Below are 111,931 nucleotides of genomic sequence, written 5' to 3' on the forward strand. Positions count from 1 at the left end.
GCTGCGCGAGCGCCGGGTCAAGAAGGGCGCCACGCTCCAGGTCACCGAGCCCGAGGACATGCCGGCCCGCTCGGACGTGGCCGTCGACAACCCCGTCCCCGAGCCGCCGTTCTTCGGTGACCGCATCGTCAAGGGCATCGCGCTGAACGACTACGCCTCGTTCCTGGACGAGCGGGCCACCTTCATGGGCCAGTGGGGCCTGAAGCCCGCCCGCGGCGGCGACGGGCCGTCCTACGAGGAGCTGGTGGAGACCGAGGGCCGGCCGCGGCTGCGGATGTGGCTGGACCGCATCCAGACCGAGGGGCTGATCGAGGCGGCCGTCGTCTACGGCTACTTCCCGGCGGTCAGCGAGGGCGACGACCTGGTCATCCTCAACGAGGACGGCTCCGACCGGGAGCGGTTCACCTTCCCGCGCCAGCGCCGCGACCGGCACCTGTGCCTGGCCGACTTCTTCCGCCCCCGCGACAGCGGGCAGACCGACGTGGCGGCGTTCCAGCTCGTCACGGTCGGCTCGAAGATCGCCGAGGCGACCGGGGAGCTGTTCGCCAAGAACGCCTACCGCGACTACCTGGAGCTGCACGGCCTGTCGGTGCAGCTCACCGAGGCGCTGATGGAGTACTGGCACGCCCGCATCCGCGCCGAGATCGGGTTCGCCGCCGAGGACTCCGGCGACGTGGAGGACTTCTTCAAGCTCGGCTACCGCGGCGCCCGGTTCTCCTTCGGCTACGCCGCCTGCCCGGACCTGGAGGACCGCGCGACGCTGGTGCGGCTGCTGAAGCCCGAGCGGATCGGGGTGTCGCTGTCGGAGGAGCTGCAGCTGGTGCCCGAGCAGTCGGCCGACGCGCTGGTGGTGCACCACCCCGAGGCCAAGTACTTCAACACCTGATCTATCCTTCGGTCCCTCGGACCGGAAGGGGACACAAGGTGACAAGCGCGACCGGGTTGCAGGCCGTCCTGTTCGACATGGACGGCCTGCTGATCGACTCCGAGCGGCTGTGGCTGGCCGTCGAGCACGAGGTGATGGCCCGGCTCGGCGGCGAGTGGAGCGAGGAGCACCAGCACGACCTGGTCGGCGGCAGCCTGGACCGGGCGGTGGCCTACATGCTGGAGCTGTCCGGCTCGGACGTGCCGCCCGCGCGGGTGGGGGAGTGGCTGCTGGCCGGCATGGCCGAGCAGCTGGGCGCGGGCGTGCCGCTGCTGCCGGGCGCCAAGGAGCTGCTCGCCGAGGTCCGCGCCGCCGGGGTGCCGGCCGCGCTGGTGTCCTCCAGCCACCGGCGGCTGATCGAGCCGGTGCTGGACGCGATCGGCCGCGAGCACTTCGCGGTGACCGTCGCCGGGGACGAGGTCGCCCGCACCAAGCCCGATCCCGAGCCGTACCTGACCGCCGCCGCGCGCCTGGGCGCGGACCCGCGCCGCTGCGTGGTGCTGGAGGACTCCCCGAACGGCCTGGCCGCGGCGGAGGCGGCCGGCTGCCGCACGGTCGCGGTGCCGGGCGTCCTGCCGGTGCCGGCGGCGCCCGGCCGCACCGTGGTGGCCTCGCTGCGCGAGGTGGACCTGGCGTTCCTGGCGGCGCTCGGGGCCTGAGCGCCGCCCGGGAGCACCCGCCCGGAACCGCGGTGCGGGAAAACGCCGGCCGGCCGGGCGCCGAGCCGGTAGGCTGCACCGTCCCGCCGCCGGTGCCCCGCGTCCCGCCCGGCCGGCCCCGGCTCTGCCGCCGAACCGTCATGTGATCGTTGCCGGACGTTGATTTCCCCCTGCATACCGCAAAACGGCTCACTCCTGGGTCCCTGATACTCCCGGGGTGCTCCCTAGGGGACGGATCACGCGCAAGGAGGAGACGGCGGCGCCGGTAAACGGTCCCCGGGGAGGATCGGCCCCACGGTCCCCGCGTGTGACCATGGAAGGGAAGCACCGTTCGGACTGAGGGGCCGGCATGAGCGATTCCGTCATTTTCGCGATCAGCCTGGGGGTCACCCTGGCCGGCCTGGTGGTGAGCTGGGGCCTGTACCGGCGCCGGGGGGCGGCGCTCGCGATGCGCGGCGCGGCCTGGTCGCTGGTCCCGCTCGCCGCCGCGCTGACGGGGGTCACCGGGTTCCTGGTCGACCTCGCGCTCAGCCCCGCCAAGTGGGCGGGCGTCGTCGTGGCGGGCCTGGCCGTCCTGCTCTACCTGACCTCGGGCGCCATGCTCGGCCGCCGCGCGGCGGCGGGTGGCGGCGGGCGCAGGGCCGCCGCCCGCGGCGAGGCGGCGCCGAAGGCCGCCGGGCGCCGTGCGCCGCGCGGCGAGGTCGCCGGCGCCCCGGGCGCCGGGGCCGGCATGGACCCCGAACTCGCCGAGATCGAGGAGATCCTGCGCAACCGCGGCATCAAGTGATCCGCACCGGATGACCGGTGCCCCGCGCTCGGGGCCGGCCGGGGCGTCCTCCTGCGACAGGCAGGGGGGCGCCCCGGCCGTCGTTTCTGCGGAGATCCGATCCGACCTGCGCAGGGTCGATCTCAGATCGGACTCGGTCCGGTAAAGCTTCCCGCTCCGTCCCGGTCTGCGGTTGCCGAGCACCCCTGGACGTTACGTACTATCTGGGCGCTTTGTCCTTTGTGTTGTGCAGGTCACGTGTGCCCCAGATGACGACGAGATCACAAGTCAGAAACGGGTACTGGCACAGGCTGCTTCACGGATGGACAGTCGTGCCCGAAGCACTAGGTTTCCCTCCAGCAAACGCGGCGTAACGGGCACGCGGGCAGCGGACGATCCCGCTCTGCCCCCGGCCGTCGGCCGGTGGCAGCGTGGCCGGAGATGTAGGAGGTAGCGAGCGTGACCGCACCGATCGAGGTGTCGGGGTCCGAGACCGAGGCCCAGCCGGACGCCGTCCTTGCGGGCGTCGATCGCAAGGCGATCCAGGGGCGTTCGCTCGGGCAGATCGCCTGGCTGCGCCTCAAGCGCGACAAGGTCGCCATCGGCGGCGGCATCGTGGTGATGCTGCTGATCCTGATGGCCGTCGTCGGGCCCTTCCTGGTGGGCGACCCCAACCAGCCGCACAACGACCTCATCGACCCGATGCTGTCGCGTCCCAAGACCGGCATCATGCACTCGGGCATCAGCTCCCACCACTGGCTCGGCGTCGACCTGCCGGCCGGCCGGGACATGCTCAGCCGCATCGTCAACGGTGCCAAGTACTCGCTGATCATCTCCTTCCTCGCCACGATCCTGGCGGTGGTGCTCGGGGTGTTCTTCGGCGTGGTGGCCGGCTACTTCGGCGGCTGGGTGGACACCCTCATCGCGCGCACCATGGACATCTTCCTGGCGTTCCCGCTGCTGCTGTTCGCGATCGCCCTGGTCGGCGTCTTCCCCGACAGCGCGTTCGGGCTGTCGGGCAACGGCCTGCGGGTGGCGTTCCTGATCTTTGTGATCGGGTTCTTCAGCTGGCCCTACATCGGGCGCATCATCCGCGGCCAGACGCTGTCGCTGCGCGAGCGCGAGTTCGTCGACGCGGCCCGGAGCATGGGCGCGCGGGCGCCCTACATCCTGTTCCGCGAGCTGCTGCCGAACCTGTGGGCGCCCATCCTGGTCTACGCGACCCTGATGATCCCGACCAACATCATCTTCGAGGCCTCGCTGTCGTTCCTCGGCGTCGGCATCAAGGCGCCCACCCCCAGCTGGGGCGGGATGCTGAACGAGGCCAAGGAGGTCTACGAGGTCGCGCCGCACTTCATGTTCTTCCCGGGCATGGCGATCTTCATCACCGTGCTGGCCTTCAACCTTTTCGGTGACGGCCTTCGGGACGCCCTGGACCCGCGCTCCTCGCGCTGACATCCAGAACACCCATCGTTCGAGACAGCCTCGACCGAACTCCAAAGGGAGACCGCAAGAGATGAAGAGATCAGCATTCAGGGGGTCCGCCGCGCTGGCTGCGGTCGGCGTCACCGCCGCCCTCGCGCTGTCCGCCTGTGGGGGCGGGGACGAGAACGGTGGCGGTGACGGCGCCTTCGACCAGGCCAGCAACGCCATCGTGAACGCGTCCGACAAAAAGGGCGGCACGCTGAACCTGCTGCGGACCGGCGACTTCGACTCGACCGACCCGGGCAACATGTACTACGCGACCGCGTGGAACTTCAGCCGCCTGTACGCGCGCCCGCTGCTGACCTTCAAGTCCGTCGCCGGCCAGGGCAACCTGGACATCGTGCCGGACCTGGCGACCGGTCTCGGCCAGGCCAGCCCGGACCAGAAGACCTGGACCTACAAGCTGCGCACGGGTGTGAAGTTCGCCGACGGCACCCCGGTCACGGCCAAGGACGTCAAGTACGCGGTCGCGCGGAGCAACTACTCTCCCGAGGTCATGGAGAAGGGGCCGGTCTACTTCCGGCAGTACCTGGAGAACCCCAACGGGTACAAGGGCCCCTACAAGGACCCGAACCTGGACAACTTCAAGGGCGTCACCACCCCGGACGACCAGACCGTGGTCTTCCACCTGGCCAAGCCCTTCGCCGAGTTCGACTACCTGGCGACGATCCCGCAGACCGCCCCCGTGCCGAAGGCCGCCGACACCGGTGACAAGGGCGGCGTGAACTACGCCAAGAGCGTCGTCTCCACCGGCCCGTACAAGATCGACAAGTACGAGCCCGGCAAGTCGATCTCCCTCAGCAAGAACCCCAACTGGGACACCAGCGACCCCAACCGCAAGCAGCTCGTCGACAAGATCGAGGTGCAGCTGGGCGTCGCGGCCGACGAGGTCGACAACCGCCAGATGGACGGCAGCGCGCACATCGACGTGCAGGGCAACGGCGTCAACGCCGCCGCCCGCTCCAAGATCCTGTCGGACCCGGAGCTGAAGAAGAACGCCGACAACCCCAAGTCCGGCTTCCTGTGGTACACCGCCATCAGCCGCCAGGTCGCGCCGTTCGACAACGTCGAGTGCCGCAAGGCCGTGCAGTACGCGGTCGACAAGACCGCCTACCAGGCCGCCTACGGTGGCACCACCGGCGGTGACATCGCCTCCACGGTGATGCCCCCGAGCCTGAAGGCCTACCAGAAGTTCAACCTGTACGAGACCCCGGGCGACAAGGGCGACGTGGCCAAGGCCAAGGAGCACCTGAAGGCCTGCGGCAAGCCCGACGGCTTCTCCACCAGCATCTCCTACCGCACCGAGCGGCCGAAGGAGAAGGCCGCCGCCGAGTCGGTGAAGGCCTCCCTGGAGAAGGTCGGCATCAAGGTCGACATCAAGAACTACCCCGAGGACGGGTACACCGGCGGCGTCGTCGGCGACCCCAAGTTCGTCAAGAAGAACAACCTCGGCCTGATGGTCTACGGCTGGGCCGCCGACTTCCCGAGCGGGTTCGGCTTCCTGCAGCAGATCACCGACCCGGGCGCGCTGAAGGGCACCGGCTCCTCCAACATCTCCCACATCGACCTGCCTGAGATCGCCAAGATGTTCCAGGACGTCCCCGCCATCAAGGACGAGGCCGGCCGGAACAAGGTCTACCAGGAGATCGACAAGAAGGTCATGGAGGACGCCTCCATCATCCCGATGCTCTACGCGAAGAACCTGTACTACCGGAACCCCAAGGTGAGCAACGTGTTCATCAACTACGGCTACTCCGGCATGTACGACTACGCCAACCTCGGGCTGAAGTAAAGATCTGAGAGAGGTGAAGGCAGAGGCGGCCGGCGCCGATAGCAGTGATCCGATACATCATCCGGCGCCTACTGGTCGCCGTGCTTCTGCTGGCGATCATCAGCCTGGTGACGTTCGGCATCTTCTTCCTCCTGCCCAAGCTCGCGGGCCAGTCCACCGACGACCTCGCCGCGCGCTACCTGGGCCGGGAGGTGACCCCGGAGGGCCTGGCCGGGGTCAAGGCCAAGCTCGGCCTGGACGACTCCTTCCTGGTGCGGTACTGGCACTTCATCGAGGGCATCTTCGTCGGCACCGACTACAAGTTCGGTACCAGCGTGACGCACTGTCCCGCACCGTGCATGGGGTTCTCCTACCGCACCAACGAGCCGGTCTTCGACCTGCTCCTGGACCGCGCCCCGATCACCTTCTCGATCGCGATCGGCGCGGCCGTGCTGTGGCTGCTGGCGGGCGTGACGATCGGCGTGGTCTCGGCGCTGCGGCGCGGCTCGGCGTTCGACCGCGGCGCGATGTCGATGGCGCTCGCCGGCGTCTCGCTGCCGATGTTCTTCACCGGCCTGGTCTCGATCTTCCTGTTCTGCCGGCAGTTCAAGATCCTGCCCACCCCGCGGTACGAGGCCTTCCTCGGCAACCCCGCGACGTGGGCGCAGAACCTGATCCTTCCGTGGGTCACGCTGGCGTTCCTGTACGCGGCGATGTACGCCCGGCTCACCCGGGCCGGGATGCTGGAGACGATGGGCGAGGACTACATCCGCACCGCCCGCGCCAAGGGCCTGCCCGAGCGGGACGTGATCGTCCGGCACGGGCTGCGGTCGGCCCTCACCCCCATCATCACCATCTTCGGCCTGGACATCGGGCTGCTGCTCGGCGGCGCGGTCATCACCGAGACCACGTTCTCGTTCGCCGGCCTCGGGCAGCTCATGCTGCAGGGCATCACGCGCAGCGACCTGCCCGTGGCGCTCGGCGTCACGATGGCCACCGGCCTGTTCGTCATCGTGGCGAACCTGGTGGTGGACATCCTGTACGCCGTCGCCGACCCGAGAGTGAGGCTGGCCTGATGGCGGGCAAGGCGAGCAAGGCGCGCGGCGCCGAGACCATCGACACGGCCGCGACCGGCGCCGCCGCGGCGCACACCCCCTCGGCCTTCCTCGAGGTCCGGGACCTGAAGATCCACTTCCCCAGCGACGACGGCCTGGTCAAGTCCGTGGACGGCCTGTCGTTCGAGCTGGAGCGCGGCCGCACCCTCGGCATCGTGGGCGAGTCGGGCTCGGGCAAGAGCGTGACCAGCCTCGGCATCCTCGGCCTGCACAACCGGCGCAACGCCAAGGTCTCGGGGGAGATCTGGCTGGACGGCCAGGAGCTGGTCGGCGCCACCGAGGAGCAGGTGCGCCGGCTGCGCGGCCGCGACATGGCGATGATCTTCCAGGACCCGCTGTCGTCGATGCACCCCTTCTACACGGTGGGCCAGCAGATCGTCGAGGCGTACCGGATCCACCACGACGTCAGCAAGAAGGCCGCGCGCAAGCACGCGATCGAGATGCTGGGCCGCGTCGGGATCCCCAAGCCCGACCGGCGGGTGGACGACTACCCGCACCAGTTCTCCGGCGGCATGCGCCAGCGCGCCATGATCGCGATGGCGCTGTCGTGCGACCCCGAGCTGCTGATCGCCGACGAGCCGACCACGGCCCTGGACGTGACCGTGCAGGCGCAGATCCTGGACCTGATCCGGGACCTGCAGCGCGAGTTCAACTCCGCCGTCATCATGATCACCCATGACCTGGGCGTGGTGGCCGAGCTGTCGGACGACATCCTGGTCATGTACGGCGGCCGCAGCGTGGAGTACGGCAGCGTGGAGGACGTCTTCCACCGGCCCGAGCACCCCTACACCTGGGGCCTGCTCGGCTCGATGCCGCGGCTGGACCGCGACCGCACCGAGCGGCTGATGCCGATCAAGGGCACCCCGCCCAGCCTGATCAACCTGCCGCCCGGCTGCGCGTTCAGCCCGCGCTGCGCCTTCGAGGGGCTGACCGACGGCAAGGCGACCACCGAGCGTCCCGAGCTGCGCGAGTCGGCGCCCGGGCACAAGGTGGCCTGCCACCTGCCGGCGGAGCGCAGGCGGCAGATCTGGGCCGAAGAGATCGCGCCGAAGCTGTGACGGGGAGCATCGGGGGAGCGTGCTCCCCGACGGAGAACGTGGAGACATCGTGAGCACATCGCAGGACCGGGCGGACACGCCCGAGGACACCGCGGCGGGCACCGGCGGCGACACCGCCGCCGCCACGGCGACGGCGGCCGGGCCGGCGGGCGCGGGGGAGCCGCTGCTGGAGGTGGACAACCTCGGCAAGCACTTCCCGGTCACCCAGGGCATCGTCTTCAAGCGCCAGATCGGCGCGGTGAAGGCGGTGGACGGCGTGTCGTTCTCGGTGCGCAAGGGCGAGACGCTCGGCCTGGTGGGCGAGTCGGGCTGCGGCAAGACCACCACCGGGCGCATGATCATGCGGCTGCTGGACTCCAGCTTCGGCAAGATCACCTTCGAGGGCCGGGACATCACCGGCCTGTCGCAGGGGCAGATGCGGCCGCTGCGCCGCGACCTGCAGATGATCTTCCAGGACCCCTACTCGTCGCTGAACCCCCGCCAGACGGTCGGCGCGATCATCGGGGCGGCGTTCAAGCTGCAGGGCGAGACGCCCCAGCAGGGCACCCGCGCCGCGGTCCAGGAACTGCTGCAGCTGGTCGGCCTCAGCCCCGAGCACTACAACCGCTACCCGCACGAGTTCTCCGGCGGGCAGCGCCAGCGCATCGGCATCGCCCGGACGCTGGCGCTGAAGCCGAAGCTGATCGTGGCCGACGAGCCGGTGTCGGCGCTGGACGTGTCGGTGCAGGCGCAGGTGGTGAACCTGCTGGAGGACCTGCAGGACGAGCTCGGCCTCACCTACGTGGTGATCGCGCACGACCTGTCGGTGGTGCGCCACATCTCCGACCGGGTGGCGGTCATGTACCTCGGCAAGATCGTCGAGGTCGGCGACCGCAACGACCTGTACGCCAAGCCGATGCACCCCTACACCAACGCGCTGCTGTCGGCGGTCCCGATCCCCGACCCCGCCCAGCGCGCGGGGCGCGAGCGGATCCGGCTGCAGGGCGACGTGCCGAGCCCGCTGGACCCGCCGCCCGCCTGCCGCTTCCACACCCGCTGCTGGAAGGCGCAGGACATCTGCAAGCAGGTCGAGCCGCCGCTGGTCGAGCTCAGCCCGGGCCACCAGGCGGCCTGCCACTTCCCCGAGAACACCACGGTCAGCCAGACCGACCTGGTCGCCAAGGCCGCGGTGTCGCCCGGCGCGTCCGCCGACGGCGCCGCCGACGCCCCGCAGGCGCAGGAGTAACGCCGCCGGCGCCGTCACCGCACGGCCCCCGGTACCGCACGGCCCGCACGGACCCCTTCCGTGCGGGCCGTCGGCGTTCCCGGGACGGCCCGGTCATCAAGGCCCGATGTGCCCTTGGACACGGGGCGATCACGAATCCGCAGGGCTCTGGTTTATGCGGCCCGGCGGGTTCACATTCATCCGCAGATGTCGGGCCGGAACGGTCGCCGTGCGACCGGATGCGGAGGATGCGGATGGCAGGCAAGGACAACGGGGCCAAGTTGATCGCCGGGATGGGCGTTCTGTCGCTCGCCCTGGCGGCCTGCGGGGGCGGCGGCGGGGACGGGGGCGGGAGCGGCGACGAGGGGGGCGCGCCGAAGAAGGGCGGCATCCTGAAGATCGTCGGGTCGTCGGACCCCGACCACGTGGACACCGCCAGCTCCTACAGCACGGTGGGGCAGGCGCTGTCGCGCAACTACGCGCGGCCCCTGTTCGGCACCAAGTCGTCCAACAAGTTCGACGAGGCGGTCCCGCTGCAGCCCGACGCCGCCGAGGCGCTGCCGACCAAGGAGAACGGCGGCATCAGCGGCGACGGCAAGACCTACACCATCAAGGTCCGGTCGGGCATCATGTGGAACACCCAGCCGGCCCGGGAGGTGACCGCGGCCGACTTCGTGCGCGGCTACAAGCGCCTGTGCAACCCCGCCTCGCCGTCGGGCGCCCAGCCCTACTGGCGCACCACCATCGACGGGATGGACGAGTACTGCGCCGCCTTCGCCAAGGTCGACGCCAAGAGCGCCAAGGCCATCGCCGACTACCAGAACAAGCACGAGGTGCGGGGCCTGCTGGCCAAGGACGACCGCACCCTGGTGATCAAGCTGAAGCAGCCCGCCAGCGACCTGCTGAACATCCTGGCCATGCAGTTCGGGTCGGCGGCGCCGAAGGAGTACGACAACTACATCCCCGACAGCCCCGAGTTCCGCAAGCACACCATCTCCGACGGGCCGTACCAGATCACCTCCTACACCCCGAACAAGTCGTTCGTGCTCGGCCGCAACCCGGCCTGGAAGGCCGAGACGGACCCGATGCGGCCCGCCTACATCGACGGCATCCAGCTCACCCTCGGCCAGGACTCGCCCGACGCGGTGCAGCAGCAGCTGGAGCAGGGCACCGCCGACCTCGCCTGGGACCACCCGGTGCCGACGTCGGCCATCCCGCGCCTGAAGCGCGACAAGGACCCCGGCTTCGCCATCCGGTCGGCGCCGAGCAGCAACCCCTACCTGGTCTTCAACACCCTCAGCCCGAACAACAACGGGGCGCTGAAGAAGAAGGAGGTGCGGCAGGCGATCGAGTACGCGATCGACAAGTCGGCCCTGGTGAAGATCTACGGCGGCCCTGACGTGAGCGAGCCGCTCGGGCAGGTCATCCCGCCGGGCAACGTCGGCTACGTCAAGTACGACGCCTACCCGACGCCGAACAGTGCGGGCGACCCGGCCAAGTGCAAGCAGATGCTCGCCGCCGCCGGCTACCCGAACGGGCTGAAGCTGAAGTTCCCCTACCGGGTGTCCAGCAACCACCCCAAGGTCGCCCAGTCGATCAAGGACAACCTGGCCGGGTGCGGCATCACCGCCGACATCTCCCCCGACAACAACGGCAACTTCTACGGCACGTCCCTGGTCACCCCGGCCAACGCCAAGGAAGGCAAGTGGGACATCGCCGCGCCGGGCTGGCAGCCCGACTGGTACGGCAACAACGGCCGCTCCATCATCCAGCCGCTGTTCGAGGGCCGCAGCTACGGGCCGAACTCCACCAACTACGGCGGCTACAACAACCCCGAGGTGGACAAGCTCATCGACCAGGCGCTGCAGGCGCCCGACCAGAACGCCGCGGCGGAGGCCTGGCACAAGGCCGACCAGCTGATCATGCAGGACGCCGCGGTGGTGCCGTTCATGAACCAGAACTTCACCATCTACCACTCCAAGCGGGTGAAGAACGCCCAGTTCATCCCGACCCTGCAGGCCTACGACTTCACCAAGCTCTGGCTGGCCTCCTGAGGCAGCGCAGAGCGGTACCGGGCGGGGCCGCGCCGGCCCCGCCCGGGTCGTGGCCGGAACGGTGAGGGAGGTGAGCGGTAGATGAAGTTGCTGGAGGTGCGCGACCTGCGGGTGGCGTTCCCCACCGCCGACGGTGTGGTGCGGGCCGTGCGCGGGGTGTCGTTCTCGGTCGAGGCGGGCCGCACGCTCGGGATCGTGGGCGAGTCGGGGTCGGGCAAGAGCGTCAGTACGCAGACGTTGATGGGGCTGACGCCGGGCGCGCAGGTGTCGGGTGAGGCGTGGTTCGACGGGCAGGACCTGCTGGCGATGCCCGAGCGGCAGATGCGCAGGGTGCGCGGGGCGCAGATCGGCATGATCTTCCAGGATCCGCTGTCCAGCCTGCACCCGCACTACAAGGTCGGCTGGCAGATCGTGGAGATGATCCGCGAGCACGAGCCCGACACCGGCAAGGCCGCCGCGCGCAAGCGGGCGGTGGAGATGCTCGGCCTGGTCGGCATTCCGCAGCCGGATCGGCGGGTGGACGACTACCCGCACCAGTTCTCGGGCGGCATGCGGCAGCGCGCGATGATCGCGATGGCGCTCGCGCTGCATCCGAAGCTGATCATCGCGGACGAGCCGACGACGGCGCTGGACGCGACGGTGCAGATGCAGATCCTGGACCTGATGCGGCGGCTGCAGCGGGAGTTCGACACCGCGCTGATCATGATCACCCATGACCTGGGCGTGATCGCCGACATGGCCGACGACGTGCTGGTCATGTACGGCGGCCGGGAGGCCGAGGTCGCGGGGCGGCGGACGCTGTACTACCGGCCGCACCACCCCTACACCGTCGGGCTGCTGGAGTCGGTGCCGTCGGCGCCGGGCGTGGGCGGCCGGCTGAAGCCGATCCCGGGGCAGCCGCCGAGCCTGATCAACCTGCCGTCGGGGTGTGTGTTCCATCCGCGCTGCGAGTACGTCATGGAGCGCTGCCGCGTCGATGAGCCGCCGCTGCGAGAGGTCGTCGCGACCGAGCCGGCCCCCGGCGAGGAGCCCGCGGGTGCTCTGCCCGGTGGTGATCTGCCCCGTGTTGATCTGCGCAGGGACGGGACGCACCGGTCGGCGTGCTGGCTGCCGCACACCGCCGTCGGCCTGGACGCCGGGGTCGCCGCGGCGCGGCGGGCCGCGTCCGAGGCCGCCGACGCGGGCGCGGGCGCCGCGGAGGACGCCGACGGCGCCGAGCCCGAAGGAGGCGAGCGATGACCGCGGAGGCCGCACAGGACGACGTGCTGGTGTCGGTCGAGGGTGTGGTGAAGTACTTCCCGATCAAGCAGGGGATCGTCTTCAAGAAGGAGGTGGCGCGGGTCCACGCCGTGGACGGTGTCGACCTGAAGGTGCGGCGCGGCGAGACCCTCGGCATCGTGGGCGAGTCGGGCTGCGGCAAGTCGACCCTCGCCCGCTGCGTCACCGGCCTCTATCCGGTGACCGCCGGCCGCATCACCTATGACGGCGAGGACATCACGGGCTTCTCGCGGAGCCGGATGAAGGCGTTCCGCCGTGACGTGCAGATGATCTTCCAGGATCCCTACGGGTCGCTGAACCCGCGACGGCGGGTGGGGTCGATCATCGGGGATCCGTTCGCGATCCACAACATCGCCGACGGCGCCGACCGCAAGAAACGCGTCCAGGAGCTCATGGAGCTGGTCGGGCTGAATCCCGAGCATTACAACCGGTTCCCGGCCGAGTTCTCCGGCGGGCAGCGCCAGCGCATCGGCGTCGCCCGCGCCCTGGCGCTGAAGCCGAAGCTGATCGTGTGCGACGAACCGGTCTCGGCCCTGGACGTCTCCATCCAGGCCCAGGTCATCAACCTCCTCAAAGACCTCCAGGACGAACTCGGCCTCACCTACGTCTTCATCGCCCACGACCTGTCGGTCGTGCGGCATGTCAGCGACCGGATCGCGGTGATGTACCTCGGCAAGGTCGCCGAGCTGGCGGACGCCCCCGCCCTGTACGAACAGCCGCGGCACCCGTACTCGGCGGCGCTGTTGTCGGCGGCGTCGATCGCCGATCCCGACGAGGCCGAACGCGCCGAACGGATCATCCTCATCGGCGACGTGCCCTCGCCGATCGACCCGCCCTCCGGCTGCCGCTTCCACCCGCGCTGCCCGAAGGCACAGGAACGCTGCGTCGCCGAGGAGCCCGCGCTGGTGGTCCGCGACGGCGACGCCGCCGACCACCTGACCGCCTGCCACTTCCCGGTCGAGCCCGGCGACGACCTCACCCGCGCGCACGCCGGGATCTCCCAGGAGTCGACCGCGCCGGCGCTGCCGGAGGCGACGACATGACCCCCACCCACTCCCCGGGAGGACGGCGATGAGCCTGACCGAGGCACAGGCCGAGGTCGTCCCGGCCGGCGTCGAACCGTCCGGACGGCAGATCCAGGGCCGCAGCCCGTGGCGGCTGGCGTTCGCGCGGCTGCGCCGCGACCGCCTGGCGATGGTGTCGCTCACGGTGATCGTGCTGATGGTGCTGTTCGCGCTGTCGGCGCCGCTGTGGGCGCACTGGACCGGCCACAGCTTCCACAAGACCTACCCCAAGACGGGGCTGGACGAGTCGGGCCAGCCGGCCGGCCCGAACGGCGAGTTCTGGCTCGGCGCCGACTCCATCGGCCGCGACGTCCTGGTGCGCGCGGTCTACGGGGCGCGGGTGTCGCTGATGGTGGGCCTGGCCGCGACGGCCCTGGCCACCGTGTTCGGCGTCGTCACCGGTGTCCTGTCGGGCTTCCTCGGCGGCTGGGTCGACACCGTCCTCGCCCGCTTCATGGACATCGTGCTGTCGTTCCCCTACGTGCTGATCGCCATCGTCATCGCCACCACGTTCGGCGCGAGCGTCCCGATGACCATCATCGTGATCGCGTTCTTCTCGTTCGCGGCGATGGCGCGGGTGGTGCGCGGGCAGGTGCTGTCGCTGCGGGAGAAGGAGTTCATCGAGGCGGCCCGCTCCCTGGGCGCCGGCAGCCTGCGGATCATGGCGGTGGACGTGCTGCCGAACCTGGTCGCGCCGGTCACGGTGCTGGCGTCGCTGCTGGTGCCGCAGGCGATCGTGTTCGAGTCGACGCTGTCGTTCCTCGGCGCCGGCGTGGACCCCTCCACGCCGAGCTGGGGCTCCATGCTGAGCGAGGCGCAGGACTACTACCGCACCGCCTGGTGGTTCCTGTTCGTCCCGGCCGGGCTGCTGCTGGTCACCACGTTCGCCTTCAACATCCTCGGTGACGGTGTCCGCGACGCCTTCGACCCGCGCACCGAGCGGCTGATCCACAAGGGACGGAGGCACAAGTGATCCGCTTCATCATCCGGCGGCTGCTGTTCGGCGTGCTCGTGCTGTGGCTGGTGTCGACGTCGGTGTTCCTCTGCGTGTTCGTCGCGGCGGGCCATCCCGAGCAGGTCATCGGCGGGCCGCGCGCCACGACCGAGACCCGGGCGCTGATCCGGCACAACCTCGGCCTGGACGAGCCGCTGGCGGTGCAGTACGCCAGGTTCCTCGGCCGGCTGGCGCAGGGCGACCTCGGCACGTCCTACATCTACCAGACCCCGGTCGCGCGGATGATCGGCGACCGGCTGCAGACGACGGCGGTGCTGGTGCTCGGCGCGTCGGTGCTGTGGCTGGCCGGCGGCGTGCTCATCGGGGTGCTGAGCGCGACCCGCGCCCGCGGCCTGGCCGACCGGTTCGCCACCTTGTTCGTGCTGGTGGGCCTGTCGATGCCGGCGTTCGTCGTCGGCCTGCTGGCGCTGTTCCTGCTGTTCAGCAAGCTCGGCGACGCCGGGATCCACCTGTTCGAGCCGGGCCCGCCGCTGCAGGAGCACTTCTGGAAACGGATGATCCTGCCGTGGATCGCGCTGGCGTTCCTGCTCATCGCCGGGTACACGCGCCTCACCCGCGGGTCGATGCTGGACGTGCTCGGCGAGGACTACATCCGCACCGCCCGCGCCAAGGGCCTGTCGGAGCGCCGCGTGGTCTACCGGCACGGGCTGCGGGCGGCGATGACGCCGGTGGTGACGCAGTTCGGCGTGGACGTCGGCACCCTGATCGGGTCGACGATCGTCACCGAGAAGGTGTTCGGCCTGCAGGGCGTCGGGCAGCTGGTGGTGCAGTCCATCACGGTCGGGGACACCCCGGTGATCCTCGGCGTGGTGATGGCGGTGGCGCTGTGCGTGGTGGTCGCGAACCTGCTCGTCGACATCGGCTACTCGTTCCTGGACCCCCGCGTCCGCCTGTCGTGACGGAGCAGGGCCCGGCCGCCTGGGAGTGGCGGCCGGGCCCTGGTGCGGGCGGCGGACCGGCGGAGACCCGCCACCCGCCCGGGGGAGGGCCTATTCGGTGGAGATGGCCTTCAGCACGTCCATCCGGCCGGCCCGCCAGGCGGGCCAGAGCGCGGCCAGCACGCCGATCACCGCGGCGGTGACCAGGTAGCCGGTCAGGGTGCCGAACGGCACCGACAGCACGCCGAGGCCCTGGTCCTTCAGCGCGGTCTGCAGCGCGGCGCCGAACGCCACGCCGATGCCCATGCCGAGCAGCGCGCCGAACACCGCGATGACGATCGACTCGACGCGGATCATGCGGCGCAGCTGGCGGCGGCTGATGCCGATGGCGCGCAGCAGCCCGATCTCGCGGGTGCGCTCGATCACCGACAGGGCCAGGGTGTTGACCACGCCGACCGCCGCGATGATCACCGACATGATCAGCATGATGGTCAGGAAGGTGACGAACTGGTCGACCTGCTTGTGCGCGTTGTCCTTCAGCACCGACTGGTCCTGGACCTCCAGCGCCGGGTTGTCCTTGACGGCGTCCTTCAGCGCGGCCTTGGTCGCGGCGGTCGCGCCGCCGGCGTCGACGATGACGCTGTCGACGACCGGGCGCGGGGTGTGCGCCTGGTACACCTGCCGGGGGACCAGGATCCCGCCGATCAGGTCGCTCTTGTCGTAGACGCCGGCCACCCGCAGCGGCGCGCTCGCGCCGTCGGGGAAGGCGGCCTGGACCGTCGCGCCGGCGGTGAGGCCGCGGTCCTTGGCGATCTCCTTGTCCAGCAGCACGCCGTCGCCGGCGGCGCCGCCCTGGACCATCTTCAGCCGCGCCGCCCGCACCAGCGTCGCGACGTCGCCGGCGACGTAGGACATGCGCTTGCCGCCGAGCTTGATGTCGCCCTCGTAGACGGGCGAGGCGCTGCGCACCCCGCGCGCCGCGGAGATCTTCTTCACCTCGTCGGCGGACACCCCGCCCGCGCCGGTCGGCGTGACGATGTAGTCGGCGCCGAACTGCTTGCCGATCTCCTCGTCGACCGAGGCGCTCATGGAGGCGCCCAGCACGTTCACCGTGGTGATCAGCGCGAGGCCGATCATCAGGGCGGAGGCGGTCGCGGCGGTGCGCCGCGGGTTGCGCAGCGCGTTCTGCTGGGCGAGCCGGCCGGGGGTGCCGAGCAGCCGCGCGAACGGCGCGCCGAGCACCCGCACCACCGGGACGCTGATGACGGGGGCGAGCATCGCCACGCCGAGGAACACCAGCACCGCGCCGACGCCGACGAGCGCGGCGGGGTTGCCGGCGCCGGTCAGGCCCGTGGTGATGAGCCCGGCGCCGGCCAGGGTGAGCAGCGCGCCGAGCGCGACGCGGATGCGCAGCGAGCGCTGGGGGAGCGCGACGTCGTCGCGCATCGCCGCGACCGGCGGGACCTTGGCGGCGCGGCGGGCCGGGAAGTAGGCCGACACGACCGTCACGACGATGCCGACCAGGTAGGACACCCACACCGGAGTGGCGGTGATGACCAGCCCGCCGCCGCCGTTGAGGGACTGCAGCAGCGAGGCCAGGCCGGCGCCGGCGGCCAGGCCGAAGGTGGACCCGACGACGCCGACCGCGACCGCCTCCCCGATCACCGCGCGGGTGATCTGCGGGCGGGCCGCGCCGATGGCGCGCAGCAGCGCCAGCTCGCGGGTGCGCTGGGCGACCAGCATGGAGAAGGTGTTGAAGATGATGAACGCGCCCACGAAGATCGAGATGAGCGCGAACACCAGCAGCATGGTGCGGAAGAACCCCATGAACGCCGCGACGTCGCTCTTGCTCTCCTCGCGCAGCTTGGTGCCGGTGACGGCCTCCACGCCCGCGGGCAGCTTCTGCGCGACCCGGTCGCGCAGCTCGCTTTCGCCGACGCCGGCCGACTTCAGGTGGATGTCGGAGAAGTAGCCGGGCTTCAGCAGCAGCTGCTGCGCGGTGGCGGTGTCGAACGCGGTGATGGTGGCGCCCATCATGTCGCCGGTGTCGAGCAGCCCGACGATGCGGACCTGCCGCGGCCCGGCGCCGGTGACGACCTTGGTGGTGTCGCCGACGCGGTACCCGGCCTTGTCCGCGACGTCCTTGCCGACGGCGACCTCGCCCGCGCCCGCGGGCGCCCGCCCCGACACCACGGGGTTGTCGCCGCCGGGGGTGTAGTTGACGCCCAGCTGCGGCGGGCCCTGCTGCCCCGCCCCGACGATCTTGCCGTCCTTGCCGACGAGCGCGGCGTAGCCGGTGACGTTGCCGGTGGCCTCCTTGACGCCGGGCACGGTGCGCAGGGTGTCCACCAGCGCGGCCGGGACGGGCTGCGGGGCGCCGCGGCCCTCGTTCTCCTGCCCCTTGTCGTCCAGCGACTTGGCCCGCACGTCGACCGCGACGCCCTTGCCGATGCGGTCGAACAGGTCGTCGAACCTGCTGTTCATGGTGTCGGTGAAGATCAGCGTGCCGGCCACGAAGGCCACGCCGAGGATCACCGCGACGGCCGTCAGCACCAGCCGGATCTTGTGCGCCGCCAGGTTGCGGAGCGTGACCTTGGCCATCATCGCGCCACGGCCCCCGGCATGTCGAAGCCCTTCATGCGCTCCAGCACCCGCTCGGCGGTCGGGTCGGCCATGGTGTCCACGATCCGCCCGTCGGTGAGGAACAGCACCTGGTCGGCGTAGGCGGCGGCGGACGGGTCGTGGGTGACCATCACGATCGTCTGGCCCATCTCACGGACCGAGGCGCGCAGGAACGCCAGTACCTCCGCGCCCGACCGCGAGTCCAGGTTGCCGGTCGGCTCGTCCGCGAAGATGATCTCGGGGCGGGACGCCAGCGCCCGCGCGCACGCCACGCGCTGCTGCTGCCCGCCCGACAGCTCGCTCGGCCGGTGCTTCAGCCGCGGCCGCAGCCCCACGGTGTCGACCACCCGGTCCAGCCACGCCTGGTCGGGCCTGCGGCCGGCGATGTCCATCGGCAGCGTGATGTTCTCCAGCGCCGTCAGCGTCGGCACCAGGTTGAACGCCTGGAAGATGAACCCGATCTTGTCGCGGCGCAGCCGGGTGAGCTGCTTGTCCTTCAGCCCGGTCAGCTCGGTGCCGCCGATGTACACCTCGCCCGAGTCGACCGAGTCCAGCCCGGCCATGCAGTGCATCAGGGTCGACTTGCCCGAGCCCGACGGGCCCATCACGGCGGTGAAGCGGCCGCGCGGGATGCCCACGCTGACCGAGTCCAGCGCGATCACCTGGGCGTCGCCGCGGCCGTACACCTTGGCGATCCGGTGGGCCGAGGCGGCGAAGTCGCCCGCCCCCGGCGCGGGCTGCGCGTCGGCGGTCGATGGGGCGGTGTCCGTCACGAGAACTCCCCTGGAGAGTGGGTTGGGAACTGCGGTCTCAAGCCGTGCGGGGCGCCGTGATCGATGCGGCGGGCCCTAGTCCAGAACAGTAGGAGGCCGCGGCTCCCGGGACATGGACCCCAGGAAGGGAATATCCGCTCCACCCAGGGCATGAGGAGCGTCCACCCCCTTCGTCCTCGGGGAGTAGAGGGCCAAGACCAACGATGGGGGGCGTCTCAGGGTTCCCCCTGAGACGCCCCCCATCGGGCGCCCGCTCCGGTCAGGTCTGGCCCGGCCTGCTCAGCCCCGTCTCGTAGGCGTACACCACCGCCTGCACCCGGTCGCGCAGGCCGAGCTTGGCCAGCACGTTGCCGACGTGGGTCTTCACCGTCGTCTCGCTCACCACCAGCGCCGCGGCGATCTCGGCGTTGGAGCGGCCCCGCGCCACGTGCGACAGCACCTCGCGCTCGCGGTCGGTGAGGGTGGCCAGGCCCGGCGGCGGCGCGGCGTCGCGCACCGCCGGCAGCCGGGTGGCGAACTTGTCCAGCAGCCGCCGCGTCACGCTCGGCGCCACGATCGCGTCGCCCGCCGCCACGATCCGGATCGCGGTGATCAGCTCCTCGGGCGGGGAGTCCTTCAGCAGGAACCCGCTGGCGCCCGCCCGCACCGCCTCGATGACGTACTCGTCCAGGTCGAAGGTGGTCAAGATCAGCACCCGCGGGTCGTGCGAGGCGGCCTCCTCCCGGATGATGCGGCGGGTCGCCTCGATCCCGTCGACCCCCGGCATCCGGATGTCCATCAGCACCACGTCGGGCAGCAGCGAGCGGGTCAGCTCCACCGCCGTCGCGCCGTCACCGGCCTCGCCCACCACCGCGATGTCGGGCTCGGCCTCCAGGATCAGCCGGAACCCGGTCCGCAGCAGCGGCTGATCGTCCACCAGCAACACCCGGACGGTGCTCATGTCCCCGCTCCGCTCACGACCATCGATCCCCGCCTCATGTTCCGCATCCGTCCGCCGCCAATCTACGCCTCCAGCGGGAAGCGGGCCCGCACGCCGAACCCGCCGCCGATCCGCGGGCCGATCCGCAGCTCACCGCCGTACAGCGCGACCCGCTCGTACATCCCGACCAGCCCGTGGCCGGGGTTGTCCTTGTCACCCGCCATGATCGTGGCGGTGCCGCGCCCGTCGTCCTCGACCTCCACCGTCAGGTCCGCGGCGGTGTAGTACAGCCGCACCCACGCGCGGGCCTGCGGCCCGGCGTGCTTGAGCGTATTGGTCAGCGCCTCCTGGATGAGCCGGAACGCCGCCACGTCCACGCCCGGCGACGGCGTGCGCGCCTCGCCCTCGATCCACAGCTGCACCGAAAGGCCCGTCTCGCGCACGTGGTCGAGCAGCTCGCCGAGGTCGCCGAGGCCCGGCTGCGGCGCCAGCTCGCGGCCGGCCTGCTCGGCGTCGCGGTCGGTGCGCAGCACCCCGACGATCCGCCGCATCTCGCTGAGCGCGGTCCGCCCGACCTCCTCGATCGTGGACATCGCCTCGCGCGCCCCGTCGGGGTTGCGGTCGATGACGCGCCGCGCCGCGCCCGCCTGCACCGTCATCACGCTGACATGGTGGGCGACGACGTCGTGCAGCTCGCGCGCGATCCGCGACCGCTCCTCGATCCGCGCCGCCCGCGCGTCGCTGCCGCGCGCGCGCTCCAGCCGCGCCGCGCGGTCCTCCAGCTCGGCGAAGTAGGCGCGCCGCAGCCGCAGGTTCCGGCCCAGCACCCACACCCCGACGACCAGGGCGTTGTTGGTCAGCCCCGCGGCGGCCTCGGGCCGCTCGGGCAACGTGAACAACAGCACGTTGAACACCAGCAGCGCCACGCCCCCGCCGAGCGCGGCATGGGCGAGGCCCCGGTAGGCCGCCACCCCGTACACCGCGATGAGGAACGCCAGCATGTCGATGACCGACGGCATGTACGAGCAGGCGGCCAGGACCGCCTCGATGCCGAGCACCACGGCGAGCACGCTCAGCGGATGGGTGCGGCGGAACGTCAGCGCCATCGCCAGCACGACCAGCAGCAGCACCTGCCGGGCGTCGGGATCGACCCAATGGCTGCGGGCCTCGGGGGGAACGGTCTGCAGGAACAGCAGCGGCAGCCCCACCAGGAGCAGCAGCAGCCCGAGGATCGCGTCGGCGGCCTGCGGGCGCCTCTGGAAAAGGGCACGGCAGGTTCGCAGACCACGGATGCGGGGTGACACGATTCTCACCCTAAGAGGTCGCACCAGGTGACGACCCCTCCTGGACGCCGATCCCCGATCCTCCTTGCGGATGACCCCGGCCCGCCGCGGGAGCGGGCGCCGCGCCCGCCGGGGCCGCCCTCAGAGGACGTCGCGTTCGCGCGCCGCCGACTCCAGGTCCGCCGGCGACGGCCGCACCACCGGCTCGGCCGGCAGCGGCGGGGGAGTGCCGCCGAACTCCGGGCACCGCTCCTTGTGCTCGCACCAGCCGCACAGCCGGCTCGGCCGCGGCCGCCACTCACCGGTGTCCATCGCCCGCCGGATCGCCGCCCACAGCGCCTCCACCTTGCGCTCGGTCGCGCGCAGATCGGCCTCGTCGGGCTCGTACCGCAGGATCTCCCCGTCGCCCAGGTACATCAGCTGCAGCAGCCGCGGCACCCGACCGTGCAGCCGCCACAGCACCAGCGCGTAGAACTTCATCTGGAACAGCGCCCGCGCCTCGAAGTCGGCGCGCGGCGCCGCCCCGGTCTTGTAGTCCACGATCCGCACGTCGCCCGACGGCGCCACGTCGACCCGGTCGATGAACCCGCGCAGCTTCAGCCCCGACCCCAGCACCGTCTCCACGAACAGCTCCCGCTCGGCCGGCTCCAGCCGCCGCGGGTCCTCCATCGAGAAGTACCGCTCCACCTGCCGCCGCGCCTGCCCGAGCCACGCGCCGCGCTCGGCCTCGCCGGCGTCGCCCTCGGGGAACAGCTCCGCCAGGTCCGGCTCCCCGGCCAGCAGCCGCTCCCACTGCGGCCCGACCAGCTCCAGCGCCGCGCCGACCGTCCGCTCCCCGGCGGGCAGGTCGTACAGCCGCTCCAGCACCGCGTGCACCAGCGTCCCGCGCACCATCGCCGGGCTCGGCCGCTCGGGGATCTTGTCGATGACCCGGAACCGGTACAGCAGCGGGCACGTCATGAAGTCGCCCGCCCGCGACGGCGACAGCGACCCGGCCACCTGGGGGGTGCCGGTCTCCGCCGCGTCCGCTCCGGTCGTGCCCGCCTCGGTGGTCTCCATGACACTGCAGGGTAGGCGACGCCCCCGACGAAATCCCGCACCCCGTTCCCGCTCCCCGCGCCCGGCGCCACGGCCCCGGCCACGGCCGGAACGGGCCGCGCCGGTCCGCACGCCCGGGGCCGTAGCATCGACGGTGTGACAGACAGCGCACCGCCCACCGAGGACCCCACCCCCGCCGGGCCGGGCACGCCCGGCGGTCCCGGCAAGGGCCCGCGCGACGGCGGCCGGCCCGGCGGGCCCGCGCGCCGACCGGGCCTGTCCATGGGCCGCGTCCTCGGCGTCCCGGTCTACGTCTCGCCGAGCTGGTTCCTCATCGCGATCGTCATCACCGTCATGTTCGAAGGGCAGGTCAGCGACGTCGTCGCCCGCCCCGCCAGCTTCGCGGTCGCCTTCGCCTACGCCGTCCTGCTCTACGGATCGGTGTTCGTGCACGAGCTCAGCCACGCCGTCACCGCCCGCGTCCTCGGCCTGCCGGTCCGCTCGGTCACCCTGCACATCCTCGGCGGCGAGACCTCCATCGAACGCGAGGCGCCCACCCCCGGCCGCGAGTTCCTCATCGCCTTCGCCGGCCCGCTGGTCAACATCGTCCTCGCCGGCCTCGGCCTGCTCGCCGGCGCGACCCTGCCGCTGCCGGACGTGGCGCTGCTGCTCCTGGAGGCCCTCACCTTCGCCAACCTGCTCGTCGGCGTGTTCAACCTGCTGCCCGGCCTGCCCCTGGACGGCGGCCGCCTCGTCCGCGCCGTCGTGTGGAAGATCACCGGCCGCAGCCGCAGCGGCGCGGTGTTCGCCGGCTGGCTCGGCCGCGGCGTCGCCCTGCTCTGCCTGCTGTCGGGCGCGCTCCTGGCCACCCGCCCCGGCAGCGGCGCCGGCACCGGCTGGCTCGCGCTGCTGTGGTCGGCGCTGGTCGCCTCGTTCATCTGGGTCGGCGCGGGCCAGGCCATCCGCGCCGAACGCGTCCGCGACCGCATCCCGCTGCTGGCCGCGCGCCGCCTCGCCCGCCGCGCCGTCCAGGTCACCCCCGACGTGCCGCTCGCCGAGGCGATCCGCCGCGCCCGCGCCGAGCAGGCCGGCGCCATCGTCGTGGTCGACCACGACGGCCGCCCCCGCGGCCTGGTCAGCGAGAGCGCCGTCACCGCCACCCCCGAGCAGCGCCGCCCCTGGGTCACCGCCGGCGACCTGGCCCGCCCGGTGGAACCCGGCCTCACCCTGCCCGCCGACCTGGCCGGCGAGGAACTGCTGGACGCGCTGCGCGGCGCCCCCGCCTCGGAGTACCTGCTGGTGGAGCCCGACGGCGCCGTCTACGGCGTGCTCGCCCTCAGCGACGTCGACCGCGCCTTCGCCGGCGTCTGAGCGGTGCCCGCACACCGATAACCTTGACCTCCATGAGCGAACCTTCCTCCCACGCCGCCCCCGCCGGACGGCCCGCCGCCGCGCCCCTCGCCGGCCGCATCCCGCACGGCCCGTTCCGCCCCGGCGACCAGGTTCAGCTCACCGACCCCAAGGGCCGCATCAACACCATCACCCTGCAGCCGGGCAAGGACTACCACTCCCACAAGGGCGCCATCGCCCACGACGAGATCATCGGCAGCCCCGAGGGCTCGGTGTTCCGCTCCAGCGGCGGCATCGACTACCTCGCCTTCCGGCCGCTGCTCACCGACTTCGCCGTCCGCATGCCGCGCGGCGCCGCCGTCGTCTACCCCAAGGACGCCGCGCAGATCGTCGCGCAGGCCGACATCTTCCCCGGCGCCCGCGTCGTGGAGGCCGGCGCCGGCTCGGGCGCCCTGTCGTGCTTCCTGCTGCGCGCCGTCGGCGAGCACGGCCTGGTCTCCTCCTACGAGCGCCGCCCCGACTTCGCCGACATCGCCCGCGGCAACGTGGAGAAGTTCTTCGGCGGCCCGCACCCGGCCTGGCGCCTCACCGTCGGGTCCCTGGAGGACTCCCTCGCCGAGACCGAGGTCGACCGCGTCGTGCTGGACATGCTCGCCCCCTGGGAGTGCGTGGACGCCGTCGCCAAGGCCCTCATCCCCGGCGGCATGATCTGCGTCTACGTCGCCACCACCACCCAGATGTCGCGCGTGGTGGAGGAGCTGCGCGGCCACGGCGCGTTCGCCGAGCCCTACGCCTTCGAGACCCTGCTGCGGTCCTGGCACGTGGAGGGCCTGGCCGTCCGCCCCGACCACCGCATGATCGGCCACACCGGCTTCCTGGTGACCGCGCGCCGCCTCGCCGACGGCGTCACCCCGCCGCTCCGCCGCCGCCGCCCCGCCAAGGGCGCCTACGCCGCCGAGGACGCCGCCGCCCCCGGCGGGCCCGTCGCGCAGGGTGACGGCGCCGCCCCCGCCGGCGGGGCCCCGGCCGCCGGCGGCGACACGCCGAACGAGTCCTAGATCACGTTTACCGGTTCACGGCAGGACGATGACGTCCGCCGTGCACCGCCGCGTGACAGGTAAATCATCCGCGGTGCCAGGTTCCGGACAGGCCCGGCCAACCCCCTGAAAACCACAAACCTTGCGGTCAGCGGCCACCCGGACGCCGATTTCACCGCGCCCTCGGGCCCGCACACCCCACACTCTGCGCCCCCGGCCGCGCCCCCGCCGCCCCACGAAGATCCATCCGACACGGGACGAGTACCGAAAGGGCAGGTTACGGAAGCCCTTCAGATAGGTAGGGTCTCAGTAGGTCGTCGGCTCTCTTCGTGAGGAGGTGACGGGGCGTGGCCGCTCGTGACGATGCTGGGGCGCGTAAGGCGCAGCACGAAAAGGAGGTTCGAGACCTCCAGACACAGATGTCCTTCCTGGAGGAGGAGATCTCCGTGTTGCGCCGCAAGCTCGCGGAATCCCCGCGTCAAGTAAGGGTTCTGGAAGAACGCCTCCATGAGGCACAGGCCAACCTGGCCGCCGTGACGGGACAGAACGAACGTCTCGTGGCGACACTCAAAGAAGCACGCGAACAGATCGTCGCGCTGAAGGAGGAGGTCGACCGGCTGGCGCAACCGCCGTCCGGATTCGGCGTCTACCTCGAGACGCGCGACGACGGAACGGTCGACATCTTCACCGGCGGGCGCAAGCTGAGGGTCAACGTCAGCCCCGCCGTCGACGTCGACGAGCTCAAGCGTGGCCAGGAGGTCATGCTCAACGAGGCCCTCAACGTCGTCGAGGCCCTGTCCTTCGAAGAGCAGGGCGAGGTCGTCATGCTCAAGGAGGTCTTCGCCGACGGCGAACGGGCCCTGGTGATCGCGCACGCCGACGAGGAACGCGTGATCAAGCTCGCCGAGCCGCTGCGCGGCGTCCCCCTGCGGGCGGGCGACTCGCTGATGCTCGAACCCCGGTCCGGATACGCCTACGAGAAGATCCACAAGGCCGAGGTCGAGGAACTGGTCCTCGAAGAGGTCCCCGACATCTCCTACGAGGAGATCGGCGGCCTCGGCCCCCAGATCGAGATGATCCGCGACGCCGTCGAACTGCCCTACCTGCACGCGGACCTGTTCCGCGAGCACCAGCTCCGCCCCCCCAAGGGCGTCCTGCTGTACGGGCCCCCCGGCTGCGGCAAGACGCTCATCGCCAAGGCCGTCGCCAACTCGCTGGCCAAGAAGGTCGCCGAGCAGACCGGCCAGGAGGGCAAGAGCTTCTTCCTCAACATCAAGGGCCCCGAACTGCTCAACAAGTACGTCGGCGAGACCGAGCGGCACATCCGCCTGGTCTTCCAGCGCGCCCGCGAGAAGGCCTCCGCCGGCACCCCGGTCATCGTCTTCTTCGACGAGATGGACTCCATCTTCCGCACCCGCGGATCCGGCGTCTCCTCCGACGTCGAGAACACCATCGTCCCGCAGCTGCTCAGCGAGATCGACGGCGTCGAAGGCCTGGAGAACGTCCTGGTCATCGGCGCCTCCAACCGCGAGGACATGATCGACCCCGCGATCCTGCGGCCCGGCCGCCTCGACGTCAAGATCAAGATCGAACGCCCCGACGCCGAGGCCGCCAAGGACATCTTCTCCAAGTACATCCTGCCGGGCCTGCCCCTGCACCCCGACGACGTCGCCGAGCACCGCGGCGACACCGCCGCCACCGTCGACGCCATGATCCAGCGCGTCGTCGAACGGATGTACACCGAGAACGAGGAGAACCGCTTCCTCGAGGTGACCTACGCCAACGGCGACAAGGAGGTCCTGTACTTCAAGGACTTCAACTCCGGCGCGATGATCCAGAACATCGTCGACCGGGCCAAGAAGATGGCCATCAAGCAGTTCCTCGACACCGGCCAGAAGGGCATGCGCGTCGCCCACCTGCTCGACGCCTGCGTCGACGAGTTCAGCGAGAACGAGGACCTGCCCAACACCACCAACCCCGACGACTGGGCCCGCATCTCCGGCAAGAAGGGCGAACGGATCGTCTACATCCGCACGCTCGTCTCCGGGACCAAGGGCGCCGAGGCCGGCCGCTCCATCGACACCGTCGCCAACACCGGCCAGTACCTGTAACCACCCCGCACCACGCGACAACGGCGCGGCGGCCACCCCCACCCGGGGCGGCCGCCGCGCCGCCGCGTCCCCGGCCGCCCGCCCCCGCCCCGCGACACCCCGCACCCGCCACCCCACGCCCCATGGCTCCACCCCCTCCGCCCCGATAGGCTCGGCGATATGAGTGTTCGGCGGGTGATGGGCATCGAGACCGAGTACGGCATCTCCGTACCGGGACAGCCAGGGGCCAACGCGATGGTGACCTCCTCACAGGTCGTCAACGCCTACCTCGCGGCATCGGCGGCACGGGCCAGAAGAGCCCGCTGGGACTTCGAGGAGGAGAACCCGCTGCGCGACGCGCGCGGCTTCGACCTCGCCCGCGAGGTCGCCGACCCCACCCAGCTCACCGACGAGGACCTCGGCCTCGCCAACGTCATCCTCACCAACGGCGCACGCCTGTACGTCGACCACGCCCACCCCGAGTACTCCGCGCCCGAATGCACCAACCCCCTGGACGCCGTCATCTGGGACAAGGCCGGCGAACGCGTCATGGCCGACGCCGCCGCCCGCGCCGCCCTCGTCCCCGGCACCCACCCCATCCAGCTCTACAAGAACAACACCGACAACAAGGGCGCCTCCTACGGCTGCCATGAGAACTACCTCATGAAGCGCGAAACGCCCTTCGCCGACATCGTCCGGCACCTCACCCCCTTCTTCGTCTCCCGCCAGGTCGTCACCGGCGCCGGCCGCGTCGGCATCGGCGTCGACGGCCGCGGCCACGGCTTCCAGATCAGCCAGCGCGCCGACTTCTTCGAAGTCGAAGTCGGCCTCGAGACCACCCTCAAACGCCCCATCATCAACACCCGCGACGAACCCCACGCCGACCCCGAGAAATACCGGCGCCTGCACGTCATCATCGGCGACGCCAACATGAGCGAGATCTCCACCTACCTCAAACTCGGCACCACCGCCCTCGTCCTCGCCATGATCGAAGACGGCTTCCTCACCACCGACCTGTCCGTCGACATGCCCGTCGCCACCCTGCGCGCCATCTCCCACGACCCCACCTGCAAACACCTGCTCACCCTCCGCGACGGCCGCAAGATGACCGCCGTCCAACTCCAGATGGAATACCTCGAGCAGTCCCGCAAATACATCGAGGACCGCTACGGCGCCGACGTCGACGACATGACCACCGACGTCCTCGACCGCTGGGAATCGGTCCTGCACCGCCTCGGCGACGACCCCATGCAGCTCTCCCGCGAACTCGACTGGGTCGCCAAACTCGAACTCCTCGAGGGCTACCGCACCCGCGACTCCCTCGACTGGTCCCACCCCCGCCTCCAGCTCGTCGACCTCCAGTACACCGACATCCGCCCCGACAAGGGCCTGTACAACCGCCTCGTCGCCCGCGGCCGCATCGACCGCGTCACCACCGAGGCCAAGGTCGAACACGCCATCGACGACCCGCCCGAGGACACCCGCGCCTACTTCCGCGGCCGCTGCCTGCGCCAGTACGCCGACTCCGTCGCCGCCGCCTCCTGGGACTCGGTCATCTTCGACGTCCCTGGCCGCGAATCCCTCCAGCGCGTCCCCACCCTGGAACCCCTGCGCGGCACCAGGGAACACGTCGGCACCCTCCTCGACCGCTGCCGCACCGCCTCCGACCTCGTCGCCGCCCTCACCGGCCGGTAACGCCGCCGGCGGCACCCGAACGCCCGCGAGAGCCCCTCTCGCGGGCGTTCACGCGTCCCCGGCCCCCATTCACGCCCCGCCGCGGCAATGGCTTTAAACGCCCCCACGGCCCGCCGCAGATTTGTGACCGGTTTGCCCGTTTCGGCGATTCCTGCACGGGCGATAATCCCACCAGGCCCCCCGCGCCGACCGTCCTCGACACCGGGCGGCGGTACCCGCTCACCGTCGATCGACGGAGATAGGGTTGGGGGTACCGGCAGATGTGGAGGTACGGGATGGCCACGAAGGACACCGGCGGTCAGAAGCAGACCGAGCGCCGCACCGAGGAGGTGGAGGAGGCCCAGGCCGAGTCCACCAGCGACGTCCAGGAGCGCCAGGAGAAGCTCACGGACGATGTCGACTCAATTCTGGACGAAATCGACGAAGTGCTCGAAGAGAACGCAGAGGAATTTGTCCGGTCATACGTCCAAAAAGGAGGTGAGTAATCCTGAAATGTCCGACTTGATCCTCGGATAATTCCAAGCGGACACCTTCGAACGGCTGCGCTACTAAGCTAGAGGCCTGGTGGTGCGCGTTCGATGCCGGAACTCTTTCCGGGATGGGTGGGTGGGATGGTGTCCGAAGCCAAGAAGTGCCGTGACTGTGGCCTGATCAAGCCGGCCGGAGAGTTCTGGAAGCGCAAGGCTTCAAAGGACGGCCTGTCCCTCTACTGCAAAGAGTGCTTCGGTCTTCGCAACTCGGCCTCATATAGGAGCAAGCAGGCAGAGGCGGGGAAGCAGGCGCGCCCCTACCGGCGGCACTCGGCCGTCCCTGAAGGGATGAAGTACTGCCCGCAGTGCAAGGAGACGAAGCCGCTCGACGCGTTCGGGCGCAACCGATCGACTTCTGGTGGCAGGGCGGCTTATTGCAAGCCCTGTCACAACGCGGCCATGGCGGCGATCAAGGCACGCCGCCACGGCAGTGAGCGCGGTTACCTGCTCAAGCTCCGGTACGGCCTGACCGAGGCGGAGATCAAGGCGCTGGGCGCCCGGCAGGGCGGAGTCTGCGTCATCTGTCTTCGGGAGCCCGCGGCCCACGTAGATCACGATCATGTCACCGGGCTCTTTCGGGGCCTCCTGTGCTTCGGCTGTAACGGAGGTCTGGGGCAGTTCGAGGATGACATCTGGCGATTGGGGGAGGCGGCCGATTACCTGGAAGGCCGGAGTTCTTTCGCGCGCCGGATGATCCTTGAATTCGGTGAAGCCACCTTCGATGGGCGTTCCCGGCGTGCGGAGGAGCGCCGCCTTGGTGTTCGAGCCAACCGCAAGGGAACAAGTCGCCACTACCATCTACGGCACCGATACGGCATCACCGAGGACGAGGCCCGGGCTCTCGCGGATGTCCAAGGTGGCCTGTGCGCCATCTGCTGCGATCGGCCGGCCGAGCATGTCGACCACTGCCACTCCACGGAGGTCGTCCGTGGTGTGCTCTGCACCGGCTGCAACAGTGGCATGGGCCAGCTCCGCGACGACCCGGCGGTTCTGCGCCGCGCGGCCGCCTACCTGGAGCGCACGCTGATCACCGAGGTCCCGATCGCGGACGGCGCCACCCGCCTGTCCTTCACCCACCCCGACGTGGATCCCACCACCGTCCCGCTGAACGGCTGGGCGAAGTACCGGGAGCAGGACGCCGGTTATCGCAAGGCGGTGCGGGATATGGCGGAGCTGGTGGAGCGGGTTCCGTGGACGGAGTTCGCGTGGGTGGAGGGTCCGGCGCTTGAAACCTGCTGAGGGTTCGCCGTCAGCGGAAGCGGGCGGGGGATATCGCGGTATGCGGTGGGGCGTGGTTGAACAGTAGGGTCATAAGCGTCTGCGCCGGTGCGTCCCTCGGTGGGGTGGCCGGTGCCTTGGTGGAGGGAAGGAGTCGCGTGGCGTCCCATGATGCGCACACCGGACGTCTGCCCGGGTTGTTCATGAGCCCGGACACGTCCTCGTTCACGGAGTTCCTGGGGGCGTATTCGCCGGAGCTGCTGCCGGGCCGGCGGGGGTTGCCGGCGGGGGTGACGGCGGGGGAGGAGATCCCGCACGGTACGACGATCGTGGCGGTGTCGTTCCCCGGTGGTGTGGTGATGGCGGGTGACCGGCGGGCGACCGCGGGGAACGTCATCGCGCAGCGCGATATCGAGAAGGTGTTCCGGGCGGACGAGTTCTCGGCGATCGCGATCGCGGGGACGGCGGGGCTCGGGATCGAGATGGTGCGGCTGTTCCAGGTGGAGCTGGAGCATTACGAGAAGCGTGAGGGCCGCACGCTGTCGATCGAGGGCAAGGCGAACCGGCTGGCGACGATGGTGCGGCAGAACCTGGGTCTGGCGATGCAGGGGCTGGCCGTGGTGCCGTTGTTCGCGGGGTTCGACGAGGAGCGCTCGGAGGGGCGGATCTTCTCGTACGACCCGGCGGGCGGGCGGTACGAGGAGCGGGAGTTCCATTCGATCGGGTCGGGGTCGGTGTTCGCGCGGGGTTCGCTGAAGAAGCTGTTCCGGGCGGATCTGTCGGCGGCGGACGCGGCGCTGGTGTGCGTGCAGGCGCTGTACGACGCGGCCGATGACGATTCGGCGACCGGTGGCCCGGATCTGGCGCGGGGGATCTTCCCTGTGGTGGCGACGGTGACGGCGGAGGGGTATCGCCGGCTCGGTGAGGACGAGGTGGGCGCGGTGGCGCGTGCCGTGGTGGAGGAACGTTACGACTCGCCGGGCGGGCCGACCGCCCCGCTGCGATAGAAGGGATCCAGACCGGTGTCCATGCCGTTCTATGTGTCGCCCGAACAGCAGATGAAGGACAAGGCGGACTACGCGCGCAAGGGCATCGCGCGGGGTCGCAGCGTGGTGGTGCTGCAGTTCGCCGATGGGATCCTGTTCGTGGCGGACAATCCGTCGCGGGCGCTGCACAAGATCAGTGAGATCTACGACCGGATCGCGTTCGCGGCGGTGGGCAAGTACAACGAGTTCGAGAACCTGCGGCTGGGCGGTGTGCGGTACGCGGATGTGAACGGGTACCAGTACGACCGGCGTGATGTGACGGCGCGGGGGCTGGCGAACGTGTACGCGCAGTCGCTGGGGACGATCTTCACGGAGACCAACAAGCCGTACGAGGTGGAGCTGGTGGTGGCGGAGGTCGGTGAGGACGCCGACACCGATCAGATCTACCGGCTGACGTTCGATGGTTCGGTGGCCGACGAGCATGGTTATGTGGCGATGGGCGGTCAGGCCGACGCGGTGGCGGCGGCGTTGAAGGATCGGTACCGGGAGGGTGCGTCGCTGGCGGACGCGTTGCGGACGGCGGTGAGCTCGCTGGAGGCGCAGGACGCGGATCGGCGGCTGGAGGCGCGGTCGCTGGAGGTGGCGGTGCTGGACCGTAACCGGGAGCACCGGTTGTTCCGGCGGTTGCCGGCGGCGCGGATCGAGGAGCTGCTGGGGGAGCAGGCTTCCTGATCGCGGGGTGCGGGGCCCGTCGTGCCGGGAGGGCGCGGCGGGCCCCGCGCCGTCCTCATTGATCTACAACGTAAAGGCGCCGGGCCGGATCGCTGCGAAACAAGGGGCTGCGGAGACTGCCATGTCGGGGCCGGACCGCCTAGGCTCCAGGTGTGGACAGGCGCATCTTCGGTCTTGAGAACGAGTACGGCGTCACCTGCACCTTCCGCGGTCAGCGGCGGTTGTCACCCGATGAGGTGGCCCGTTACCTGTTCCGCCGAGTGGTGTCGTGGGGCCGCAGCAGCAATGTCTTCCTTCGCAACGGTGCCCGCCTGTATCTGGACGTGGGCAGCCACCCCGAGTACGCCACGCCCGAGTGTGACAGCGTCGTCGACCTGGTGACGCACGACAAGGCGGGGGAGCGGATCCTGGAGGGTCTGCTCGTGGACGCCGAGCGCCGGCTGCGCGAGGAGGGCATCGCCGGCGACATCTACCTGTTCAAGAACAACACCGACTCGGCCGGCAACTCCTACGGCTGTCATGAGAACTACCTGGTGGGCCGGCACGGGGAGTTCGGCCGGCTGGCCGACGTGCTGATCCCGTACCTGGTGACGCGGCAGATCATCTGCGGGGCCGGCAAGGTGCTGCAGACGCCGCGCGGCGCGGTGTACTGCGTGTCGCAGCGGGCCGAGCACATCTGGGAGGGCGTGTCGTCGGCGACGACGCGGTCGCGGCCGATCATCAACACGCGGGACGAGCCGCACGCCGACGCCGAGCGGTTCCGCCGGCTGCACGTGATCGTCGGTGACTCCAACATGAGCGAGACGACGATGCTGCTGAAGGTCGGGGCGACCGACCTGGTGCTGCGGATGATCGAGGCGGGCGTGGTGATGCGCGACCTGACGCTGGAGAACCCGATCCGGGCGATCCGCGAGGTCAGCCACGACATGACCGGCCGCCGCAAGGTGCGCCTGGCCAACGGCCGGGAGGCCAGCTCGCTGGAGATCCAGAAGGAGTACTTCGGCAAGGCCAAGGACTTCGTGGACCGGCGCGGCGGGGACGAGACGGCCAAGCGGGTGCTGGACCTGTGGGAGCGGACGCTGCGGGCGGTGGAGACCGGGGACCTGGACCTGGTGGGCCGGGAGATCGACTGGGTGACCAAGTACAAGCTGATCGAGCGGTACCGGCGCAAGTACGATCTGCCGCTCAGCTCGCCGCGGGTGGCGCAGCTGGATCTGGCGTACCACGACGTGCACCGGGACCGGGGGCTGTACTACCTGCTGGAGAAGAAGGGCTCGGTGGAGCGGGTCTCGCGGGATCTGGACATCTTCGAGGCCAAGTCGGTGCCGCCGCAGACGACGCGGGCGCGGCTGCGCGGGGAGTTCATCCGCAAGGCGCAGGAGAAGCGGCGTGACTTCACGGTCGACTGGGTGCATCTGAAGCTGAACGACCAGGCGCAGCGGACGGTGCTGTGCAAGGACCCGTTCCGGTCGGTGGACGAGCGGGTCGACAAGCTGATCGCCGGCATGTAGATCGCGGGTGGCAGGGCGGGCTACCGGCCGGTCACCCGGGGGGTAGGGTGAGCCGATCTGTCGCGTTCATCACCCTCGAAGGACCTCTATGCGCCGTCGTCTCGCCCTGCCGCGCCGTCGCCTCGTGCCGCCGGTGGCCGCCGTCGTGCTGGTTCCGCTTCTCCTGACGTCGGCGTGTTCGGACGCCGGGGACGTGCAGGTGTCGGTGAAGGGGGCGGCGGGCGCGCGGCCCGAGGTGGCGTTCCCGAAGAAGACCGCGCCGGCCGCGGAGCTGGCGGTGAAGACGCTGTCGGACGGCAAGGGCGCGCGGGTCCGCAAGGGCGATCTGGTGGTCGCCGACTATGTCGGGTACCGGTGGAACAAGTCCGGCAGCAAGCTGCTGGCGTCCAGTTACGAGTCGGGGCAGCCGGGGGCGTTCCCGACCGGGACGCTGGTGCCGGGGCTGGAGAAGGCGCTGGAGGGCGCGAAGCCGGGTGCGCGGGTGGTGGCGCGGATCCCGCCGAAGGACGGGTACGGGGCGGCGGGCGATCCGACGCACCGGGTGGAGGCGGGCGACTCGCTGGTGTACGTGCTGGACGTGCGGGCGGTGTACGCGCGGACGGCGTCGGCGCACGGTCAGGCGCAGCCGGTGGACGATCCGGCGCTGCCGAAGGTGAGTTCGCCGCCGGCGGGGCAGGCGCCGGTGGTGACGGTGCCGAAGGGCAGGCCGCCGAAGAGGCTGCAGGTGCGCACGCTGGTGAAGGGCGACGGCCCGGTGGTGGGCAAGAACCGGCTGATGGCGCTGCAGTACGTGGGGGCGTTCTGGCGGGACGGGAAGGTGTTCGACTCCACGTGGGAGAGCGGCCGCCCGTTCCCGGCGACGATCGGGACGGGCCAGCTGATGAAGGGCTGGGAGGACGGCCTGGCGGGGCAGCCGGTGGGGAGCCGGGTGCTGCTGGTGGTGCCGCCGGCGCTCGGGTACGGCGCGAAGGGCCTGGCGCAGGCCGGGATCAGGGGTGACGACACGCTGGTGTTCGTCGTGGACATTCTCGGCGCGCACTAGCCCGGCGCGTCGCAAGGGCCGTTCCGCTGGGCGGGGCGGCCCTTCCGCATTTCTAAATCCCACCTGCGTTGTTCTTAGAATGGGCGGGTGGAGGACATCGACGCGATCGCGGTGCTGCAGGATCCGGTGCGGCGCCGTCTGTACGAGTACGTGGCGGCGCAGGGGCGCGAGGTGGGGCGCAACGAGGCGGCCGAGGCGGCGGGCGTGGCGCGCAACCTGGCGGCGTTCCATCTGGACCGCCTGGCCGAGGCGGGGCTGCTGGAGACGGCGAGCCGGCGGCTGACGGGCCGGTCGGGGCCGGGTGCGGGCCGGCCGGCGAAGGTGTACCGGCGGTCGGCGGTGGAGCGGGAGGTGTCGCTGCCGGCGCGCGACTACCGGACGGCGGCGGCGCTGCTGGCCGAGGCCGCCGAGACGGCCGGGCTGGACGTGGAACTGCGGGATGTGGCCCGGCGGCAGGGCGAGGCGCTGCGCGGCTCCACGGCGCCCTGTGAGGGCCTGGAGGAGGTCGCCCAGGTGCTGGCGGGCCGCGGATATGAGCCTTATGTCGATGAGGGCGCTGAGGGCGCCGAGGGCGACGGGGGCGCCGTGCTGCGCATGCGCAACTGCCCCTTCCACGTGGTGGCCGAGCGGTTCCCGCCGCTGGTGTGCGGGATGAACCTGGCGCTCCTGGAGGGGCTGCTCGGCGGGTCGCCGGGGGTGCGGGTGCGGCTGGACGCCCGTCCCGGGCTGTGCTGCGCGGTGGTCGAACCTTCTAAAACCAATGAAGATTGACATAGAAGGAACGGGCATGGTGGAGTGGGCCGCATGACCGGTTTCCACCTGGCCCAGTTCAACGTCGCCACCCTCCTGCACCCCCTCGACGACCCCCGCACGGCGCCCTTCGTGGAGCTGCTCGCCCCGATCAACGCGCTCGCCGACGGCACCCCCGGCTTCGTGTGGCGGCTGGCCGAGGAGGGCGAGCCCGACGCCACCGGCCTGCGCCCGCTGGGCGCCGACGTGATCGTCAACTACTCGGTGTGGGAGAGCCACGAGGCGCTGTGGGACTTCGTCTACCGCAGCCGGCACCTGGAGGTGCTGCGCCGCCGCCGCGAGTGGTTCCGGCGGCACGTGGACATGCACCTGGTGATGTGGTGGATCCCGGCCGGGCACGTGCCGACCGTCGCCGAGGGCGTCGAGCGGCTGGAACTGCTGCGCGCGCAGGGGCCCTCGCCCCGCGCGTTCACCTTCGCCTCGGCCTACACCGCCGAGGAGGCCGCGGCCCCGGCGACCTGACCGGGGCCGGGACCGGGCCGGTCAGCCGAGCAGGGACGCGGTGTGGCGGCCCGCCGCCGCGGCCGTGAGGAAGTAGGCCAGGTCGGCGTCCAGGCGGCGGCCCATCGTCGACATCCGCACGCCCCACTCCTTCTCCGCCGCCGCCAGCTCCTCCGCCAGGCCCGCCACACCGACCGGGACGAGCTCGTGGCGGTCGCCGAGCGGCGCGGCCTGCGCCGCGACCTCGGTGCCGAAGTGCCCGCCGAGCTCGGGCACCACGATCTGCGCGCGCGCGAGCGCGACACGCCCGTAGGCGGTGAGGCTGTGGTGCGACACCCCGACGTGGCGGGGCCGCAGGTCGCCCTCGCTGACCCGCAGCGAGCCGACCGGACGCCCGCCCAGCACCGCCGCCGCGTTCACCGCCTCGCCCGCCGACACCCCCGAGAACCCCCACCGGGTGCCGGTGCCGAGGTTGCCCGGCCCCTGCGCCAGGACGACGACCTCGGCGTCCAGCACCAGCCGCGCCGCCAGCAGCCCGGTGTGGACCGTCACCGTCTCCAGGTCGCCGCCGAACGCCTGCCCGACCGTGACGGTCGCCGCGAGCGCCCCGGCCTCCTTCAGCTGAGCGATCGACATGGAGAACCACGCCGGCAGCGCGCCGCCGTCGGGCATCACGTACACCACGCGGGTGCCGGGCCGCGCCGCCAGCAGGCCCGCCAGGACCGGCGGCAGCGCCGAGTGCAGGTCGGCCACGACGACCGGCATGCCGTCCAGGGAGTCGGCGTCGCGCAGCAGGTCGTGGTGGGGGGAGTCCTGTTCGTCGGCGCCGAGGACGGTGGCCTGCAGCGGCGTGTAGCGCGCCTTGACCAGGTGGCCCGGCCCCGCCGGGTCGGGCGGCAGCCGGTCGGGGACCGCCACCACCATCGCGTACCCGCCCGTCCCGAGTCCCATCGCCAAGGCCGTAGTGTTGAGCAGGACGGTGTCGCCCGGCTCGGGCCGCCCCACCAGCGCGGGGTAGGCGAGGGCGCGGCGGGTGCCGTCGTCCTCGATCGTGACGTCCAGCTCGACCGCCCCCGGCCACTCCCGGCGGACGTTCTCTACCGTGCCTTTACGCCATCGGATCACACCGGAACGGTAGCGTCCTTCCCGGGAGAATGCCGGGACCGGCCGGGTCCCAGCGAGCAAAGAGGTGGTGGCGAAGTGTCGCGGCGCAAGACCGAGCGCCTGCTCAACCTGGTGGTCTGCCTGCTCGCCACGCGGCGGTACCTGACGGCCGAGCAGATCCGCCGGGCCGTGCCCGGCTACCCCGACGCCGGCGAGGCCTTCAAGCGCATGTTCGAGCGCGACAAGGAGGAGCTGCGCGAGCTCGGGGTCCCGCTGGAGGTCGGCAGCGACGGCGACGGCGGCGGCGGCGAGGAGATCGGCTACCGGATCCCGCCGCAGGCCTACGAGCTGCCCGACATCCACCTCACCCCCGACGAGGCCGCCGTGCTCGGCCTGGCCGCGCGGGTGTGGCAGCGCGCCAGCATGGCCGAGGCCGCCTCGGGCGCGCTGCTGAAGCTGCGCGCCGCCGGCGTGGACACCGGCACCGACACCTCCGTCGGCATCGAGCCGCGCGTCGGCGCCGGCGACCCGGCGTTCCCGGCGCTGTGGGAGGCCGTCCGCGACGGCCGCCCGGTCGCCTTCGACTACCAGGGCGTCGGCCGCACCGCCGTCGCCCGCCGCCACCTGGAGCCGTGGGGCGTGGTGAGCCGCCGCGGCCGCTGGTACGTGGTCGGCCACGACCGCGACCGCGGCGAGGCCCGGGTGTTCCGGCTCAGCCGCATCACCGGCGAGGTCGCCCCCGACGGGCGCCCGGGCACCGTCACCGTCCCCGACGGCGTCGACGTGCGGCGCATCGCCTTCGACCGCGGCGAGCCGGCCGCCGAGCCGCGCCCGGCGACGGTGCGGCTGCGCGCGGGCGCCGCGCAGGGCCCGCGTCGCTGGGCCAAGCAGGTCCGCCCCGCCGGCGACGGCTGGGACGAGGCCGTGCTGACCTTCCACGACGTGGACCGGTTCGCGCCCTACCTGGCGCGCTTCGCCGACGACGTCGTGGTCCTGGACCCGCCCGACCTGCGCGAGGCGGTCATCTGGCAACTGAAGGCCGTCGTGGCGGGGAGCGACCAGTGAGCGGCAAGACGACGAAGGCCGGCGGGCGGGCCTCCACCACCTCCACCGACCGGCTCGGCCGGCTGCTGGCCCTGGTCCCCTACGTGGTGAACCGCGACTCGGTGGCGCTGGAGGAGGCCGCCGAGGCGTTCGGCGTCACCGAGAAGCAGCTCATCGACGACCTCAACCTGCTGTGGTGCGTCGAGCTGCGCTCGCCCGACCCCTACTGCCCGATCGACCTGTCCTACGAGGGCGGCGAGATCACCGTCACCGAGGCCGAGTCGATCGCCCGGCCGCTGCGGCTGAAGGTCGACGAGGCCAGCGCGCTGCTCGTCGCGCTGCGCATGCTCGCCGACGTCCCCGGCCTGCAGGACCGCGACGCGCTCAGCCGCGTCATCGCCAAGCTGGAGACCGCCGCCGGGGCCGCCGGCGCCGCCGCCGGCAAGGTCTCGGTCGAGGTCGACGCGCACGGCGACGCCCTGGCCCGGCTCCGCCAGGCCATCGGCGCCGGCCGCCGCGTCCACCTGTCCTACTACGTACCCGCCCGCGACGAGAACACCGAGCGCGACGTCGACCCGATGCGGCTGCTGGTGGTGGAGGGCAACACCTACCTGGAGGGCTGGTGCCGCCGCGCCGAGGCCGTCCGGCTGTTCCGCCTCGACCGCGTCACCGACCTGACCGTGCTCGAGGTCCCCGCGCAGGTCCCCGAGACCGCCGAGCCCATCGACGTCGACGCCGGCCTGTTCCGGCCCTCCGACCGCGACGAGCGCGTCACCTTCGAGCTGACCCCCCAGGGCCGCTGGGTCGCCGACTACCACCCCTGCGAGAGCGTCACCGAGCTCGGCGAGGGCCGGCTGCGCATCGTGCTGCGCACCCCCGACACCCGCTGGGTGCGGGGCCTGGCCCTGCGCCTGGGCGACCAGGGCCGCATCGTCGACCCGCCCGCCCTCGCCGCCGCCGTCCGCGCCGACGCCGCCCGGGCCCTGGCCCGGTACGACGAGCGCTGAGGGGGTCGGCTACGGTGTCGGACGTGGCATGGAGCGGCGTGGCGGTGACCCTCGGCTTCGCCGGGCTGGCGGTGCTGGCCTGGTGCGCGGTCAAGGTCGCGCTCGGCGTGCGGCGGCTGGGACGTGAACTGGAGCGGGCCAAACGCCGGCTCGCGCCCCAACAGTCGGCGCTGCGCGATGAACTCCAGGCCCTGCAGGACGCGCGTGCTCCGTTCGAACCAGGTGACGGCGTACGATCGGGTTGAGAACACCAAGCAAGCACCACCCGCCGACGAAGGACCGCCCATGCCGAACCTCGGTACCCCCGAGCTGCTCATTCTCCTGCTGGTCGTCGTGCTGATCTTCGGGTCGGCCAAGCTGCCGCAGCTGGCGCGCTCGCTCGGCAAGTCGGCGCGCATCCTGAAGGCCGAGACCAAGGGCCTGCGCGAGGACGACGACGCCGACGACAAGGCCGCCGCCGCCGCTCCCGCCCCCGTGGGCGACGCCGCCGACGCCGCCCGCGCGCGCGCTGCGCAGCTGCGCGAGGAGGCCGCCCGCCTGGAGCGCGAGGCCGCCGCCCAGCAGCCCTACCCGCAGCGCACCCTGCCCTCCGGCGAGCCGATCCAGGGCGTCCCGCTGGACCGCGACCAGACCCGCAAGTCCTGACCCCCTCCCACCCCTGCCGTAGACGGGCCGAGTCACCGACGCCACCATGAGAACGCAGAGCCAGGCCGACCCCGACGGCCGGATGCCCCTACTGGACCACCTGCGCGAGCTGCGCAACCGGTTGATCAAGGCCATCCTGGCCTTCCTGGCCGGCGTCATCATCGGCTGGCTGCTGTTCAACCCCGTCTGGGAGTTCCTCAAGGAGCCCTACTGCTCGCTGCCGCAGTCGCGCGGCGTGGTCGAGGGCAACAAGTGCGCGCTGTACGTCAACGGGATCTTCTCCTCCTTCTTCCTGAAGCTGAAGATCTCCTGCATCATCGGCGGCGTGGTGTCGGCGCCCGTCTGGCTCTACCAGCTGTGGGCGTTCGTCGCGCCCGGCCTGTACAAGCGCGAGCGCCGCTGGACCTATGTGTTCATGGGCGCGGCGATCCCGCTGTTCTTCGTCGGCACCGCCCTGGCCTACGTCACCGTCGACAAGGGCCTGGCGCTGTTCCTCGGTTTCGTCGCCGAGGACGTCAAGCCCCTCATCACCGTCGACAGCTACCTCGGCTACGTGCTGACCATGCTGCTGGTGTTCGGGCTGACCTTCGAGCTCCCGCTGTTCGTGATCATCCTCAACCTGGCCGGGGTGCTGCCCTCGGCCCGCATCCGCAAGACCCAGCGCGTCGCGATCTTCGGCATCTTCGTGTTCGCCGCCGTGGCCACCCCGAGCGCCGACCCGTTCACCATGCTGGCGCTGGCGCTGCCCACCGTGCTGCTGTTCGAGATCGCCGCGCTGCTGGCGTTCCTCAACGACCGCCGCAAGGCCCGCCGCCCCGACCCCTACGCCGGGCTGTCCGACGACGAGGCCTCCCCGCTGGACCTCGCCGGGATCGACGCCGAGCTCGAGCGCGGCGAACGCCGCCCCTGACCCGTGCCGGCCCGTTCGGCCCGCCGCGAAACACCCCGGTAAAAGGCCCCGAATTGGGAATCGGGCCGGTCGAAACCGTAGGCTCGGTGGCATGACCACCCCCGACACGCAGTCGGCCGAGCAGTCCCCGGCGCAGCGCTACGCCGCCAACCGCAGGCGGCACGCCGGCAGCGGACCCGCCCTGCTGGACTTCCAGACCCTGTACGACTTCGACCTGGACGCCTTCCAGATCGAGGCGTGCCGCGCCCTGGAGGGCGGCAGCGGCGTGCTGGTCGCCGCGCCCACCGGCTCCGGCAAGACCGTCGTCGGGGAGTTCGCCGTCCACCTGGCCCTCACCGGCGGCTCCAAGTGCTTCTACACCACGCCCATCAAGGCGCTGTCCAACCAGAAGTACGCCGACCTGGTCCGCCGCTACGGCGCCGAGAACGTCGGCCTGCTCACCGGCGACAACAGCGTCAACGGCGAGGCGCCCATCGTGGTCATGACCACCGAGGTGCTGCGCAACATGCTCTACGCCGGGTCGCAGACCCTGGCGGGCCTGGCCTTCGTCGTCATGGACGAGGTGCACTACCTGGCCGACCGGTTCCGCGGCGCGGTCTGGGAAGAAGTGATCATCCACGTGCCGGACTCGGTCCGCATCGTGGCGCTGTCGGCGACCGTCAGCAACGCCGAGGAGTTCGGCGAGTGGCTGCAGACCGTGCGCGGCGACACCGCCGTCGTCGTCGACGAGCACCGCCCCGTCCCGCTGTTCCAGCACATGCTCGTCGGCAACCGCCTGTACGACCTGTTCGTCGAGACCGGCAAGGGGAACAACCGGCAGGCCCGGGTCAACCCGCAGCTGCAGCGGATGGCCGTCGAGGAGGTCCGCCGCGCCAAGGTCAACCAGGGCCGCCGCACCGGCCGCCGCCGCGAGGCCCGCCCGCAGCGGTTCCGGCCGCCGCTGCGCCCCGACGTCATCGGCCGCCTGGAGCGCGCCGGGCTGCTGCCGGCCATCACCTTCATCTTCTCCCGCGCCGGCTGCGACGCCGCCGTCCTGCAGTGCCTGCACGCCGGGCTGCGCCTCACCTCCAAGGAGGAGACCGAGGAGATCCGCGCCCACGCCGAGCTGCGCACCGCCGACATCGCCGAGGACGACCTGCGCATCCTCGGCTACCCCGACTTCCTGGCCGCGCTGGAGCGCGGCCTGGCCGCCCACCACGCCGGGATGCTGCCGACGTTCAAGGAGATCGTCGAGGAGCTGTTCACCCGCGGCCTCATCAAGGCCGTCTTCGCCACCGAGACCCTCGCCCTCGGCATCAACATGCCCGCCCGCACCGTCGTCATCGAAAAGCTCGACAAGTGGAACGGCGAGGCCCACGTCAACCTCACCCCCGGCGAGTACACCCAGCTGACCGGCCGCGCCGGGCGCCGCGGCATCGACGTCGAGGGGCACGCGGTCGTGGTGTGGAACCCCAGCGTCGACCCCGGATCGGTCGCCGGCCTGGCCGGCACCCGCACCTACCCCCTCAACTCCAGCTTCCGGCCCTCCTACAACATGGCCGTCAACCTCGTCGGCGCCGTCGGCGCCGACCGCGCCCGCACCCTGCTGGAGGAGTCCTTCGCCCAGTTCCAGGCCGACCGCGCCGTCGTCGGCCTGGCCCGCCAGGTGCACAAGAACGAGGAGGCCCTCGCCGGGTACGCCAAGGCCGCCGAATGCCACCTCGGCGACTTCATGGAGTACGCCGCGCTGCGCCGCGCCCTGTCCGACCGCGAGGCCGAGCAGTCCCGCGAGCGCGCCGGCGCCCGCCGCGCCGAGGCCGCCCGCTCCCTGGAGCACCTGCGGCCCGGCGACGTCATCATGGTCCCCCAGGGCCGCCGCAGCGGCCTGGCCGTCGTGCTGGACCCCGGCGTCGGCCGCCGCTCCGACGGGCCCGCCCCGCTGGTGCTGACCGCCGCCCGCTCGGTGCAGCGCCTGTCGGTGCTGGACTTCCCGCGCGCCGTCGAGCCCATCGAGCGCATCCGCATCCCCAAGTCCTTCAGCCCCCGCAGCCCCCAGGACCGCCGCGACCTGGCCTCCACCCTGCGCGCCAAGGTGCCCGACGAGGGCCGCTCGCACCGCCGCCCCCGCGACGTGCCCGCCGGCGACGACGCCGAGATCGGCCGGCTGCGCACCGAGCTGCGCCGCCACCCCGTGCACGGCTGCGCCGAGCGCGAGGACCACGCCCGCTGGGCCGAGCGGTTCTTCCGCCTGGAACGCGAGACCGAGCTGCTGCGCCGCCGCGTCGAGGGCCGCTCCCAGGTCATCGCCCGCACCTTCGACCGCGTCTGCGCCGTGCTCACCCAGCTCGGCTACCTCGACGGCGGCGCCGTCACCGACGAGGGCCGCCGCCTCGGCCGCATCTACAACGAGCTGGACCTGCTCACCGCCGAGAGCCTGCGCGAGGGCCTGTGGGAGCGCCTGGACCCCGCCGAGCTCGCCGCGTGCGTGTCGGCGCTGGTCTACGAGTCCCGCCAGCCCGACGACGCCGCCCCGCCCCGCACCCCGACCGGGCAGGTCCAGGACGCCCTGGCCGCCATGGTGCGCCTGTGGGGGCAGCTGGAGGCCGTCGAACGCGACAACCAGGTGTCGTTCCTGCGCGAACCCGACCTGGGGTTCGCCTGGACCGCCTACCGGTGGGCCAAGGGCGACGACCTGGACGAGGTCCTGCTCGACGCCGGCCTGACCGCCGGCGACTTCGTCCGCTCGGTCAAGCAGCTGCTGGACCTGCTCGGCCAGGTCGCCGACGCCGCCCCGCCCAACAGCCACCTGCGCAAGACCGCCCGCAAGGCCATGGACGCCATGCGCCGCGGCGTCGTCGCCTACTCCTCGGTGGCCTGACCCGCCGCGCGCGGCAGGGAACGCAAAGCGAAGGGCCGGCCGGGGAGCAGCTCCCCGGCCGGCCCTTCGCCCGCCCGGCCGGCGCGGACGCGCCGGCCCGGCACGGCCATGCCGCTCGCCGCTAGTGGGCGGCCTCGAACTTCTCGATGACCGTGGCCGGGATGCGGCCGCGCTCGTTCACCGCGATGTTGTGGGACTTGGCCCACTCGCGGATCTCGGCGCTGCGCTCCCGGTTGCCCGCCGTGCGGGTCGTCTTCACGGGCCGGCCCGCGGACTTGCGCGCCTTGCGGGCCCCGGCCACGAACGGCTCCAGGCCCTCACGGAGCCGGGCGGCGTTCTTCTTGCTCAGGTCGATCTCATAAGTGATTCCATCGAGCGAGAAGGTGACGGTCTCGTCGGCTTCTCCGCCATCGATGTCATCGACCAGAAGGACTTCTACCTTCTGTGCCATGCGGGGACTCCCTTGCTATACACCCGGCTTCGCGTCCGGATGGGCCTCGATGAATGCAGCATAGACCTCATCGGCGATTTTGCCACGCTCGGAGACTTCCACGCCGTTGCTGTTCGCCCACTCGCGGACATCGTTGTTGCTGTAGCCCTTGACCTTCGCCGGAGAGGCCGCCTTGCGGCCCTTACCTGCGGGCTTGACCTCGACGGCCTTGTCCACGAACGTGGCGAGCACTTCCAGCGCCTCGATCAGGCGCTTGTGGTTGTCATCGCTCAGGTCGATCGTGAAGACCCGGCCGAGGACCTCGAAGTCCCGCTTGCTGACATCGCCCCCCTCCGAACCGTCGATGTCGTCCACGCGAATGACCTTCTCGGCCATGTGTGCCCCGTCTTCCTTCCCCTTGCCGACACGGAATGGTGATGTTCTTCACCATGTGGCCAACGCGGACATCTTCGCCGCTCACGCCAGCGCCGATCTCACCGCCAATGGCGGCCCTTCCACAGAAAGAGGCCCCGGGGAATGCCCGGCGGCCCGGATCGAACGGCCCCCATTCTCGCGCAGGAGAACGACTCCCCGCGCCCGAAGCGGCGCGCGCGGCGCCGCTTCGGGCGCGCGGCCGGGTCCCGGTGCCGCGCCGCCGACCCGGCGGCGCGGTGGAAAGCGGCCGTGACCTGCGCAAAGGAGGGATCCGGCGGCCGGATGGTTTGACCCGCGCCAAGGAGGAGATCGTCCCGGTGCGCCTCGGGGGAGAACGCACCGCACGACACCGAACCACCCGACCCGGAGGTCCCAGATGCTCGCCATCGTCGCCGCGATCGTCTTCGCGATCGCGCTGCTGTTCGACCTCGCCGACGTCTCCTCGGACGCCTTCAACTACGAGACGCTCGTGACGCTCGGCCTGCTGCTCATCGCCCTGCACCTGGCGGGGATCGGCGCCGGCACCAACTGGCGCCGCGGCCGCCGCCGCTGACCCCGCGCGGGCGTCAGCCCGTCAGGGAGAAGCGCACCAGCCGGCGGGACGGGTCCGCCGCCTGCAGGCGCACCTTCACCGGTTCGCCGAGGGGCAGCCCGTCCCCGTCGCAGCGGGCCAGCACCGCCGGGCCGGCCAGCTGCACCAGGCCGCCCGGCTTGCCCTCGTTGACCTCGACGACGACCGCGTCGAACACCTGGCCGACGTGCGCGTTCAGCAGCAGCGCCTCGACCAGGTCCACGCACGCGCGCTCCACCTCGGCGCCGCGCCGCAGCGACCGGCGCATCACCTCCGGCAGCCCCGGCAGCGCCTCGCGCGCCCACGCCGGCACCTCGGTCCCCGCGCACAGGGCCAGGCACACCTCGGTGGCGTGCCGGTCGGCCAGGCGCCGCAGCGGCGCCGTCACGTGCGCGTAGGGGGCCGCGACCGCCGCGTGCGCCGGATCGGCGGGCGGCGCACCGTCGAAGGCGGTGTACCCCGCGCCGCGCAGCAGCGTCGGCGCCTCGAACAGCAGCGCCGCGTCCTTGGCCCGCGCCGGGTTCAGGCCGCGCAGCACCTCCCCGTAGGCGAGGCCCTCCGGCCAGACCACCCCGAGCGCCCGCGACGCCCGCCGCAGCCGCTGCACGGCCTCCTCGGGCGCCGGCGGCATCGTGCGCAGCAGCCCGAGGCCGCCCTCCAGCATCAGCGCCGCCGCCGCGCGGCCGGTCAGCAGCGAGATCTGGGCGTTCCACTCCTCGGCGGCCAGGTCGCCGCGCTGCTCCAGCGTCCAGCCGCCGTCGCCGCGCACCACCTCCTGCTCGGGCAGCGGCAGGCTCACCCCGCCGCGCGCGGCCTCGGCCGCCAGCAGCACCCGGCCGACCTCGCCGAGCAGCGCGATCCGCGGGTCGCCGGTGGAGGCGCCGTCGTAGTTCAGCCGGTCGCGGCTGCGCACCAGGGCGCGCCGCACGTCGGTCGCGGTGGTCGCCCCGGCGTCGTCGATGTCGATCGTCCACACCACCGCCGGGCGGTCGGCGCCCGGCAGCAGGCTGGCGGCGCCCTCCGACAGCACCGGCGGGTGCAGCGGCGCCTTGGCGTCGGGCAGGTAGAGGGTCACCCCGCGCTCGTGCGCCTCGGCGTCGATCGCGCCGCCCGGCCGCACGAAGTGCGCGACGTCGGCGATCGCGTACCGGATCCGGTAGCCGCCGGGGCGCCGCTCCAGCCACATCGCCTGGTCCAGGTCCATCGACCCGACGGGGTCCAGGGTGAAGAAGGGGATCTCCCGCAGATCCGCGCGCTCGGGCGGGCCCGCCGCGGCGGCCGCCTCGGCCTCGGCCAGCACCGCCGCCGGGAACGGCCCGGGCACGGCGAAGTCGGCCCGGATCCGGTCCAGCCCGGCACGGATCTCGGCGTCGTCGGTTCGCAATCGCAACGTGGGACGCGTCTGCACGTTCCGAGCGTACGGGAGGGAACGACCGGAACGCCCCATAAAGCGGATCTACAATGTAAAGGCGTCCGGCCGGGTCAGCCGCTCCGGCGCCCCGCGGCGTACGCGCGCAGCCCCGGCAGGTCGGTCACCACGGTCCGCCGCCAGCCGGTGCGCACCAGGCCGTGCCGCCGCAGGGTGTTCAGCGCGCGCGCGACGGTCTCGCGGGAGGCGTCCATCCAGGAGCCGAGCTCCTCCTGCGACAGGGGAGGGGCGATCTCGATGCTGCCGTCGGGGGAGGGCGGGACGTGCCGCGCCGACAGCTCGGCCAGGCCCGCCAGCAGCAGCGCCAGGCGCTGGGCGCCCTTGGCCGACACGTGCGCCTGCAGCCGCCGGTCGGCGTCGTCCAGGCGCTGCACGAACGTGCCGCTGACCAGCCGCCACGCCTCGGGATGGGCGTCCAGGAAGGCGGTGAAGCGCGCGGCCGGCACCACCAGGGCGCGCAGCGGCGACAGCGCGGTCACCGTCGCCGACCGGTGCCGGCTGCCGAGCACCGCGCTCTCGCACACCAGGTCGCCCGGGCCGCGCACGGCCAGCACGACCACGCGCCCGTCCTCGCCGACCGAGGCGACCTTGGCCCAGCCGCTCTCGATGATGATGATGTGGTCGGACTCGTCGCCCTGGTAGCACAGGGGGACCTTGGCGGCGTAGGAGCGAGGCCGCGCGGCCTCGCGCAGCGCGGTGCGCTGCGCCGAGTCCAGCGCGTCCCAGAAGCTCTCCGGGCGCTGGACGATGACGGCGGTGCTCGGTGTCCCGCGCGGGGGAGGGGTCCTTTCGATCACGGGGATCCGTTCGGTGGGCTGGGCCGTGGCAGGCCGGTGGACTCCGGTGGGCGTCCGGCGAGCGGCCCTGGCGAGGACGCCCGCCGTCCGGTGAACCGGCGCCCGCGGCGGATGGGGGGAGTGGGGCGTTGCGGCCCACGCGCCACGGGCACCGGCTCGTTCCTGGTGCACTTCCAGGAGAACCCGCCACTGATCGTGATGGTGCTCCCCGGGGCACGCCCTGTCTGCGTCACCTGACACATTGGACGCGTTCGGAGCATGTCGCGGATCACCCCTCCGACGATCTCGGCACTCGCGCGGGTGCGCTACCAACCCGGCGGGGCGACGCCGGAGGCGAGCCCCGCCGGGTTGATCGCGAAGCGATTCGCACTCGCCCGAGCACGGTCAAGGGCGAGCCGCCAGGCGAGTCCTTGGGCCGGGAGCGCCATCAACACAGCGCCTTCAGGAGCCGCTCCACCGGGCTGGAAAGGCCCCACCGCTCGGCGAGGTCGGTGAGCGCGCGCGGGTCGCGGGGCGCGGCGGGCAGCCGGTCGTCCAGGCCCGCCAGCTCGGGCGCGTCGATGTCGGTGACCACCCGCACGACGGTCTCGGCCGCCGCCAGGTAGTCGCGGGCCGCCTCGATCCGGCGCCGCGCCGCCGCGGTGAAGCCCTCGGCGTCGCCGGAGTCCAGCGCGGCCAGGATGCCCGCGACCGACCCGAACCGGGTGACCAGCGCCGCGGCGGTCTTGTCGCCGACGCCCGGCACGCCCGGCAGCCCGTCGCTCGGGTCGCCGCGCAGCGCGGCGTACTCACCGTAGCCGCGGCCGGGGATGGCGTACTTGGCCGCGACCTCCTTCTCGCCGAGGATCTCCAGGTTGCGGATGCCGCGCGCGGTGTACAGGACCAGCACCGGGCCGCGCTCGTCGACCAGCTGGAACAGGTCGCGGTCGCCGGTGACGATGTCGACCGGGCCGTCGGCCGCGCCGCGGGCGGCGAGCGTGCCGATGACGTCGTCGGCCTCGTAGCCGGGCACCCCGACACGGGCCAGGCCGACCGCGTCCAGCACCGCGTCGATGACCGGCAGCTGCGCCGAGAGCGCGCCCGGGACCTGGTCGCCGCCGTCGTCGGCGACGCGGTGCGCCTTGTAGGACGGCAGCGCCTCGACCCGGAACGCGGGGCGCCAGTCGGCGTCCATGCAGCACACCAGCCGCTCGGGGCGGCGGTCGGCGACCAGCCGGGCGATCATGTCGATGAGCCCGCGGACCGCGTTGACCGGCGTGCCGTCGGGCGCCTTCACCGACTCGGGCACCCCGTAGAAGGCGCGGAAGTACAACGACGGCGTGTCCAGCAGCATCAGCCCGCTCATGCCGCCATCGTCGCACGCGGGTCCGACGGTCCGCGGGAACCGGCCGGGTTCGCGCCCACCGCGTTCGCGCTCACCAGGGGCGCCTTGCGATCCTGGACCCGACACGCACGAGAACCCTGAGACGAAGATGGAGACGGATGTGACAACGGAGTTGTATCCGCGCGAGCGGGTGGCGCAGGTGCAGGAGGCCACGGCGGCGGCCGGCCTCGGGGCGGTGCTGCTGACGCCCGGGCCCGACCTGCGTTACGTCACCGGCTACGACGCGCTGGCGCTGGAACGCCTGACGTGCCTGGTGGTGCCCGCCGCCGGTGACCCGTTCCTGGTGGTGCCGCGGCTGGAGCTGCCGGCCGCCGCCGAGTCGCCCGCCGGCGGCCTCGGGCTGGAGCTGGTGCCCTGGGACGAGACCGACGACCCCTACGCGCTGGTCGCCGGGCGGCTGCCCGCCGGGATCGGCAGCGTCGGCGTCGCCGACCGGATGTGGGCGTCGATGGTGCTGCGGTTCCGCGACGCGATGCCGGGCGCCGAGCAGGTCGCCGCCGGGCGGGTGCTGGGCCGGCTGCGGGTGCGCAAGAGCGCCGCCGAGGTCGCCGCGCTGCGCGAGGCGGGCGCGGCCATCGACCGGGTGCACGCCCGGGTGCCCGACCTGCTGAAGCCCGGCCGCACCGAGCGCGAGGTCGGCCGCGACATCGCCGACCTCATCATCGCCGAGGGCCACAGCGCCGTCGACTTCGTCATCGTCGGGTCGGGCCCGAACGGCGCCAACCCGCACGCCGAGCTGTCGGACCGCGTCATCGGCGAGGGCGAGCCCGTCGTGGTCGACATCGGCGGCACCATGCCGAGCGGCTACTGCTCGGACTCCACCCGCAACTACTGCGTCGGCGCGCCGCCCGCGGACTACCGCGCCTACTACGAGGTGCTGCTGGCCGCGCAGGAGGCGTCGTGCGCGGCGGTGCGGCCCGGCGTCACCCCCGAGGCGGTCGACGCCGCGGGCCGCGACGCCATCGCCGCCGCCGGGTACGGGGAGTACTTCGTGCACCGCACCGGGCACGGCATCGGGCTGGAGACCCACGAGGAGCCCTACATCGTCGCGGGCAACCTGGAGCCGCTGGAGCCGGGCATGGCGTTCTCGATCGAGCCGGGCATCTACCCCGGCGCGCACGGCGCCCGCATCGAGGACATCGTGGTGTGCACCGAGGACGGCTGCGAGCGCCTCAACACCACCCCGCGCGACCTGGTGATCATCACCTGACAGGCGTCCTGACAGCGGGCCGCGCCGTGGCGGCGGCCGGGACCAGGCGGTCCCGGCCGCCGCCACGGCCGTATCTACGCCTTGGTAACGATCTTTAACGCCGTGTTGCAAGTCACCCGCCGAGGGGAGTAGAGCTGTGGATCATTGTTCCCCCGGGATGACGATCTTGTGATCCCCAGGTTGCGACGAGGCGAAGGAGACGTGCCGTGGCAGAGGTCGCCCTGACGGGCGTCGGAAAGGTCTATCCCGACGGCACCCGCGCCGTGACCGACCTGAACCTGACCATCGCCGACGGGGAGTTCCTGGTGCTGGTCGGCCCCTCGGGGTGCGGCAAGACCACCGCCCTGCGCATGCTCGCCGGGCTGGAGGAGATCTCCGAGGGCCAGGTCACGATCGGCGGCCGGGTGGTCAACCGGGTGCCCTCGCGCGACCGCGACGTCGCGATGGTCTTCCAGAGCTACGCGCTCTACCCCCACCTGTCGGTGCGCGACAACATCGGCTTCGGGCTGTCGCTGCGCAAGATGCCGAAGGCGCAGATCCGCGAGAAGGTCGAGCACGCCGCGCGCATCCTCGGCCTCAGCGACCACCTGGACCGCAAGCCCCGCAACCTGTCGGGCGGGCAGCGCCAGCGGGTGGCGATGGGCCGCGCGATCGTGCGCGAGCCGCAGGCGTTCTTGATGGACGAGCCGCTGTCCAACCTGGACGCCAAGCTGCGCGTGCAGACCCGCGCCGAGATCGCCCGCATCCAGCGCGACCTCGGCGTCACCACCGTCTACGTCACCCACGACCAGACCGAGGCGATGACGCTCGGCGACCGCGTCGCGGTGATGAAGAAGGGCGTGCTCCAGCAGGTCGCGCCCCCGCAGGAGCTCTACGACCGGCCCGCGAACCTGTTCGTGGCCGGTTTCATCGGCTCACCCGCCATGAACCTCGTCCAGGGCTCGCTGTCCGGCGACGCGGCGAACCCGCGCCTGCGGATCGGCGACCAGACGCTGCACCTGCCGGCCGAGGTCCTGCGCGACCGGCCCGGCCTGGCCGCCCACCTCGGCCGCGACGTCGTCGTCGGCATCCGCCCCGAGGACATGGAGGACGGCGAGCTGGCCGGGACCGCCGAGGGCGCGGTGCTCACCTCGACCGTGGAGCTGGTCGAGGCGATGGGCTCGGACGTGCTGGTGCACTTCACGCTCCAGGCCGCCCCGGTGGTCACCGACGACACCCGGGAGCTGGCGCGCGACGCCGGGACCGACGTGCTCGGCGCGCTGGACGAGACCCCCCACACCGAGCTGGTCGCGCGGTTCAGCCCGCGCACCGGCGTCAAGGTCGGCGACCCGGTGACGATCCACGTCGACACCGGCCGCCTGCACTTCTTCGACAACGAGACCGGCGCGTCGATCTTCGGATCCGCCGCCGCGCCGGATGGGAAGGACGAGTCATGAGGTTCAACTCCAGGCGAGTGACCAGCGCCGCCGTCGCGGCCGGCCTGCTGATGGCCGGCGCCGCCGCGTGCGGCGGCGACGACAAGAAGGACGGCGGCTCCACCGGCGCCCCCTCCGCCGGCAACTGGGCGAAGCTGAACGGCACCAAGATCGAGGTCGCGGCCAAGTGGAGCGGCCCGGAGGAGAAGAACTTCCGCGAGGTCCTCAAGGCGTTCGAGAAGGCGACCGGCGCGACCGTCACCTACGCCTCCACCGGTGAGAACACCGACGCCTACCTCGGCCCGCGCCTGGCCGCCAACACCCCGCCGGACGTGGCGATCCTGCCCCAGCCGGGCCTGCTGCAGCAGTACGCCAAGAAGAAGCAGCTGAAGCCGCTGGCGCCCGACGTGGTCGCCGAGGTCGACAAGAACTACTCGCCGTACTGGAAGCAGCTGGCCTCCGCCGACGGCCAGACCTATGGCGTGCTGGCCAAGGCCGCCTACAAGTCGATCCTGTGGTACCGGCCCGAGGCGTTCACCGAGACCGGCGTGCAGCCGCCGCAGACCTGGCCCGACCTGGTCAAGGCCGCCACCACCCTGCAGGAGGGCGGCCAGACCCCGATCGACCTGGCCGCCGCCTCCTCCGACTCCTGGACCCTCACCGACTGGTTCGAGAACGTCTACCTGTCGCAGGCCGGGCCCGACAACTACGACAAGCTCGCCAAGCACGAGCTGAAGTGGACCGACCCGACCGTCGGCAAGGCGCTGGAGACCCTCGCCCAGATCTGGGGCAAGGGCGACTTCCTGGCCGGCGGCACCGCGGGCGCCACCAAGACCAAGTTCGACGGCTCGGTCACCGACACCTTCGGCCAGAAGAAGGCCGCGATGGTCTACGGCGGCGACTTCGCCGCCGCCAACATCGCCACCACCAAGGCCAAGGTCGGCACCGACGCCAAGGTCTTCGCCTTCCCCAAGGCCGGCGACACCACCCCGGCGCTGCTCGGCGGCGACATCGCCGTCGCGCTGAAGGACGGCAAGGGCGGCCAGGAGCTGATGAAGTACCTCGCCTCGCCCGAGGCCGGCAAGGTGTGGGCGGGCCTCGGCGGCTACCTGTCGCCGAACAAGAACGTCAAGCCCGACGCCTACACCGACCCGATCTCCAAGCAGCTCGCCGAGCAGATCGGCGTCGCCGGCGACGCCGCCCGCTACGACATGTCCGACCTGCAGCCCGCCGCGTTCGGCGGCACCCCGGGCAAGGGCATGTGGGAGGCGCTGCGCGGCCTGGTGCTGAAGCCCACCGACATCAAGGGCACGCAGGACAAGCTCGAGGCCGAGGCCGCCAAGGCCTACAAGTAAGCCAAGCAAGCCGACAGGCGCACGAGTAGGGAAACCCGCACGTGAAGAAGGCTCCGCAAGACCAGGTGCCGCCGGCCGCCACGGCCGGCGGCGCCGCCGCCGTCGGCCCGGCGCGCCCGGGCCGGCGGCCCCGCCGCGAACGCGACGGGCTGAACCCGCCGTCCTGGCTGGCGATCGGCTTCCTGCTGCCGGCGCTGCTGCTGCTCGGCTTCCTGGTGCTCTACCCGATCGTCTACTCGGTGATCCGCAGTTTCTTCGACGCCTCGGGCGACCACTTCGCCGGTCTGGACAACTACACCGGGGTCTTCCAGGGCCACGAGAACCTGCTGGCCGTCCGCAACACCGCCATCTGGGTGGTGGTGGCGCCGAGCGTGGTCACCATCATCGGCCTGCTGTTCGCCGTGCTCACCGAGCGGATCCGGTGGTCCACGGTGTTCAAGATGGTGGTGTTCATGCCGATGGCCATCTCCTTCCTGGCCTCGGGCATCATCTTCCGGCTGGTCTACGAGCAGGACCCCGACAAGGGCGTCGCCAACGCCGCGCTCGTCGCCGTGCACGACATGTTCGGCGGCGGCGCCGGCTACCCCGGCGCCGGCCCGCGCAGCGGCGCGGACCAGCCGCTGCGCGCGCAGGCCGACGGGGCGGTGCTGACCACCGGCTCGTTCGGGCCCGGGCAGAGCGCGCTGCTGCCGCTGCTGAAGATCAAGCCCGAGTACCTGCCGAAGAAGGCCGTGCCCGCCGCGCGGCCGCCCGCGGCCGCGCCCGGGCAGGTCACCGGCGCCGTCTGGTTCGACTTCACCAAGGGCGGCGGCGGCACCCCGGGCGCCCCCAACGCCGGCGAGGTCGGGCTGCCCGGCATCACCGTCCAGGCGCTGCGCGGCACCAAGGTCGTCGCGACGGCCACCACCAAGGACGACGGCACCTTCGTCATGAAGAAGGTCCCGGCCGGCTCCTACACGCTGCGGCTGCCCAAGGACTCCTTCACCGCGTCCTACGGCGGCGCCGAATGGCTCGGCTCCACCCTCATCACCCCCGCCATCATCGGCGCCTACCTGTGGGTGTGGGCCGGGTTCGCGATGGTGCTGATCGCCGCCGGCCTGGCCGCCATTCCGCGCGACGCCCTGGAGGCGGCGCGCGTCGACGGCGCCACCGAGTGGCAGGTGTTCCGCCGCGTCACCATCCCGCTGCTGGCGCCGGTGCTGGTGGTGGTGCTGGTGACGCTCACCATCAACGTGCTGAAGGTCTTCGACCTGGTGTTCATCATCGGCGGCGGCGACCCCAACGCCAGCGTGCTGGCGCTGCAGATGTGGACCGAGGCGTTCGGCGGCGGTGACAACGAGGGAGCGGGCAGCGCCATCGCGGTCCTGTTGTTCCTGCTGGTCATGCCCGCCATGCTGTTCAACATCCGCCGGCTGCGGCAGGAGCGCAAATGAGTACCGAGCAGACCGCAGCGGCCCCCGCCGACGGGGCCGCCCCCGCCAACGGAGCGGCCGGCGCGCCCCGCCGGTCCGTCGCCACCCGCGTCATCGGCCGGATCGGCGGCGGCGTCGCCCAGGCCCTGCTGGCCCTCATCGCGCTGGTGTGGCTGGTGCCGACGTTCGGGCTGCTGATCGCCTCGCTGCGCTCCAACGCCGACAACAGCGCCGGCGGCTGGTGGCAGGTGTTCACCAAGCCGTCCCAGATCACCTTCGACTCCTATGCGGCGCTGCTGGACAAGCCCGACTTCGTCGACTCGTTCTGGAACACCGCGCTCATCACCGTGCCCAGCACGATCCTGGTCGTGGTGATCGCCTCGCTGGCCGCCTACGCCTTCGCCTGGATGGAGTTCCCCGGCCGCGACTGGCTGTTCCTGCTCGTCGTCGCGCTGCTGGTGGTGCCGGTCCAGGTGGCGCTGCTGCCGGTCTCCACCCTCTACGGCAAGATCAAGTTCGGCGGGTTCCACATGTACGGCTCGATCACCGGCGTGGTGCTGTTCCACGTCGCGTTCGGGCTGCCGTTCGCGATCTTCCTGCTGCGCAACTTCTTCGCCGCCATCCCGCGCGACCTGCTGGAGGCGGCGCGGATGGACGGCGGCTCGGAATGGACGATCTTCCGGCGGGTCATCTTCCCGCTCGGCGGCCCGGCCATCGCCTCCCTCGGCATCTTCCAGTTCCTGTGGGTGTGGAACGACCTGCTGGTGGCGATGGTGTTCGCCGACCCCGGCGCGCAGCCGATGACCAAGTGGCTGCAGTCGCAGATGCGGCAGTTCACCGGCAACATCGACATCCTCGCGCCCGGCGCGTTCCTGTCGCTGATCATCCCGCTGGTGGTGTTCTTCGCCTTCCAGCGCTACTTCGTGCAGGGCGTCCTCGCCGGCTCGGTCAAGTAGGCCCGGGCGGGCCCGCGCCCCAGGACTGGGGCGCGGGCCCGGCCGGCCGGATGACCCGGCCCGGACCTGCGCGGACCCCTACAATCGCGTAGGTGACCGGCTACGATGATCGTGACGTGTTCGAGGGCCTGGACGTCTCGGTGCTGACCCCGCGCCAGCAGCGGATCCTCGCGGTGATCCGCGACTGGGCGGTCCGGTACGGCTACCCGCCGAGCACCCGCCAGATCGGCGACGCGGTCGGCCTGCGGTCGACCTCGTCGGTGTCGCGGCACCTGGCCGTCCTGGAGGAGCGCGGCTTCCTGCGCCGCGGCGCCGCGATGACCCGGCCGATCGACGTGCGCGCGTTCCTGCGCGAGCAGCGGGGCCCCGAGCCCGCGGACGCCCCGGTGAGCGTGCCGGTGGTCGGGAGCATCGCCGCCGGCGCCCCCATCGCCGCCGAGGAGCACGTCGAGGAGACGCTGGCGCTGCCGCGCGAGTTCACCGGCCGCGGCACCGTCTTCGGGCTGCGCGTCCGCGGCGACTCGATGGTCGACGCCGCGATCCGCGACGGCGACATCGTCGTGGTCCGCCGGCAGCCCGAGGCCCACCCGGGCCAGATCGTCGCCGCGATGATCGACGACGAGGCCACGGTCAAGGTGTACCGGCGCAAGGGCGGCCACGTGCTCCTGGAGCCCCGCAACCCCGCCTACGACGTCATCGACGGCGACGGCGCCGTCATCCTCGGCGTCGTGGTCTCGGTGCTGCGCAGCGTCTGACGGCCCGCGCCCCCTCCGGGACGCGGGCCGCCGCCGGCACGCGGTCTGCTACGCCGGCACGCTGTCGGCGAGGGCGCCCCGGTGCCCGATCGCCAGGCCGCTGTCGGGGTCGAAGAAGTGCAGCCGGCCGGTGTCGACGGCCAGCTCCACGCGCTGCCCGGGCTGCACGTCCGAGCGGGCGTTGACGCGCGCGGTCCACAGCGCCTTGTCGTCGACCAGCGGGATCGCCGCGTCGGCCTCGCCCTCGGCGGCGTCCTCGGCCAGGTCGGCGGTGTCCTTGTGCTCCACCGGCGGCGCGTCGATGGCGAAGATGACGTTGATCTCGCTGCCCAGGTTCTCGGTGACGCTGCAGGTGACCTCCAGCGGCGCCCAGTCGGGCTTGGCGTGCGCGGCGTCCTCGAAGTCCGAGGGCCGCACGCCGAGGATCACCGTGCGGCCGAGGTGGCCCTCCAGGCCCGGCTTGGCGGCCAGCAGCGCGTCCGGCACCGGCAGGGTGAACCCGGCGAACGACACCTGCGCGCCGCCGTCGCCGCGGGTCAGCTCGGCCGTCACGAAGTTCATCGACGGCGAGCCGATGAACCCGGCGACGAACAGGTTGACCGGGTCGTCGAACAGCCGCTGCGGGGTGTCGACCTGCTGGAGCCTGCCGTCGCGCAGCACGCACACCCGCGTCCCGAGCGTCATCGCCTCGACCTGGTCGTGGGTGACGTAGACGGTGGTGACGCCGAGGCGCTCGTGCAGCTGGCTGAGCGAGGCGCGCATCGACACCCGCAGCTTGGCGTCCAGGTTGGACAGCGGCTCGTCCATCAAGAACGCCTGCGGCTCGCGCACGATCGCGCGGCCCATCGCCACCCGCTGGCGCTGCCCGCCCGACAGCTCGGCGGGCTTGCGGGACAGGAACTGGTCCAGGCCGAGCATCTTGGCGGCCTCGCGGACCTTCTTCTGCCGCTCCTCCTTGGAGGCGCCGCGCAGCTTCAGGCCGAACTCCAGGTTCTTCTCGACCGTCATGTGCGGGTAGAGGGCGTAGTTCTGGAAGACCATCGCGATGTCGCGGTCCTTGGGGGCCAGGTCGTTGACGACCCGGTCGCCGATCGAGACCGTCCCGCCGCTGATCTCCTCCAGCCCGGCGATCATCCGCAGCGCGGTGGACTTGCCGCAGCCCGACGGGCCGACCAGCACCATGAACTCGCCGTCGCGGATGTCCAGGTCCAGCCCGTCGACGGCCTTGACGCCGCCGGAGTAGACCTTGTCGACGCCGTCCAGCCTGATCCCGGCCATGCGGCCCCCTTCGATGGAAACGTTTCCAGTCAGCCCTGCCGACCAGGGCCTTCTCATTAAGCCAGGAGTTAATATCATGGAAACGTTTCCATGAAAGAGGGGTGAACGGGTGGCGGCGACGATCAAGGACGTGGCGGCGCTGGCCGGCGTCGGCATCGCGACGGTCTCGCGGGTCTACTCGGGCAACGGGGCGGTGGGCGCCGCCACCCGCGAGCGGGTCCTCGCCGCCGCCCGCGCGCTGGACTACCGGCCGAGCGCGGTCGGCCGCAGCCTGAAGCTGCGCCGCACCGGCGGCATCGGCCTGGTCGTCCCCGACGTCACCGACCCGTTCTGCGCCGAGCTCGTCGCCGGGGTGCTGGACTGCGCCCGCACCCACGGCGAGCACGTGCTGCTGGACGCCGTCGGCGACGACCCCGCGCGCGAGGCCGCCGCCGTCGGGCGGATGGTCGAGCAGCGCCTGGACGGGATCGTGGCGATGCCCGCCGGGGACGCCGCCCCCTGGGAGGCGGCCGCCGCGAGCGGCGCGGGGGTGGTGTTCGCCGGCCGCGCCTGGCCCGGCCTGCCGCAGGTCCCGGTCGTGCTCGCCGACGACGGCGCGGGCGTGCGGTCGCTCACCGAGTACCTGACCGGCCTCGGCCACCGGCACATCGCCTTCCTCGGCGCCGCCGCCCCCGGCGCGGCGCCCGGCGTGCGCGAGCAGGCCTTCCGCGCCACCCTGGCCGCCCTGAACGTGCCGCTGGAGGAGGACCTGCTCGTCGCCGCCCGCCCCTCCCGCGACAGCGCCTACGCCGCCGCCGCGGGCCTGCTGCAGAGCCGCGCCGGCGTCACCGCCGTGCTCGCCGCCGGCCACCTGCTCGGCGAGGCGGCCGTGCTGGTCGCCCGCGAGCTGGACCTGCGGGTGCCGGCCGACGTGTCGATCGCGATGGTCGGCGACGTCGCCTGGGCCGAACTGTGCGACCCGCCGCTCACCGCCGTCGCCCGGCCCGGCCGCGACATCGGCCGCCGCGCCGGCGAGCTGCTGCTCCGCGACCGCACCCGGCGCGACCCGGCCGGCCCGGTCATGCTGCCGGCCGAACTGGTGGTGCGCGGCAGCTGCGGCCCGCCGCGCGGCGCCAGGATTATCAGAAAGCTCTGACATCTGGTGATGTATCGCCCGCCGGGGCCGCATCGCCCGCCCCGGTCCGCTAGATTTCCCGCGTGGAGGAGATCGATCGCCAGATCCTGACGCTGCTGGCCGACGACGGGCGGATGAGCTTCACCGACCTCGCCCGGGAGACGGGCCTGTCGGTGTCGGCCGTGCACCAGCGCGTGCGCCGGCTGCAGAAACGCGGCGTCATCAAGGGCTTCACCGCCCAGCTGGACACCGAGCAGATCGACCTGCCGCTGACCGCGTTCGTGTCGATCAAGCCGATCGACCCGGCCGCGCCCGACGACGCGCCCGACAAGCTCGCCGGCCTGGAGGCCATCGAGGCGTGCCACTCGGTGGCGGGGGAGGAGAGCTACATCCTCAAGGTGCGGGTCGCCTCGCCCAACCAGCTGGAGGACCTGCTGCAGAAGATCCGCGCCCAGGCCAACGTCGCCACCCGCACCACCGTCGTGCTCAGCACGCCCTGGGAAGGCCGCCGCCCTCCGCTGTGATTTTTCCATCCCGGCCCAAGGGGCCTCGCCCGGCGGCCCGGCCCCTTGACCGTGCCCGGGCGAGTGCCGCATCGCTTCGCGATCGACCCGGGCAGGGCTCGCCTCCGGCTTTGCCCCGCCCCGGCCGGTAACGCACTCGCGTGATCATTCGGGTTGTCGTCAGGCGTCGGGGGCGAAGGCTTCCAGGGCTTCGTGCGCGCGCCGCATCGACATCTTCGGGTCGGCCTCGGGACCGGTCAGTTCCGGGTCGAAGTTCAGGTCGACGAACAGCTCGGTGACGCCCTGATCGGCCAGGCGGGCGAAGTCGGAGCGGATCTCCTCCAGCGAGCCCGTCAGCGGGGCGCGGTCCGGCCGGCCGGCCGCGCCGACCTTGACCGCGCCCCGGCAGACGATGCGCAGCCCCGCGGGGTCGCGCCCGGCCTCGCGGGCGGCCTGCCGGACCACCTCGGCGGAGCGGCCGATGGCGGTGAGGTCGGCGCGGCTGGAGCTCACCCACCCGCCGGCCAGCCGCCCGGCGCGGCGCAGCGCTGGCTCGGAGGTGCCGCCGAGCAGGACCGGGATGCCGGGGGACTGCAGCGGCCCCGGCTCCATCACCACCGGCGGGATGTCGTAGAACTCGCCGTGGAACTCGGCGGGCCCGTCCGCCCACAGCGCGCGCAGCGCCGCCAGGTACTCCTCGGCGCGCGCCCCGCGCCGCGCCATCGGCACGCCCACCGCGGCGAACTCCTCGGGCATCCAGCCGAGGCCGAGCCCGAGGTCCAGCCGGCCGCCCGACACGTGGTCCAGGGTGACGGCCTGCTTGGCCAGCACCGGCGGCGCCAGGAACGGCATGTTCACGATCGCCACGCCGAGCCGGATCCGCTCGGTCACCCCCGCCAGGTAGGCGAGCGTGATCAGCGGGTCGGGGACGTTGCGGTAGGTCGTGTCGGCCGACCCGGCGGGGTTCAGCAGGCGCTGCAGCGTCCACACCGAGTGGTAGCCGAGCTCCTCGGCGCGCCGCGCCACCGCCACCTGGCCGGCGGGCGTGGCCCAGGCCCCCGACACCGGAACCGCGAAACCGATGAGCACGTGTCCCCTCCAGGGTGGTCGTCGTCGTCCAGACCGAACCTTACAACGTCAAGGCCGGCGGTTCGATGATCAACGTGCGCCGGATCACCGGAATACACCGTCCTTGTCCGGATACGCTGACCCCGTCCGGCAGCGTCGTCGGCGAAGACGTGGAGGAGGGGCCGATGCGGCGTCCGGTGGAACAACTCGCCCAGGCGGTCAAGCCGAGGCTGCGCGGGTGGCTGCACGCGGGGACCTTCCCGGTGGCGCTGATCGCCGGGATGCTGCTCATCGCGCTCGGCCCGACGCTGGAGGCGCGCCTGTGCGCCGTCGTCTACGCGCTCACCTCGGCGCTGCTGTTCGGCGTCTCGGCCTTCTACCACCGGGGCCGCTGGTCGCCGCGGGCGGCCGAGCGGCTGCGCCGCTTCGACCACGCCAACATCTACCTGATCATCGCGGGCACCTACACCCCGTTCGCCTACCTGATCCTGGACGGCGCCGCCCGCGCCCTGGTCCTCGCGGTGGTGTGGGGCGGCGCCCTGGCCGGGGTGCTGTTCCGGGTGCTGTGGACCGACGCGCCGCGCTGGCTCTACACCGCCCTGTACATCGGGCTCGGCTGGGTCGCGGCGTTCTTCGTCCCCCAGTTCATCGAGGGCACCGGGCTCGCCGTCGCGCTGCTGGTCGCCTTCGGCGGTGTGCTGTACAGCCTCGGCGGCCTGGTCTACGGGCTGCGCCGTCCCGACCCCTCGCCCCGCTGGTTCGGGTTCCACGAGGTGTTCCACGCCTTCACCGTCGCCGCCTACGTGCTGCAGTACATCGCGGTGTCGTTCGTGATCTACCGGGCCGGGACGGCCTGACCCCCGTCAGCCGCCGGTGAGGACGACGAGCCGCTGGGTCGCCCGGGTCATCGCGACGTAGCGGTCGACCGCTCCCTCGATGCCCTCGCCGAACTCCTGCGGGTCGACCAGGACGACCAGGTCGAACTCCAGCCCCTTGGCCAGCTCCGGTGTGAGCGAGCGGACGCGGGGCGTCGCCTGGAACGCGGGGTCGCCGATGACGCAGGCGATCCCGTCGGCGTGCGTGGCGAGCCAGTCCTCCAGGATCGGCTCCAGTTGCGAGACCGGTCCGTGGGTGACGGGGATGCCGCTGCTGCGGATGGAGGTCGGCACGTTGGCGTCGGGGAGCGCGGCCCGGATGACCGGCTCGGCCTCGGCCATGACCTCTTCGGGCGTCCGGTAGTTGACGCTGAGGGTGGACAGCTCGATCCGGTCGAACCCGACCCGCTTCAGCCGCTCCTGCCAGGACTCGGTGAAGCCGTGCCGGGCCTGGGCGCGGTCCCCGACGATGGTGAAGCTGCGCGAGGGGCAGCGCTGCAGCAGCATCTGCCATTCGGCGTCGGTGAGCTCCTGCGCCTCGTCGACGACGATGTGCGCGAACGGGCCGGCCAGCAGGTCGGGGTCGGCGGCCTCCAGCGCGCTCTCGTCGAGCAGGCTGACCTGCGCGTCCTCGCCGCGCAGTGTCGTCGCCAGGCCCTCGCCGTCGTCGTCGGCCGCGATCAGGTTGTCGACGACGTGGGACATGTACTCGCGCTGCGCGGCGACGGCGGCCTCGTGCCGGTTCCTGCGGCGTGAGGTGCCGGGATCGCCGAGCCGCTGCCGCGCCGCGTCCAGCAGCGGCAGGTCCGACACCGTCCAGGCCTGGGCGTCGGGGCGCTGCAGCGCCCGGATCTCGCCGGCGTCCAGCCAGGGCGCGCACAGCCGCAGGTAGGCGGGCACCGACCACAGGTCGCCGACGAGGTCGGCCGGCTCGATGATCGGCCACGCCCGGTTGAAGGTCGCGACGAGCTCCTCGTCCTGCAGCAGCGACCTGCGCAGCAGGGTGGGGGAGACGTCGTCGTCGTGCTTGTCGGTCAAGATCGTGACCAGTTCCTCCCAGATCTGGTCGCGTGCCTCGTTGTGCGGGGTGCCCGGGTCCGGGGCGCGGAACGCCTCGGCCCAGTCGTCGGCGGTCAGCCGGACGTCGGCCCAGTGGGTGGTGACCGTCATCCCCTTGGCGGGCGGGTTCTCGTAGAACCGCACGGCCTTCTCGATGGCCTGCACCAGCTGCGCCGACGACTTCAGCCGGGCCACCTGCGGATCGGTCTCCAGGGGCGCCGCGGCCCCTTCGGGGACCAGGTCGCGCAGGGTGCAGGTCTGCACGCCCTCCTCGCCGAGGCTGGGCAGCACGTCGGAGACGTAGGCCAGGTAGGGCTGGTGCGGGCCGACGAACAGCACGCCGCCCCGGCGGTGGCCGAGGCGCGGGTCGGCGTACAGCAGGTAGGCCGAGCGGTGCAGGGCGACCACGGTCTTGCCGGTGCCCGGGCCGCCGTCGACGACCAGGGCGCCGCGCGAGCCCGCGCGGATGATGGCGTCCTGGTCGGCCTGGATGGTGCCGAGCACGTCGCGCATCCGGGCCGACCGGTCGCTGCCCAGGCTGGCGATGAACGCGGACTGGTCGTCGAGCGCGGCGTGCCCCTCGAAGCCCTCGGCGGTGAACACCTCGTCCCAGTAGTCGCCGACCTTGCCGCCGGTCCAGCGGTACCTGCGGCGGCTGGCCAGCCCCATCGGGTCGGCGTGGGTGGCGCCGAAGAACGGCTCGGCGGCGGGGGAGCGCCAGTCGAGCAGCAGCCGGCGGCCCTCGCCGTCGGTGAGGCCGAGCCGCCCGATGTAGACGGGTCCGGCGCCGTCGGCGGCGACGATGCGGCCGAGGCACAGGTCCAGGCCGAAGCGGCGCAGGGTGCGCAGCCGGGCGGACAGCCGGTGGATCTCCATGTCGCGGTCCAGCGCCTTCTGGCCGGCGCCGGCGGGGGCCCGGCGCTCGGCGTCCAGGCGCTCGGACAGGTCGGCGATCGACTGCTCCAGGCTCCGCGCGATGGCCGCGAAGTGCCGCTCGTCGTCGGCGATCAGCGCCGGGTCGGCTTTGGCGGCCAGGCGCTCGGGCAGGTCGAAGGCGCTGTCGGTCCGGGAATGCACGTACTGGGCTCCGATCTGGAGTGGGCGGGGTGCGGGGCGGCGCGGCGGCTTCACGCCGGCGGCTTCTCCCGGCCGGCCATGTCGAGCAGGAACTTGGCGGCCACCGTCGCCCCGTCGGCGCGGATGCGGCCGGCGACGGTCTCGGCGCGGGCGGCGGTCTCGGGCGCCAGGGCGGTGCCGAGCGCGGCCGACAGCGATTCCAGGGTCGGGACCGGGCCGTCGTGCGCCGCGCCGATGCCGAGGTCGGCGACCCGGGCGGCGCAGAACGGCTGGTCGGCGATCTGGGGGACCACCACCTGGGGCACGCCCGCGCGGGCGGCCGTGGTCGTGGTGCCGGCGCCGCCGTGGTGCAGGGCGGCGGCGACCCGGCCGAACAGCGCCTGCTGGTTGACCTCGCCGGTGACGAAGCAGTCGTCCCGGTCGTCGATCGCGTCCAGGCCGGCCCAGCCGCGGGCCAGGAGCACGCGGCGGCCGTGCGCGCGGATCGCCTGGACGGCCGTCGCGGCGACGTCCGGCGACAGGTAGGCGGCGATGCTGCCGAAGCCCACGTACACCGGCGGCTCGCCGGCGTCCAGGAACGCCTCCAGGTCATCGGGGAGCGGCCGGGTGTCGGGCAGGATCCACGCCCCGGTCTGGATCAGCTCCAGGTCGACCTTGTCCTTCCACGGGCAGAGGAGCGGGTCGGCGGCCAGCAGTGCCCGGTCGCCGTGGACGTGGCCGCGCACGTCGTCCACCGGCGGCAGGCCGAGCGCCGCGCGGTGGGTGTTGAGCGGCTCGCCGTACAGCGCGTTCACCCGCTGGGCGTCCTCCTCCCACAGCACCTTCAGGTCGGTCTCCTCCGCCGAGGACGGCTTGCCCGGCCGCTTGCCCGGCGGGAAGTGCCGCGAGGGCAGCCCGAAGGTGTGGAAGGTGGCGAGCATGTAGGGGATGCCCAGCTCGTCGGCCACGTCGCGCGCGCCGGCCGGCATCAGGCCGGTCGCCAGCAGCGCGTCGCACCCTTCGGCGGCCTCGGGGAGCGTGGCGAACCGGGCGGCGACCAGGTCGGCCGCGAGCCGGAACGCGTCCTGCATCGTCGGCGGCCTGTCCTTGGCCACGATCGAGCGCACCGTCGGGCCGAACGGCACCATCGGCACGCCGGCCCGGTCCAGCAGCGCCGTGAAGTCGTCCTCCGGCGGCGCGCACACCACCGCCTCCGCGCCGAGGTCCTGCAGCGCCACCGCCAGCCCGGCCAGCGGCTCGATGTCCCCTCGTGATCCCCATGACGTCAGCAAAACGCGCATTCGGTGTCCCCCATTTCCGCAGGTTCTGGCCTCGGCCGTCGATTCTGCGGTACGAGGGGGGTCTTGCCGCAAGCCCCCCTGTGCGCTATACATTGAAAATGGAGGGAAGTGTGTACTCCTTCCTCCCCGGCTCCGGCCTCTCCCACACCGCTCCTCCACGCCGCCGCGGCGCACGCCGGCGGCCGCGCCGGGATCACCCGCGCGGTGCGCTGCCCGGAACCGGGCCGGTCAGGGGGCGGCGACGATGAAGCTGGCGTTGCCGAAGCCGACCTCGTCGCCCGGGCGGACCTTGGCCGGGCCGGTGAGGCGCCAGCCGTTGACCCGGGTGCCGTTCATCGACCCCAGGTCGGAGATCATCCAGCCGTCGTCCTCGTGATAGATCTCGGCGTGGAAGCGCGAGACGGTGAGGTCGGTCAGGATGAACTGGCAGCCGGGGGCGCGGCCGACCACGATGCGGGCCAGGCCCGCGGGGGGCAGGGTGAAGCGCGGCAGCCGGGGCGCGCGCCAGGCGGCCTCGATCCGCGCGGTCGCCTGGGAGAACGAGGAGACCAGGCCGGTCAGCCGGCCGACCACCCGGTTGGTGGGCGGCAGGTCGTGCACGATGTCGTCGAGCTCGGCCCGGCTGCGGGCGCGCAGCACCTGGTCCACGCGCCGCTCGAAGGTGTCGCTCGACATCCGGCCCTCGGCGACCCGGTCGCTGAGGGCGCGCAGCGCCTGGTCCCGCTCCACGTCGGACGCCCGCACCGGATATGAAGACCGCCCGTCCATGGTTGAAGTATCCAGACCCGTTCGTTCGCTGTCCAGAAAAGCCCGTGTGCGGGCCCTTCAAGGGATCCGACGCCCGCCGGCGGCGAAAGGTTCGCGCCGGCGGGCGGCCGGTGTTCAGCCGGCGAGCAGGTCCCGCGCGATGTGGGTGATCTGGATCTCGTCGGTGCCGGCGTAGATCTGGAAGGACTTGGCGTCGCGGGCCAGCTGCTCGACCCGGTACTCGCTCATGTAGCCGTTGCCGCCGAACAGCTGGACGGCCTCCATCGCCACCTCCGAGGCGGCCTGCGCGGCGTACAGCTTCATCGCCGAGGCCTCGGCGAGCGTGGGGGTGCGGCCGGCGCGACTCATCTCCACGTGCCGGAACACCAGGTTCTGCACGTTGAGGCGGGCCACCTCCATCTTGGCCAGCTTCAGCTGGATGAGCTGGAAGTCGCCGATGCGCTGCCCCCACAGCTCGCGCTGCCTGGCGTAGTCGACCGACAGGCGCAGGCACTCCTCGATGACGCCGAGGGCCATCGCGGCGACGCCGGCGCGCTCGGTGACGAAGTTCTGCCGGGCCGACTCCTTGCCGCCGCCCGAGCCGGACGCCAGGAGCCGGTCGGCGCCCGCGCGCACGTCGCTGAGGAACAGCTCGCCGGTGGGGGAGGAGTGCAGGCCCATCTTGCGCAGCGGCCGGCTCTGCTCCAGGCCGGGCATGCCGCGGTCCAGCACGAAGGTGAGGATCTCGCGGTCGCGCGGGTCGCGGCCGTCGTCGAGCTTGCAGTAGAAGACGATCGTGTCGGCGTGCGGGCCGTTGGTGATGAAGGTCTTGCTGCCGTTGATGACGTAGTCGTCGCCGTCCCTGCGGGCGGTGGCCTTCATGCCGCCGAAGGCGTCCGAGCCCGAGCCGGCCTCGGTGATGGCCCAGGCGCCGATCTTGTCCATGGTGAGCAGGTCCAGGCCCCAGCGCTCTTTCTGCTCCACCGTGCCGCGCTTCATGATGGTGCCGGCGGCGAGGCCGAAGCTGACGCCCATCGCCGACACGATGCCGGGGGCGACCTTGCACAGCTCGATGACCGGCAGCATGCTGAGCGCGGCGTTGCCGCCGCCGGGGCGGCCGTCGCCGGTGGGCTCGCCGCCCTCCTTCTCCTTGGCGATGCGCGCCTGGAAGGACGAGCGGGCCATCTCGTCCATGCCGAAGGTCTTGTACAGGTCGCGGATCAGGTCGTAGGGCGGCAGCTCGCCCGAGTCCAGCTCGTCCAGGTTCGGCCGGATCTTGGCCTCGATCCAGTCGCGCACCGCGTCCCGGATCATCAGGTCTTCGTCGGACCACTCGATCATGCTCGCTCCGCCTTCCGCTCCTGCCGACAGCGTGCCCATCCAAGCAGAAGGCGAAAGCGAGCGCTTACTCGGGTGGCTCAGGGGGCGACCGCGACCACGTCGGCCAGGACGCCGCCGGACTCGGTGAGCCGCGCGGCCGAGGGGCTGTCGTAGACGACCAGCAGCCGCAGGTCCGGGCCCTGCCCGCCCGCCAGCACCGCGATGCCCTCGGCGTGGTCCTCGCCGTCGCCGTGCGGCAGCTCGCCGAGCACCTGCAGCTCCCCGGCGGTGACGACGCCGGGGGCCTCGGCCTTGGCGGCGCCCGGCCAGCGCACCACCCGCACCGGGCCCGACAGGCTCATGCTCGGGCCGGTGAGGATGAGCAGGTCGTCGCCGTGCGGGCACAGATCGCGGACGCCGAGGCCGCCGAGGTCCAGGAAGTGGGTGCGGTAGTGGGCCTTGCCGTCGCCGACGGGGCGCAGCCGCAGCCGGTGCGGGTCGCGCGGATGGGTCTCGGGGCGGATCTCGATGAGCACCGCCCAGCCGCGCAGCACCGGGCCGCGCAGCCCGATGTAGAGGCGGTCGCCGTGCACGGCGACGCCCTCGATGTCGATCCCGTTGTCCTTGCTCGGGATGGACAGGAACGGCGCCAGGTGCGGGTCGTCGGCGAGCAGGTCGGTGATGGAGTCGCCGTTCAGGCCGAGGACGGCGGCGGTGCGGCCGTCCCCGGCCTCGCGCACCACCTCGGGCAGCCCGTCGGCGCCCTCGGTGAGCGGCAGCCGGGCCAGGATGAACCGGTTGTCCTCGCGCACGACCGTGGCCAGGCGCTTGCGGGCCTTGGCCGCGGACTGCCCGGCCTTGATGCGCTTGCGCTTCAGGCTGTGCGAGCCGATCGCCCACAGCCAGCCGTCGCCGCTGGCCAGGCCCTCGATGTCGGCCTCCTCGCCGGGCCCGGCGGGCAGCTCGACCAGGTCGGCGAGGGCGATGGTGCGGTGCCCGTCGTAGCCGGTGACCCGTCCGCCGGGGCCGGTGACGGCGGTGAGCCGCTCGATGGTGGCGGTCTCGTCGCCGGCGGTCCACAGGCAGCGGCCGTCCTGGCGCACGGCGGACAGGTTGGTGTGGGTCTCGGCTTGGCGGCTTTCATGCCCGAAGCGCAGTTCGACCCGGCGTTCCACGATCATGGGCAGATGCTCCCATATCCGGCGCCGCGCCGGGCCGCCCGCGCCGAACCCTTAATGATCTACGATGTAAAGGGCTCGGGCCGGTGGTCGCGCCACCACGCGCGCCCGCCCTCGGGCAGCGTGTGGATCGGGTCGTAGTACTCGTAGCGGCGCTGCAACGCGTCGGGGTCGGCCGCCTCGATCGCGGTGCGGTAGTTCTTGGTCCAGTAGGAGATGCCGCGCTCGCGGTCGTAGTCGGCCAGCTGGTGCACCCAGCGCTTGCCGACGTAGGGGACGTCGCACACGATGCGCGGGGTGGCGAAGCCGGGCAGGTAGCCCATGATCGCGTGCTGGAGCTCCTGGGCCTCCCAGACCGCCAGCCGCCAGTGCTCGGCGCCGGGGATCATGTCGCACATGTACAGGTAGTAGGGCATGATGCCGGCCTCGTCCAGCAGCGCGAACGACAGGTCCAGCAGCTCGGCGGGGGAGTCGTTGACGCCGCGCAGCAGCACGCCCTGGTTGCGCACGTCGCGGATGCCGGTGTCGAGCAGGGCGCGGGCGGCGCGGGCGACCAGCGGGGTGACCGACCGGGCGGCGTTGACGTGGGTGTGCACCGCGATCTGGGCGCCGCGGGCGGCGGCCTTGGCGGCCAGGCGCTCCATGCCGGCGCGGACCTCGTCCTGCAGCCAGTGCTGGGGCAGGCCCATCAGGGCCTTGCTGGCCAGGCGGATGTCGCGGATGTTGTCGATGTCCAGCAGGGCGTCGACGAAGGCCTCCAGGCGCGGCCAGGGCAGGTTGGCCACGTCGCCGCCGGAGACGACGACGTCGCGGACGCCGGGGGTGCGGCGCAGGTAGTCCAGCATCGCCTGGTGGCGGTCGGTGGGCTTGATGGTGAACTTGTGCTTGTCGACGGCCGGGGTGGAGTTGCCGACCAGGTCCATGCGGGTGCAGTGGCCGCAGTACTGCGGGCAGGTCGGCAGGAGTTCGGCCAGGACCTTGGTGGGGTAGCGGTGGGTCAGGCCCTCCACGGCCCACATCTCGGCCTCGTGGAGGGAGTCGCGGGACGAGCAGGGGTGGGAGGGCCAGTCGGCGAGGCGGTCGGAGAAGACCGGGATCATGTAGCGGCGGACCGGGTCGGCCAGGAACGCCTCGGTGGACGACAGGTCCATGGTGTTGAGCATCTGCGGGGTGACCAGCATGGACATGGTGGCGCGTTCGGCCTGGTCGCGCTGCAGGTCGGCGTAGAAGGACTCCTCCAGCAGGTCGCCGGTCACCTGGCGCAGCTGGCGTGCGTTCTTGACGCAGTGCGCGCGCTGCCACTGGGCGGACTCCCAGTCGGCGGTGGTGACGTCGTGCCAGCCGGGCAGCCGGCGCCAGTCCGGTTCGGTGAGCGGGCGGCGGCTGTAGGCGTAGGGCTGGCCGGCGGTGGCGGCGGCGCCGGACGCGGCGCCGGCCTCCGGGTGCAGGGCGGTGGTCATCGTCGACCCCTTCCTCGCAGACAGGTGGATGAGTAAAAGTCTTGTAAGTGCCAGACGCTACGGGAAGACTTCCCGCTGAACCAGTGATGCTCAGGATGATTTCCAGAATCGTAGTCGGACAAACGGATCGGGACGGGACGAAGATGATCGATCGGCGCGGTGGTACGGAGGCCGGGCTGCACCGGGTGCTGGAGCCGGCGGGGGTGCTGCCGCAGGCGGCGCTGCGGCTGGACGCCTCGCCGCGGATCGGGCCGGACGAGGTGCGGGTGCGGGTGGAGCGGCTGAACCTGGACGCGGCGTCCTACCGGCAGCTGCACACCGCGCACGGCGGCGACCCGGACGCGATCCGCGCCGCGGTGCTGGAGATCATCACGACCCGCGGCAAGATGCACAATCCGGTCACCGGGTCGGGCGGGATGCTGGTCGGGACGGTGGCGGAGGCCGGGCCGGACTCCCCGCTCGGGCTGAAGCCGGGCGACCGGATCGCCACGCTGGTGTCGCTCACCCTCACCCCGCTCGCGGTGACCGACGGCCTGGCCCGCTGGGACGGCCGCTCGGAGCAGATCCCCGCCGAGGGGCACGCGATCCTGTTCGCCCGCTCCATCGCCGCGGTGCTGCCGGACGACCTGCCGGTCCCGCTGGCGCTGGCGGTGATGGACGTGTGCGGCGCGCCCGCCCTCACCCACCGGGTCGTCGCCGGCTACGCCGCGCCCTCGGTCGCGGTGCTCGGCGCCGCCGGCAAGAGCGGCACGCTCGCGCTGGCCGCCGCCCGCCGGGCCGGCGCCGCCCGCGTCGTCGGGCTGGTGCCGAGCGAGCGGGAGGAGAAGGCGCTGCTGGCCACGGGCCTGGCCGACCAGGTGGTGCGCGCCGACGCCCGCGACCCGGTCGCGGTCGCCGCCGCGATCGGCGCGCCGGTGGACGTCACGGTGGTGTGCGTGGACGTGCCCGGCTGCGAGCACGGCGCGATCCTTGCGACCGCGCCGGGCGGCACCGTGGTGTTCTTCTCCATGGCCACCTCGTTCCCGGCGGCCGCGCTCGGCGCCGAGGGCCTGGCCGCCGACGTCACCATGCTGATCGGCAACGGGTACGTGCCCGGCCACGCGGAGATGGCGCTGGACCTGGTGCGGTCGATACCGGCCGTCCGCGCGTCGTTCACCGCGCGGACCGGCGCCGATTCGGCACAATGACCGGTGTATCCCCCGATCCCGAGGAGTTGTGACGATGGCCGGCATCACCGAGGCGCTGCGCGCGCGTGACCCCGAGCAGCGGCAGGGCCAGATCGTCCAGGTGCTGGTCGAGGCGTTCGCCGACCTGATGGAGCGCAGCCCCGCCGAGTTCCGGCGGCGGTTCCGCAAGATGGCCTCGGACCCGTTCGCGTTCTACCGGGGCAGCGCGTGCCTGTTCTACGCCGACATCGTGGACGACGAGGACCCCTGGGCCGACGAGCGCACGAGCCGGGTGTGGATCCAGGGCGACCTGCACGCGCAGAACTTCGGCACCTACATGAACGACGACGGCGTGTTCGTCTTCGACGTCAACGACTTCGACGAGGCCTACGTCGGGCACTTCACCTGGGACGTCAAGCGGCTGGTGGCGAGCCTGGCGCTGCTGGCGTGGGGCAAGGCGGTCTCCGACGCCGACATCCGCCGGCTGATCGAGACCTACGTGCGCGCCTACGTCGACCAGGTCCGCAGCTTCGCCCACAGCGGCGACGACTACTCCTTCGCGCTCACCCTGGACACCACCGACGGCTACGTGCGCGACGTGCTGATCGCGGCGCTGTCGTCGGCGCGGGTGGCGCTGCTGGACGAGATGACGATCGTGGAGCAGACCGAGCGGCGCTTTCGCAACCGGCCGGGCGTGCGGCGGCTGGACGAGACCGAGCGCGCCAAGGTGGAGAAGGCCTACCTGGACTACCTGGCCACGATCCCGGCCGAGAAGCGCTTCGGCAGCCTGACCTACAACGTCAAGGACATCGTCGGCGCGTCGGGCTTCGGCATCGGCTCGGCGGGCCTGTCGGCCTACAACATCCTGGTCGAGGGGCACAGCCAGGCGCTGGAGAACGACGTGGTGCTGTCGATGAAGCAGGGCAACGTCGCCGCGGCCAGCCGGGTCGTCGACGACGCCCGCATCCGCGAGTACTTCAAGCACGAGGGGCACCGCACGGCGGTGTCGCGGCGCGCGCTGCAGGCCAACACCGACCCCTGGCTCGGCTACACCGAGATCGACGGCGTCGGCTACGTGGTGCAGGAGCTGTCGCCCTACGAGGCGGACCTGGACTGGGGCGGGCTGGTGGAGCCCGAGGACATGCTGTCGGTGCTGGACGACCTCGGCCGCGCCACCGCCAAGATCCACTGCGTGTCGGACTTCGACTCCGACCACACCCTGGTCGGCTTCCAGGTCGAGGACGCCATCAGCGCGGTGATCGGCGAGGACGAGTCGGCGTTCGTGGAGGCGATGGTGGCCTTCGGCACCGAGTACGCCGCGGTCGTCCGCGACGACCACCGGCTGTTCGTCGACGCCTTCAGGAACAACCAGATCCCGGGCCTGTGACCGGCCGCCGGCCCGCCCCCTGTGCGCCGGGGGGCGGGCCGGTGGGTCAGCCGGCCCAGCGCTCGGGCTCGGCCTTCAGGCAGTCGATGACGTGGCTGGCCTCGGGGCTGGTGAGGTCGCGTGAGCTGGTGATCGACCGGCCGGTGATGTCGGTCAGCACCGCGTAGCGCGCGTCGCTGCGCTTGACGCCGGCGTCGGCCAGCAGGCTGTTGACGAACCGGATCTGGGCGTCGCTGGCGGGCTTGGTCTCGGGGCGGCCGGCGCGGGTCCGGGCGGCCGGCAGCGGCGGCTGCCAGCGCGGGTCGGCCTTGGCCATCGTGTGCAGCAGCCCGAGGGTGACGTAGCAGTCGGCGATCGCGCGGTGCCCGCTGCCGGGCTGGCGCTGCCAGGCGTAGTCGCCGCGGCGCTCGTCCCACTCGCCGATCCACCGCGAGTAGGGGATCATCACGTCGTCCCAGCGGGCGCGGGCCATCCACTGCTCGGCGGCCGGGTCGCAGGCCGACACCGCCCGGTGCAGCTCGGTGCGGTCGAACTCCATGTTGTAGGCCAGGACCCGGCGGCCCTCCAGCAGCTCCGCCAGGTCGCCGAAGGCCCGCTCGTGGAAGTGCGGGGCGCCCTGGACGGTGACCGCGTCGATGCCGTGCACCCGGGTGCAGTCGTCGTTGATGCCGAGGGCGGGGCGCACGAGCTCGTCGTAGCGGATCCGCCCGTCGACGCCCAGCACCCCGATCTCGCAGATCTCCGACTCGGGCGTCTTGAACCGGGAGGTCTCCAGGTCCAGGATCACCGCGCCGGGATCGGCCAGCGCCTCGCGCGCCCACTCGATCGCCTGGAGCCGGTCCGCGTACCGCTCGTCGTCGCTCGTGGCCATGGCGCCACCGCCCCCCTTGGACTGTGCTCGGTCTCGTCGTCCACGGTTCTACACCGCGCCGCCGACAGTGTGGCGGGTCAGCGGGCGAAGGCCAGGGCGGCCCCCGCGCTGATGACGGCGGCCAGGACGACGATGACCAGCGGGGAACGCAGCGGGCTCGGGCGGCGGTAGGGCGCCTGGATCGCCGTCCGGTGCAGCGGGCGCGGCGGGCGGACGGCCGGCGGCGGGGCGGGCGGCGGAGCGGCGGCGGGCCGCGGGGCCCTGGGCGCGGGGGCCGGGTGGGGCGCGGGCGGTGCCTGCCGCGGCGCCGGGGCCGCCGCCGGGCGCGGCGCGGGCCTGGCCGGGGGCGGCGCCGGTGCCGGGGGCTTGGCCACGGGCGGTGGCGCCGGCGGGGGCTTGGGGGCCGGCGTCGGCGTCGGAACGGGCGGAGGAGGTGGCGGCGGGGGAGGCGGTGGTGCCGGCGTCGGCGGGGGAGGCGGCACGGGCGTGGGCGCCGGCGGTGGCGGCGGGGGACTGGGGGCGGGGCAGTGGCTGCCCGCGCCGACCTTGACGTAGACGTCGTCGTGCACGTGGACCATGGCCACCCCGTCGATGCACACCAGGACCCCGCCCGGGTCCGGCGGGGGCTCGGCGGGCGCCGCGGCGGTGGTGAGCGGCACCAGCGCGGCGGCGGCGAGGGCCGCGGGGATCCGCGTCAGCGGGCGGCGCACGCTCAGCCTTCCGCGGCGATGCGCCGGAGCTCGGCCAGCGTGGAGCCGAAGGCGTCGGGGTCGACGGCGAGCGCGCCGCTGAACACGTGCGCGATGTCGAAGCACAGCCACACCCCGAGGCCGAGCAGGGCGGCCATGAGCACGAGCGGGACCATCGCCATGCCGCGCGGGCGGGCGCCCGACAGGAACGGCAGCGCGATGACGACCAGGCCGGTCAGCACCGTGATGAACAGCAGCGCGGGCGGCGGGGTGGACTTGGCGTCCATGGCGCGCTGGTGGCGGGCCCCGGAGATCTCCGACAGGTGGTCCAGCACGGCGGTGCGGGCGTCCTTGGGGTCGTCGTCCTTGGCCTGGACGGCGATGACCTCGCGGCGCAGCCGGTCCAGCCGGGTCCAGCCCTCGTCGTCCAGCCGGCCCTGGCGGCGCATCCGCGGCCATTCGCGGTCGTGCACGAAGCGGGTGTAGTCGGCCAGCTCGGCCTGGGCCCGCGGGCCGGCCGGGGCGGGCAGCCGCCCCGCGGCCCAGTAGGCCTCCACGATCGCCTGGCTCTCGGCGTAGGTGTTCAGGCGGGCGGCGTCGGCGGCGGTCCAGGGCACCACGATGGCGATGGCGAAGGCCAGCAGGAACAGCGCCGACAGCATCGACCCGGCGTGGCCGTTGGTCGGCCCGTCGGCGGCGGAGTCCTCGGTGGCGTGCCGGGACCGCTTGATCAGGCGGCTCGCGATGAACACGACCGCGACCGCGCAGCCCGCGGTCAGCAGGTAGACGAGCATGGTCCTCTTTCCGGGGGGAGGGGGATGCGGAGGGCATCGCTCAAAGTGATTATAAAATCACAGCACGTAATGCGCGAGGGTTTCTCCGCGTTCCGGCCCGGAAAAAGTCACCGCGGGGCCCGAAAAAGACGTTCTTGCGGTCGGCGGGGTCGATGCCGGAGGATCTCCCGTATGGATCGCGTTGGCGCGGATGATTGTTCGCGTCCGCGTGCGAGGGAGGGGAACCCGGCAATGACGCCGCAGCACAAGCTCGATCTCGATCCCGAGGCGGTGCGCACCGCCCGCCGGCTGGCCGCGCGCGCCGCCGAGCCCATCATCGCGATGGCGCGCAGCCACACGACCGTGTCGGTGGAGCGGGCGCTGCTGCGGCTGGCGGGGCTGTCGGGCGCCGACGCCGACGGCCGCCCCTGGGCCAACCACCTGTGCGACGCCGTGCGCGACCAGGTCGGCCTGGAGCACGGCGTGGCCCTGCCGGTCTGGGACGCGCTGGCGAGCGGCCCGCACGGCTCGCTGCGCGAGCTGGCGCAGGCCGCCGCCGCGGGGAAGGCCTCCTTCCGGCTGCCGTCCGGCGGCGACGCCGAGACCGCGCGGCAGGCGTCCCGGCAGGCCGCGCGCGGCGGGATCGCCCGCATCGACCGGCGCCGCGCCGAGCGCGAGGCGATGCTGCGCCAGGTGGGGGACCCGCCGCACCCGCTGATCTACCTGATCGTGGCGACCGGCGACATCTACGAGGACATCCCGCAGGCCCAGGCCGCCGCCCGCGAGGGCGCCGACGTGGTCGCGGTGATCCGCTCCACCGGGCAGTCGCTGCTGGACTTCGTCCCCGAGGGCGCCACCCGCGAGGGCTACGCCGGCACCTACGCCACCCAGGAGAACTTCCGGCTGATGCGCGCCGCGCTGGACGACGTCTCGCGCGAGCTCGGCCGGTACGTGCGCCTGACCAACTACGCCTCGGGCCTGTGCATGCCCGAGATCGCCACGCTGGCCGGGCTGGAGCGCCTGGACATGATGCTCAACGACTGCATGTACGGGATCATCTTCCGCGACATCAACCCCCGGCGCACCTTCATCGACCAGCGCTTCTCCCGGCAGATCCACGCCCGCGCCGGCATCGTCATCAACACCGGCGAGGACAACTACCTCACCACCGCCGACGCCGTCGACGCCGCGCACACCGTGGTGGTCAGCCAGCTGCTCAACGAGCGGTTCGGGCACGAGGCGGGCCTGGCCGACGCCCAGCTCGGCCTCGGCCACGCCTTCGAGATCGACCCGGCCGTCCCGCAGTCGTTCCGGCTGGAGCTCGCGCACGCCCAGCTGGTGCGCGAGCTGTTCCCGGCCGCGCCGCTGAAGTACATGCCGCCGACCAAGCACATGACCGGCAACATCTTCGCCGGGTACCTGCTGGACGCCTTCTTCAACCTGGCCGGCGTGCTGACCGGCCAGTCGATCATCCTGGTGGGGATGATGACCGAGGGCATCCACACCCCCTGGCTGGCCGACCGCGACCTGGCGCTGGAGAACGTGCGCTACGTCCGCGACGCCTGCGGCGCCCTGGCCGAGGACTTCGTCCCCCGCCCCGGCGGGTTCGTCGCCCAGCGCGCCCGGCAGGTGCTGGCCGAGTCGATCGACCTGCTGGAGCGCGTCGCCGACGACGGCCTGCTCACCGCCATCGCCGAGGGCACCTTCGGCGTCACCCGCCGCCCCGCGGACGGCGGCAAGGGCCTGGAGGGCGTGGTCGAGCGCGCCCCCGGCTACCACAACCCCGCCATCGAGATCCTGGACGCCGAGGACCCGCACGGCGCCCACGCCAGCGAACAGGAGGTGCCCGCGTGAGCGTCCAGAGCCCGCACGGCGCGGCGCAGGCCCCGGCCGAGCCCGCCGACACCCGCCAGGTCATCCGCCCCTACGGCGACACCACCGGCGACGGCATGATCCAGATGTCGTTCACGCTGCCGGTCCCGGCCGGCAAGCGCGCCGAGGCCGCCGCGCTGCAGCTGGCCGCCAAGATGGGCCTGGAGCCCGCCAGCGTGGTGCACGCCAAGGCCATGGGCCCCGACTTCACCTTCTTCATCGTCTACGGCCGCACCAGCCACCTGATCGACTACGCCGGCATCCCCGCGCCGCCCGAGCGCGAGTACCCGCTGCTGTCGGCCGCGGAGGTCAACCTGGCGATCCGCACCGCCCTCGGCCGGCGGCTGGTGGTGGTGGGCGCCTGCATCGGCACCGACGCCCACACCGTCGGCATCGACGCCATCCTCAACGTCAAGGGCTTCGCGGGGGAGAAGGGCCTGGAGTACTACCGCGAGATCCAGGTGGTCAACATGGGCGCCCAGGTCACCGTGCCCGAACTCGTCGCGCGCGCCAAGGCCGAGGACGCCGACGCCGTCCTGGTCTCCCAGGTGGTCACCCAGCGCAACGCCCACCTGCACAACACCAAGCAGATGGCGGCGGCCTTCCATGCCGAGTACCCCACCGCCGTCGCCGCCGGGATGGGCCGGCCGCTGCTGGTGGCCGGCGGCCCCCGCTTCGACACCGTCACCCCCGGCGACCTCGGCGTCGACCGCATCTTCGGCAAGGGGACCACGCCGGGAGAGGTCGCCTCCTACATGGTGCACGCCCTGCTGCCCGGCGACGCCGTCGCCGCCGCCCGCGCCCGCGCCGAGGAGGACCAGGACCGATGAGCGACCCCCGCGAGGGCCTGACGGTCACCCACCGCCGCTACGTGCCCTACGCCCACGCCCACTACGCCGGGAACCTGGTCGACGGCGCCTACACCCTCGGCCTGTTCGGCGACGTGGCCACCGAGGTGTGCATCCGCACCGACGGCGACGAGGGCCTGTTCGCCGGGTACTCCGAGGTGCTGTTCCACGCGCCCGTGCGCGCCGGGGACGTGCTGGAGGTCACCGCCACCGTCGCCCGCGTCGGCCGCCGCAGCCGCACCCTGGACCTGCGCGCCCAGGTGGTGTGCCGGGGCCGCCCCGACAAGGGCGCCTCGGCCGCCGAGGTCCTGGCCGAGCCGGTCACGGTGGTCACCGCGACCGGGACGGTGGTGGTGCCCGGGCCCGCCGCCTGACCGTCCCCCGGCGGCCGCCGCGCCCCTGCCCCGGGCCTGCCGGGGCAGGGGCGGCCGAAGTGATTTCCGCTACCCCCCGATCCCGGGCTTGAACAGCGGAAACATCATGTCGCCGCAGCGCATCGGCCGGTTGACAAGGGCGCGGAACTGGGTAGTTTTGCTGCAGTCCAGCACGGGACTCACCGATCGGCCGCTCACGACGCCGCCGGATGCCGCGCCAGGACGGGGCCGCGCGCCGAGCACAGGCGCGACCCGTCCGCACCAGGTGCGGGCACCGCGGCGCGTCAGGGTGGAGCCGCCCGGTCGGGCGGGGGGTTGGACCCGGGAAAGGGCCCGGACATCCAGTAGAAAACGGAGCACCGTTCTCACCGCCTGTGGGACGACTCCGGCCCGATGGATGTCGCGGGCCCTCTTCCGTGCCCGCGTCCCGTCCGGCCCCCGCGGGGGCGCCCGGCGGCCCCGGTCGTGTCCCGTCCGCAGGACCGGTAGCGTTCCGGCAGAGAACGCATCGGACAAGGAGCCAAGGTGGCGCAGGAGACCCTTCCCGAGCGGCCCGGGGCCGCCGGGCCGTCCGGCGCCCCCGCACCGGCCCGCCCGCCCAGGCTGTGGCGCGGGGGGCGCGCGGGGCGGCCCCGCACCCTGCTGGCCCTGGCCGCCGGCGGGGCGATGTGGCTGGCCTTCCCGCCCCAGGACCTCACCCCCTTCGCCCCCGTCGGCGTCGCCGCTTTCACCCTGGCGGTGCACGGGCTGCGCGCGCGCAGCGGCGCCTGGCTGGGGTTCCTGGCCGGCGCCGCGTTCTTCCTGCCGGTCCTGACCGGCATCTCCGCCATCGGCGACGACGGGTGGATCCTGCTCAGCCTGGTGCAGGCGCTGTACTGGCTGCCGCTCGGCGCCGGCGCCGCGCTGGTCGCCCGGCTGCCCGGCTGGCCGGTGTGGACCGCCGCCCTGTGGGTGGCGCAGGAGGCGCTGCGCGGCCGCCAGCCGTTCGGCGGGTTCCCCTGGGCGCGGCTGGCGTTCAGCCAGACCGGCACCCCGCTGACGCCCTACGCCTCCCTGGGCGGCGCGCCGCTGGTCACCTTCCTGACCGCCCTGCTCGGCGGCCTGCTCGCCTACGCCGCGCTCACCGCCTGGCGCGCCCGCGGCGGCGACGCCGGCGCCCGCCGCGCCGCGGCCCGGCCCGTCGCGGCCGCGCTGGCGGCCATGGCCGCGATCGTCGGCGGCGGCATGGCGATCCCCACCCCTACGGCCGGGCGCGCGGTGACCGTCGCGGTGATCCAGGGCAACGTGCCCCGCCTCGGCCTGGACTTCCTCGGCCAGCGCCGCGCCGTGCTGGACAACCACGTGCGCCGCACCCACGAGCTCGCCGAGCGCGTCCGCAGCGGCCGGGCGGCGCGGCCCGAGCTGGTGGTGTGGCCCGAGAACGCCAGCGACCTGGACCCCTACACCGAGCCCGACGCGCGCGCCGCGATCGACGGCGCCGTCCGCGACGTCGGCGTCCCGGTGCTGGTCGGCGCGCTGGTCGACACCCCCGACGGCCGCAAGGTGGAGAACCGCGGCATCGTGTGGGACCCCGTGACCGGCCCCGGCGACTACTACGTCAAGCGCCACCCGGTGCCGTTCGGGGAGTACCTGCCCTTCCGCGAGGTCCTGACCAAACTGATCAAGCGGTTCGAGCGGGTCCCGCGCGACTTCGCCAAGGGCGACCGCTCGGGCGTCATGCGGCTCGGCCCGGTCGACATCGGCGACGTGATCTGCTTCGAGGTCGCCTACGACAAGGAGGTCCGCGACGTGGCGCGCGGGAACATCCTGGTCGTGCAGACCAACAACGCCACCTACGGCCGCACCGGCCTGCCGCCCCAGCAGATCGCGATGTCGCGGCTGCGCGCGGTCGAGCACGGCCGTACGATCTTGGTGGCGGCCACGAGCGGTATCAGCGCGATCGTGGCGCCCGACGGCCGTATGATCTCCCGGTCACGGGAGTTCGTGCCGGACGTCCAGGTGGCCCGGGTGGCGGCGCGCACGCAGCGCACGCTCGCGGACCGGCTGGGTGCGCTGCCCGAATGGGCGCTGGTCGCGCTGGCCGCGGGGGCGGTCGCGGCGGCCGGCGGACTTGGACGCGACAAGAACGAGGGGAACTGACACCGATGGAGATCCCAGCCGGCCTCGGCCGGGTGCTCGTGATCATCCCGACCTACAACGAGCGGGACAACATCGCGGGCATCGTGGGCCGGGTGCGGGCCTCCGCGCCGGCCGCAGACGTGCTGGTCGTCGACGACAACAGCCCGGACGGCACCGGCGAGCTGGCCGACGAGCTGGCCGCCGCCGACGAGCGGGTCAAGGTGCTGCACCGCACCGCCAAGGACGGCCTCGGCGCGGCCTACATCGCCGGGTTCGGGTGGGCGGCCGAGCAGGGCTACGACGTGATGGTCGAGATGGACGCCGACGGCTCGCACCAGCCCGAGGAGCTGCCGCGGCTGCTGGAGGCGCTGCAGGACGCCGACCTGGTCATCGGCGCCCGCTACGTGCCCGGCGGCAAGGTCGTCAACTGGCCCAAGCGCCGCGAGGTGCTCTCGCGCGGCGCCAACACCTACGCGCGGATGATGCTCGGCGTGCCGCTGCACGACGTGACCGCCGGATACCGGGCGTTCCGCGCCGCGACGCTGGAGAAGATCGGCCTGGGCGAGGTCAACTCGCGCGGCTACATCTTCCAGATCGACCTGGCGCTGCGCGCGCTGCGCCAGGGCCTGAAGGTGGTGGAGGTGCCGATCACCTTCGTCGAGCGCACCCAGGGCGTCAGCAAGATGGACGGCGACGTCATCGGCGAGGCGATGCTGCGGGTCACCCAGTGGGGGATGAGCGAGCGCGCCCGCCGGCTGCGCGGCGGCCGCTAGGGACCGCCCGCCCGGCACCGGCGCCCGCCGCGGGAAACGTTCGCGGCCGCCGCGGCGTTGACCAGGTACAAGCCCCCGCCGCCGACCCCGAAGATGGAGCCATGCGCCGACTGCTGGTCCTCGCGTTCCTGCTGATGCCGCTGCTGGAGATCTACGTGATCATCCAGGTGGGGTCGGTGATCGGCGGCTGGTGGACGGTGCTGCTGCTGTTCGCCGAGAGCGCCTTCGGCGGCTGGATCGTGCAGCGCGAGGGGCGGCGCGCCTGGCGGGAGCTGCAGGAGACCTTCGGCCGCGGCGCCGTGCCGGGCCGCGAGCTGGCCGACGCCGCGCTGGTGCTGGTCGGCGGCGTGCTGCTGCTGACCCCCGGCTTCGTCAGCGACGTGCTGGGCTTTTTGTTCGTGATCCCCTTCACCCGGCCGCTGATGCGGCGGCTGCTGGCGGGGCTGGCCGCCAAGCGCGTCCAGCGCGCCGAGACGAGGATGTTCCCGCCGGTGGGCATGGCCGGCGGGATGCCGGGCGGGTTCCCCTTCGAGGAGGGGTTCGGGGACAGGGGCGCGGCCCGCGAGGGCGGTGCGGCGCCGCGCGGCCCGGTGGTGCAGGGCGAGGTCCTGCGCGACGACGACCGCGCCTGAGCGGGGAGCCGGGCCGGGCGGCCCTGAACGCCCCGTGGCGGGCGCGAAAAGGCCGGGCCCGCACCGTCCGGGGGGTGACGGTACGGGCCCGGGCTCACAGGCCTGTGGGCGCCCGGCGGACCGGGTGCCTGCTTGGGATCTTGAGTGGGTGCGGCCGCGCGTCCGGCGGCGTCAGGCGCTCTTGCGGCGCCCGGCGCGCAAGATGGCGAGCCGTTCGGCCAGGACCTCCTCCAGATCCTCCACGGTGCGGCGTTCCATGAGCATGTCCCAGTGGGTGCGGGCGGGCTTGCCCTTCTTGGTCTGGGGCAGTTCCCCGTCGACCCGCAGGGCGGTCGCGCCGCAGCTGCGGCATTCCCAGGTCATCGGCACCTCGGCCTCGGCGGCGAGCGTCACGGTGAACCGGTGGCCCTTGGTGCAGGTGTAGTCCACCTCTTGGCGCGGGGCCAGGTCGGTGTTGCGATCGTTCTCGTAGCTCGTCGCTCCGAGTCGGGTGCCGCGAAGTGCGCGCTCGGCCATCGTCACGTGCCTCCCAGACGGCTTACGGTGGTACCCATCCCAACGCTGAGTACCGTGTCAAGATTCCCCGTCGGGCCGCGTCCAACCCTGCCGATTTGCCGCCGCGGGCCCGTCACGGCCCGGGCGGGCCGGCGGAGCCGGTCACGTGATCGGCGAAACCGTAGGCGCGGGCCTGCCCGGCGGTGGACCAGCGGCCGCGGGCGGCTGATCAGGCGGGGCCGGGCTCGCGGCGCGCGGGGGCGGCGTGGTCCCACAGGCCGCGGGCGGCCATGACCTCGCGCAGCAGGACCAGCTCGTCGGTCATGACGCCGTCCACGCCCAGGTCCAGCAGCCGGGCCATGGCGGCCGGGTCGTTGATCGTCCAGACGTGCACCTTCAGGCCGAGCGCGTGGGCCTGGGCGACGAAGGCGGGGGTGACCACGCGGACCGGGCCGAAGGAGGCCGGGACCTGGGCGCAGGCGACGCCGGCGGCGGCCAGGCCGGCCAGGCGCGCGGCGGCGCGGCCGCGCGCCAGGGCGCGCAGGGTGGTGATGTCGCGGGGGCCGAGGGCGGTGCAGACGGGCCGGTCGGTGTACATCGGGACGCGGGCGCGCAGCCGGGCCAGCCGCCGGTCGGAGAAGGAGGTGACGCACACCCGGTCCCAGGCCTTGGTGCGGTGCAGCACCTCCAGCAGGGGGCCGAGGACGGGGGCGTCCTTGATGTCGATGTTGACGCGGGCGCCGGGGAAGGAGCCGAGCACGTCGGCCAGGCGGGGGATGGGCTCCAGGCCGCCGATGCGGGCCTTGGCGACCTCGGTGTAGGGCAGGCGTGCCACGTGCCCGGTGCGGTCGGTGACACGGTTCAGGGTGCGGTCGTGAAAGGCCAGCACGACGCCGTCGGCGGTGGCGCGGGCGTCGGTCTCCAGGTAGCGGTACCCGAGGTCGGTGGCGCGCTGGAAGGCGGCCATGGAGTTCTCGGGGCGGCCCGCGGCGCCGCCGCGGTGGGCGAACGGGATGGGGCCGGGGTGGTCGAGGAATTCGTACGAGCGCGGCACTCACCCGATTATGGCCGCTCGGCGGCACCCCGGACGACCGAGGCTCGACCTTACTATGTCAAGGCGGCGGGTGATGGTGCTACGGTCCTGTGTCCGACCCAGCACGACCCCACTTCAAGGAGAACCACCGATGGCGGACACCGACCAGTACCGGGCGACGTTCGAGATGCTCGACACCGACGGCGACGGGTACATCTCGCCGGCCGAGCTGAAGAACCTGATGCGCGCGTTCGGGCAGGAGGTCAGCGACACCCGGGCGGTGGAGATCGTGGTGCAGGCCGACCGCAACCGCGACGGCAAGATCTCATTGGAGGAGTTCGCGGCCCTGATGCAGGACTTCCGAGGGTAGCCCGTCAGGTGGTTCACGATGGGCGCGGTGCGCCGGGAAGGCGGACCGTGACCAGGAGGCCGCCGGTGGGGCGGGGGGCGAGGTCGAGGGTCCCGTCGTGGGCGCGGACGATGCTGTGCACGATGGCCAGCCCGAGGCCGACGCCGGCGTGCTCGTCGGTGCGGGCGCGTTCGGTGCCGCGCTGGAAGGGCTCGGTGAGGGTCGGCACCAGGTCCGGTGGGAGCGGGGGGCCGGTGTTCTCGACCCGCAGCACGCTCGCGTCGTGCCGGGTCCCGGTGTGGACGCGCACGGTGCCGCCGGCGGGCAGGTTGTGGACGATGGCGTTCTGGAGGAGGTTGGTCGCCATCCGCAGCAGGAGCGCCGCGGAGCCGGAGGTGCGTGCCGTCTCGCCGGTGACCTCCAGGGTGATGTGGCGTCGTTCGGCGAGGGGAAGCAGGGTCTCGGCGGCCTCTTCGGCGAGCAGGGACAGGTCCACGGGTTCGCGGGCGAAGTTCCTGCGGTCGCTGCGGCCGAGCAGCAGCAGGGCCTCGGTGAGGTCGATGGCCCGGGTGTTGACGGTGTGCAGGCGGTCGATGAGCTCGCGCTGGTCGCGGCCGGGGTCGTTGCGGGCGACCTCCAGGAGGGTGCGGGAGATGGCCAGCGGGGTGCGCAGTTCGTGGGAGGCGTTCGCGGCGAACCGCTGTTGCTCGGTGATGTGGGACTCGAGTTGCTCGAGCATGGTGTCGAAGACGTCGGCGAGTTCGCGGAACTCGTCGCCGGGGCCTTCCATGCGGATGCGGTGGGACAGTGATCCGCCGGCGGCCATGCGGGCCGCGTCGGCGATCCGGGTGAGCGGGGCGAGCATGCGGCCGGCCAGGAGCCATCCTCCCAGCAGGCCGAACACCAGCAGGAAGGCCAGTGCCTGGAAGGCGCGGGGCAGGAAGGCGCGCTGCAGGTCGCCGCGGGTGGGGACCGAGGGCGGGGACGGCAATCCCGGCCGGCAGCCCCACGGTCCGGGGACGAAGGCGGCGTCGGGCACGTAGCGCAGCAGGAACACCCACACCACGGCCAGCAGGAGGACTCCGGCGATGAGGAGGAATCCGGCGTAGCTGAGGGTGAGTTTCAGGCGGGCGCTCAGCCCGGGGCGTCTAGGCACGGGTTCCGCCGCCGGTGTCGATCCGGTAGCCGACGCCGGGGACCGTGGCGATGATCCAGGGTTCGCCGAGGCGTTTGCGCAGGGCCGAGACGGTGATGCGCACGGCGTTGGTGAAGGGGTCGGCGTTCTCGTCCCAGGCGCGTTCCAGGAGCTCTTCGGCGCTGACGACGCCGCCTTCGGCGGCGACGAGGACCTCCAGGACGGCGAACTGCTTGCGGGTGAGCGCGACGTAGTGCCCGTCGCGGTGCACCTCGCGGCGGAAGGGGTCCAGGCGCAGGCCGGCGATCTCGCTGACCGGGGGGCGGGTGTGCGCGCGCCTGCGGTCCAGGGCCCGCAGGCGCAGGACGAGCTCGCGCAGCTCGAAGGGCTTGGTGAGGTAGTCGTCGGCGCCGAGCCCGAATCCGGAGGCCTTGTCGTCGATGCGGTCGGCGGCGGTGAGCATGAGGATGGGGATGCCGCTGCCGGAGGCGACGATGCGGCGGGCGATCTCGTCGCCGGAGGGGCCGGGGATGTCGCGGTCCAGGACCGCCAGGTCGTAGGAGTTGACGGCCAGCAGCCGCAGGGCGGTGTCGCCGTCGCCGGCGATGTCGGCGGCGATCGCCTCCAGCCGCAGGCCGTCCCGGACTGCTTCGGCCAGGTAGGGCTCGTCCTCCACGATCAGCACGCGCATATCGGCAGCCTAGGCAGCACGGTGTATCGCGGGCGTATGCGGGCCGGGGCGGTCAGGCCCGGGCGCGCCACCAGGGGCGTGAGGCCAGTGCGGCCAGCCCGGCCCCGGCGGCGTTGAGCAGGACGTCGTCGACGGAGGAGACCCGGTCCAGGCGCAGGAGGTACTGCAGGATCTCCAGCAGGGCCGAGCAGCCCGCCCCCAGCGCCAGGGCCCGCGGCACCGAGGCCAGCGCGGCGAACCGCAGCGGGACCAGGAATCCCAGCGCCGCGAACACCAGCATGTTGCCGATGATCTGGCCGGCGTCCATGGTGAGCAGGTCGTGCAGCGGTACCAGGTTCACCACGGCGCCGTTCTCGTCGCCGGGCAGCAGGATGATCCAGGCGCACGGCACCGTCCCGTAGACGATGCCGACCTCGGCCAGCGACATCCGCCAGGGCGCCGGGACGCCGGCGGCCTTGCGGCGCCGTGCCAGCGCCCACGCCGCCAGCGCGGCCGGGGGCAGCGCGAGCACGGTGATGAGGGCCACGCCGTTGAAGGTGGCGACCCACCGGTGCCAGTCGGGGTCGTGCAGCGGCATGGCCAGCATCCGCAGCACCATGCCGAGCGGGCCGAACGCGGCGAGCGCCACGGCCGGGAGCGCCAGGCCGGCGATGACGATCATGCGTTTGCGGCGGGCCGGTGCCGACAGGGGTGAGCCGTGGTCCATGCGCCCATCTAAGCGGGAGGGGTGTTGCGGCGGTGTATGCGTTTTTCGATCGGTCCGGGCCGCCTTCGAGGGCAGGGTCAGTCGACGGGGGCGGTCCATTCGCGGCGGCGGGCCTCGGCGAGGGCGACGGCGGTGGCGACCGCGACGTTGAGGGAGCCGACGCGGCCGATCTGGGGGATGTAGGCGACGGCGTCGGCGGCGGTGAGCAGGGCGGGGGAGCAGCCGTGGTCCTCGCCGCCGACGGCCAGGCAGATGTCGCCGTCCAGGGGCGCCTCGTGCAGCGGCAGGGCGTCGGCGGTCAGCTCGACCGCGATCAGCCGCAGGCCTTCGGCGCGGACGGCGGCGGCGGCCTCGGCGGCGGTGCCGGCGTGCTCCCAGGGGACCAGGCGCTCGGTGCCGAGGGCGGTCTTGGCGACGTTGCGGTGGGTGGGGGGCGTGGCGTTGCCGGCCAGCCACAGGTGGTCGACGCCGAAGACGGCGGCGCTGCGCATGATCGAGCCGATGTTGAACGGCTGGGTGACCGATTCGACCAGCAGGTGCAGGCGGCCGTTGGTGCGGCGGCGCCATTCGCGGTTGAGGCGCTTGACGTCGGTCGGGCGCAGCTGCCTGCGCTGCTGCTCGGCGGGCTGGCCGGTCATCGGGTGGGGCCTTCCTGGTGGGTGGTCTGCTGCTCGGGGCGGGCGGAGACCGCCAGGATCCGGTAGGCCGAGCGGGAGGCGGTGCGTTGGGTGGGGAAGCCCTGGTCGTTCAGCCAGCGCTGCAGGGAGTCCGAGCCGAGGTGTTTCTGCACGACCAGGTGGGCGCGGCCGCCGGGGGCCAGGCGGGGAAGCCAAGTGAGCAGCAGGTCGTGCAGGGCGGCCTTGCCGATGCGGATCGGCGGGTTGGACCAGATGGCGGCGTAGCGCTGGGCGGGGTCGATCTCCTCGGCCAACCCGAACCTTACGTTGTCAAGGCCGGCGGTTTGGGCATTGCTCCGCGCCAGGTCGAGCGCGCGTTCGTTGACGTCGACGCCGACGACGGCCGCCTGCGGTGCGCGGGTGGCCATGGTGAGGGCGATGGGGCCGTAGCCGCAGCCCAGGTCGAGCAGGGTGCCTTCGGGCGGGGGCGGCGGGACGGTCTCCAGCAGGATGCGGGTGCCCAGGTCCACGCGGTCGGGCGAGAAGACGCCGCTGTCGGTGTTCAGGCGCAGGTGCAGGTCGGGCAGGACCAGGTCGATGGTGCGCGGACGGCCGGCGGCGCCGGGTTTGGCCGCGAAGTAGTGTTCCCCCACGTCGGCCGACCGTATCAGCGTGGCGGGGGTGCCGGTGCGGCGCGTAGGTGGGACAGTGCTGGCGGTTGCGCGGGTGGTGGCGTCGGTGTGGGGGCCGGGATGGTCGTTGCGGGTGTGTTGTGGTGCGTCGTGTGCTGGTACGCGCTGCGCGGGCTGGGGTCGGTGTGGGGCCGGGCGGCGGGGTGGGTGGAGCGGTTGTCGCCGTACACGCGGCGGTTGCACGCCTGGGTGCTGTCGGCGCCGGCGACGTTCGTGTACGTGGTGTTGTTCACGGTGTCGACGCTGGTGCAGTTCTCGGTGCCGCCGCGGTTGATCGAGCTGTTGACGACGTTGCAGTCGACGAATCTGGTGAATCTGCATCGGGCGCCGTTGCAGACGTTGCTGGACAGTGCGTTGTGGGTGGCCGACAACGGTCAGGGGTTGTCGTTGTACGTGGTGGTGTTCGCGACGGTGGTGGCGTGGGCGGAGCGGCGGTACGGGACGCCGCGGATCGTGGTGGTGGGGGCGGCGGGGCATGTGCTGGGGTCGTTGCTGACGGTGGCGGTGGAGCGGCGTGCGCTGGAGTCGGGGCGGGCTCCGGCGCGGCTGGCGGTGACGACGGATGTGGGGGTCAGTTACATCATGGTGGCGGGGTGTGCGGCGGCGGTGCTGCTGATGCGGGGGCGGTGGCTGGCGGTGGGGGTGGTGTTCCTGGGTGTGGGGGTGGTGGGGCCGATGTTCTGGAGCCGGACGTTGTGGGATCTGGGGCATCTTTTGGCGATGCTGTGCGGGTTGGTGGTGGCGTGGGGGTTGTTGCGGGTGGCGCCGCCGCGGCGGCCGCCGGATCTGGCGGGGTGCCTGCCGGTGGGGGGTCGCCGGGCCGGCGCTTCGTGAGCCGGTCTTGTGGCGGGGTCAGGGGAGGCGGGAGAACCAGGCGAGGGAGGCGCCGGCGGCGCCGAGGGCGAACAGCAGGGCCAGGCCGGTGAAGCGGGCGGCGATGTCGCGGTGTTCGATCTTGAAGCCGAGGGAGCTGCCGATGTGGGCGTAGACCTCGCTGAGCTGGCCGGCGTCGGCGGCCTCGTAGGCCTTGCCGTCGGTGCCGGTGGCCAGGGTGCGCAGGGTCTCTTTGTTGACCGAGACGCTGGTGGTCTCGCCTTCGATGTCGACGGTGCCGTAGGGGGTGCCGAAGGCGATGGTGGAGACGGGGACGTGGGCGGTGCGGGCGGCGTCGATGGCTTCGGCGACCGAGCGGCCGGTGGTGTTGTCGCCGTCGGACAAAAGGACGATGTGGGCGGGCGGGGGGTCCTGGCTGGCTTGGGTGTCGAAGGTGCGCACGGCCTGCAGGCCGGTGAAGACCGCTTCGCCGATGGCGGTGCGTTTGGCCAGGACGAGCTGGTCCAGGGAGGCGATGGCGGCCTGGCGGTCGGCGGAGGGGGCGGCGACGAGGTTGGCGTTGCCGGCGAAGGAGATGACGCCGACGTTGAAGCGGGCGGGCAGGTCGCCGATGAACTTCTTGGCGGCGGTCTTGGCGGCGTCCAGGCGGCTGGGGGCCACGTCGCGGGCCATCATGGACAGGGAGACGTCGACGGCGACCATGATGGTGGCGCGGTCGCGGGGGACCTTGACGCCGGTGGCGGGCCGGGCGAAGCCGATCATCATGAGGGTGAGCATGACCAGGAAGAGGGCGGCGGCGACGTGGCGGCGCCAGCCGGGCCTTTTGGGGGCGACCTGGGCGAGCAGGGCGAGGTTGGTGAAGCGGACGGCGTAGCCGCGGCGGCGGGTCTGGAGCAGGACGTAGACGGCGGCCAGGACGGGGAGCAGGGCCAGGAGCGCGAGGCGGCCGGGTGCCAGGAAGGTCATGGGCGTGCTCCGGGTGTGGCGATGGGCCGGCCCGCGGCGCGGCGGCGGCGCAGGGCGAAGCGGGCGACGTCGGTGATCCAGTCGCGGTCGGTGCGCAGGATCATGTGGTGGGCGCCGCTGCGGCGCAGGGCGGCGGCGGTGGCGGCGCGCTGGGCGGCGGCGGCGGCGGCGTAGTCGCGGCGGACGCGGTCGGACAGGACGATCTCGTGGACGGTGCCGGTCTCGGGGTCGGTCATGTCCAGCAGGCCGATGTCGGGCAGGTCGAGTTCGCGGGGGTCGATGATCTCGATGGCGAGGACCTGGTGGCGGGCGGCCAGGCGGCGCAGGGGTCGTTCCCAGGCGGGGCGGTCGCCGGGGTCGGGGGTGGTGCCGGGGGCGGGCAGGAAGTCGGAGATGACCACGCGCAGGCCGCGGCGGGACTGGCCGCGGTCCAGGGCGGTGATGCCGGCGGCCAGGTCATTGCCGGTGGCCGTCCGCGCGCTTTTGTCCTTGCTTTTGCCGGTGGCGGGGGTGTGGGGGGCGTCCAGGACGGCCTGCAGCAGTGAGTACAGGGCGGGTTTGCCGGGGCGGGCGGGGTGGCGGCGCAGTCCGGCGGGGTGCTGCAGGTAGGCGCCGACGCGGTCGCCCAGGCGCAGGGTGAGGAATCCGACGGCGGCCAGGGCGGCGGTGGCCAGTTCGCGTTTGGTGAGGTCGGCGGTGCCGAAGTCCATGCTGGGGGTGAGGTCGGCCAGGACCCAGGCCTCCAGTTCGTGGTCGGCGATGACGTCGCGGACGTGGGGGGTGGTGGTGCGGGCGGTGACGGCCCAGTCCATGTGGCGGACGTCGTCCTCGCCGGGCTGGTAAAGGCGGGCCTCGGCCAGTTCGGTGCCGGGGCCGGGGATGAGGCCCAGGTGCTGGCCGTTGAGCAGGCCGTCCAGGCGGCGGGTGACCGACAGTTCCAGGCGGCGCAGGGTGCGTTCGGGCGCCAGTTCGGCCAGGGTGGGGCGGCCCGGGCGGTGGGGCGGGCCGGCGGGGGGCGCGGGCGGGGCGAAGGAGGGGCGGTCCGTGCCTGGGCGGTCCATGCCTGGGTGGTTCATGCCGGTGTGGTCCATGCCGGGCGGCCCGTTCATCCCTGGGCGACGGTGGCGGTGGTCTGGTTCCACACGACGCGGGGCGGGGGGACGGCGGCCAGGATCTGGGTGACGACGTCGCGGGTGTCGACGCCTTCGGCCAGCGCGTCGAAGGTCAGCACGATGCGGTGGGCCATGACCTCGTGGGCGACGGCGTGCACGTCGTCGGGCAGGACGTAGTCGCGGCCCGACAAAAGGGCCAGGGCGCGGGCGGAGGCGGCCAGGCCGAGGGTGGCGCGGGGGCTGGCGCCGATGTCGATGACCTCGGCCAGGGCGGGCAGGCGGTACTGGGCGGGTTCGCGGGTGGCCATGACCAGGCGCACGATGTAGTCGGCGACCAGTTCGTGCACGGTGACCTGCTCGGCGGCGCGCTGGAGCCCGGCCAGCTGGCCGGGCTCCAGGACGCGGGTGGCGGCGGGCGGGTCGACGCTCATGCGGCGCAGGATCTGCAGTTCCTCGCTGGCGCCGGGGTAGCGGACGTCGATCTTCATCAGGAACCGGTCGCGCTGGGCCTCGGGCAGGGGGTAGACGCCTTCGGACTCGATGGGGTTCTGGGTGGCCAGGACGATGAAGGGCCGCGGCAGGGGGTAGGTGTTGCCGCCGAGGGAGACCTGGCGTTCGGCCATGACCTCCAGCAGGGCGGACTGGACCTTGGCGGGGGCGCGGTTGATCTCGTCGGCGAGGACGAAGTTGACGAAGACCGGGCCGAGTTCGACGTCGAACTGCTCGGTGGAGGGGTGGTAGATGCGGGTGCCGACGATGTCGGAGGGGACCAGGTCGGGGGTGAACTGCAGGCGGGCGAAGGTGCCGCCGACGACGTCGGCCAGGGTGCCCACGGCCAGGGTCTTGGCGACGCCGGGGACGCCTTCGATGAGGCAGTGGCCCTTGGCCAGCAGCGCGATGAGCATGCGCTCGACCATGTGCTCCTGGCCGACGATGACCTTCTTGACCTCGGCCACGGTGCTTTGCAGCAGCGCGGCGGCCTGGTCGGCATCGTGGGCGGCGACGGTCATCGGCGAGGTCCTCACTTGGTCTGCTGGTGCAGGCGGGCGCTAGAGCCGACCCTACGCGATCACCGGTGCGGTGTGCGGGGGGACGCCGCCGCGGGTGGGCGGTTGTTAGTGTGGCGGCCATGTCGAGGCCGTTGCCGCCGGGTGATCCGGCGCAGTTGGGGCCGTTCCGGCTGTCGGCGCGGTTGGCGGAGTCGGCGGCGGGGATCGTGTTCCTGGGAGTGGACGATCAGGGGCGGCGTGCGTGCGTGGCGGTGCTGAACCGGGGCGCGGCCGGGGACGCGGCGGCGCGGGACCGGTTCCGGGCGGCGATCACCGCGGCGCTGCCGGGCGGGCACGGCGGCGGCCCCTGGAACGCGGGGCCTGCGGGCTCGGGCGCGCAGGGGCCGCAGGAGGGCGGGGCGCCGGTGGTGGCGGCCCATCCCGACGGGCCGGCGCCGTGGGTGGCGACGGCGTACGAGCCGGGTGTGGCGGGCGCGGAGCGGTTCTTGGAGGCGGTGCCGCTGCAGACGGCGCCGCCGGCGGCGCGGGCCCGGCGGGGCCCGGGGTTCCAGCCGTACTGGCTGGGTTCGGGGGAGCCGGCGCTGGAGCGGCCGCGCGCCGCCGCGGCGGTGGCCGAGGGGCCGCCCGAGCGCAGCCTGGTCGCGGCGATCCTGGCGCTGGCGGCGGTGCTGGCGGGGCTGGCGCTGCTGCTGGCGGTGCTGTTCGCCTGCCAGCCGGTGGTGCGCACCCCGCCGGTCCCGCCGAGCGAGCCGGCGCCGGTGCCGACGCCTTCGGTGGCGCCTCCCACCTCCTCGCCGTCGCCGGTGCCTTCCACGCCGGGTGCGCCGACCGCGACCGGCGGCGAGGGCGACGGCGCGCCGTTGTCCTCCTCGCGCCCGCCGGGCCGCCCGGCGGGCTGAGCCGTCGGCTGAGAGTGGTCACCGGGCCGGGCCGGGGCGCGGGGCAAAGGTGTTGTCCGCCGCTCCCGCACGGGGTGATCATGGCGGGATGGTGGTGGAGGGTCTGGTGGCGTTCGCCGGGGCCGCGTTCCTGATCGCGCTGGCGCCCGGCCCGAGCACCGTGGTGATCATGCGGCAGTCGGTGCGGTCGGGCCGGCGGGCGGGCCTGGCGACGGTGCTGGGCAACGAGGCCGGGGTGCTGGCGTGGGGCGTGGCGGCGGCGGTGGGCCTGTCGGCGCTGCTGGTGGCCTCCCAGGTGGCCTATGACGTGCTGCGGGTGACGGGCGCGGCGGTGCTGGTGTACTTCGGGGCCAGGGCGCTGTGGCAGGCCCGGCGCGGCGCGGACGCCGCCGAGGGCGGGGACGCGCCGCAAGACGGCCCGGCGGGTGATGCGGCGGGCGTCCCGGTGCCGGTGTGGCGGTGCTTCCGGCTCGGGCTGGTCACCAACATCGCCAATCCCAAGGCCGGGGTGTTCGCGGTGTCGTTCCTGCCGCAGTTCGTGCCGTCGGGCTGGCCGGTGATGGCGGCTCTGCTGCTGCTGGCGGTGCTGTGGGCGCTGATCGACCTGGTCTGGTACGCCGGGGTGGTGTGGCTGGCGGGGCTGGCCCGGCGCACCCTGGTGCGGCCGGCGGTGCGGCGGTGGCTGGAGCGGGTGTCGGGCGCGGTGCTGGTCGGCCTCGGCGTGCGCCTGGCCGCCGAAACGCGCTGATCGGGGCGCGCCGAGCGGGCCCCTAGGCTGGGGCGATGACCGCTGTGAACACCCCCGCGCCCGGCCGCGCCGCCCTGGACGCCCTGGCCGACCGCTACGTCGACGACTTCGCCGCGCTGGACCCGTGCCGGGCGGCGATGATGGGCATCGCCGGGCAGGAGTCCCGCCTCACCGACTACAGCCCCGACGGGCACGCGGCGCGCGCGCAGCTGTCCCGCCGGACGCTGGCCGAGCTGGAGGCGCTGGCGCCGGCCGCGGGCCCGGGCCGGGTCGCGGCGGCGGTGCTGCGCGAGCGGCTGCTCACCGAGATCGCGCTGGACGAGGCCGGGGTGCAGGAGAGCTTCCTGGACACCACCGACGGGCCCGTCCAGCGGCTGCGGATCGCGGTCGAGCTGCTGGACCAGGGCGCGGCCACCCCGTGGGAGGCGGTCCGCTCCCGCCTGCGGGCCCTGCCGGGCGTGCTGGCGGGCCTGCGCACGACCCTGGCCGCCGAGGCCGCGCACGGCCGCGTCGCCGCCCGCCGCCAGGTCCTCAACAGCGCCGCCGACGCCGCGGCCATGGCGCCCTACCTGGCCGATCTGGCCGCCCGCCACGGCGAGGGCCCCCTCGGCGCCGCCCTGCGCGATGCCGCCGAGGACGCCGGCGCCGCGCTGGCCGATTTCGCCGCCTACCTGCGCGGTGACCTGGCGGCGGCCGCGCCCGCCCGCGACGCACTTGGCCCCGACCGCTACGCCCTGGGCGTGCGCGACCACCTGGGCACCCGCCTGGACCTGCACGACACCTACGCCTGGGGCTGGCAGGAGCTGGCGCGGGTGCGCGCGCGGATGGCCGAGGCCGCCGCGCAGATCAGCCCCGGCACGCCGGTGGCGGAGGTGTGCGCGCGGCTGGACGCCGACCCCGCGCACCGCGTCCGCGGCGCGCAGGCGTTCCGCGCCTGGATCCAGGACCTGGCCGAGAACGCGATCGAGGCCCTGGACGGCACCCACTTCGACATCCCCGCGCCGCTGCGCCGCATCGACTGCAAGATCCCGCCGACGCCCGCGGGCATCTACTACCTGGCGCCCGCCGAGGACCTGTCGCGGCCGGGCACGGTGTGGTGGAGCGTGCCGGACGACCAGGACATCGTGACCTGGACGGTGCCGGGCACCATGTTCCACGAGGGCGTCCCGGGCCACCACCTGCAGCTGGGCGTCACCACCCTCAACACCACCACCCTCAACCGCTTCCAGCGCACCTCCAGCGAACTGCACCCCGGCCACTGCGAGGGATGGGGCCTGTACGCCGAGCGGTTGATGGACGAGCTCGGCCTGTACGCCACCCCCGCGCACCGGCTGGGGATGCTGGCGGGCGGCCAGCAGTTCCGCGCGGCGCGGGTGGTGCTGGACATCGGCCTGCACCTGGGGCTGGCGATTCCGGCCGGGACCGGGTTCCACGAGGGCGAGCGGTGGACGCCGGCGCTGGCGCGCGAGTTCCTGCGCCGCCACACCGGCCCCGAGACCGACGAGGCGATCGCGTTCGAGATCGACCGGTACCTGGGCCGGCCCGGGCAGGCGATCGCCTACAAGCTGGGCGAGAAGGTGTGGCTGCAGGCGCGCCGCAGCGCCCGCGAGGCGGCCGCGCGCGCCGGCGAGCCGTTCGACCTCAAGGACTTCCACCGCCGCGCCCTGGACCTGGGCCCGATGGGCCTGGACCTGCTGCAGGCCGAACTGGCCGGCTGACCGCCCCGCACCAGGCCGGCCGGGCCGTTCAGCCGGTCAGGGCGGTGCGGACGGCGGCGCCGATCCGCCCGATCGCCTCGTCGGCGACGCGGGCGAAGGAGCCCCAGCCGAGGAACCCGTGGTCCAGGCCGCCGGCGGTGAGCTCGGTGACGGGCACGCCCGCCGCGCGCAGCCGCGCGGCGTAGTGCTCGGCCTGGGGGCGCAGCCGGTCGTGCCCGGCGGCCGCCACGATCGCCGGCGGCAGGCCGGCCAGGTCGGGCGCCAGCAGCGGCGAGGCCTCGGGCAGTGCGGGGTCGGCGCCGGCCAGGTAGGCGCGCACCGCCTGCTCCACGCCGCCGCGCGCGAACACCAGGCCGTCGGGGTCGGGCGGGTCGGGCGGCACCGCGCGCAGGTCCAGCGCCGGGTAGACCAGCAGCTGCAGGGCGGGGGCGGCGGCGGTGCCGCGCAGCCGCAGGGCCGCCGCGGCGGCGATCTGCCCGCCCGCGCTGTCCCCGGCGACCCCGGCGCGGCCCGGGTCCACGCCCAGCCCGGCGGCGTTGCCGCGGACCCAGGCCAGCGCGGCGACGGCGTCGTCGACGGCGGCGGGGAAGGGGTGCTCGGGCGGCCGCCGGTACCCCACCGACACCCACGCCACGCCCGAGGCGGCCGCCAGGGCCCGCACGACCGGGTCGTAGGCGTCCACGTCGCCTAGGACCCAGCCGCCGCCGTGCAGGTACACCAGCACCGGCCGCGGCGCGGGCCCCCGCGGCCGGTACAGCCGGGCCGGCAGCGGCCCGCCGGGGCCGGTGATGGTCAGGTCCCGCACGTGCCCGGCCGGGACGCGCGGGGAGGCGGCCAGGTCGGCGGCGTGCGCGCGGCGCGCCTCCTGCAGTGACCGGGCCGGTGGCTGAGCGGCGGCCAGGCGCCGCCGCAGGAAGGCCAGGTACTGCGGATCGCGGCCCATGCCCGTCCCGGCCCTCAGTCGGCGGCCGGGACGGGGGCGTCCCGGCCGTCCAGGCAGCCCAGGACGAAACCGGTGACGGCGCGGTGCCACAGGCCCGCCCGGCGCAGCAGCGCGTGGCCCTCGCCGGGGACCTCGACCAGCTCCACCTCGGTCACCTGGCTGGCGCGGACGGCGTAGGCGCGGGTCGCGGCGGGGGGAGTGGTGCGGTCCTTCGTACCGTGCATCAGCAGGACGCGGCGCCCGGCGAGCTGCTCGACGGGCTCGCCGCGCGGCACCCACGGCGCCAGCGCGGCGACCCCGCACACCTGCGGGTCGTCGGCGACCCGCAGTGCGGTCCGCGCCCCCATGGAGTGGCCGGCCAGCACGATCGGCGCGCCCGGGTGGGCGGCGCGCAGCCGCTCCAGCGCCCAGCGCGCGTCGGGCACGGGGGAGGCCTCCTCGCCGTTCCAGCCCCGGTGGCGGTAGCCGAGCGTGGCCACCGCCAGGCCGCGCCCGCGGCCGGCGCGGCGCAGCGCCAGCGCGAACGGCACCATCCGCAGGGGAGCGGGCTGGCGCGCGGTGGTGGGTTCGTGGCCGTGCTCGCGGCCGCCGTGCAGGAGCAGGACGACCGCGCGGGCCGGGGCGGCGTCGCGCACGGCCAGGCGCGGAAGCGGGTCAGGGGCCATGGCTCCGCAGCCTCTCACACCCACCCCCAACCTTACTTTGTCAAGGTACGGGGTGGTATGTCCAAATCCCGGCTGAGAAGCGTCAAGCGGGCACCGACCGCAGCCAGCGCCGGACACCGCCGTGGTGGGAGCAGGTGCCGCGCCGGTGCGCCGAGTAGGACAGGCTGCCGTCGCGGCACACCGCGGTCGCCCCGCCGGGGGCGACCGGACGGGCCGAGGGCTTGGTGCGCCGCGGCGTGGGACGCGCTGAAGGGCCAACCGGGGGACGCCGCGTCTTCTTCGGCCGGGGGGGCTGGCCGGGCGGTCGTGGGCGCCGTGGTGGGCGCTGGGCAGGGCGTCGGGCAGGACGCGGGGCGGCTGGGCCCGGGGGAGAGGCGCGAGCGAGGACGCGTCAGGAACCGGCCGGTCCGGGCTGCTGGCTGGACGGCGGGGCGGGCGGCGGGGTGGCGTCATGGCGGGGGACGCCGCTGTAGTCCTGGCCGTCCAGCCGGGTGATGTCCTCGGCGGAGACCTGCGTGACGACCTGGGTGACGCGCCCGTCGCCGGCGTCGTCGCCCACCTCGATCCAGGCGATACGGGCGCCCCAGGCGCCGCCGGGCAGGCGTTCCCAGGCCAGCAGGTACGCCGGGCCGCCCGCGGCGGCCGAACCGATCATGGGTGGAACGTGTGCCATGTGATCGTTCTACCGGTCCGGTCCGACAATGTCGCGCCGTGGCGGGAAAACGCGTTGCCCGGGGGCGGGCCGGGCGGGCACTGTTGATCGCGAGGAGACCTGGCCACGTGGCTCAGCAGGGAGAGCACCGGCTTGTCACGCCGGAGGTCGCGGGTTCGAGCCCCGTCGTGGTCGCCGGGTCCGCCCCTTGGTGTCGAAAGGGGCGGACCTGCGGCCGCCGCCCCCGTCGCGGGGGCGGCGGCGCGGCTCCCCGTGGCTCAGCGGACAGAGCACCGGCCTCCGAAGCCGGAGAGCGCAGGTTCGAATCCTGCCGGGGAGACCTGGGCACACCCGGTGCGGCACGGCCCGGCGATGTTTGCCGGGGCCGGTGCGGGTAGGGGCCGGGGCGGAAGGAGCGTGCAGATGAAACCCCCCTCGGTCCCGAGCAAGGGACCAGAGCAGATCGGTAAGAGCGCCGGGAAGACGGCCGGAACGGCTGGCAAGGCCGGGAAGGCCACCGGTAAGGCCACGGGGCAGGTCGCCGGGCACGCGGGCCGCGCGGGCGCGCAGGCCGGGCGGGCCGCCAAGGGCGCCGGGGCCGGTGCGCAGCGCGTGGCCGGGCAGGCGGTCGCCGTCCCCCGGCAGCTGACCAAGCTGGCCAAGCTGATGTCGTTGCAGAAGTTCCTGCGGGCCGCGCCGGCGGTCGCGGCCGCCGGCGCGGCGGTCGTGGTCGCGCGCCGGGTCGCCTCGCGCAAACGCTGACCGCGGCGCGCACCCCGGGTGAGGGCGGGCATCTCCTGCGCGAGCAGGAGGTGCCCGCCTTTGCCATACGTGAAGGATTTGTTGCCAAGCGCGGGAAAGATTCTGGTGAAAGGCCTTTCACCAGGGAAAACCCTTCTCACGGCACATGCCTTGTTTAGAGAGATCGACGGGGGTACGAGAGCTAGCACCACGCCGATGGACGCTCACAACAGCGGCATCGGCTCCCCTCAGCCAAAGGAAGTGGTGTTATGTCTGGGCCGATCGCCCAGCAGACCTCGGGCAGCAACACCGTGCAGCGAGGCGGATCCGGCGGCGGTCTCGCCGACGTGATCGACCTGATCCTGGAGAAGGGCCTGGTCATCGACCTGTACGCGCGGGTCTCGCTGGTGGGGATCGAGATCCTCACCATCGACGTGCGCATCGTGGTCGCCAGCGTCGACACCTACCTGCGGTTCGCCGAGGCGGTGAACCGCCTGGACATCGCCCATGACGGCACCTCGCAGGGCCTGCCGCAGTTCCTGGGCGACGCGCAGGAGTCGGGCGCCAAGAAGAAGACCCGGGGCGCCCTGGAGGGCGCGCAGGAACGCCTGAAGGAGACCTTCGGGTCCGGCGACGACGACGACAAGGACGACGAGAAGAAGACGCCGGCGCGCCGCCGCTCGCGTAAGGAGGACGACGAATGACCGCCCAGACCGGCGCGCAGGCCGGCGACGAGCAGGTTCCCCAGGACGGGCAGGCGCCCCAGTACGTGTACGGGGTGACGCGCGCCGACGCGTCGCTGCCCGACGGCGCCACCGGCCTGGACGGCAAGCCGGTGTCGCTGATCGTGCACGGCCCGTGCGCGGCGGTCGTCAGCGACCTGCCGCAGGGCCGCCCGCTCGGCGAGCGCGCCGACCTGATCGCTCACCAGGGCGTGCTGACCGCGCTGATCGGCGAGGGCACCACGGTGCTGCCGTTCCGCTTCGGCGCCGCGCTGACCGGCCGCCAGGCCGTGCAGGACGAGCTGCTGGCCACCGGCGGCGAGCGCTTCGGTGAGATCCTGGACGCCCTGCAGGGCCGGGTGGAGCTGCGCCTGAAGGGCTCCTACGTGCAGGACACGGTGCTGCGCGAGGTGATGGCGGGCGACCCGCAGATCGCCGAGCTGTCGGCGCGGCTGCGCTCGATCCCCGAAGACGCCGCCGACGCCGCCTACTACGACCGGGTCCGCCTCGGCGAGATGATCTCCCAGGCGCTGCAGCAGCGCCGCGACGCCGAGGGCCAGCAGCTGCTGGAGCGGCTCGCGCCGGGCGCCGAGGCCGTGGTCGCGCGCGTCCCCGCCCGCGAGGAGGACGTGGTCGACGCCTCGTTCCTGGTGCGCGCCGACGCCCGCGAGCAGTTCGAAAAGAGCGTCGCCGAGCTGGGCGAGGCGGTCGCCGACCGCATCAAGCTGCGGCTGGTCGGCCCGCTGCCGCCCTATGACTTCATCCCCGACAACTGAGCGGAGAGCCGCATGGGACTGTTCACCGGCCTGGTGACCCTGCCCCTCGCACCCGTGCGCGGGGTGGTGTGGCTCGCCGAGGTGCTGAAGGAGCAGGCCGAGGCGCAGCTGTACGACCCCGGCCGGATCGCGGCGGAGATGCAGCAGATCGCCGACGAGGTCGCGGCCGGGGAGATCACCGAGGAGGAGGCGGCCGCACGGGAGGAGGAGCTGATCGCCCGTCTGCACGAGGGCCGCGCGCAGGGAGGATGACCGATGCTCAGCGCGTCCGAGGCCGCCAAACGGGCGGTCCACCACGTCACCGAGATGACCGGGCGCACCGCCCAGGGCGTCATCGGCGTGGAACGCACCGATGAGGGGTGGCGCATCACCGTGGAGGTGGTGGAGACCCGCCGCATCCCCGATTCCGCCGACATCCTGGCGGTCTACCAGACCGAGGTCGACGGGGACGGCGAGCTGGTCTCCTACCGCCGCACCCAGCGCTATCCGCGCGGCCGGGTCGAAAGGAGCTGACAAGCGTTGACCGATATCTCCTGGGCGGGCGGCCGCGGCAACCCGGCCCGCGACATGACGGGCGGCCCCGCGCAGGGCGCGAACCTGGCCGACCTGCTGGAACGCATCCTGGACAAGGGCATCGTCATCGTCGGTGACATCCGGGTCAACCTGCTGGACATCGAGCTGCTCACCATCAAGCTGCGGCTGCTGGTGGCCTCGGTGGACCGCGCCAAGGAGATGGGCATCGACTGGTGGGAGCACGACCCGTCGCTGTCGTCCAAGGCGGCCCGCGAGCAGGCCGCGGCGTCCTCCTCCGAGCGCGAGCTGCGCGAGGAGAACCGCGAGCTGCGCGAGCGGCTGGCCGCGCTGGAGGCGCGCGCCCTGGACGCGGGCGCCCCTGAGCGCACCGGCGAACGGCAGCAGGAGCCCGCCGGCCGGGCACGCCCGGCCGGCGGCAGCAGCAGCAAGCAGGACAGGAAGGACGACGGTGACTGAGGCCTGGGGGATCGGCCCCGCCGCCGGCGCGGGCGCGGCCGGCAGCGCGGACACCGGCACACATGACGGCACGGGCGGCGGCGCGGCGGCCGGCGCGACCGCGGTGTACCTGTACGGGGTCGCGCGCGACCTGGACCCGGCCGCGCTGACCGGCCTGGCGGGGGTGTCGGGCGCGCCGGTGCGCGCCCTGCACGCCGGCGGGCTGACCGCGCTGGTGTCCACGGTCGCGCTCGCCGAGTACGGGGAGCAGGCGCTGCGCGCCAACCTGGAGGACCTGGACTGGCTGGAGGCCACCGCGCGCGCCCACCACGACGTCGTCGGGCACGCCGCCCGCGCCGCCGCGACCGCGCCGGTGCGCATCGCGACCCTGTACCGCGACGACGACCGCGTCGCCGCGCTGCTGGCCGCCCGCCACGACGACTTCTCCGCCATGCTCGACACCATCGCCGGCCGCTCGGAGTGGGGCGTGAAGGTCTACGCCTACCCCGAGGCGCTCAAACCCGACCCCGAGCCGCCCGCCGCGCCCGCCGACGCCGGCGGCGCGGCCGGGACCGGCGGCGGAGTGGGCACGGCCTACCTGCGCCGGCGCCAGCAGCAGCGCCGCAGCCGCGAGGACGCCACCCGCCGCGTCGCCGCGCAGGCCCAGGCGATCCACAACGAGCTCGCCCCGCTGGCCGTCGCCGCCCGCCAGCACCCGCCGCAGGACCCGCGCCTGTCGGGCCACCCCGGCGTGCCGATCCTCAACGTCGCCTACCTGCTGGAAGACGACCAGGCCGCCGGGTTCACCGGCCTGGCCACCGCCATCGGCGACCGCACGCCCGGCCTCGGCGTCGAGGTGACCGGCCCCTGGCCCCCCTACTCCTTCATCGACACCGCAGACCCCGGCGGCAGCGGCGGAGGCGGCGGGGGCGGCGGGGACCGCGCATGAGCGTCGCCTGGGACCACGGCGGCTGGGACGCCCGCCCCGGCCCGCCCACCGAGCGCGTGGCACTGGTGGACCTGCTGGACCGGCTGCTGGCCGGCGGTGTGGTCATCACCGGCGACCTGGTCATCTCCATCGCCGAGATCGACCTGGTGCACGTGTCGCTGCGCGCGCTGGTCACCGCCGTCCGCGACGCCGTCGCCGAACAGGAACCGGCGACCGCCGGCCTGGTAGGGGAGGAGGACCTGTCATGACACGCCGACCCGCCGAACCCGGCCGCCCGGTCGCGGGCGAGGTCACCGTCCGCGCCCCCGCCCTGGGCGACCCGGTCACCGACGCCATCGTCAGCGGCCGCACCGCCCACGCCGACGCCGACGATGCCCCGGTCCGGGCCGCGCCCGTGCGCACCGGCGTCATGCAGCGGCTGCGCGCCGACCCCGAGAACGTCGAACGCGGCCTGGTCAAACTCGTGCTCACCCTGGTGGAGCTCATCCGCCAGCTCATGGAACGCCAGGCCCTGCGCCGGGTCGAGGGCGGCACCCTCACCGACGAGGAGACCGAACGCCTCGGCGTGGCCCTCATGCGGCTGGAAGAGGCCATGACCCACCTGAAGGACCACTTCGACCTGTCCGACGAGGACCTCAACCTCGACCTGGGCCCCCTGGGGCCCCTGCTGCCGGACTGACCCGCCGCCCGGCACCGAAGACCCGACGCTGAAAAGGGGGGCTGCAGGACCGATCGGTCCTGCAGCCCCCCTTTTCAGCGTCCCCCGAGCCCCTGCTACCCGCCCGCCTTACGGATCGCCTCGGCCAGCTCCAGCTTGCTCATCTTCGACCGGCCCGCGATGTCCAGCTCCTGCGCCCGGCGGTACAGCTCCTGCTTGTCGGCCGACTCCACCAGCTCCTCCACAGCCGCCGCCTCGGGCTTTGCAGGCTTGGGCTTCTCGGGCTCGGCGGCCTTCTGCGAGGACGTGGAGGTCGTGGAGGTCCCGGCCGCTGACGCGCCTTCGGCCTTCTCGGCCGCCTGCTGTTTGGCCGGCTTGGTCTCCGGCGCGTCCTGCGCCTTGGCAGGGGAGGGGGCCGCGCCCTTGCCGGCGGCCTTCGCCGGGGCCGGGGACGGCTTGGGCGACGCCTTCGGCGTGCTCTTCACCGGACCCTTGGCCGCCTCCTTGGCGGGAGAGGGCCTGGCCGAGGCCGTGCTCTTGGCCACCGGCGCCGACACGACCTTCTTCTTGGCCTTGGCCTTGCCCTTGGCCTTGGCGGCCGTGGGCCCGGCCGAGGACCCGCTCTTGGCCGCCGGCCCGTTCTTGGCGGGGGAGCGGCGCTTCCTGCGCCCGATCCTGCGGCCGTTCGCGGGCTCGTCCGCCGGCTCTGCGGCGCCCCGGCGCGGGGACAGGCCGCGCGCACGGCGCAGCAGGTCCGCCGCGGCGCCCGGGGCGTGTTTCAGGGCCGAAGGCAGCTTGCGCATGCCCGGCTTCATCAGTGGCTCCTTCCGGAGGGGACTTGACGTTCACACTGATCGCGCTTTACCCCGCACCGGCACGTCCATGCAGGACCCCGCGCCGCCCCCTACCGGCGGCGGCGGGCCGCGCGCCCAGGGACACCGCGCCCAAAGACGCCCAGCGCCACCGCCAGCACCGCGTAGGGCAGCGCCGCCACCGCGAACAGCACCCCCGGACCCGCCCACACCGACCCGAGCGCGTACCCGGCGTAGGCCAGCACCGCCACCGCCTCCTGCCCGAACCCCGCCATCGACGTCACCGTCGCCCGCGCCCCGTCCTGGACGCGATCCTGCAGCCGGGCGTCGGCGATCGCCAGCGCCCACTGGAACACCCCGAACGCCACCGCCACCGCCACCGCCACCATCCCGGCCGGGCTGCCGCTGAGCGCCCCGGCCGCCAGGCACACCGCCGCCGCACCCAGCAGCCCCGCCAGCCGGTGCGCGCCGCGCCCGGCGCACCACCCGCCGACGGTCATCCCGGCGGTGACCACCAGCACCAGCAGCGGGACCGCCGCGGCGCCCGCACCGGTCGCCAACGCCAGCAGCGGCAGGTACTCGTCCAGCGTCGACACCCACGTCAGCGCGGCCAGCACCACCAGCGCGCCGCGCACCCCGGCGACCTGCGCGACCTGCCGCCGGCCCTCCCGCCACACCGCCGCACCCCGCCCGCGCCCCCCGGACCCCTCCACCTCATCCGCGGGCGCGGACGGCACGCCGCGCGACTCGGGCAGCGTGCCCATCACCACCGACACCGCCACGCACACCGCGACGCTGGCCACGCCCACCGCGCGGTAGCCGCCCGCCGCCATCACCGGCGCCGCCGCGGCCGAGGCGGCCATCACCGCCGTCGTGCCAAGGGCCCGCGCCCGCCCCATCACCCGCGCGTACGACCCGGCCGCCCCGATCCGCGCCAGCTCCTCGTACACCAGCGCCTGCAACGCCCCCGACCGCAGCGACGACCCCGCGCCCCACAGCACGAAACCGGCCGCGAACGCCGGATACACCGGCAGGCACGTCCACAGCGCGAAACCCGCGCCCCTCAGCAGCGGAGCGGCCGCCAGCAGGCGGCGCCGCGAGCACACATCGGCCCACAGCCCCGACGGCACCTCGAACGCCAGCGACGACACCGACCAGATCACAAAAAGCGAAGAGATCGCCGCGGGGGACAGCCCGGCATCGGCGAACAGCACCGCGTACACCGGGTACAGCAGCACGAAGTCTTCCAGGAACGCGCCCGCGTACAACCGGCGGGCCAGCCTGGACTCAGGTGAGCGTCAATGTCGCCATGTCATGCCCTCGACCCTACTCCCGGCCCCCGCACCACAAGCAAGGCGATAAAACGGGGGAGGGCACCTCAGGCCCGTGCCCGCGAATGCCCGCCCCGCTGCCGCCGGCGGCGCCGCATCAGCGCCGACACCGCGATCGACACCATCGTCCCGGCCACCGCGTACGACGCCAGCACCAGCCACGGGCCGCCGGTGGCGTGACCGTGGAAGTAGACGGTGTTGCGCACCAGCGCCGTCCCCGCGCCCGGCGGCAGCCACGGGCCGATCACCCGCCAGAACGCCGGCATCAGCTCGGGCGGATACGGGCCGCCCGCACTCGGATTGCCCAGTACCACGTACAGCAGGATCGCCACGCCGATGCCCAGTGTGCCCAGCAGGATCTGCATCGCGGCCGTGGAGGCGCCCGCGGCGAACACCACCAGCGCGCCGATCGCCCACAACTGCAGAAAATGGCCGTTCAACGCGCCGAACAGCGGCCCCGCGATCAGCGCGCCGCCAAGACCCGACACCACCGCGTACAGCGCCAGCGTCCCCAGCCGGATCAGCATGCGGTTCAGGTTCGCCGGGCGCGCACCGCCGGCCTGGGCCAGCAGCGCCGCCGCCAGGTAGCCGCCGATCATCCACCCCAGCACCAGGTAGAACGACGACAGGCCCCGCGCGTCGTTGCGCGAAGGCGGCCGCAGATCGTTCACGGTGATCGCACGCTTTTCGGCGCCCTCCAGCCGCCGCGCCAGCTGCTCCACCGCGGCCGGGCCCGCCGGGCCGCCGGCGGTGGCCACCAGCAGCGTGTCGGACCTGCCCTGCGGATCGATCACCAGGGCGGCCTGGACACTGCGGTCCAGCACCCGGGCACGGGCCTGCCCTGGCCCGGCGACCACGCGGGCGTCCACCGGCGTCCCCGGCAGCTTGTTCACCCGCTCCACCACCTGCGCGCCCGCCTGCGCCGAAGGCGCGGCGACCGCCACCGGGACACGGTGCGGAGCGGGAGCGTGGAACGCCCCGATGTAGGACAGCACGAACGCCAGCTGCACCACCAGCACACCCGCCACCAGCAGCGCCGCCCGCGGGCTCACCGCGTCGCGCAGATCGGCCGCGAACCCGCGCCGCCCGCCGCGGCGCGACCGCTCCACCCGCGACACCCCGCCCTCCGGCTCCGGCGCGGGTTCCGGCTCGGAACGCTCCGATGACGTCATCGAGTCCCCCTCATACGGCGCTGCCCACGGCCGCCCGGGAAACCCCACCGCCAACGAGCAGATCTGCACACCCGCGCCCGCCATACCCGGGCCGCGCCCACCCGCAACTCCGCCCCGGACCAAGACTTGCCCGCACCGACCTGCCCGCGCTCACCGGTCCCGCTGCGCCCGCACCAGCACCTCACCGGCCTGCGTCCAGGAGTACAGCACCGACCGGCCCGCGCGGCGGCGCCGCACCAGCCCCGCCTCCAGCAGCACCCGCAGATGACGCCCCACCGACCCCAGCCCCTGACCCGTCAACGCCACCAGCTGCGTACTGCTCTTGGGCGACTCCAGCAGCACCAGCACCTGCGCCCGCCCCGCACCCAGCAGCCGGGCCAGCCCGCCGGGCACCCGCTCCCGCCCCGCCAGCACCCCCGCGCACGGATACACCACCGCCGACCGCCCCGACCGGTCCCACGCCACCCACGAACGGTCCGGCGTCACCGGCACGAACACCAGACGCGCCCCGCTCACCTGGCGCGGCAGCTGCTCGTGCACCCCTATCTGCAACCGGCCGTCCCCGAGCCAGCGCAGCCCCGACCGCGTCCCCTCCAGCGCCGCCGCCCAGCCGCCCCGGCCCAGCCGCTCGACCCGCACCAGCACATCGGCCTCCAGCACCCGCCGGCGCCGCTCCCACGACGGCCGCACCGCCTGCCGCCACACCCACTCCAGCAGCTCCGCCGCCCGCCCGGGCAGATCATCACGGCACAACCCGGCAGGCAGCGGGCCGCCCAGCGCCACCCGCAGATCCGCGCGCGCCGCCTCCGCCGCCACCGCGCCCACCAGCGCCACCTCACGCTCGAAAGACGCCTCACCGCCCGGCGGGGGAGTGAGGAACGTGGCGTTCCAGCCCCCGCACAGCCCCGCCCGCACCAGCGCCGCCGCCACCGGATCACCCGCCAGCCGCTCACGGTAGGCCGGCAGATGCTCTCCCAACCAGGCCCGCTCGCCCGGATGCGACGCCGACCCGCCCGCCAGCACCTTCACACACGCCACCGTCTCGGCCAGCGGCGACACCACGAACCGGCTCTGCGCCAAAGTGTCGGCGTCGACCCGCCACCAGCCCACCGGCGCCCGCTACCGGCCGAAGACCAGCGCCGCGGCGCGGTCCAGCACCTCGGCCCGCGAACGGCCCTCATGACCGGCGGCCAGGAAATGGTGCCCGATCGCCACACAGAAGGCGATCAGGCTGCGCGCCTCGACCTCGGCCGGATCATCGCAGAACGAACCGATCGCCTCGCGCAGCAACGCCATCCGCCGGTCGTCGACCCGCCGCAGCCGCGCCGCGACCGCCTCGTCACGCCGCGCCCAGTCCCGCACCGCAAGATCGATGGGCAGCAGCCGGTCACCGGAGAAGGTGAGCGCGCCCGCCAGCCGCGCCCGCGCCATCACATCGCCCTCCTCACGCCCCACCCGCTCGATCACCTCATCGGTGCACTCACGCTCCCAGGCGTCCAGCATCGCCTCCAGCAACGCGTCCCGATCGGCGAAATACCCATAGAAACCACCCTTGGTGACGCCCAGGCGCTTGGCCAGCGCCTCGACCCGCACCGCGTCCGGGCCGCCCTCGGCCAGCACCCGCAGCCCCTCTTGCACCCACCGGCCACGCGGTGTACGAGCAGCGCCCACGATGCCTCCCACCCCGATATACGCCGCCGTATAACCCTTCCCGCCCCAACCTATACGCCACCATCCTCCACACCGCACACCCCAGCGGAACCGGACCAGCCCAACGGCCGCCCACTAAGGAGCCGGCTTGGGAACAAGCACGCAGGCAGCGACAGGACCCTGCATCAAGATGGTGCTGGTGGAACTACCCCCATCAGGGGACGCCGACATCGTCCACACGAACGTCTGACCGGGCCTGAACAACCGGGTATCGATGCGCATCTGCCAACCGGAACCGGAACCATCACCAGGGATATTGGCAGGCGCACTGTAGAGACCCGGCGGGACGTCCTGAACATAGACACCACGAGGCTCCCTGCACCATTTGCCATACGGGACGTTGTCGACGACGGCGGGCACACCCAGCTCACGCAACCGCTCACTCAAAGCGGGCGCGTCCCTGAAATCGCGCAGAGTGATGACCACGACCCCCCGGGCGTCCCCGGTGACGGCATAAGCCGGCTCGGCGCCGCCCTGCAAGACGACCGCCATCGCGGCACAGACACCGGCGACCGCACCGGCGGCCAGGACGAGACGGCGGCGCGGCGCCCGGAACCGGCGCACCCGCCGACCGCCGGCATGGGCCGCGAGATACCCCTTGAGTTCGACCAGGCGCCGCTCTTCGAAGCCGGCCAGTGGCTCGGTACCGGTCATCAGGATGCTCCATCCAGACTCGTGACGGTTTCGGCACGGGGCGCGCCTTGAAGCAGACGGTGGGCACGATGCAGACGAACCCGCGCGGTGCCCACACGTATGCCCAGCACGGCGGCCGCCTCGGCCACCGCCAGCCCGTCGACGTCGACGAGCTCGGCGATCGCCCGCAACCCCTTGGGAAGACCGGTCATGGCCGCCAGAAGCCGCCGGGCGTCCCGCTCGGCATCGATACGCTCCTCCAAACGGGCGATGTCGTCGGAGTCCAGCCACCGGCGGCCTCCCGCACGGCCGCTCTTGCGCACCTCCCGCGCGGCACGGCGCCGCTCGGCCGCCACCACGTTGCGGGCTATCCCGAACAACCACGCCAGCTCACCACCCAGCTCGGACCGATAACCACCGGCACCGTCGATGGCCGCCAGGAAGACCTCGGTGGTCAGATCATCGACGGTGTGCGGATCACCCACCCGCCGCGCCATGAACCGGCCGACCGCGGCGACATGACGCCGGTAGAACACCTCGAAGGCCGCCGGATCGCGCATGACCTGCTGGAGATCCCCGGCTTGCGAGGAGGCTTTCGAAGAGCCGTCCGACATCCACTGCACCTTCCGGTAGCCGGTCTTTCTCCTTCTTGGTCGGCAGGAGGGCCCGCATTACATCCCACGACGCGCTTTGACCGATCGCCCGGCCGGCACGACCGCGCCGCCGGCCAAAGATCCGCACGGAACGAGGCCGAGCGGGTGCGGTCCGCCGGGCGGCTCGGGGGAGTGGAAGCAGCAGCGGCCCGCGCGTTGAAAGTCCAGGCCAGCGAAGCGGTCAAGCAGCACCGATCGGCCTCAATGTCGCAAATGTCGATAGTGAGGAGTTCGCCGACGGGGGAGAGGTGCGGCAGCCCGCCCCTTGAACGACCAGAACGCGCGGCCGGCACTCGACGCGGCGGCCACCGAAGCGCGAGCAGACCCGCCGCGCAGAACACCGGCCGGATCAAGGGCGACGAGGCGACCGGTGTGAGCACGATGGCCGCTGAACAGGCGGCCGTTGAACAAGCGCACAGCCGGACCGAGCCGGCCTGCGGAAGGAGGCCGCGACGCGAGGCGATGGCGCCGCGGCGCGCAGCGAGGGTGGCGGAAGGGGCCGGGCGCAGGCAGCGGACGGGCGCGCGGTCGCCGGCCCGGCGGGGCAAGGGCGGGGTAGGGCCACCGCTCGAGGGGTTTCTCTCCGAGGAGCCAGAACAGGGCGAAACCACCCGAAGCTGCTCTACTTAACATAATGTACATTATCGACCAAGGAGAGATCATCCGAAGAGGGGGTGAAACGGACACCCGACCGGGACACCCCACCCGCCCTCGTCACACCGACCGGCCCGCCACCGGCGCGCGGTGCGGCTCGAGCGCCCGCATGTACTCCATCAGCCGCACACCGATCTCGAACGCCACATCGGCGCCCCGCAGATCCGGATCAGGCCAGACCTCCGACACCCGCCGCCAGCCGTCACGCCCCAGGAACGCCCCGGCGACCGGCTCGAGGCCCAGCGCGCCGCGCCACACGCCCTCGGCCGCGCGCAGCCGCACCAGCACCGCCTCGTTGTCGGCCTCCTGGCGGTGCTCGGCGTGAAAACCGATCTCCAGTGCCTGCGCGGCCGCGCCCGCGACCAGGTCGGCGCCGATCAGCTGCGCCTCGTAGTGCTCGCGGGCCGGCTCGGGGCCGCCGAGCCATGCTTTGATCCCCCGTCCGTGCACCCGCAGGTGCAGGGCGCCCAGGGCCGGCGGCGTCGATCCCCGCACGACCTCGCCGACGTGGTCGAACAGTTCCTGGCTCGTCATGGGTCACCTCCGCGAGGATCGTAGGGCGGGCCACCGACATCCCCGCCCGGCCCAGAAAACGGACGAAAGATGCTAAACCGTACAGAAGGTGGATTCTGTATGGTTTACATCAGGGTCGGATCCGCCTGTCCGGCGGACGATGTCCGGTCGGCCCGTTCCGCCAGGCCTGCTGCGGCGCGTCCCCTGGCCGGGTCATCCGCGCCAGTCCTGGCCGGTGCCGCCGCCGCACGGCCTGAGCACCAGGGCGACGAAGGGCGCCGCAGGCCGGGAGGTGTCCAGGCACAGTCCGCTGCTGAGGTTGGTGAGCCGGCCGGTCGCGGGGTCGTGGCGCCATCCTTGGCCGGTGCGGTTCCCGCACCGGTTCAAGATCGCGCCGACTCCCCCGGCGGGGGCGCCGGCGGTGTCCAGGCACAGTCCGCTGGGCGGGTTGGTGAGGTGGTGGGTGGCCTGGTCGTAGCGCCATTGCTGGCCGCTGAAGTTGCCGCAGTCGCGGACCTGTACTCCGACGCCGGGGCCTTGGGGGCCGTCGGTGTCGATGCACAGTCCGCTGGCGGTGTTGGTGATGGGGCCCGGGCCGAGGGCGGGCGGCCGCGGGGTGGGTGTGGTGGCCGGTTGCGTGCTGGTGGGCGGTGCCGGTGTTGTGGTGGCGGTGGTGGGCGGTGCCGCCGCGGGCCGGTCTTTGGTTGCGGTGTTCGCGTCGGATGCGGTCAGGGTCAGTGCGACGGCGCCGGTCGTGAGGAGCAGGATCGCGGTCAGGGCCGCGTAGGGGGCGATGTGCCGGGCGGCGCGGGAATCGTGGGGTGTCGTCAGGTGGCGGGTGCGGGGGTCGTGGTACTGGGGCGGGGTGGGCGGCGGGCCGGTGAGTTCGGCGAGCAGTTGGGGAACGGTGGGGCGGGCGGCCGGGTCTTTGGCGAGGGCGCGGGCGGCGAGTCGGCGAAGGTGGGGTTCGAGGCCGTCCAGGTCGGGTTCGGCGTGCTGGACGCGGTCGTTGATCTCGGTGCCGTTGTTCGCGGTGAAGGCGGGGCGGCCGGTGCCCGCGTAGGCGATGACGGCGCCCCAGCAGAAGACGTCTGCGGCGGGGAGCGGGTGTGCGCCGGCGAGGAGTTCGGGTGCGATGTAGCCGGGGGTGCCGATGACGGTTCCTGTGCGTGTGAGCCGGGTGGTGGCGTCGAGGGCGCGGGCGATGCCGAAGTCGATGACGCGGGGGCCGACCGGTGACAGCAGGACGTTGGAGGGTTTGAGGTCCCGGTGGATGATCTGGGCCTGGTGGATGGCGGTCAGGGCCGTCGCGATGCCGACGGCGAGTGCGTCGAGGTCGGCGCCGCGCAGCGGGCCGTGGGCGGTGACCGCTTGGTGGAGGGTCGGGCCGTCGATGTAGTCGGTGGCCACCCATAGGGGGTCCTGGTCGAGGCCGGCGTCCAGGACCGGTGCGGTGCAAAAGCGCCGTACTCGCTGTGCGGCGTGCACCTCTTGCCGGAAGCGTTCCCGGAATTGGGGTTCGCGTGCCAGGTCGGTGTTGATGACCTTCACTGCGGCGCGTTGTCCGGTGTTGTCTTCGGCGAGCCATACGGTTCCCATGCCGCCTTGGCCCAGCTGTCGAACAAGCCGGTAGCGTCCGATCATCTCGACCATGTCGGAAGCATGGCAGAAGAACATCGGTGTCTGGCGGCCGCTCCCCCGGGTCCTTGGGGTTGCCTGTCCCCCGTTTCCGCTCGAGGTGGATGCTTTTGTGAGTGTGTCGCCTGGTCGGGCCGTCGGGTGGTGGAGTCGCCGTGGTCGGCGAGAAATAGAGATGCTGACGTTTGCGTGGTCCTGTTAGCGTCAGCATATGGTCGCTGTGGAGTTCCCGATCCTGGGGACGGAGCCGCTCTCGGTGGAGTTCGCCAACACCCTGTACGGCCTGGGCGATCCGGTCGACTACCTACGCGTCCCTGAGTGGATCGACCTTTGGTTCGCGGAGACGGGGCATCGGGCGAACGGCGCGATGGGCGAGGACGGTGAACGGATCAGGGCTCTGCGCGACGCGGTTCACGCCGTGCTGTCCGCCGCGGTCGAAGCGCGACCGGCGGAGTCCGGGGCGGTGCAATGCCTGAACGAGTTCGCCGCCGCGGCGCCGACCGTCCTGCGGCTCGATTGGGCCGCGGGGGCGCCCGTCTCCCGTTGGATGGACACCGTCCGCGGGCCGGACGCGGTACTTGGGCGCATCGCCACCTGCTGTATCGAACTGCTGACCGGCCCTCGGGCGGAGCGTCTTCGCCGCTGCCCGGGCCCGGGGTGCTCGATGTTCTTCGTCAAAAACCATCCACGCCGGCGCTGGTGCGATCCCTCGTGCGGTCACCGTGACCGTCAGGCCCGCTACTACCGTCGTCGTCTCGCCCGAGGAGCTTCCCGATGATCACCTTTCGTGCGCTGGGCGAGCAGGACTTCCCGCTCTTGAAGGGCTGGCTGGAGCAGCCGCACGTGGCGCGCTGGTGGAACCATGAGACCTCGATGGAGGCGGTGGTCCGCGATTTCGGTCCCGGTACCCGTGGTGAGGAGCCGGGTGAAGACCTCTTGGCCTTCCTGGACGGCGCTCCGTTCGGCCTGGTGCAGCGGGCGTGGCTGGCCGACTACCCCGAGGATCTGGTCCCGCTCGGCGAGATCGTCCAGGTCCCCGAGGGCGCGCTGGAGATCGACTACCTGATCGGCGACCCCGGCCGGGTGGGCCGGGGCCTCGGCACCTTGATGATCCGCTCCATGCTGGAGCGGACCTGGGAGGAACTGCCCACGGCCACGTGCGTCATCGTGCCGGTCGTGGCCGGCAACGTCGCCTCCTGGCGAGCGCTGGAGAAGGCGGGTCTCCGGCGCATCGGCGAGGGCGAGCTGTCTCCCGACAATCCGATCGACGATCCGCGCCACTACGTCTACCGCATCGACCGCCCGGAACCTGCGACCGGATGACCGGTGCGGGAGGCGGTTCCCGGCGGAATGTGGCGCCGCTTCGGGTTGGTCGAGGGTGTCTGCGCATGCTCCGAAGCGGCACCGGGACAAGGGCGGGTCCGGCCGGTCCGTGCCGGTGAGGACGTTGGCGTCCAGCTGGGCTGACCCGTCGCTCCTCCCCCGTCGCCTGTGTCGGCGGCTCGCTCTTGATCGGCTGGCGGCAGCCGTCAGGCCTGGTGCGTGGTGAGGGCGGCATCGCTGCCGTACGGGAGCGGCGGCTGACGCGGGTCTGTGGTGGAGCCGTGGGGCTCGTGCGTGGCCGCAGGCGGCCCGTCCCCCGCCAGAGCACGACCTCCCGTGACTTCTCTATGTGAATCGTTTGCTACCCAGTGTAGCTATCTTGGTGTTGGGTAGAGGGGGTGTGGAGCGGCCAGGGCAGGGTGCAGTGGTCACCGGCCGGGCGCTGCTCGCAGAGCCGGTCGTTAGCCGTGGAGGGCGTTTGAGCAGCGTGGGCGTGCCCCGTCATGTGGCGTGTGTGATGGACGGCAACGGCCGGTGGGCCGCGCTGCGGTCGCGGCCCCGGACCGACGGGCACCGGGCTGCGGAGGCCGCGGTGATCGATGTGATCGAGGCGGCGCGGGGGGCGGGTGTGCAGTGGCTGAGCCTGTACGCCTTCTCGACCGAGAACTGGAGCCGTCCGGGCGGTGAGGTCGACTTCCTCATGCGGCTGGTGCGCGGGACGTTGCGCAGGCATGCGCCGGTGCTGCACGCGCGCGGGATCCGCTGCCGTTTCCTGGGGGTCGCGTATCCCCGGATCCCGCCGGGGCTCGCGCGTGACATCGCCGATCTGATGGAGCTGACCGGCGGCAACAGGCGGATGACGCTGACCGTCGCCTTCGATCACGGGGGGCGGCGCGACATCGTCGAGGCGGCGCGCTCGCTCATCCGCGGCCGGGTCCGGGCCGAGGACGTCACCGAAGCCAGTTTCGCCCGGTATCTGCCGTATCCCGATACCCCGGACGTGGATTTGGTGATCCGTACCTCGGGCGAGCAGCGGATCTCCAACTTCATGCTCTGGCAGGTCGCCTACGCCGAATGGATCTTCCCTAGTGTGCTGTGGCCCGATTTCCGGGCGGCGCACTTTTGGGAGTGCCTGGACACCTACCGCCGTCGCCAACGCCGCTTCGGGGGAGTCCCCGCGCCGGCCGCCCTGGAAAGAGGTCATCGATGAGCGCCCCCTCCCCCCTCTCCCCCGCCGCCCTCGGCCCCCACACGCTGCTGTACCGCTACAGCCAGGACGCCCGCTGGGGGCTGGCGGTCGTGCGCGCGACCGTGCTGGAGGCGGCCCATCCGCAGATCGGTGCCGCGCTCATCGACAACTCGACCTTCATGGCGCATCCCTGGCGGCGGATGCGCAACACCCTGGACAGCGTACGGCGGATGCTGGACGCCGACGAGGAGGTCCGCGTGCGTGAGGCGGCCCGCCTCAACCGCCTGCACCGGCGCATCTCCGGCACCGACGGCCAGGGCCGTCCCTACAGCGCGCTGGACCCCGAGGCGCGGGCGTGGGTGATGGCGACGCTGTTCGAGTCGACGGTGACGCTGTCGCGGCTGAGCGGTGAGTCCCTGGACGGGGCGGCCATGCGGCGGCTGTACGGGGATTTCCGGGCCATACTGGCCCTGATCGAAGGCGACGCCGATGCGCTGCCCGCCACGCCGGCGGAGTTCTGGCCCTATTACGACGGCATGATCGCCGGGGGGTTGGAGAACACCGAGGCCCTTCAGATCGTGTTGTACCGGCTGTTCGCCCAGGTGCCGGCGCCGCCGCTGCTGCGCGGTCGTCCGGCGGTGTGGGCGGTGGGGCGGGCGGTGGCCGCTCCGGTGGCCACCGCGGTCATCGTCGGGT

At 72.9% G+C, this 111,931-nt stretch carries 111 protein-coding genes, 2 tRNA genes and 1 pseudogene (2 of these 114 only partly in view); 69 read left to right on the forward strand and 45 right to left on the reverse strand.

Annotation, left to right across the window (positions count from 1 at the left end):
* The 13 genes from metH to ACRB68_RS33780 form a co-directional block, all read left to right on the forward strand.
* On the forward strand, positions 1-886 hold the 3' end of the coding sequence (gene metH / locus ACRB68_RS33720) for a methionine synthase (protein WP_153539829.1). The gene continues 2,594 nt to the left of window position 1, outside the view; the window shows 886 of its 3,480 coding nt (coding positions 2,595-3,480); the start codon falls outside the window, past its left edge; it ends in the stop codon at positions 884-886.
* A gap of 38 nt (positions 887-924) precedes the next feature.
* On the forward strand, positions 925-1,584 hold the full coding sequence (locus tag ACRB68_RS33725; protein WP_328595118.1) for an HAD family hydrolase: 660 nt from the start codon (positions 925-927) through the stop codon (positions 1,582-1,584).
* Positions 1,585-1,933: 349 nt separating this feature from the next.
* A complete protein-coding gene (locus tag ACRB68_RS33730) occupies positions 1,934-2,371 on the forward strand; it encodes a hypothetical protein (RefSeq protein WP_153539831.1) in 438 nt (145 codons plus the stop codon).
* A gap of 438 nt (positions 2,372-2,809) precedes the next feature.
* Entirely contained in the window at positions 2,810-3,805 is a 996-nt protein-coding gene (locus ACRB68_RS33735) for an ABC transporter permease (protein ID WP_328595119.1), read from the forward strand.
* Positions 3,806-3,866: 61 nt separating this feature from the next.
* On the forward strand, positions 3,867-5,627 hold the full coding sequence (locus tag ACRB68_RS33740) for an ABC transporter substrate-binding protein (protein ID WP_194293558.1): 1,761 nt from the start codon (positions 3,867-3,869) through the stop codon (positions 5,625-5,627).
* A 44-nt stretch (positions 5,628-5,671) separates the two neighbouring features.
* Positions 5,672-6,682 carry an ABC transporter permease gene (locus ACRB68_RS33745; RefSeq protein ID WP_328595120.1) on the forward strand — a complete coding sequence of 337 codons (1,011 nt, stop codon included), beginning with the start codon at positions 5,672-5,674 and terminating at the stop codon, positions 6,680-6,682.
* Positions 6,682-7,779 carry an ABC transporter ATP-binding protein gene (locus tag ACRB68_RS33750; protein ID WP_153539833.1) on the forward strand — a complete coding sequence of 366 codons (1,098 nt, stop codon included), beginning with the start codon at positions 6,682-6,684 and terminating at the stop codon, positions 7,777-7,779. The genes ACRB68_RS33745 and ACRB68_RS33750 overlap by 1 nt, the downstream gene beginning before the upstream one ends.
* Positions 7,780-7,942: 163 nt before the next feature.
* Complete coding sequence (locus ACRB68_RS33755) at positions 7,943-9,004, forward strand: ABC transporter ATP-binding protein (protein ID WP_153540770.1); 1,062 nt, start codon at positions 7,943-7,945, stop codon at positions 9,002-9,004.
* A gap of 233 nt (positions 9,005-9,237) precedes the next feature.
* On the forward strand, positions 9,238-11,037 hold the full coding sequence (locus tag ACRB68_RS33760; protein ID WP_153539835.1) for an ABC transporter substrate-binding protein: 1,800 nt from the start codon (positions 9,238-9,240) through the stop codon (positions 11,035-11,037).
* 81 nt (positions 11,038-11,118) lie between these two features.
* Positions 11,119-12,276: an ABC transporter ATP-binding protein gene (locus ACRB68_RS33765; RefSeq protein WP_153539837.1), complete on the forward strand. Its 1,158-nt coding sequence runs from the start codon at positions 11,119-11,121 to the stop codon at positions 12,274-12,276.
* Positions 12,273-13,358: an ABC transporter ATP-binding protein gene (locus ACRB68_RS33770; protein WP_153539839.1), complete on the forward strand. Its 1,086-nt coding sequence runs from the start codon at positions 12,273-12,275 to the stop codon at positions 13,356-13,358. Before ACRB68_RS33765 ends, ACRB68_RS33770 begins: the two co-directional genes overlap by 4 nt.
* Before the next feature lie 28 nt (positions 13,359-13,386).
* A complete protein-coding gene (locus tag ACRB68_RS33775) occupies positions 13,387-14,352 on the forward strand; it encodes an ABC transporter permease (protein WP_153539841.1) in 966 nt (321 codons plus the stop codon).
* Entirely contained in the window at positions 14,349-15,293 is a 945-nt protein-coding gene (locus ACRB68_RS33780; protein WP_328595121.1) for an ABC transporter permease, read from the forward strand. The genes ACRB68_RS33775 and ACRB68_RS33780 overlap by 4 nt, the downstream gene beginning before the upstream one ends.
* Before the next feature lie 90 nt (positions 15,294-15,383).
* Here the strand turns inward: ACRB68_RS33780 and ACRB68_RS33785 are convergent, their stop codons facing one another.
* The 5 genes from ACRB68_RS33785 to ACRB68_RS33805 all read right to left on the reverse strand — a co-directional run bounded on the left by ACRB68_RS33785 (position 15,384) and on the right by ACRB68_RS33805 (position 21,928).
* Positions 15,384-17,876 carry an ABC transporter permease gene (locus ACRB68_RS33785; protein ID WP_235960679.1) on the reverse strand — a complete coding sequence of 831 codons (2,493 nt, stop codon included), beginning with the start codon at positions 17,874-17,876 and terminating at the stop codon, positions 15,384-15,386.
* Complete coding sequence (locus ACRB68_RS33790) at positions 17,873-18,667, reverse strand: ABC transporter ATP-binding protein (protein WP_328595122.1); 795 nt, start codon at positions 18,665-18,667, stop codon at positions 17,873-17,875. Before ACRB68_RS33790 ends, ACRB68_RS33785 begins: the two co-directional genes overlap by 4 nt.
* Before the next feature lie 259 nt (positions 18,668-18,926).
* Entirely contained in the window at positions 18,927-19,607 is a 681-nt protein-coding gene (locus tag ACRB68_RS33795; RefSeq protein WP_153539843.1) for a response regulator, read from the reverse strand.
* Positions 19,608-19,669: 62 nt separating this feature from the next.
* Positions 19,670-20,890: a sensor histidine kinase gene (locus ACRB68_RS33800; RefSeq protein WP_328595123.1), complete on the reverse strand. Its 1,221-nt coding sequence runs from the start codon at positions 20,888-20,890 to the stop codon at positions 19,670-19,672.
* Positions 20,891-21,010: 120 nt separating this feature from the next.
* Complete coding sequence (locus tag ACRB68_RS33805) at positions 21,011-21,928, reverse strand: RecB family exonuclease (RefSeq protein ID WP_153539847.1); 918 nt, start codon at positions 21,926-21,928, stop codon at positions 21,011-21,013.
* Positions 21,929-22,063: 135 nt separating this feature from the next.
* Here ACRB68_RS33805 and ACRB68_RS33810 point away from each other — a divergent pair, with 135 nt between their 5' ends.
* The 12 genes from ACRB68_RS33810 (at position 22,064) to ACRB68_RS33865 (ending at position 35,370) form a co-directional block, all read left to right on the forward strand.
* Complete coding sequence (locus tag ACRB68_RS33810) at positions 22,064-23,278, forward strand: site-2 protease family protein (RefSeq protein WP_328595124.1); 1,215 nt, start codon at positions 22,064-22,066, stop codon at positions 23,276-23,278.
* A 32-nt stretch (positions 23,279-23,310) separates the two neighbouring features.
* Entirely contained in the window at positions 23,311-24,315 is a 1,005-nt protein-coding gene (locus ACRB68_RS33815; protein WP_235960681.1) for a tRNA (adenine-N1)-methyltransferase, read from the forward strand.
* Positions 24,316-24,641: 326 nt separating this feature from the next.
* Positions 24,642-26,405: a proteasome ATPase gene (gene arc / locus ACRB68_RS33820; protein ID WP_328595125.1), complete on the forward strand. Its 1,764-nt coding sequence runs from the start codon at positions 24,642-24,644 to the stop codon at positions 26,403-26,405.
* A gap of 159 nt (positions 26,406-26,564) precedes the next feature.
* Positions 26,565-28,079 (forward strand): depupylase/deamidase Dop, encoded by a 1,515-nt coding sequence (dop, locus tag ACRB68_RS33825; RefSeq protein WP_153539850.1) that lies wholly within the window; start codon positions 26,565-26,567, stop codon positions 28,077-28,079.
* Between the two features lie 275 nt (positions 28,080-28,354).
* Positions 28,355-28,564, forward strand: coding sequence for a ubiquitin-like protein Pup (locus ACRB68_RS33830; protein WP_153539852.1), 210 nt, complete (start codon positions 28,355-28,357; stop codon positions 28,562-28,564).
* A gap of 126 nt (positions 28,565-28,690) precedes the next feature.
* Positions 28,691-29,848 (forward strand): endonuclease VII domain-containing protein, encoded by a 1,158-nt coding sequence (locus ACRB68_RS33835; protein ID WP_153539854.1) that lies wholly within the window; start codon positions 28,691-28,693, stop codon positions 29,846-29,848.
* 182 nt (positions 29,849-30,030) lie between these two features.
* Complete coding sequence (gene prcB / locus ACRB68_RS33840) at positions 30,031-30,834, forward strand: proteasome subunit beta (protein WP_153540782.1); 804 nt, start codon at positions 30,031-30,033, stop codon at positions 30,832-30,834.
* 21 nt (positions 30,835-30,855) lie between these two features.
* Positions 30,856-31,545: a proteasome subunit alpha gene (gene prcA, locus ACRB68_RS33845; RefSeq protein WP_153540780.1), complete on the forward strand. Its 690-nt coding sequence runs from the start codon at positions 30,856-30,858 to the stop codon at positions 31,543-31,545.
* A 152-nt stretch (positions 31,546-31,697) separates the two neighbouring features.
* On the forward strand, positions 31,698-33,056 hold the full coding sequence (pafA, locus tag ACRB68_RS33850; RefSeq protein WP_328595126.1) for a Pup--protein ligase: 1,359 nt from the start codon (positions 31,698-31,700) through the stop codon (positions 33,054-33,056).
* A gap of 88 nt (positions 33,057-33,144) precedes the next feature.
* A complete protein-coding gene (locus ACRB68_RS33855) occupies positions 33,145-34,098 on the forward strand; it encodes an FKBP-type peptidyl-prolyl cis-trans isomerase (protein ID WP_153539856.1) in 954 nt (317 codons plus the stop codon).
* Between the two features lie 87 nt (positions 34,099-34,185).
* Positions 34,186-34,869 carry a helix-turn-helix transcriptional regulator gene (locus ACRB68_RS33860; protein ID WP_328595127.1) on the forward strand — a complete coding sequence of 228 codons (684 nt, stop codon included), beginning with the start codon at positions 34,186-34,188 and terminating at the stop codon, positions 34,867-34,869.
* Positions 34,870-34,902: 33 nt separating this feature from the next.
* Positions 34,903-35,370, forward strand: coding sequence for a DUF3291 domain-containing protein (locus tag ACRB68_RS33865; RefSeq protein ID WP_153539858.1), 468 nt, complete (start codon positions 34,903-34,905; stop codon positions 35,368-35,370).
* 21 nt (positions 35,371-35,391) lie between these two features.
* Here the strand turns inward: ACRB68_RS33865 and ACRB68_RS33870 are convergent, their stop codons facing one another.
* Positions 35,392-36,474: a DUF3866 family protein gene (locus ACRB68_RS33870; protein ID WP_328595128.1), complete on the reverse strand. Its 1,083-nt coding sequence runs from the start codon at positions 36,472-36,474 to the stop codon at positions 35,392-35,394.
* Between the two features lie 75 nt (positions 36,475-36,549).
* Here ACRB68_RS33870 and ACRB68_RS40370 point away from each other — a divergent pair, with 75 nt between their 5' ends.
* The 6 genes from ACRB68_RS40370 to ACRB68_RS33895 all read left to right on the forward strand — a co-directional run bounded on the left by ACRB68_RS40370 (position 36,550) and on the right by ACRB68_RS33895 (position 42,916).
* Entirely contained in the window at positions 36,550-37,518 is a 969-nt protein-coding gene (locus tag ACRB68_RS40370; RefSeq protein ID WP_328595129.1) for a helix-turn-helix transcriptional regulator, read from the forward strand.
* On the forward strand, positions 37,515-38,504 hold the full coding sequence (locus ACRB68_RS40375; protein WP_328595130.1) for a helix-turn-helix transcriptional regulator: 990 nt from the start codon (positions 37,515-37,517) through the stop codon (positions 38,502-38,504). The genes ACRB68_RS40370 and ACRB68_RS40375 overlap by 4 nt, the downstream gene beginning before the upstream one ends.
* 23 nt (positions 38,505-38,527) lie before the next feature.
* Entirely contained in the window at positions 38,528-38,749 is a 222-nt protein-coding gene (locus tag ACRB68_RS33880; protein ID WP_235960887.1) for a hypothetical protein, read from the forward strand.
* Positions 38,750-38,789: 40 nt separating this feature from the next.
* On the forward strand, positions 38,790-39,149 hold the full coding sequence (tatA, locus tag ACRB68_RS33885) for a Sec-independent protein translocase subunit TatA (RefSeq protein ID WP_153539862.1): 360 nt from the start codon (positions 38,790-38,792) through the stop codon (positions 39,147-39,149).
* Positions 39,150-39,195: 46 nt separating this feature from the next.
* Positions 39,196-40,059, forward strand: a complete 864-nt coding sequence (gene tatC / locus ACRB68_RS33890) for a twin-arginine translocase subunit TatC (RefSeq protein ID WP_153539864.1) — start codon at positions 39,196-39,198, stop codon at positions 40,057-40,059.
* 91 nt (positions 40,060-40,150) lie between these two features.
* Positions 40,151-42,916, forward strand: coding sequence for a DEAD/DEAH box helicase (locus ACRB68_RS33895; RefSeq protein WP_153539866.1), 2,766 nt, complete (start codon positions 40,151-40,153; stop codon positions 42,914-42,916).
* A gap of 121 nt (positions 42,917-43,037) precedes the next feature.
* Here ACRB68_RS33895 and ACRB68_RS33900 read toward each other — a convergent pair whose 3' ends face one another.
* Positions 43,038-43,367 carry a histone-like nucleoid-structuring protein Lsr2 gene (locus tag ACRB68_RS33900; protein WP_153539868.1) on the reverse strand — a complete coding sequence of 110 codons (330 nt, stop codon included), beginning with the start codon at positions 43,365-43,367 and terminating at the stop codon, positions 43,038-43,040.
* 15 nt (positions 43,368-43,382) lie between these two features.
* Entirely contained in the window at positions 43,383-43,742 is a 360-nt protein-coding gene (locus tag ACRB68_RS33905) for a histone-like nucleoid-structuring protein Lsr2 (protein ID WP_153539870.1), read from the reverse strand.
* A 415-nt stretch (positions 43,743-44,157) separates the two neighbouring features.
* Between ACRB68_RS33905 and ACRB68_RS40380 the strand changes: the two genes are divergently transcribed.
* Complete coding sequence (locus ACRB68_RS40380; protein WP_194293559.1) at positions 44,158-44,334, forward strand: hypothetical protein; 177 nt, start codon at positions 44,158-44,160, stop codon at positions 44,332-44,334.
* Between the two features lie 13 nt (positions 44,335-44,347).
* Here ACRB68_RS40380 and ACRB68_RS33910 read toward each other — a convergent pair whose 3' ends face one another.
* The 3 genes from ACRB68_RS33910 to ACRB68_RS33920 form a co-directional block, all read right to left on the reverse strand.
* Positions 44,348-45,760, reverse strand: a complete 1,413-nt coding sequence (locus ACRB68_RS33910) for an RNB domain-containing ribonuclease (protein WP_328595131.1) — start codon at positions 45,758-45,760, stop codon at positions 44,348-44,350.
* 74 nt (positions 45,761-45,834) lie between these two features.
* Complete coding sequence (locus ACRB68_RS33915) at positions 45,835-46,578, reverse strand: Crp/Fnr family transcriptional regulator (protein WP_328595132.1); 744 nt, start codon at positions 46,576-46,578, stop codon at positions 45,835-45,837.
* A gap of 427 nt (positions 46,579-47,005) precedes the next feature.
* Complete coding sequence (locus ACRB68_RS33920; protein WP_153539873.1) at positions 47,006-47,923, reverse strand: 5'-3' exonuclease; 918 nt, start codon at positions 47,921-47,923, stop codon at positions 47,006-47,008.
* A gap of 139 nt (positions 47,924-48,062) precedes the next feature.
* On the opposite strand from ACRB68_RS33920, the gene ACRB68_RS33925 reads away from it, so the two are divergent.
* The 6 genes from ACRB68_RS33925 to lexA all read left to right on the forward strand — a co-directional run bounded on the left by ACRB68_RS33925 (position 48,063) and on the right by lexA (position 55,065).
* The gene (locus tag ACRB68_RS33925) at positions 48,063-49,172 is read left to right on the forward strand and encodes a M24 family metallopeptidase (protein WP_328595133.1); all 1,110 of its coding nucleotides are present in this window, start codon (positions 48,063-48,065) and stop codon (positions 49,170-49,172) included.
* A 206-nt stretch (positions 49,173-49,378) separates the two neighbouring features.
* Positions 49,379-50,608, forward strand: coding sequence for an ABC transporter ATP-binding protein (locus ACRB68_RS33930; protein ID WP_328595134.1), 1,230 nt, complete (start codon positions 49,379-49,381; stop codon positions 50,606-50,608).
* Positions 50,605-51,942 (forward strand): ABC transporter substrate-binding protein, encoded by a 1,338-nt coding sequence (locus ACRB68_RS33935; protein WP_153539877.1) that lies wholly within the window; start codon positions 50,605-50,607, stop codon positions 51,940-51,942. The genes ACRB68_RS33930 and ACRB68_RS33935 overlap by 4 nt, the downstream gene beginning before the upstream one ends.
* A 41-nt stretch (positions 51,943-51,983) precedes the next feature.
* Positions 51,984-53,375, forward strand: coding sequence for an ABC transporter permease (locus tag ACRB68_RS33940; RefSeq protein WP_328595135.1), 1,392 nt, complete (start codon positions 51,984-51,986; stop codon positions 53,373-53,375).
* Entirely contained in the window at positions 53,372-54,310 is a 939-nt protein-coding gene (locus ACRB68_RS33945) for a carbohydrate ABC transporter permease (protein WP_153539879.1), read from the forward strand. Before ACRB68_RS33940 ends, ACRB68_RS33945 begins: the two co-directional genes overlap by 4 nt.
* A 92-nt stretch (positions 54,311-54,402) precedes the next feature.
* Positions 54,403-55,065, forward strand: coding sequence for a transcriptional repressor LexA (gene lexA / locus ACRB68_RS33950; protein WP_328595136.1), 663 nt, complete (start codon positions 54,403-54,405; stop codon positions 55,063-55,065).
* A 48-nt stretch (positions 55,066-55,113) separates the two neighbouring features.
* Here lexA and ACRB68_RS33955 read toward each other — a convergent pair whose 3' ends face one another.
* Positions 55,114-56,343, reverse strand: a complete 1,230-nt coding sequence (locus ACRB68_RS33955) for an ABC transporter ATP-binding protein (protein WP_153539881.1) — start codon at positions 56,341-56,343, stop codon at positions 55,114-55,116.
* Positions 56,344-56,452: 109 nt separating this feature from the next.
* Between ACRB68_RS33955 and ACRB68_RS33960 the strand changes: the two genes are divergently transcribed.
* Together ACRB68_RS33960 and ACRB68_RS42675 are read left to right on the forward strand one after the other, a co-directional pair.
* Positions 56,453-57,478: a LacI family DNA-binding transcriptional regulator gene (locus ACRB68_RS33960; RefSeq protein ID WP_328595137.1), complete on the forward strand. Its 1,026-nt coding sequence runs from the start codon at positions 56,453-56,455 to the stop codon at positions 57,476-57,478.
* A gap of 62 nt (positions 57,479-57,540) precedes the next feature.
* A complete protein-coding gene (locus tag ACRB68_RS42675; RefSeq protein ID WP_328595138.1) occupies positions 57,541-57,981 on the forward strand; it encodes an Lrp/AsnC family transcriptional regulator in 441 nt (146 codons plus the stop codon).
* Between the two features lie 159 nt (positions 57,982-58,140).
* On the opposite strand, the gene ACRB68_RS33970 is transcribed toward ACRB68_RS42675, so the two are convergent.
* Entirely contained in the window at positions 58,141-59,049 is a 909-nt protein-coding gene (locus tag ACRB68_RS33970; protein WP_328595139.1) for a TIGR03619 family F420-dependent LLM class oxidoreductase, read from the reverse strand.
* A 164-nt stretch (positions 59,050-59,213) separates the two neighbouring features.
* On the opposite strand from ACRB68_RS33970, the gene trhA reads away from it, so the two are divergent.
* Complete coding sequence (trhA, locus tag ACRB68_RS33975; protein WP_153539883.1) at positions 59,214-59,885, forward strand: PAQR family membrane homeostasis protein TrhA; 672 nt, start codon at positions 59,214-59,216, stop codon at positions 59,883-59,885.
* Between the two features lie 6 nt (positions 59,886-59,891).
* Here trhA and helR read toward each other — a convergent pair whose 3' ends face one another.
* The 6 genes from helR to ACRB68_RS34005 form a co-directional block, all read right to left on the reverse strand.
* Positions 59,892-62,039 carry an RNA polymerase recycling motor ATPase HelR gene (gene helR / locus ACRB68_RS33980; RefSeq protein WP_328595140.1) on the reverse strand — a complete coding sequence of 716 codons (2,148 nt, stop codon included), beginning with the start codon at positions 62,037-62,039 and terminating at the stop codon, positions 59,892-59,894.
* A gap of 50 nt (positions 62,040-62,089) precedes the next feature.
* On the reverse strand, positions 62,090-63,319 hold the full coding sequence (locus tag ACRB68_RS33985; protein ID WP_153539885.1) for a glycosyltransferase: 1,230 nt from the start codon (positions 63,317-63,319) through the stop codon (positions 62,090-62,092).
* A gap of 228 nt (positions 63,320-63,547) precedes the next feature.
* Entirely contained in the window at positions 63,548-64,087 is a 540-nt protein-coding gene (locus tag ACRB68_RS33990; protein ID WP_153539887.1) for a DUF1707 and FHA domain-containing protein, read from the reverse strand.
* Between the two features lie 114 nt (positions 64,088-64,201).
* Complete coding sequence (locus ACRB68_RS33995) at positions 64,202-65,407, reverse strand: acyl-CoA dehydrogenase family protein (RefSeq protein WP_153539889.1); 1,206 nt, start codon at positions 65,405-65,407, stop codon at positions 64,202-64,204.
* A 77-nt stretch (positions 65,408-65,484) separates the two neighbouring features.
* Positions 65,485-66,567: a DUF3616 domain-containing protein gene (locus ACRB68_RS34000; protein WP_153539891.1), complete on the reverse strand. Its 1,083-nt coding sequence runs from the start codon at positions 66,565-66,567 to the stop codon at positions 65,485-65,487.
* A gap of 59 nt (positions 66,568-66,626) precedes the next feature.
* Positions 66,627-68,024: a KamA family radical SAM protein gene (locus ACRB68_RS34005; RefSeq protein ID WP_153539893.1), complete on the reverse strand. Its 1,398-nt coding sequence runs from the start codon at positions 68,022-68,024 to the stop codon at positions 66,627-66,629.
* 143 nt (positions 68,025-68,167) lie between these two features.
* Here ACRB68_RS34005 and kdd point away from each other — a divergent pair, with 143 nt between their 5' ends.
* Together kdd and ACRB68_RS34015 are read left to right on the forward strand one after the other, a co-directional pair.
* Positions 68,168-69,211, forward strand: a complete 1,044-nt coding sequence (gene kdd, locus ACRB68_RS34010) for an L-erythro-3,5-diaminohexanoate dehydrogenase (protein ID WP_153539895.1) — start codon at positions 68,168-68,170, stop codon at positions 69,209-69,211.
* 34 nt (positions 69,212-69,245) lie between these two features.
* A complete protein-coding gene (locus ACRB68_RS34015) occupies positions 69,246-70,577 on the forward strand; it encodes a DUF2252 domain-containing protein (protein ID WP_153539896.1) in 1,332 nt (443 codons plus the stop codon).
* Positions 70,578-70,623: 46 nt separating this feature from the next.
* Here ACRB68_RS34015 and ACRB68_RS34020 read toward each other — a convergent pair whose 3' ends face one another.
* The 3 genes from ACRB68_RS34020 to ACRB68_RS34030 form a co-directional block, all read right to left on the reverse strand.
* A complete protein-coding gene (locus tag ACRB68_RS34020) occupies positions 70,624-71,448 on the reverse strand; it encodes a 3'-5' exonuclease (protein WP_153539898.1) in 825 nt (274 codons plus the stop codon).
* Between the two features lie 77 nt (positions 71,449-71,525).
* The gene (locus ACRB68_RS34025) at positions 71,526-72,158 is read right to left on the reverse strand and encodes a hypothetical protein (protein WP_153539900.1); all 633 of its coding nucleotides are present in this window, start codon (positions 72,156-72,158) and stop codon (positions 71,526-71,528) included.
* 2 nt (positions 72,159-72,160) lie between these two features.
* Positions 72,161-72,931 (reverse strand): bestrophin-like domain, encoded by a 771-nt coding sequence (locus tag ACRB68_RS34030; RefSeq protein ID WP_153539901.1) that lies wholly within the window; start codon positions 72,929-72,931, stop codon positions 72,161-72,163.
* Between the two features lie 231 nt (positions 72,932-73,162).
* Here ACRB68_RS34030 and kamD point away from each other — a divergent pair, with 231 nt between their 5' ends.
* From kamD to ACRB68_RS34060, 6 genes are all read left to right on the forward strand, one after another.
* Entirely contained in the window at positions 73,163-74,764 is a 1,602-nt protein-coding gene (gene kamD / locus ACRB68_RS34035; RefSeq protein WP_153539904.1) for a lysine 5,6-aminomutase subunit alpha, read from the forward strand.
* Complete coding sequence (gene kamE / locus ACRB68_RS42680; protein ID WP_328595141.1) at positions 74,761-75,612, forward strand: lysine 5,6-aminomutase subunit beta; 852 nt, start codon at positions 74,761-74,763, stop codon at positions 75,610-75,612. Before kamD ends, kamE begins: the two co-directional genes overlap by 4 nt.
* On the forward strand, positions 75,609-76,004 hold the full coding sequence (gene kal, locus ACRB68_RS34045) for a 3-aminobutyryl-CoA ammonia lyase (protein WP_153539906.1): 396 nt from the start codon (positions 75,609-75,611) through the stop codon (positions 76,002-76,004). Before kamE ends, kal begins: the two co-directional genes overlap by 4 nt.
* Before the next feature lie 525 nt (positions 76,005-76,529).
* Positions 76,530-78,143, forward strand: coding sequence for an apolipoprotein N-acyltransferase (gene lnt, locus ACRB68_RS34050; protein WP_328595142.1), 1,614 nt, complete (start codon positions 76,530-76,532; stop codon positions 78,141-78,143).
* Between the two features lie 5 nt (positions 78,144-78,148).
* Positions 78,149-78,895 (forward strand): polyprenol monophosphomannose synthase, encoded by a 747-nt coding sequence (locus ACRB68_RS34055; RefSeq protein WP_153539908.1) that lies wholly within the window; start codon positions 78,149-78,151, stop codon positions 78,893-78,895.
* A 101-nt stretch (positions 78,896-78,996) separates the two neighbouring features.
* Positions 78,997-79,527 (forward strand): FxsA family protein, encoded by a 531-nt coding sequence (locus ACRB68_RS34060; RefSeq protein WP_153539910.1) that lies wholly within the window; start codon positions 78,997-78,999, stop codon positions 79,525-79,527.
* 171 nt (positions 79,528-79,698) lie between these two features.
* On the opposite strand, the gene ACRB68_RS34065 is transcribed toward ACRB68_RS34060, so the two are convergent.
* Together ACRB68_RS34065 and ACRB68_RS34070 are read right to left on the reverse strand one after the other, a co-directional pair.
* Positions 79,699-80,043: an RNA polymerase-binding protein RbpA gene (locus ACRB68_RS34065; RefSeq protein ID WP_153540804.1), complete on the reverse strand. Its 345-nt coding sequence runs from the start codon at positions 80,041-80,043 to the stop codon at positions 79,699-79,701.
* Between the two features lie 208 nt (positions 80,044-80,251).
* A complete protein-coding gene (locus ACRB68_RS34070; RefSeq protein WP_328595143.1) occupies positions 80,252-81,076 on the reverse strand; it encodes a glycerophosphodiester phosphodiesterase family protein in 825 nt (274 codons plus the stop codon).
* Between the two features lie 130 nt (positions 81,077-81,206).
* Between ACRB68_RS34070 and ACRB68_RS34075 the strand changes: the two genes are divergently transcribed.
* Complete coding sequence (locus ACRB68_RS34075; RefSeq protein WP_153539912.1) at positions 81,207-81,425, forward strand: EF-hand domain-containing protein; 219 nt, start codon at positions 81,207-81,209, stop codon at positions 81,423-81,425.
* Between the two features lie 13 nt (positions 81,426-81,438).
* Here ACRB68_RS34075 and ACRB68_RS34080 read toward each other — a convergent pair whose 3' ends face one another.
* The 5 genes from ACRB68_RS34080 to ACRB68_RS34100 all read right to left on the reverse strand — a co-directional run bounded on the left by ACRB68_RS34080 (position 81,439) and on the right by ACRB68_RS34100 (position 85,206).
* Positions 81,439-82,560 carry a sensor histidine kinase gene (locus tag ACRB68_RS34080; RefSeq protein ID WP_328595144.1) on the reverse strand — a complete coding sequence of 374 codons (1,122 nt, stop codon included), beginning with the start codon at positions 82,558-82,560 and terminating at the stop codon, positions 81,439-81,441.
* Positions 82,553-83,230 carry a response regulator transcription factor gene (locus tag ACRB68_RS34085; RefSeq protein ID WP_153539914.1) on the reverse strand — a complete coding sequence of 226 codons (678 nt, stop codon included), beginning with the start codon at positions 83,228-83,230 and terminating at the stop codon, positions 82,553-82,555. Before ACRB68_RS34085 ends, ACRB68_RS34080 begins: the two co-directional genes overlap by 8 nt.
* A 52-nt stretch (positions 83,231-83,282) precedes the next feature.
* Complete coding sequence (locus ACRB68_RS34090) at positions 83,283-83,936, reverse strand: VanZ family protein (protein ID WP_153539917.1); 654 nt, start codon at positions 83,934-83,936, stop codon at positions 83,283-83,285.
* Between the two features lie 77 nt (positions 83,937-84,013).
* On the reverse strand, positions 84,014-84,574 hold the full coding sequence (locus tag ACRB68_RS34095) for a TrmH family RNA methyltransferase (RefSeq protein ID WP_153539919.1): 561 nt from the start codon (positions 84,572-84,574) through the stop codon (positions 84,014-84,016).
* Entirely contained in the window at positions 84,571-85,206 is a 636-nt protein-coding gene (locus ACRB68_RS34100; protein WP_328595145.1) for a class I SAM-dependent methyltransferase, read from the reverse strand. Before ACRB68_RS34100 ends, ACRB68_RS34095 begins: the two co-directional genes overlap by 4 nt.
* Positions 85,207-85,305: 99 nt before the next feature.
* On the opposite strand from ACRB68_RS34100, the gene ACRB68_RS42255 reads away from it, so the two are divergent.
* Positions 85,306-86,079 carry a rhomboid-like protein gene (locus ACRB68_RS42255; RefSeq protein WP_153539921.1) on the forward strand — a complete coding sequence of 258 codons (774 nt, stop codon included), beginning with the start codon at positions 85,306-85,308 and terminating at the stop codon, positions 86,077-86,079.
* A gap of 18 nt (positions 86,080-86,097) precedes the next feature.
* Here the strand turns inward: ACRB68_RS42255 and ACRB68_RS34110 are convergent, their stop codons facing one another.
* The 3 genes from ACRB68_RS34110 to ACRB68_RS34120 are packed head-to-tail and all read right to left on the reverse strand — an operon-like array spanning position 86,098 to position 89,167.
* Positions 86,098-87,045 carry a VWA domain-containing protein gene (locus ACRB68_RS34110; RefSeq protein ID WP_153539923.1) on the reverse strand — a complete coding sequence of 316 codons (948 nt, stop codon included), beginning with the start codon at positions 87,043-87,045 and terminating at the stop codon, positions 86,098-86,100.
* The gene (locus tag ACRB68_RS34115; protein WP_153539925.1) at positions 87,042-88,106 is read right to left on the reverse strand and encodes a DUF58 domain-containing protein; all 1,065 of its coding nucleotides are present in this window, start codon (positions 88,104-88,106) and stop codon (positions 87,042-87,044) included. The genes ACRB68_RS34110 and ACRB68_RS34115 overlap by 4 nt, the downstream gene beginning before the upstream one ends.
* 44 nt (positions 88,107-88,150) lie before the next feature.
* Positions 88,151-89,167 carry an AAA family ATPase gene (locus ACRB68_RS34120; protein ID WP_153539927.1) on the reverse strand — a complete coding sequence of 339 codons (1,017 nt, stop codon included), beginning with the start codon at positions 89,165-89,167 and terminating at the stop codon, positions 88,151-88,153.
* Between the two features lie 119 nt (positions 89,168-89,286).
* Here ACRB68_RS34120 and ACRB68_RS34125 point away from each other — a divergent pair, with 119 nt between their 5' ends.
* From ACRB68_RS34125 to ACRB68_RS34135, 3 genes are all read left to right on the forward strand, one after another.
* Complete coding sequence (locus tag ACRB68_RS34125) at positions 89,287-90,066, forward strand: hypothetical protein (protein WP_153539929.1); 780 nt, start codon at positions 89,287-89,289, stop codon at positions 90,064-90,066.
* Positions 90,067-90,154: 88 nt separating this feature from the next.
* Positions 90,155-90,814, forward strand: coding sequence for a LysE family translocator (locus ACRB68_RS34130; protein ID WP_153539931.1), 660 nt, complete (start codon positions 90,155-90,157; stop codon positions 90,812-90,814).
* Positions 90,815-90,849: 35 nt separating this feature from the next.
* A complete protein-coding gene (locus ACRB68_RS34135; protein ID WP_153539933.1) occupies positions 90,850-92,532 on the forward strand; it encodes a DUF885 domain-containing protein in 1,683 nt (560 codons plus the stop codon).
* 28 nt (positions 92,533-92,560) lie between these two features.
* Here ACRB68_RS34135 and ACRB68_RS34140 read toward each other — a convergent pair whose 3' ends face one another.
* The 4 genes and pseudogenes from ACRB68_RS34140 to ACRB68_RS34155 form a co-directional block, all read right to left on the reverse strand.
* A complete protein-coding gene (locus ACRB68_RS34140; protein WP_153539935.1) occupies positions 92,561-93,475 on the reverse strand; it encodes an alpha/beta hydrolase in 915 nt (304 codons plus the stop codon).
* 14 nt (positions 93,476-93,489) lie between these two features.
* Positions 93,490-94,140: an alpha/beta hydrolase gene (locus tag ACRB68_RS34145; RefSeq protein WP_153539938.1), complete on the reverse strand. Its 651-nt coding sequence runs from the start codon at positions 94,138-94,140 to the stop codon at positions 93,490-93,492.
* An 82-nt stretch (positions 94,141-94,222) separates the two neighbouring features.
* Positions 94,223-94,351 (reverse strand): annotated as a pseudogene (locus ACRB68_RS42900) (DUF3761 domain-containing protein); the annotation flags it as partial.
* A 180-nt stretch (positions 94,352-94,531) separates the two neighbouring features.
* The gene (locus ACRB68_RS34155) at positions 94,532-94,795 is read right to left on the reverse strand and encodes a hypothetical protein (RefSeq protein WP_153539940.1); all 264 of its coding nucleotides are present in this window, start codon (positions 94,793-94,795) and stop codon (positions 94,532-94,534) included.
* A gap of 119 nt (positions 94,796-94,914) precedes the next feature.
* On the opposite strand from ACRB68_RS34155, the gene ACRB68_RS34160 reads away from it, so the two are divergent.
* The 11 genes from ACRB68_RS34160 (at position 94,915) to ACRB68_RS41705 (ending at position 99,628) form a co-directional block, all read left to right on the forward strand.
* Positions 94,915-94,987: transfer RNA gene (locus ACRB68_RS34160), tRNA-Asp, on the forward strand.
* A gap of 72 nt (positions 94,988-95,059) precedes the next feature.
* Positions 95,060-95,132 (forward strand) — tRNA-Arg (locus ACRB68_RS34165).
* Between the two features lie 83 nt (positions 95,133-95,215).
* On the forward strand, positions 95,216-95,554 hold the full coding sequence (locus ACRB68_RS34170) for a hypothetical protein (RefSeq protein ID WP_153539941.1): 339 nt from the start codon (positions 95,216-95,218) through the stop codon (positions 95,552-95,554).
* A gap of 248 nt (positions 95,555-95,802) precedes the next feature.
* Complete coding sequence (gvpJ, locus tag ACRB68_RS34175; protein ID WP_153539943.1) at positions 95,803-96,237, forward strand: gas vesicle protein GvpJ; 435 nt, start codon at positions 95,803-95,805, stop codon at positions 96,235-96,237.
* Positions 96,234-97,031, forward strand: a complete 798-nt coding sequence (locus tag ACRB68_RS34180) for a GvpL/GvpF family gas vesicle protein (RefSeq protein WP_153539945.1) — start codon at positions 96,234-96,236, stop codon at positions 97,029-97,031. The genes gvpJ and ACRB68_RS34180 overlap by 4 nt, the downstream gene beginning before the upstream one ends.
* 12 nt (positions 97,032-97,043) lie before the next feature.
* Complete coding sequence (locus ACRB68_RS34185) at positions 97,044-97,283, forward strand: gas vesicle protein GvpG (protein WP_153539947.1); 240 nt, start codon at positions 97,044-97,046, stop codon at positions 97,281-97,283.
* Between the two features lie 3 nt (positions 97,284-97,286).
* The gene (locus ACRB68_RS34190; RefSeq protein ID WP_153539949.1) at positions 97,287-97,544 is read left to right on the forward strand and encodes a gas vesicle protein GvpO; all 258 of its coding nucleotides are present in this window, start codon (positions 97,287-97,289) and stop codon (positions 97,542-97,544) included.
* Between the two features lie 6 nt (positions 97,545-97,550).
* On the forward strand, positions 97,551-98,021 hold the full coding sequence (locus ACRB68_RS34195) for a gas vesicle protein (RefSeq protein WP_407924328.1): 471 nt from the start codon (positions 97,551-97,553) through the stop codon (positions 98,019-98,021).
* Positions 98,014-98,949 carry a GvpL/GvpF family gas vesicle protein gene (locus ACRB68_RS34200; RefSeq protein WP_328595146.1) on the forward strand — a complete coding sequence of 312 codons (936 nt, stop codon included), beginning with the start codon at positions 98,014-98,016 and terminating at the stop codon, positions 98,947-98,949. Before ACRB68_RS34195 ends, ACRB68_RS34200 begins: the two co-directional genes overlap by 8 nt.
* Positions 98,946-99,197 (forward strand): gas vesicle protein, encoded by a 252-nt coding sequence (locus tag ACRB68_RS34205; protein WP_153539951.1) that lies wholly within the window; start codon positions 98,946-98,948, stop codon positions 99,195-99,197. Before ACRB68_RS34200 ends, ACRB68_RS34205 begins: the two co-directional genes overlap by 4 nt.
* Complete coding sequence (locus ACRB68_RS41705) at positions 99,194-99,628, forward strand: gas vesicle protein K (RefSeq protein ID WP_194293560.1); 435 nt, start codon at positions 99,194-99,196, stop codon at positions 99,626-99,628. Before ACRB68_RS34205 ends, ACRB68_RS41705 begins: the two co-directional genes overlap by 4 nt.
* A 95-nt stretch (positions 99,629-99,723) precedes the next feature.
* Here the strand turns inward: ACRB68_RS41705 and ACRB68_RS34215 are convergent, their stop codons facing one another.
* The 9 genes from ACRB68_RS34215 to ACRB68_RS34255 all read right to left on the reverse strand — a co-directional run bounded on the left by ACRB68_RS34215 (position 99,724) and on the right by ACRB68_RS34255 (position 108,762).
* Complete coding sequence (locus ACRB68_RS34215) at positions 99,724-100,422, reverse strand: hypothetical protein (RefSeq protein WP_153539953.1); 699 nt, start codon at positions 100,420-100,422, stop codon at positions 99,724-99,726.
* A gap of 89 nt (positions 100,423-100,511) precedes the next feature.
* Positions 100,512-101,657, reverse strand: a complete 1,146-nt coding sequence (locus tag ACRB68_RS34220) for an MFS transporter (RefSeq protein WP_328595147.1) — start codon at positions 101,655-101,657, stop codon at positions 100,512-100,514.
* Between the two features lie 140 nt (positions 101,658-101,797).
* On the reverse strand, positions 101,798-102,922 hold the full coding sequence (locus tag ACRB68_RS34225; protein WP_153539957.1) for a DUF3533 domain-containing protein: 1,125 nt from the start codon (positions 102,920-102,922) through the stop codon (positions 101,798-101,800).
* A 150-nt stretch (positions 102,923-103,072) separates the two neighbouring features.
* A complete protein-coding gene (locus ACRB68_RS34230; protein WP_328595148.1) occupies positions 103,073-104,032 on the reverse strand; it encodes an ArsR/SmtB family transcription factor in 960 nt (319 codons plus the stop codon).
* A gap of 9 nt (positions 104,033-104,041) precedes the next feature.
* Entirely contained in the window at positions 104,042-104,593 is a 552-nt protein-coding gene (locus ACRB68_RS34235; protein ID WP_328595149.1) for a TetR/AcrR family transcriptional regulator, read from the reverse strand.
* Positions 104,594-104,707: 114 nt separating this feature from the next.
* Positions 104,708-105,286 (reverse strand): hypothetical protein, encoded by a 579-nt coding sequence (locus tag ACRB68_RS34240; protein WP_153539961.1) that lies wholly within the window; start codon positions 105,284-105,286, stop codon positions 104,708-104,710.
* Complete coding sequence (locus tag ACRB68_RS34245) at positions 105,286-105,879, reverse strand: RNA polymerase sigma factor (RefSeq protein WP_207709921.1); 594 nt, start codon at positions 105,877-105,879, stop codon at positions 105,286-105,288. The genes ACRB68_RS34240 and ACRB68_RS34245 overlap by 1 nt, the downstream gene beginning before the upstream one ends.
* A 753-nt stretch (positions 105,880-106,632) precedes the next feature.
* Positions 106,633-107,106, reverse strand: coding sequence for a hypothetical protein (locus ACRB68_RS34250; protein ID WP_153539963.1), 474 nt, complete (start codon positions 107,104-107,106; stop codon positions 106,633-106,635).
* Between the two features lie 192 nt (positions 107,107-107,298).
* Positions 107,299-108,762: a serine/threonine protein kinase gene (locus tag ACRB68_RS34255; protein WP_328595150.1), complete on the reverse strand. Its 1,464-nt coding sequence runs from the start codon at positions 108,760-108,762 to the stop codon at positions 107,299-107,301.
* A 172-nt stretch (positions 108,763-108,934) separates the two neighbouring features.
* Between ACRB68_RS34255 and ACRB68_RS34260 the strand changes: the two genes are divergently transcribed.
* From ACRB68_RS34260 to ACRB68_RS34275, 4 genes are all read left to right on the forward strand, one after another.
* A complete protein-coding gene (locus tag ACRB68_RS34260; RefSeq protein ID WP_153539966.1) occupies positions 108,935-109,501 on the forward strand; it encodes a CGNR zinc finger domain-containing protein in 567 nt (188 codons plus the stop codon).
* Positions 109,498-110,046 (forward strand): GNAT family N-acetyltransferase, encoded by a 549-nt coding sequence (locus tag ACRB68_RS34265; protein ID WP_153539967.1) that lies wholly within the window; start codon positions 109,498-109,500, stop codon positions 110,044-110,046. Before ACRB68_RS34260 ends, ACRB68_RS34265 begins: the two co-directional genes overlap by 4 nt.
* A gap of 505 nt (positions 110,047-110,551) precedes the next feature.
* Entirely contained in the window at positions 110,552-111,256 is a 705-nt protein-coding gene (uppS, locus tag ACRB68_RS34270; protein WP_328595244.1) for a polyprenyl diphosphate synthase, read from the forward strand.
* On the forward strand, positions 111,253-111,931 hold the start of the coding sequence (locus ACRB68_RS34275; RefSeq protein WP_153539969.1) for an oxygenase MpaB family protein. 740 nt of this gene lie beyond the right edge of the window; the window shows 679 of its 1,419 coding nt (coding positions 1-679); it begins with the start codon at positions 111,253-111,255; the stop codon falls past the right edge of the window. Before uppS ends, ACRB68_RS34275 begins: the two co-directional genes overlap by 4 nt.

Origin of the sequence: Actinomadura macrotermitis (assembly GCF_009604375.1) — a bacterium.
Classification (GTDB): Bacteria; Actinomycetota; Actinomycetes; order Streptosporangiales; family Streptosporangiaceae; genus Spirillospora; species Spirillospora macrotermitis.

What these genes read in the sequence shown, in the direction of transcription:
- ACRB68_RS33765 (WP_153539837.1), top strand. Translation starts at nt 11,119, where the DNA reads ATGAAGTTGCTGGAGGTGCGCGACCTGCGGGTGGCGTTCCCCACCGCC.
- ACRB68_RS34180 (WP_153539945.1), top strand. Translation starts at nt 96,234, where the DNA reads ATGACCGCCCAGACCGGCGCGCAGGCCGGCGACGAGCAGGTTCCCCAG.
- ACRB68_RS34005 (WP_153539893.1), bottom strand. Translation starts at nt 68,024, where the DNA reads ATGACCACCGCCCTGCACCCGGAGGCCGGCGCCGCGTCCGGCGCCGCC.
- ACRB68_RS33895 (WP_153539866.1), top strand. Translation starts at nt 40,151, where the DNA reads ATGACCACCCCCGACACGCAGTCGGCCGAGCAGTCCCCGGCGCAGCGC.
- ACRB68_RS34030 (WP_153539901.1), bottom strand. Translation starts at nt 72,931, where the DNA reads ATGCTCGTCTACCTGCTGACCGCGGGCTGCGCGGTCGCGGTCGTGTTC.
- ACRB68_RS34260 (WP_153539966.1), top strand. Translation starts at nt 108,935, where the DNA reads ATGGTCGCTGTGGAGTTCCCGATCCTGGGGACGGAGCCGCTCTCGGTG.
- ACRB68_RS34110 (WP_153539923.1), bottom strand. Translation starts at nt 87,045, where the DNA reads ATGACCTTCCTGGCACCCGGCCGCCTCGCGCTCCTGGCCCTGCTCCCC.
- ACRB68_RS33760 (WP_153539835.1), top strand. Translation starts at nt 9,238, where the DNA reads ATGGCAGGCAAGGACAACGGGGCCAAGTTGATCGCCGGGATGGGCGTT.
- ACRB68_RS34135 (WP_153539933.1), top strand. Translation starts at nt 90,850, where the DNA reads ATGACCGCTGTGAACACCCCCGCGCCCGGCCGCGCCGCCCTGGACGCC.
- kamD (WP_153539904.1), top strand. Translation starts at nt 73,163, where the DNA reads ATGACGCCGCAGCACAAGCTCGATCTCGATCCCGAGGCGGTGCGCACC.
- ACRB68_RS33770 (WP_153539839.1), top strand. Translation starts at nt 12,273, where the DNA reads ATGACCGCGGAGGCCGCACAGGACGACGTGCTGGTGTCGGTCGAGGGT.
- ACRB68_RS33750 (WP_153539833.1), top strand. Translation starts at nt 6,682, where the DNA reads ATGGCGGGCAAGGCGAGCAAGGCGCGCGGCGCCGAGACCATCGACACG.
- ACRB68_RS34000 (WP_153539891.1), bottom strand. Translation starts at nt 66,567, where the DNA reads ATGATCGTGGAACGCCGGGTCGAACTGCGCTTCGGGCATGAAAGCCGC.
- kal (WP_153539906.1), top strand. Translation starts at nt 75,609, where the DNA reads ATGAGCGACCCCCGCGAGGGCCTGACGGTCACCCACCGCCGCTACGTG.
- ACRB68_RS34020 (WP_153539898.1), bottom strand. Translation starts at nt 71,448, where the DNA reads ATGGCCACGAGCGACGACGAGCGGTACGCGGACCGGCTCCAGGCGATC.
- ACRB68_RS34215 (WP_153539953.1), bottom strand. Translation starts at nt 100,422, where the DNA reads ATGAAGCCGGGCATGCGCAAGCTGCCTTCGGCCCTGAAACACGCCCCG.
- ACRB68_RS34060 (WP_153539910.1), top strand. Translation starts at nt 78,997, where the DNA reads ATGCGCCGACTGCTGGTCCTCGCGTTCCTGCTGATGCCGCTGCTGGAG.
- ACRB68_RS34240 (WP_153539961.1), bottom strand. Translation starts at nt 105,286, where the DNA reads ATGACCGGTACCGAGCCACTGGCCGGCTTCGAAGAGCGGCGCCTGGTC.
- ACRB68_RS33955 (WP_153539881.1), bottom strand. Translation starts at nt 56,343, where the DNA reads ATGGCCGGGATCAGGCTGGACGGCGTCGACAAGGTCTACTCCGGCGGC.
- ACRB68_RS34170 (WP_153539941.1), top strand. Translation starts at nt 95,216, where the DNA reads ATGAAACCCCCCTCGGTCCCGAGCAAGGGACCAGAGCAGATCGGTAAG.
- trhA (WP_153539883.1), top strand. Translation starts at nt 59,214, where the DNA reads ATGCGGCGTCCGGTGGAACAACTCGCCCAGGCGGTCAAGCCGAGGCTG.
- ACRB68_RS33990 (WP_153539887.1), bottom strand. Translation starts at nt 64,087, where the DNA reads ATGGACGGGCGGTCTTCATATCCGGTGCGGGCGTCCGACGTGGAGCGG.
- ACRB68_RS34185 (WP_153539947.1), top strand. Translation starts at nt 97,044, where the DNA reads ATGGGACTGTTCACCGGCCTGGTGACCCTGCCCCTCGCACCCGTGCGC.
- ACRB68_RS34155 (WP_153539940.1), bottom strand. Translation starts at nt 94,795, where the DNA reads ATGATCGGTTCGGCCGCCGCGGGCGGCCCGGCGTACCTGCTGGCCTGG.
- ACRB68_RS33855 (WP_153539856.1), top strand. Translation starts at nt 33,145, where the DNA reads ATGCGCCGTCGTCTCGCCCTGCCGCGCCGTCGCCTCGTGCCGCCGGTG.
- ACRB68_RS33920 (WP_153539873.1), bottom strand. Translation starts at nt 47,923, where the DNA reads ATGAGCGGGCTGATGCTGCTGGACACGCCGTCGTTGTACTTCCGCGCC.
- tatC (WP_153539864.1), top strand. Translation starts at nt 39,196, where the DNA reads ATGAGAACGCAGAGCCAGGCCGACCCCGACGGCCGGATGCCCCTACTG.
- ACRB68_RS33830 (WP_153539852.1), top strand. Translation starts at nt 28,355, where the DNA reads ATGGCCACGAAGGACACCGGCGGTCAGAAGCAGACCGAGCGCCGCACC.
- ACRB68_RS34125 (WP_153539929.1), top strand. Translation starts at nt 89,287, where the DNA reads ATGTCGAGGCCGTTGCCGCCGGGTGATCCGGCGCAGTTGGGGCCGTTC.
- ACRB68_RS41705 (WP_194293560.1), top strand. Translation starts at nt 99,194, where the DNA reads ATGACACGCCGACCCGCCGAACCCGGCCGCCCGGTCGCGGGCGAGGTC.
- ACRB68_RS34075 (WP_153539912.1), top strand. Translation starts at nt 81,207, where the DNA reads ATGGCGGACACCGACCAGTACCGGGCGACGTTCGAGATGCTCGACACC.
- ACRB68_RS34065 (WP_153540804.1), bottom strand. Translation starts at nt 80,043, where the DNA reads ATGGCCGAGCGCGCACTTCGCGGCACCCGACTCGGAGCGACGAGCTAC.
- ACRB68_RS33905 (WP_153539870.1), bottom strand. Translation starts at nt 43,742, where the DNA reads ATGGCCGAGAAGGTCATTCGCGTGGACGACATCGACGGTTCGGAGGGG.
- ACRB68_RS34145 (WP_153539938.1), bottom strand. Translation starts at nt 94,140, where the DNA reads ATGGCCCCTGACCCGCTTCCGCGCCTGGCCGTGCGCGACGCCGCCCCG.
- ACRB68_RS33945 (WP_153539879.1), top strand. Translation starts at nt 53,372, where the DNA reads ATGAGTACCGAGCAGACCGCAGCGGCCCCCGCCGACGGGGCCGCCCCC.
- ACRB68_RS34120 (WP_153539927.1), bottom strand. Translation starts at nt 89,167, where the DNA reads ATGACCGTCGCCGCCCACGATGCCGACCAGGCCGCCGCGCTGCTGCAA.
- ACRB68_RS33900 (WP_153539868.1), bottom strand. Translation starts at nt 43,367, where the DNA reads ATGGCACAGAAGGTAGAAGTCCTTCTGGTCGATGACATCGATGGCGGA.
- ACRB68_RS34085 (WP_153539914.1), bottom strand. Translation starts at nt 83,230, where the DNA reads ATGCGCGTGCTGATCGTGGAGGACGAGCCCTACCTGGCCGAAGCAGTC.
- ACRB68_RS33995 (WP_153539889.1), bottom strand. Translation starts at nt 65,407, where the DNA reads ATGATCGAGTGGTCCGACGAAGACCTGATGATCCGGGACGCGGTGCGC.
- prcB (WP_153540782.1), top strand. Translation starts at nt 30,031, where the DNA reads ATGAGCCCGGACACGTCCTCGTTCACGGAGTTCCTGGGGGCGTATTCG.
- ACRB68_RS34055 (WP_153539908.1), top strand. Translation starts at nt 78,149, where the DNA reads ATGGAGATCCCAGCCGGCCTCGGCCGGGTGCTCGTGATCATCCCGACC.
- ACRB68_RS33795 (WP_153539843.1), bottom strand. Translation starts at nt 19,607, where the DNA reads ATGAGCACCGTCCGGGTGTTGCTGGTGGACGATCAGCCGCTGCTGCGG.
- ACRB68_RS34190 (WP_153539949.1), top strand. Translation starts at nt 97,287, where the DNA reads ATGCTCAGCGCGTCCGAGGCCGCCAAACGGGCGGTCCACCACGTCACC.
- ACRB68_RS34015 (WP_153539896.1), top strand. Translation starts at nt 69,246, where the DNA reads ATGGCCGGCATCACCGAGGCGCTGCGCGCGCGTGACCCCGAGCAGCGG.
- ACRB68_RS33740 (WP_194293558.1), top strand. Translation starts at nt 3,867, where the DNA reads ATGAAGAGATCAGCATTCAGGGGGTCCGCCGCGCTGGCTGCGGTCGGC.
- ACRB68_RS34130 (WP_153539931.1), top strand. Translation starts at nt 90,155, where the DNA reads ATGGTGGTGGAGGGTCTGGTGGCGTTCGCCGGGGCCGCGTTCCTGATC.
- ACRB68_RS33865 (WP_153539858.1), top strand. Translation starts at nt 34,903, where the DNA reads ATGACCGGTTTCCACCTGGCCCAGTTCAACGTCGCCACCCTCCTGCAC.
- gvpJ (WP_153539943.1), top strand. Translation starts at nt 95,803, where the DNA reads ATGTCTGGGCCGATCGCCCAGCAGACCTCGGGCAGCAACACCGTGCAG.
- ACRB68_RS34255 (WP_328595150.1), bottom strand. Translation starts at nt 108,762, where the DNA reads ATGTTCTTCTGCCATGCTTCCGACATGGTCGAGATGATCGGACGCTAC.
- ACRB68_RS34205 (WP_153539951.1), top strand. Translation starts at nt 98,946, where the DNA reads ATGAGCGTCGCCTGGGACCACGGCGGCTGGGACGCCCGCCCCGGCCCG.
- ACRB68_RS33815 (WP_235960681.1), top strand. Translation starts at nt 23,311, where the DNA reads ATGAGCGAACCTTCCTCCCACGCCGCCCCCGCCGGACGGCCCGCCGCC.
- ACRB68_RS33935 (WP_153539877.1), top strand. Translation starts at nt 50,605, where the DNA reads ATGAGGTTCAACTCCAGGCGAGTGACCAGCGCCGCCGTCGCGGCCGGC.
- ACRB68_RS34265 (WP_153539967.1), top strand. Translation starts at nt 109,498, where the DNA reads ATGATCACCTTTCGTGCGCTGGGCGAGCAGGACTTCCCGCTCTTGAAG.
- ACRB68_RS42255 (WP_153539921.1), top strand. Translation starts at nt 85,306, where the DNA reads ATGGTCGTTGCGGGTGTGTTGTGGTGCGTCGTGTGCTGGTACGCGCTG.
- ACRB68_RS34090 (WP_153539917.1), bottom strand. Translation starts at nt 83,936, where the DNA reads ATGGACCACGGCTCACCCCTGTCGGCACCGGCCCGCCGCAAACGCATG.
- dop (WP_153539850.1), top strand. Translation starts at nt 26,565, where the DNA reads ATGAGTGTTCGGCGGGTGATGGGCATCGAGACCGAGTACGGCATCTCC.
- ACRB68_RS33775 (WP_153539841.1), top strand. Translation starts at nt 13,387, where the DNA reads ATGAGCCTGACCGAGGCACAGGCCGAGGTCGTCCCGGCCGGCGTCGAA.
- kdd (WP_153539895.1), top strand. Translation starts at nt 68,168, where the DNA reads ATGATCGATCGGCGCGGTGGTACGGAGGCCGGGCTGCACCGGGTGCTG.
- ACRB68_RS33785 (WP_235960679.1), bottom strand. Translation starts at nt 17,876, where the DNA reads ATGATGGCCAAGGTCACGCTCCGCAACCTGGCGGCGCACAAGATCCGG.
- ACRB68_RS34095 (WP_153539919.1), bottom strand. Translation starts at nt 84,574, where the DNA reads ATGACCGGCCAGCCCGCCGAGCAGCAGCGCAGGCAGCTGCGCCCGACC.
- ACRB68_RS34115 (WP_153539925.1), bottom strand. Translation starts at nt 88,106, where the DNA reads ATGGACCGCCCAGGCACGGACCGCCCCTCCTTCGCCCCGCCCGCGCCC.
- ACRB68_RS33730 (WP_153539831.1), top strand. Translation starts at nt 1,934, where the DNA reads ATGAGCGATTCCGTCATTTTCGCGATCAGCCTGGGGGTCACCCTGGCC.
- tatA (WP_153539862.1), top strand. Translation starts at nt 38,790, where the DNA reads ATGCCGAACCTCGGTACCCCCGAGCTGCTCATTCTCCTGCTGGTCGTC.
- prcA (WP_153540780.1), top strand. Translation starts at nt 30,856, where the DNA reads ATGCCGTTCTATGTGTCGCCCGAACAGCAGATGAAGGACAAGGCGGAC.
- ACRB68_RS34140 (WP_153539935.1), bottom strand. Translation starts at nt 93,475, where the DNA reads ATGGGCCGCGATCCGCAGTACCTGGCCTTCCTGCGGCGGCGCCTGGCC.
- ACRB68_RS33835 (WP_153539854.1), top strand. Translation starts at nt 28,691, where the DNA reads ATGGTGTCCGAAGCCAAGAAGTGCCGTGACTGTGGCCTGATCAAGCCG.
- ACRB68_RS40380 (WP_194293559.1), top strand. Translation starts at nt 44,158, where the DNA reads ATGCTCGCCATCGTCGCCGCGATCGTCTTCGCGATCGCGCTGCTGTTC.
- ACRB68_RS33985 (WP_153539885.1), bottom strand. Translation starts at nt 63,319, where the DNA reads ATGCGCGTTTTGCTGACGTCATGGGGATCACGAGGGGACATCGAGCCG.
- ACRB68_RS34250 (WP_153539963.1), bottom strand. Translation starts at nt 107,106, where the DNA reads ATGACGAGCCAGGAACTGTTCGACCACGTCGGCGAGGTCGTGCGGGGA.
- ACRB68_RS33805 (WP_153539847.1), bottom strand. Translation starts at nt 21,928, where the DNA reads ATGGAGACCACCGAGGCGGGCACGACCGGAGCGGACGCGGCGGAGACC.
- ACRB68_RS34225 (WP_153539957.1), bottom strand. Translation starts at nt 102,922, where the DNA reads ATGACGTCATCGGAGCGTTCCGAGCCGGAACCCGCGCCGGAGCCGGAG.
- ACRB68_RS34245 (WP_207709921.1), bottom strand. Translation starts at nt 105,879, where the DNA reads ATGTCGGACGGCTCTTCGAAAGCCTCCTCGCAAGCCGGGGATCTCCAG.